The sequence below is a fragment of the Streptomyces sp. NPDC048479 genome (genome assembly GCF_040651435.1).
Classification (GTDB): Bacteria; Actinomycetota; Actinomycetes; order Streptomycetales; family Streptomycetaceae; genus Streptomyces.
Map to the genome: position 1 here is coordinate 113,887 of NZ_JBEZKA010000004.1, position 110,388 is coordinate 224,274.

At 68.5% G+C, this 110,388-nt stretch carries 118 protein-coding genes and 4 tRNA genes (2 of these 122 cut by a window edge); 87 read left to right on the forward strand and 35 right to left on the reverse strand.

The genetic code is table 11. From position 1 onward, the window contains the following. Positions 1–357, forward strand: the 3' end of a protein-coding gene (gene nuoN / locus AB0D12_RS08030) for an NADH-quinone oxidoreductase subunit NuoN (RefSeq protein WP_362678199.1). It extends 1,293 nt beyond the left edge of the window; only the last 357 of its 1,650 coding nucleotides appear in the window; its start codon lies beyond the left edge, outside the window; its stop codon occupies positions 355–357. 61 nt (positions 358–418) lie between these two features. Here the strand turns inward: nuoN and AB0D12_RS08035 are convergent, their stop codons facing one another. Together AB0D12_RS08035 and AB0D12_RS08040 are read right to left on the reverse strand one after the other, a co-directional pair. Beyond that, complete coding sequence (locus AB0D12_RS08035) at positions 419–1,279, reverse strand: helix-turn-helix domain-containing protein (protein ID WP_362678201.1); 861 nt, start codon at positions 1,277–1,279, stop codon at positions 419–421. Between the two features lie 275 nt (positions 1,280–1,554). Next, entirely contained in the window at positions 1,555–1,977 is a 423-nt protein-coding gene (locus AB0D12_RS08040) for an ATP-binding protein (RefSeq protein ID WP_362678794.1), read from the reverse strand. 146 nt (positions 1,978–2,123) lie between these two features. Here AB0D12_RS08040 and AB0D12_RS08045 point away from each other — a divergent pair, with 146 nt between their 5' ends. Beyond that, a complete protein-coding gene (locus AB0D12_RS08045) occupies positions 2,124–2,996 on the forward strand; it encodes a helix-turn-helix transcriptional regulator (RefSeq protein ID WP_362678203.1) in 873 nt (290 codons plus the stop codon). Further along, the gene (locus AB0D12_RS08050; protein ID WP_362678204.1) at positions 2,993–3,202 is read left to right on the forward strand and encodes a DUF397 domain-containing protein; all 210 of its coding nucleotides are present in this window, start codon (positions 2,993–2,995) and stop codon (positions 3,200–3,202) included. The genes AB0D12_RS08045 and AB0D12_RS08050 overlap by 4 nt, the downstream gene beginning before the upstream one ends. A gap of 96 nt (positions 3,203–3,298) precedes the next feature. Here AB0D12_RS08050 and AB0D12_RS08055 read toward each other — a convergent pair whose 3' ends face one another. Then, positions 3,299–3,907, reverse strand: coding sequence for a Uma2 family endonuclease (locus tag AB0D12_RS08055; RefSeq protein WP_215094342.1), 609 nt, complete (start codon positions 3,905–3,907; stop codon positions 3,299–3,301). Between the two features lie 132 nt (positions 3,908–4,039). Here AB0D12_RS08055 and AB0D12_RS08060 point away from each other — a divergent pair, with 132 nt between their 5' ends. Next, positions 4,040–4,894: a hypothetical protein gene (locus tag AB0D12_RS08060; protein WP_362678206.1), complete on the forward strand. Its 855-nt coding sequence runs from the start codon at positions 4,040–4,042 to the stop codon at positions 4,892–4,894. Here the strand turns inward: AB0D12_RS08060 and AB0D12_RS08065 are convergent. The 9 genes from AB0D12_RS08065 to AB0D12_RS08105 all read right to left on the reverse strand — a co-directional run bounded on the left by AB0D12_RS08065 (position 4,881) and on the right by AB0D12_RS08105 (position 16,089). Beyond that, complete coding sequence (locus tag AB0D12_RS08065) at positions 4,881–7,574, reverse strand: fumarate reductase/succinate dehydrogenase flavoprotein subunit (protein WP_362678208.1); 2,694 nt, start codon at positions 7,572–7,574, stop codon at positions 4,881–4,883. The two genes, AB0D12_RS08060 and AB0D12_RS08065, sit on opposite strands and share 14 nt — an antisense overlap. A gap of 11 nt (positions 7,575–7,585) precedes the next feature. Continuing rightward, entirely contained in the window at positions 7,586–8,368 is a 783-nt protein-coding gene (locus AB0D12_RS08070; protein ID WP_362678210.1) for an ABC transporter ATP-binding protein, read from the reverse strand. A gap of 202 nt (positions 8,369–8,570) precedes the next feature. Beyond that, positions 8,571–9,530: an ABC transporter permease gene (locus tag AB0D12_RS08075; RefSeq protein ID WP_362678212.1), complete on the reverse strand. Its 960-nt coding sequence runs from the start codon at positions 9,528–9,530 to the stop codon at positions 8,571–8,573. Further along, positions 9,527–10,882: an ABC transporter substrate-binding protein gene (locus AB0D12_RS08080; RefSeq protein ID WP_362678214.1), complete on the reverse strand. Its 1,356-nt coding sequence runs from the start codon at positions 10,880–10,882 to the stop codon at positions 9,527–9,529. The genes AB0D12_RS08075 and AB0D12_RS08080 overlap by 4 nt, the downstream gene beginning before the upstream one ends. 15 nt (positions 10,883–10,897) lie before the next feature. After that, positions 10,898–11,125: a ferredoxin family protein gene (locus tag AB0D12_RS08085; RefSeq protein WP_266533934.1), complete on the reverse strand. Its 228-nt coding sequence runs from the start codon at positions 11,123–11,125 to the stop codon at positions 10,898–10,900. A gap of 33 nt (positions 11,126–11,158) precedes the next feature. Further along, positions 11,159–11,929, reverse strand: coding sequence for a GntR family transcriptional regulator (locus AB0D12_RS08090; RefSeq protein ID WP_362678216.1), 771 nt, complete (start codon positions 11,927–11,929; stop codon positions 11,159–11,161). Between the two features lie 129 nt (positions 11,930–12,058). After that, entirely contained in the window at positions 12,059–12,757 is a 699-nt protein-coding gene (locus tag AB0D12_RS08095; RefSeq protein WP_362678218.1) for a GPP34 family phosphoprotein, read from the reverse strand. Beyond that, positions 12,757–13,986, reverse strand: a complete 1,230-nt coding sequence (gene fahA / locus AB0D12_RS08100) for a fumarylacetoacetase (protein WP_362678220.1) — start codon at positions 13,984–13,986, stop codon at positions 12,757–12,759. Before fahA ends, AB0D12_RS08095 begins: the two co-directional genes overlap by 1 nt. An 84-nt stretch (positions 13,987–14,070) precedes the next feature. Next, positions 14,071–16,089 carry a CocE/NonD family hydrolase gene (locus AB0D12_RS08105; RefSeq protein WP_362678222.1) on the reverse strand — a complete coding sequence of 673 codons (2,019 nt, stop codon included), beginning with the start codon at positions 16,087–16,089 and terminating at the stop codon, positions 14,071–14,073. 179 nt (positions 16,090–16,268) lie between these two features. On the opposite strand from AB0D12_RS08105, the gene AB0D12_RS08110 reads away from it, so the two are divergent. From AB0D12_RS08110 to AB0D12_RS08130, 5 genes are all read left to right on the forward strand, one after another. Beyond that, positions 16,269–17,279 carry a polyprenyl synthetase family protein gene (locus tag AB0D12_RS08110; RefSeq protein WP_362678224.1) on the forward strand — a complete coding sequence of 337 codons (1,011 nt, stop codon included), beginning with the start codon at positions 16,269–16,271 and terminating at the stop codon, positions 17,277–17,279. 180 nt (positions 17,280–17,459) lie between these two features. Next, on the forward strand, positions 17,460–18,473 hold the full coding sequence (locus tag AB0D12_RS08115) for a CHRD domain-containing protein (protein ID WP_362678226.1): 1,014 nt from the start codon (positions 17,460–17,462) through the stop codon (positions 18,471–18,473). A 174-nt stretch (positions 18,474–18,647) separates the two neighbouring features. Further along, on the forward strand, positions 18,648–19,901 hold the full coding sequence (locus tag AB0D12_RS08120; RefSeq protein WP_362678228.1) for a DUF2092 domain-containing protein: 1,254 nt from the start codon (positions 18,648–18,650) through the stop codon (positions 19,899–19,901). 94 nt (positions 19,902–19,995) lie between these two features. Then, complete coding sequence (locus AB0D12_RS08125) at positions 19,996–20,934, forward strand: ABC transporter ATP-binding protein (protein ID WP_362678230.1); 939 nt, start codon at positions 19,996–19,998, stop codon at positions 20,932–20,934. Further along, complete coding sequence (locus AB0D12_RS08130) at positions 20,921–21,799, forward strand: ABC transporter permease (protein WP_327325437.1); 879 nt, start codon at positions 20,921–20,923, stop codon at positions 21,797–21,799. The genes AB0D12_RS08125 and AB0D12_RS08130 overlap by 14 nt, the downstream gene beginning before the upstream one ends. Before the next feature lie 152 nt (positions 21,800–21,951). Here the strand turns inward: AB0D12_RS08130 and AB0D12_RS08135 are convergent, their stop codons facing one another. Continuing rightward, positions 21,952–23,274 carry a M28 family metallopeptidase gene (locus tag AB0D12_RS08135; protein WP_362678232.1) on the reverse strand — a complete coding sequence of 441 codons (1,323 nt, stop codon included), beginning with the start codon at positions 23,272–23,274 and terminating at the stop codon, positions 21,952–21,954. A 267-nt stretch (positions 23,275–23,541) separates the two neighbouring features. On the opposite strand from AB0D12_RS08135, the gene AB0D12_RS08140 reads away from it, so the two are divergent. Further along, positions 23,542–23,778: a hypothetical protein gene (locus tag AB0D12_RS08140; protein ID WP_362678234.1), complete on the forward strand. Its 237-nt coding sequence runs from the start codon at positions 23,542–23,544 to the stop codon at positions 23,776–23,778. Positions 23,779–23,812: 34 nt separating this feature from the next. Here AB0D12_RS08140 and AB0D12_RS08145 read toward each other — a convergent pair whose 3' ends face one another. Continuing rightward, positions 23,813–24,262, reverse strand: coding sequence for a VOC family protein (locus AB0D12_RS08145; protein ID WP_362678236.1), 450 nt, complete (start codon positions 24,260–24,262; stop codon positions 23,813–23,815). Between AB0D12_RS08145 and AB0D12_RS08150 the strand changes: the two genes are divergently transcribed. Further along, the gene (locus AB0D12_RS08150) at positions 24,261–24,911 is read left to right on the forward strand and encodes a CGNR zinc finger domain-containing protein (protein WP_362678238.1); all 651 of its coding nucleotides are present in this window, start codon (positions 24,261–24,263) and stop codon (positions 24,909–24,911) included. The genes AB0D12_RS08145 and AB0D12_RS08150 overlap by 2 nt on opposite strands. Next, on the forward strand, positions 24,896–25,324 hold the full coding sequence (locus AB0D12_RS08155; RefSeq protein WP_362678240.1) for an SRPBCC domain-containing protein: 429 nt from the start codon (positions 24,896–24,898) through the stop codon (positions 25,322–25,324). The genes AB0D12_RS08150 and AB0D12_RS08155 overlap by 16 nt, the downstream gene beginning before the upstream one ends. Positions 25,325–25,719: 395 nt before the next feature. On the opposite strand, the gene rarD is transcribed toward AB0D12_RS08155, so the two are convergent. Both rarD and AB0D12_RS08165 read right to left on the reverse strand, forming a co-directional pair. After that, complete coding sequence (gene rarD / locus AB0D12_RS08160; protein ID WP_362678242.1) at positions 25,720–26,697, reverse strand: EamA family transporter RarD; 978 nt, start codon at positions 26,695–26,697, stop codon at positions 25,720–25,722. A gap of 125 nt (positions 26,698–26,822) precedes the next feature. Continuing rightward, positions 26,823–27,683 (reverse strand): SDR family oxidoreductase, encoded by an 861-nt coding sequence (locus AB0D12_RS08165; protein ID WP_362678244.1) that lies wholly within the window; start codon positions 27,681–27,683, stop codon positions 26,823–26,825. Between the two features lie 93 nt (positions 27,684–27,776). Between AB0D12_RS08165 and AB0D12_RS08170 the strand changes: the two genes are divergently transcribed. Further along, positions 27,777–28,151 carry a helix-turn-helix domain-containing protein gene (locus tag AB0D12_RS08170; protein ID WP_362678246.1) on the forward strand — a complete coding sequence of 125 codons (375 nt, stop codon included), beginning with the start codon at positions 27,777–27,779 and terminating at the stop codon, positions 28,149–28,151. Between the two features lie 34 nt (positions 28,152–28,185). Here the strand turns inward: AB0D12_RS08170 and AB0D12_RS08175 are convergent, their stop codons facing one another. From AB0D12_RS08175 to AB0D12_RS08195, 5 genes are all read right to left on the reverse strand, one after another. Beyond that, positions 28,186–29,235 carry a 2-oxoacid:ferredoxin oxidoreductase subunit beta gene (locus AB0D12_RS08175; protein ID WP_327325443.1) on the reverse strand — a complete coding sequence of 350 codons (1,050 nt, stop codon included), beginning with the start codon at positions 29,233–29,235 and terminating at the stop codon, positions 28,186–28,188. Further along, positions 29,228–31,165 (reverse strand): 2-oxoacid:acceptor oxidoreductase subunit alpha, encoded by a 1,938-nt coding sequence (locus AB0D12_RS08180; RefSeq protein WP_362678248.1) that lies wholly within the window; start codon positions 31,163–31,165, stop codon positions 29,228–29,230. The genes AB0D12_RS08175 and AB0D12_RS08180 overlap by 8 nt, the downstream gene beginning before the upstream one ends. Positions 31,166–31,415: 250 nt before the next feature. Continuing rightward, complete coding sequence (locus AB0D12_RS08185; RefSeq protein ID WP_362678250.1) at positions 31,416–32,075, reverse strand: response regulator transcription factor; 660 nt, start codon at positions 32,073–32,075, stop codon at positions 31,416–31,418. A gap of 210 nt (positions 32,076–32,285) precedes the next feature. After that, positions 32,286–33,596, reverse strand: a complete 1,311-nt coding sequence (locus tag AB0D12_RS08190) for a sensor domain-containing protein (protein WP_362678797.1) — start codon at positions 33,594–33,596, stop codon at positions 32,286–32,288. 213 nt (positions 33,597–33,809) lie between these two features. Continuing rightward, complete coding sequence (locus AB0D12_RS08195; RefSeq protein WP_362678252.1) at positions 33,810–35,009, reverse strand: sensor domain-containing protein; 1,200 nt, start codon at positions 35,007–35,009, stop codon at positions 33,810–33,812. Positions 35,010–35,219: 210 nt separating this feature from the next. On the opposite strand from AB0D12_RS08195, the gene ndhC reads away from it, so the two are divergent. The 12 genes from ndhC (at position 35,220) to AB0D12_RS08255 (ending at position 46,684) form a co-directional block, all read left to right on the forward strand. Beyond that, positions 35,220–35,630 carry an NADH-quinone oxidoreductase subunit A gene (gene ndhC, locus AB0D12_RS08200; protein ID WP_327325446.1) on the forward strand — a complete coding sequence of 137 codons (411 nt, stop codon included), beginning with the start codon at positions 35,220–35,222 and terminating at the stop codon, positions 35,628–35,630. Further along, positions 35,621–36,358, forward strand: a complete 738-nt coding sequence (locus AB0D12_RS08205) for an NADH-quinone oxidoreductase subunit B family protein (protein ID WP_362678254.1) — start codon at positions 35,621–35,623, stop codon at positions 36,356–36,358. The genes ndhC and AB0D12_RS08205 overlap by 10 nt, the downstream gene beginning before the upstream one ends. After that, positions 36,355–37,593, forward strand: a complete 1,239-nt coding sequence (locus AB0D12_RS08210; RefSeq protein ID WP_362678256.1) for an NADH-quinone oxidoreductase subunit C — start codon at positions 36,355–36,357, stop codon at positions 37,591–37,593. The genes AB0D12_RS08205 and AB0D12_RS08210 overlap by 4 nt, the downstream gene beginning before the upstream one ends. Further along, on the forward strand, positions 37,590–38,558 hold the full coding sequence (locus AB0D12_RS08215; RefSeq protein ID WP_362678258.1) for a complex I subunit 1 family protein: 969 nt from the start codon (positions 37,590–37,592) through the stop codon (positions 38,556–38,558). Before AB0D12_RS08210 ends, AB0D12_RS08215 begins: the two co-directional genes overlap by 4 nt. Next, on the forward strand, positions 38,558–39,226 hold the full coding sequence (locus AB0D12_RS08220; RefSeq protein ID WP_362678260.1) for an NADH-quinone oxidoreductase subunit I: 669 nt from the start codon (positions 38,558–38,560) through the stop codon (positions 39,224–39,226). The genes AB0D12_RS08215 and AB0D12_RS08220 overlap by 1 nt, the downstream gene beginning before the upstream one ends. After that, on the forward strand, positions 39,223–39,783 hold the full coding sequence (locus AB0D12_RS08225) for an NADH-quinone oxidoreductase subunit J (protein ID WP_362678262.1): 561 nt from the start codon (positions 39,223–39,225) through the stop codon (positions 39,781–39,783). The genes AB0D12_RS08220 and AB0D12_RS08225 overlap by 4 nt, the downstream gene beginning before the upstream one ends. Continuing rightward, the gene (gene nuoK, locus AB0D12_RS08230; protein ID WP_362678264.1) at positions 39,783–40,163 is read left to right on the forward strand and encodes an NADH-quinone oxidoreductase subunit NuoK; all 381 of its coding nucleotides are present in this window, start codon (positions 39,783–39,785) and stop codon (positions 40,161–40,163) included. The genes AB0D12_RS08225 and nuoK overlap by 1 nt, the downstream gene beginning before the upstream one ends. Further along, on the forward strand, positions 40,160–42,166 hold the full coding sequence (locus tag AB0D12_RS08235; protein WP_362678266.1) for an NADH-quinone oxidoreductase subunit L: 2,007 nt from the start codon (positions 40,160–40,162) through the stop codon (positions 42,164–42,166). The genes nuoK and AB0D12_RS08235 overlap by 4 nt, the downstream gene beginning before the upstream one ends. Positions 42,167–42,169: 3 nt before the next feature. Continuing rightward, positions 42,170–43,747, forward strand: a complete 1,578-nt coding sequence (locus tag AB0D12_RS08240; protein ID WP_362678268.1) for an NADH-quinone oxidoreductase subunit M — start codon at positions 42,170–42,172, stop codon at positions 43,745–43,747. Next, a complete protein-coding gene (locus tag AB0D12_RS08245) occupies positions 43,744–45,285 on the forward strand; it encodes an NADH-quinone oxidoreductase subunit N (protein WP_362678270.1) in 1,542 nt (513 codons plus the stop codon). Before AB0D12_RS08240 ends, AB0D12_RS08245 begins: the two co-directional genes overlap by 4 nt. Before the next feature lie 146 nt (positions 45,286–45,431). Further along, a complete protein-coding gene (gene htpX, locus AB0D12_RS08250) occupies positions 45,432–46,295 on the forward strand; it encodes a zinc metalloprotease HtpX (protein ID WP_362678272.1) in 864 nt (287 codons plus the stop codon). Further along, on the forward strand, positions 46,292–46,684 hold the full coding sequence (locus tag AB0D12_RS08255; protein WP_362678274.1) for a YccF domain-containing protein: 393 nt from the start codon (positions 46,292–46,294) through the stop codon (positions 46,682–46,684). The genes htpX and AB0D12_RS08255 overlap by 4 nt, the downstream gene beginning before the upstream one ends. 79 nt (positions 46,685–46,763) lie before the next feature. Here the strand turns inward: AB0D12_RS08255 and AB0D12_RS08260 are convergent, their stop codons facing one another. Beyond that, positions 46,764–47,981, reverse strand: coding sequence for an amino acid permease (locus tag AB0D12_RS08260; RefSeq protein WP_362678276.1), 1,218 nt, complete (start codon positions 47,979–47,981; stop codon positions 46,764–46,766). A gap of 86 nt (positions 47,982–48,067) precedes the next feature. Here AB0D12_RS08260 and AB0D12_RS08265 point away from each other — a divergent pair, with 86 nt between their 5' ends. After that, a complete protein-coding gene (locus AB0D12_RS08265) occupies positions 48,068–48,337 on the forward strand; it encodes a GlsB/YeaQ/YmgE family stress response membrane protein (protein ID WP_362678278.1) in 270 nt (89 codons plus the stop codon). Between the two features lie 107 nt (positions 48,338–48,444). Here AB0D12_RS08265 and AB0D12_RS08270 read toward each other — a convergent pair whose 3' ends face one another. From AB0D12_RS08270 to AB0D12_RS08280, 3 genes are all read right to left on the reverse strand, one after another. Beyond that, positions 48,445–49,113: an alpha-ketoglutarate-dependent dioxygenase AlkB gene (locus tag AB0D12_RS08270; RefSeq protein WP_362678280.1), complete on the reverse strand. Its 669-nt coding sequence runs from the start codon at positions 49,111–49,113 to the stop codon at positions 48,445–48,447. Next, the gene (locus tag AB0D12_RS08275; RefSeq protein ID WP_362678282.1) at positions 49,110–49,616 is read right to left on the reverse strand and encodes a methylated-DNA--[protein]-cysteine S-methyltransferase; all 507 of its coding nucleotides are present in this window, start codon (positions 49,614–49,616) and stop codon (positions 49,110–49,112) included. The genes AB0D12_RS08270 and AB0D12_RS08275 overlap by 4 nt, the downstream gene beginning before the upstream one ends. A gap of 162 nt (positions 49,617–49,778) precedes the next feature. Then, positions 49,779–50,267, reverse strand: a complete 489-nt coding sequence (locus AB0D12_RS08280) for a YajQ family cyclic di-GMP-binding protein (RefSeq protein WP_327325461.1) — start codon at positions 50,265–50,267, stop codon at positions 49,779–49,781. Positions 50,268–50,463: 196 nt separating this feature from the next. Between AB0D12_RS08280 and AB0D12_RS08285 the strand changes: the two genes are divergently transcribed. After that, a tRNA-Tyr gene (locus tag AB0D12_RS08285) sits at positions 50,464–50,545 on the forward strand. A gap of 155 nt (positions 50,546–50,700) precedes the next feature. Here the strand turns inward: AB0D12_RS08285 and AB0D12_RS08290 are convergent. The 3 genes from AB0D12_RS08290 to AB0D12_RS08300 form a co-directional block, all read right to left on the reverse strand. Then, entirely contained in the window at positions 50,701–51,198 is a 498-nt protein-coding gene (locus AB0D12_RS08290) for a GyrI-like domain-containing protein (RefSeq protein ID WP_362678284.1), read from the reverse strand. A gap of 65 nt (positions 51,199–51,263) precedes the next feature. Continuing rightward, positions 51,264–51,920, reverse strand: a complete 657-nt coding sequence (locus AB0D12_RS08295; protein WP_362678286.1) for an SDR family oxidoreductase — start codon at positions 51,918–51,920, stop codon at positions 51,264–51,266. Between the two features lie 59 nt (positions 51,921–51,979). Then, on the reverse strand, positions 51,980–53,212 hold the full coding sequence (locus tag AB0D12_RS08300) for an amidohydrolase family protein (protein ID WP_362678288.1): 1,233 nt from the start codon (positions 53,210–53,212) through the stop codon (positions 51,980–51,982). 237 nt (positions 53,213–53,449) lie between these two features. On the opposite strand from AB0D12_RS08300, the gene AB0D12_RS08305 reads away from it, so the two are divergent. The 8 genes from AB0D12_RS08305 (at position 53,450) to AB0D12_RS08340 (ending at position 58,245) form a co-directional block, all read left to right on the forward strand. Next, positions 53,450–53,522: transfer RNA gene (locus tag AB0D12_RS08305), tRNA-Thr, on the forward strand. A 46-nt stretch (positions 53,523–53,568) separates the two neighbouring features. Further along, positions 53,569–53,641, forward strand: a tRNA-Met gene (locus tag AB0D12_RS08310). A gap of 85 nt (positions 53,642–53,726) precedes the next feature. Further along, positions 53,727–53,891, forward strand: coding sequence for a 50S ribosomal protein L33 (gene rpmG, locus AB0D12_RS08315; protein ID WP_003956487.1), 165 nt, complete (start codon positions 53,727–53,729; stop codon positions 53,889–53,891). Positions 53,892–54,015: 124 nt separating this feature from the next. Continuing rightward, positions 54,016–54,468, forward strand: a complete 453-nt coding sequence (locus tag AB0D12_RS08320; protein ID WP_362678290.1) for a MaoC family dehydratase N-terminal domain-containing protein — start codon at positions 54,016–54,018, stop codon at positions 54,466–54,468. Then, a complete protein-coding gene (locus tag AB0D12_RS08325; RefSeq protein WP_362678292.1) occupies positions 54,468–54,896 on the forward strand; it encodes a MaoC family dehydratase in 429 nt (142 codons plus the stop codon). The genes AB0D12_RS08320 and AB0D12_RS08325 overlap by 1 nt, the downstream gene beginning before the upstream one ends. A gap of 142 nt (positions 54,897–55,038) precedes the next feature. Next, positions 55,039–55,596, forward strand: coding sequence for a helix-turn-helix domain-containing protein (locus tag AB0D12_RS08330; protein ID WP_362678294.1), 558 nt, complete (start codon positions 55,039–55,041; stop codon positions 55,594–55,596). A gap of 82 nt (positions 55,597–55,678) precedes the next feature. Next, complete coding sequence (locus AB0D12_RS08335) at positions 55,679–57,121, forward strand: MFS transporter (RefSeq protein WP_362678296.1); 1,443 nt, start codon at positions 55,679–55,681, stop codon at positions 57,119–57,121. Between the two features lie 68 nt (positions 57,122–57,189). Then, the gene (locus tag AB0D12_RS08340; RefSeq protein ID WP_362678298.1) at positions 57,190–58,245 is read left to right on the forward strand and encodes a UDP-N-acetylmuramate dehydrogenase; all 1,056 of its coding nucleotides are present in this window, start codon (positions 57,190–57,192) and stop codon (positions 58,243–58,245) included. A gap of 104 nt (positions 58,246–58,349) precedes the next feature. On the opposite strand, the gene AB0D12_RS08345 is transcribed toward AB0D12_RS08340, so the two are convergent. Beyond that, positions 58,350–58,982 carry an NAD(P)H-binding protein gene (locus tag AB0D12_RS08345; RefSeq protein ID WP_362678300.1) on the reverse strand — a complete coding sequence of 211 codons (633 nt, stop codon included), beginning with the start codon at positions 58,980–58,982 and terminating at the stop codon, positions 58,350–58,352. Positions 58,983–59,070: 88 nt separating this feature from the next. Here AB0D12_RS08345 and AB0D12_RS08350 point away from each other — a divergent pair, with 88 nt between their 5' ends. After that, the gene (locus AB0D12_RS08350; RefSeq protein ID WP_362678302.1) at positions 59,071–59,664 is read left to right on the forward strand and encodes a helix-turn-helix domain-containing protein; all 594 of its coding nucleotides are present in this window, start codon (positions 59,071–59,073) and stop codon (positions 59,662–59,664) included. Here the strand turns inward: AB0D12_RS08350 and AB0D12_RS08355 are convergent. After that, complete coding sequence (locus tag AB0D12_RS08355) at positions 59,657–60,712, reverse strand: adenosine deaminase (RefSeq protein WP_362678304.1); 1,056 nt, start codon at positions 60,710–60,712, stop codon at positions 59,657–59,659. The two genes, AB0D12_RS08350 and AB0D12_RS08355, sit on opposite strands and share 8 nt — an antisense overlap. A 134-nt stretch (positions 60,713–60,846) precedes the next feature. Next, entirely contained in the window at positions 60,847–62,073 is a 1,227-nt protein-coding gene (locus AB0D12_RS08360) for a pyridoxal phosphate-dependent aminotransferase (RefSeq protein WP_362678306.1), read from the reverse strand. A 170-nt stretch (positions 62,074–62,243) separates the two neighbouring features. Between AB0D12_RS08360 and AB0D12_RS08365 the strand changes: the two genes are divergently transcribed. The 14 genes from AB0D12_RS08365 (at position 62,244) to tuf (ending at position 80,273) form a co-directional block, all read left to right on the forward strand. Then, positions 62,244–62,316 (forward strand) — tRNA-Trp (locus tag AB0D12_RS08365). A gap of 108 nt (positions 62,317–62,424) precedes the next feature. Further along, the gene (gene secE, locus AB0D12_RS08370) at positions 62,425–62,712 is read left to right on the forward strand and encodes a preprotein translocase subunit SecE (RefSeq protein ID WP_327325474.1); all 288 of its coding nucleotides are present in this window, start codon (positions 62,425–62,427) and stop codon (positions 62,710–62,712) included. A 75-nt stretch (positions 62,713–62,787) separates the two neighbouring features. Next, positions 62,788–63,741 carry a transcription termination/antitermination protein NusG gene (gene nusG, locus AB0D12_RS08375; RefSeq protein ID WP_362678308.1) on the forward strand — a complete coding sequence of 318 codons (954 nt, stop codon included), beginning with the start codon at positions 62,788–62,790 and terminating at the stop codon, positions 63,739–63,741. A gap of 167 nt (positions 63,742–63,908) precedes the next feature. Then, on the forward strand, positions 63,909–64,343 hold the full coding sequence (gene rplK / locus AB0D12_RS08380) for a 50S ribosomal protein L11 (RefSeq protein WP_307661693.1): 435 nt from the start codon (positions 63,909–63,911) through the stop codon (positions 64,341–64,343). An 86-nt stretch (positions 64,344–64,429) separates the two neighbouring features. Next, a complete protein-coding gene (gene rplA / locus AB0D12_RS08385; RefSeq protein ID WP_362678310.1) occupies positions 64,430–65,152 on the forward strand; it encodes a 50S ribosomal protein L1 in 723 nt (240 codons plus the stop codon). 144 nt (positions 65,153–65,296) lie between these two features. Continuing rightward, on the forward strand, positions 65,297–66,199 hold the full coding sequence (locus AB0D12_RS08390) for a hypothetical protein (protein WP_362678312.1): 903 nt from the start codon (positions 65,297–65,299) through the stop codon (positions 66,197–66,199). A 255-nt stretch (positions 66,200–66,454) separates the two neighbouring features. Continuing rightward, positions 66,455–66,985 (forward strand): 50S ribosomal protein L10, encoded by a 531-nt coding sequence (gene rplJ, locus AB0D12_RS08395; protein ID WP_326651935.1) that lies wholly within the window; start codon positions 66,455–66,457, stop codon positions 66,983–66,985. A 112-nt stretch (positions 66,986–67,097) separates the two neighbouring features. After that, complete coding sequence (gene rplL / locus AB0D12_RS08400) at positions 67,098–67,481, forward strand: 50S ribosomal protein L7/L12 (protein ID WP_327325478.1); 384 nt, start codon at positions 67,098–67,100, stop codon at positions 67,479–67,481. A 581-nt stretch (positions 67,482–68,062) separates the two neighbouring features. Next, a complete protein-coding gene (gene rpoB / locus AB0D12_RS08405; RefSeq protein WP_362678314.1) occupies positions 68,063–71,545 on the forward strand; it encodes a DNA-directed RNA polymerase subunit beta in 3,483 nt (1,160 codons plus the stop codon). A gap of 125 nt (positions 71,546–71,670) precedes the next feature. Beyond that, a complete protein-coding gene (locus AB0D12_RS08410; protein ID WP_362678316.1) occupies positions 71,671–75,594 on the forward strand; it encodes a DNA-directed RNA polymerase subunit beta' in 3,924 nt (1,307 codons plus the stop codon). Between the two features lie 314 nt (positions 75,595–75,908). After that, positions 75,909–76,280, forward strand: coding sequence for a 30S ribosomal protein S12 (gene rpsL / locus AB0D12_RS08415; RefSeq protein ID WP_003948652.1), 372 nt, complete (start codon positions 75,909–75,911; stop codon positions 76,278–76,280). Positions 76,281–76,282: 2 nt separating this feature from the next. Beyond that, positions 76,283–76,753 carry a 30S ribosomal protein S7 gene (rpsG, locus tag AB0D12_RS08420; RefSeq protein WP_014047773.1) on the forward strand — a complete coding sequence of 157 codons (471 nt, stop codon included), beginning with the start codon at positions 76,283–76,285 and terminating at the stop codon, positions 76,751–76,753. A gap of 38 nt (positions 76,754–76,791) precedes the next feature. Then, positions 76,792–78,918: an elongation factor G gene (fusA, locus tag AB0D12_RS08425; protein ID WP_362678318.1), complete on the forward strand. Its 2,127-nt coding sequence runs from the start codon at positions 76,792–76,794 to the stop codon at positions 78,916–78,918. A gap of 161 nt (positions 78,919–79,079) precedes the next feature. Continuing rightward, positions 79,080–80,273 carry an elongation factor Tu gene (gene tuf, locus AB0D12_RS08430; RefSeq protein ID WP_362678320.1) on the forward strand — a complete coding sequence of 398 codons (1,194 nt, stop codon included), beginning with the start codon at positions 79,080–79,082 and terminating at the stop codon, positions 80,271–80,273. A 98-nt stretch (positions 80,274–80,371) separates the two neighbouring features. Here the strand turns inward: tuf and AB0D12_RS08435 are convergent, their stop codons facing one another. Further along, complete coding sequence (locus tag AB0D12_RS08435; protein ID WP_362678322.1) at positions 80,372–82,498, reverse strand: PIG-L family deacetylase; 2,127 nt, start codon at positions 82,496–82,498, stop codon at positions 80,372–80,374. A 573-nt stretch (positions 82,499–83,071) separates the two neighbouring features. Here AB0D12_RS08435 and rpsJ point away from each other — a divergent pair. The 31 genes from rpsJ to truA all read left to right on the forward strand — a co-directional run bounded on the left by rpsJ (position 83,072) and on the right by truA (position 100,326). Beyond that, positions 83,072–83,380: a 30S ribosomal protein S10 gene (rpsJ, locus tag AB0D12_RS08440; protein WP_003948644.1), complete on the forward strand. Its 309-nt coding sequence runs from the start codon at positions 83,072–83,074 to the stop codon at positions 83,378–83,380. Positions 83,381–83,394: 14 nt separating this feature from the next. Further along, positions 83,395–84,039, forward strand: coding sequence for a 50S ribosomal protein L3 (rplC, locus tag AB0D12_RS08445; protein WP_266534126.1), 645 nt, complete (start codon positions 83,395–83,397; stop codon positions 84,037–84,039). A 5-nt stretch (positions 84,040–84,044) separates the two neighbouring features. Next, complete coding sequence (rplD, locus tag AB0D12_RS08450; RefSeq protein WP_362678324.1) at positions 84,045–84,695, forward strand: 50S ribosomal protein L4; 651 nt, start codon at positions 84,045–84,047, stop codon at positions 84,693–84,695. Then, positions 84,695–85,018, forward strand: a complete 324-nt coding sequence (gene rplW, locus AB0D12_RS08455) for a 50S ribosomal protein L23 (RefSeq protein WP_307661681.1) — start codon at positions 84,695–84,697, stop codon at positions 85,016–85,018. The genes rplD and rplW overlap by 1 nt, the downstream gene beginning before the upstream one ends. A 39-nt stretch (positions 85,019–85,057) precedes the next feature. Beyond that, on the forward strand, positions 85,058–85,894 hold the full coding sequence (gene rplB / locus AB0D12_RS08460; protein ID WP_108151510.1) for a 50S ribosomal protein L2: 837 nt from the start codon (positions 85,058–85,060) through the stop codon (positions 85,892–85,894). 12 nt (positions 85,895–85,906) lie between these two features. Then, complete coding sequence (rpsS, locus tag AB0D12_RS08465; RefSeq protein WP_003966956.1) at positions 85,907–86,188, forward strand: 30S ribosomal protein S19; 282 nt, start codon at positions 85,907–85,909, stop codon at positions 86,186–86,188. Positions 86,189–86,228: 40 nt separating this feature from the next. Beyond that, complete coding sequence (rplV, locus tag AB0D12_RS08470) at positions 86,229–86,576, forward strand: 50S ribosomal protein L22 (RefSeq protein WP_004571827.1); 348 nt, start codon at positions 86,229–86,231, stop codon at positions 86,574–86,576. After that, on the forward strand, positions 86,576–87,427 hold the full coding sequence (gene rpsC, locus AB0D12_RS08475) for a 30S ribosomal protein S3 (protein ID WP_307661679.1): 852 nt from the start codon (positions 86,576–86,578) through the stop codon (positions 87,425–87,427). The genes rplV and rpsC overlap by 1 nt, the downstream gene beginning before the upstream one ends. 5 nt (positions 87,428–87,432) lie before the next feature. Continuing rightward, a complete protein-coding gene (gene rplP / locus AB0D12_RS08480) occupies positions 87,433–87,852 on the forward strand; it encodes a 50S ribosomal protein L16 (protein ID WP_014047785.1) in 420 nt (139 codons plus the stop codon). Continuing rightward, positions 87,852–88,076, forward strand: coding sequence for a 50S ribosomal protein L29 (gene rpmC, locus AB0D12_RS08485; protein WP_040024284.1), 225 nt, complete (start codon positions 87,852–87,854; stop codon positions 88,074–88,076). Before rplP ends, rpmC begins: the two co-directional genes overlap by 1 nt. Further along, complete coding sequence (rpsQ, locus tag AB0D12_RS08490) at positions 88,076–88,360, forward strand: 30S ribosomal protein S17 (RefSeq protein ID WP_142214202.1); 285 nt, start codon at positions 88,076–88,078, stop codon at positions 88,358–88,360. Before rpmC ends, rpsQ begins: the two co-directional genes overlap by 1 nt. Positions 88,361–88,475: 115 nt before the next feature. Beyond that, on the forward strand, positions 88,476–88,844 hold the full coding sequence (rplN, locus tag AB0D12_RS08495; RefSeq protein ID WP_023539336.1) for a 50S ribosomal protein L14: 369 nt from the start codon (positions 88,476–88,478) through the stop codon (positions 88,842–88,844). A gap of 2 nt (positions 88,845–88,846) precedes the next feature. Next, on the forward strand, positions 88,847–89,170 hold the full coding sequence (gene rplX, locus AB0D12_RS08500; RefSeq protein WP_326651948.1) for a 50S ribosomal protein L24: 324 nt from the start codon (positions 88,847–88,849) through the stop codon (positions 89,168–89,170). After that, the gene (gene rplE / locus AB0D12_RS08505) at positions 89,170–89,727 is read left to right on the forward strand and encodes a 50S ribosomal protein L5 (RefSeq protein WP_362678328.1); all 558 of its coding nucleotides are present in this window, start codon (positions 89,170–89,172) and stop codon (positions 89,725–89,727) included. The genes rplX and rplE overlap by 1 nt, the downstream gene beginning before the upstream one ends. A 2-nt stretch (positions 89,728–89,729) precedes the next feature. Then, positions 89,730–89,915, forward strand: coding sequence for a type Z 30S ribosomal protein S14 (locus AB0D12_RS08510; protein ID WP_003956452.1), 186 nt, complete (start codon positions 89,730–89,732; stop codon positions 89,913–89,915). A gap of 210 nt (positions 89,916–90,125) precedes the next feature. Further along, complete coding sequence (rpsH, locus tag AB0D12_RS08515) at positions 90,126–90,524, forward strand: 30S ribosomal protein S8 (RefSeq protein WP_003966947.1); 399 nt, start codon at positions 90,126–90,128, stop codon at positions 90,522–90,524. 21 nt (positions 90,525–90,545) lie between these two features. Next, on the forward strand, positions 90,546–91,085 hold the full coding sequence (rplF, locus tag AB0D12_RS08520) for a 50S ribosomal protein L6 (RefSeq protein ID WP_108151519.1): 540 nt from the start codon (positions 90,546–90,548) through the stop codon (positions 91,083–91,085). A 3-nt stretch (positions 91,086–91,088) separates the two neighbouring features. Beyond that, positions 91,089–91,472, forward strand: coding sequence for a 50S ribosomal protein L18 (gene rplR / locus AB0D12_RS08525; RefSeq protein WP_362678331.1), 384 nt, complete (start codon positions 91,089–91,091; stop codon positions 91,470–91,472). A 46-nt stretch (positions 91,473–91,518) separates the two neighbouring features. Then, positions 91,519–92,121, forward strand: a complete 603-nt coding sequence (gene rpsE, locus AB0D12_RS08530) for a 30S ribosomal protein S5 (RefSeq protein ID WP_362678333.1) — start codon at positions 91,519–91,521, stop codon at positions 92,119–92,121. After that, positions 92,121–92,303 (forward strand): 50S ribosomal protein L30, encoded by a 183-nt coding sequence (gene rpmD / locus AB0D12_RS08535; RefSeq protein WP_018550611.1) that lies wholly within the window; start codon positions 92,121–92,123, stop codon positions 92,301–92,303. The genes rpsE and rpmD overlap by 1 nt, the downstream gene beginning before the upstream one ends. A 1-nt stretch (position 92,304) precedes the next feature. After that, positions 92,305–92,760, forward strand: a complete 456-nt coding sequence (rplO, locus tag AB0D12_RS08540) for a 50S ribosomal protein L15 (RefSeq protein ID WP_362678335.1) — start codon at positions 92,305–92,307, stop codon at positions 92,758–92,760. Positions 92,761–93,010: 250 nt separating this feature from the next. Beyond that, the gene (secY, locus tag AB0D12_RS08545) at positions 93,011–94,330 is read left to right on the forward strand and encodes a preprotein translocase subunit SecY (protein ID WP_362678337.1); all 1,320 of its coding nucleotides are present in this window, start codon (positions 93,011–93,013) and stop codon (positions 94,328–94,330) included. Beyond that, positions 94,330–94,995 (forward strand): adenylate kinase, encoded by a 666-nt coding sequence (locus tag AB0D12_RS08550; RefSeq protein ID WP_362678339.1) that lies wholly within the window; start codon positions 94,330–94,332, stop codon positions 94,993–94,995. The genes secY and AB0D12_RS08550 overlap by 1 nt, the downstream gene beginning before the upstream one ends. A 98-nt stretch (positions 94,996–95,093) precedes the next feature. Then, the gene (map, locus tag AB0D12_RS08555; RefSeq protein ID WP_327325492.1) at positions 95,094–95,936 is read left to right on the forward strand and encodes a type I methionyl aminopeptidase; all 843 of its coding nucleotides are present in this window, start codon (positions 95,094–95,096) and stop codon (positions 95,934–95,936) included. 140 nt (positions 95,937–96,076) lie between these two features. Further along, a complete protein-coding gene (gene infA, locus AB0D12_RS08560; protein WP_003956442.1) occupies positions 96,077–96,298 on the forward strand; it encodes a translation initiation factor IF-1 in 222 nt (73 codons plus the stop codon). Positions 96,299–96,358: 60 nt separating this feature from the next. Next, on the forward strand, positions 96,359–96,472 hold the full coding sequence (gene rpmJ / locus AB0D12_RS08565; RefSeq protein ID WP_003956441.1) for a 50S ribosomal protein L36: 114 nt from the start codon (positions 96,359–96,361) through the stop codon (positions 96,470–96,472). Between the two features lie 189 nt (positions 96,473–96,661). After that, a complete protein-coding gene (gene rpsM / locus AB0D12_RS08570) occupies positions 96,662–97,042 on the forward strand; it encodes a 30S ribosomal protein S13 (protein ID WP_307661669.1) in 381 nt (126 codons plus the stop codon). Positions 97,043–97,146: 104 nt separating this feature from the next. Continuing rightward, positions 97,147–97,551 (forward strand): 30S ribosomal protein S11, encoded by a 405-nt coding sequence (gene rpsK, locus AB0D12_RS08575; RefSeq protein WP_003956432.1) that lies wholly within the window; start codon positions 97,147–97,149, stop codon positions 97,549–97,551. A 131-nt stretch (positions 97,552–97,682) separates the two neighbouring features. Further along, positions 97,683–98,705: a DNA-directed RNA polymerase subunit alpha gene (locus AB0D12_RS08580; protein WP_010473911.1), complete on the forward strand. Its 1,023-nt coding sequence runs from the start codon at positions 97,683–97,685 to the stop codon at positions 98,703–98,705. A gap of 185 nt (positions 98,706–98,890) precedes the next feature. After that, complete coding sequence (gene rplQ, locus AB0D12_RS08585; protein WP_327325493.1) at positions 98,891–99,373, forward strand: 50S ribosomal protein L17; 483 nt, start codon at positions 98,891–98,893, stop codon at positions 99,371–99,373. A gap of 74 nt (positions 99,374–99,447) precedes the next feature. Next, positions 99,448–100,326: a tRNA pseudouridine(38-40) synthase TruA gene (truA, locus tag AB0D12_RS08590; RefSeq protein ID WP_362678342.1), complete on the forward strand. Its 879-nt coding sequence runs from the start codon at positions 99,448–99,450 to the stop codon at positions 100,324–100,326. Here truA and AB0D12_RS08595 read toward each other — a convergent pair. Further along, a complete protein-coding gene (locus tag AB0D12_RS08595) occupies positions 100,294–101,292 on the reverse strand; it encodes a hypothetical protein (protein ID WP_362678344.1) in 999 nt (332 codons plus the stop codon). The two genes, truA and AB0D12_RS08595, sit on opposite strands and share 33 nt — an antisense overlap. Positions 101,293–101,347: 55 nt before the next feature. On the opposite strand from AB0D12_RS08595, the gene AB0D12_RS08600 reads away from it, so the two are divergent. From AB0D12_RS08600 to glmM, 4 genes are all read left to right on the forward strand, one after another. Then, complete coding sequence (locus AB0D12_RS08600) at positions 101,348–102,970, forward strand: ATP-binding cassette domain-containing protein (protein WP_362678346.1); 1,623 nt, start codon at positions 101,348–101,350, stop codon at positions 102,968–102,970. A gap of 372 nt (positions 102,971–103,342) precedes the next feature. Next, positions 103,343–103,786: a 50S ribosomal protein L13 gene (rplM, locus tag AB0D12_RS08605; RefSeq protein WP_005313471.1), complete on the forward strand. Its 444-nt coding sequence runs from the start codon at positions 103,343–103,345 to the stop codon at positions 103,784–103,786. Positions 103,787–103,830: 44 nt separating this feature from the next. Beyond that, positions 103,831–104,358, forward strand: a complete 528-nt coding sequence (gene rpsI / locus AB0D12_RS08610; RefSeq protein ID WP_362678348.1) for a 30S ribosomal protein S9 — start codon at positions 103,831–103,833, stop codon at positions 104,356–104,358. Positions 104,359–104,503: 145 nt separating this feature from the next. Continuing rightward, positions 104,504–105,862 carry a phosphoglucosamine mutase gene (gene glmM / locus AB0D12_RS08615; protein ID WP_362678350.1) on the forward strand — a complete coding sequence of 453 codons (1,359 nt, stop codon included), beginning with the start codon at positions 104,504–104,506 and terminating at the stop codon, positions 105,860–105,862. A gap of 91 nt (positions 105,863–105,953) precedes the next feature. On the opposite strand, the gene AB0D12_RS08620 is transcribed toward glmM, so the two are convergent. Together AB0D12_RS08620 and coaA are read right to left on the reverse strand one after the other, a co-directional pair. After that, positions 105,954–106,901, reverse strand: coding sequence for a DUF389 domain-containing protein (locus tag AB0D12_RS08620; protein ID WP_362678352.1), 948 nt, complete (start codon positions 106,899–106,901; stop codon positions 105,954–105,956). A gap of 21 nt (positions 106,902–106,922) precedes the next feature. Next, positions 106,923–107,918: a type I pantothenate kinase gene (gene coaA, locus AB0D12_RS08625; RefSeq protein WP_362678354.1), complete on the reverse strand. Its 996-nt coding sequence runs from the start codon at positions 107,916–107,918 to the stop codon at positions 106,923–106,925. Positions 107,919–107,982: 64 nt separating this feature from the next. Between coaA and AB0D12_RS08630 the strand changes: the two genes are divergently transcribed. Then, positions 107,983–108,573 carry a hypothetical protein gene (locus AB0D12_RS08630; RefSeq protein ID WP_362678356.1) on the forward strand — a complete coding sequence of 197 codons (591 nt, stop codon included), beginning with the start codon at positions 107,983–107,985 and terminating at the stop codon, positions 108,571–108,573. A gap of 107 nt (positions 108,574–108,680) precedes the next feature. Then, positions 108,681–110,388 carry the 5' portion of a glutamine--fructose-6-phosphate transaminase (isomerizing) gene (gene glmS / locus AB0D12_RS08635; protein WP_362678358.1) on the forward strand. Its footprint extends 140 nt past the window's final position, so 1,708 of the gene's 1,848 nt are visible here — the first part of the coding sequence; it begins with the start codon at positions 108,681–108,683; the stop codon falls past the right edge of the window.

The window sequence follows — 110,388 nt, forward strand, 5'->3', positions numbered from 1 at the left end:
CGTCGTTCACCGCTGGTGGCGGCCGTGTTCGCTGTCTTCCTGCTGGCCTTCGCCGGTATTCCGCTGACCTCCGGCTTCACCGGAAAGTTCGCGGTCTTCAAGGCGGCGGCGGAGGGCGGTGCGGGTGCGCTGGTCGTGGTCGGTGTGATCTCGTCCGCGATCGCGGCGTTCTTCTACATCCGGGTCATCGTGCTGATGTTCTTCAGCGAGCCGAAGGCGGACGGCCCCACGGTCGCCGTGCCGTCGCCGCTGACGATGACGACGATCGCGGTGGGTGTGGCGGTGACGCTGGTGCTGGGTGTGGCGCCGCAGTACTTCCTGGACCTGGCGAGCCAGGCGAGCGTGTTCGTGCGGTAGTCGGGCTGCTGAGCGCTCGCCGTGGTGTCTTCATTTCAACGACGCCACGGCGAGCGCTTTTTCATGCCGCGAGGAGCGCGCCGGGTCTCGCGCAGCCGCGGCAGCGGCCCGGCTCGGCGGCCCGGAAGGCGCGGTCGCAGGATTCGCAGTTCTGGAGCGGCACGGGGCCGCGCGGCCCTGCGGGCAGAGGTGGTGGCAGGAGTTCGGCAAGGCGATGGGCGAGCAGGGCTGCCGGGTGGCGCAGGTCGGGCGGGAGGCTCGCGGTGAGGGTGCGGCGTACGGCTTCGGGAGCGGCCCCGCGTTCCAGCCAGGCGGTGACGGCCGGGGCGAGGCGGTGTACGTCCCGCTCCGAGAGCAGCAGCCGGGGGTCATCGCGGCGCAGCTCTGCGAGGAGGGCGGCGGCGGGAAGGTGGTCTTCGAGGTCGTGGGGGTCGCCGGCTTCGGGGGGCGGGGGCGGGGGCGGGACGAGCCGAGCTGTGGGCACCGGAGGTACGTCTTCGGGGGAGCTCCCCGTGATCGGGGCCTCTCGTGTCGAAGCAGGGCTCACCCCCGGCTGGTTGTACGACACGGTGTGCGTGACGATCTGGCCGCTGGGGAGTCGTTTTCGGGTGCGCTCCAGGTAGCCGAATGCCTCAAGTTCCCGTAAGGCAGCGGCGATCCGGACCTCGCCCTCGGGGAAGCGGGCGGTGAGCGTCTTGATGTCGACGCGTGCACCGGCAGGCAGCGACTGGATGTGTACGGCCAGGCCGATCGCGGTGAGGCTGAGCCCGCGGTGCTGGGCGAGGTGATTGCCGATGATCGTGTAGCGGCTGGTGTGCCGGGAGTTGACGTGGACGACGCCGGGCCGGGACACGGTCGGGTCAATGGCCCCGGGAACGGGGGACGAGGCGCGCGAGGGCGCGCTAGGGTTCTGGTTATCCATCGGGAAGCCCTTACTTCCTCGGTGGTCAGGCCCCTGGATCGGGATTGCTACTCCCGGCCGGGGGCCGTCGCATGTGTGCAGTTGTTGCGGCGAGCATATGCCCGCCAACCCGTCACAAATCCAGCCCAGTTGGGAACCTTCACCCATGCGAGTGACGGGGAGGCTGGAGGGGATGGGTAGGGTTTTTGCCCCGGTGAATTGAATGCTTTTGATGTCGTGCCGCACCGACTGATGGCTCACCGGGACGTGCCGCGCCGCGATCCGGTGGGCGCCGGTCAGGGCGCAAGATCAATCTCGGCCCATACGGTTTTGCGGGGTTCGGGGCCCGGGGTGACGCCCCAGCGGTCGGCGAAGGCGTCGACGAGGATGAGGCCGCGTCCGGACTCGTCGTCTCCAGGCTGCCGGGTGACGGGGAGACGGTCACCGCGGGTGTCGGTCACCTCGATACGGAGAGTGCGCTCGGTGGCGGTGAGGGCGAGACGGAAGTCCCGTCCGGGTACGCGGCCGTGCAGCGCGGCGTTGGCGGCGAGTTCGGCGACGACGTGGGCCGTCGACTCGAACGGCAGCCCCCAGGAGCGGAGTTGCTCGGTGGCGAGCAGCCGGGCGAGACGGGCACCTCGACGGGTGGCGGAGAGCTGCACGCTGAACTGGCGGACGGTGGTGTCGGCTTGGGTGATTTCTTGGTTCACGTAACTCAGCGTGGCCGTGCGTGAGTAGCCTGAACAGTGATGATGCCGATGCGTACGGTGACTGTCAGGGGGCTGTCCAGGCCTGTACAGGCTGTCCATCGTGACATTCCGGCCGTGGGCGGCGTTGGGGACAGGCACCTGGGAGGTGGGCGCGCATGGACGTGGGCAGTGACGGTACGGAGCACGCGGACGGGGCGGACGAACCCGGCTGGGATGTTGACCCGGACGATGAGTCCAGCGCGGTCGTGGCGGCACTGGGTCACCAGATCAGACTCTGGCGGGAGTCGGCGGGGCTGAGGCCAGCCGAATTCGGGGCGGCAATCGGCTACGGCGAGAACCTGATCTACAAGGTGGAGGCCGGGAAGCGTATCCCGAGGCCCGAGTTTCTGGAGAAGGCGGACGAAGTCCTGGGCGCGGGCGGAAAGATCGCCGCGATGAAGAAGGACATCGCGGAGGCGCGGTACCCGAAGAAGGTTCGGGACCTGGCGAAGCTGGAGGCGCAGGCCGTCGAGGTCGGGGCGTACGGCAACCACAATCTGCACGGCCTCCTCCAGACCGAGGAGTATGCGCGTGCACTGATCCAGACGTGGCGGCCCGCGTACTCGGAGGACGAGGTGGAGCGAATGGTGGCTGCGCGCATGGCTCGGCGGCCGATCTTCGGCCGGTCCCCAGCCCCCGCGCTCACCTTTGTCCAGGAAGAGGTGACCCTACGCCGTCCCATCGGAGGCAGAATGGTCCTGCGCAAGCAGCTCGAACGCCTGTTGGAGGTAGGCCAGTTGCGGAACGTCGAGATCCAGGTGATGCCGACCGACCGTGACGACCACGCCGGAATGGGCGGTCGGATCCAGGTGCTGAAGTTCAAGGACGGTTCGGCGGTGGGCCACGACGAAGGCCAGCTCACCAGCCGTCCGATCACCGATCCGAGGGAGCTCCGAATCCTTGAGCTGCGCTATGGGATCATCCGGGCCCAGGCTCTCACGCCACGGGAGTCACTGGCCTTTATCGAGAAAGCGCTGGGAGACACATGACCGACAAGCCCTCCGCTGTGGACGGCACCGGGCTGGACTGGTTCAAGAGCAGCTACAGCGACAGCAGCAACGGCAACGACTGCGTCGAGGTCGCGGCCACCCCCGGCACGATCCACATCCGCGACTCCAAGAACCCCCGGGGCCCCCGACTCGCGTTCACCGAAGCCCAGTGGGCGGCTTTCGTGACGTACACGTCCAAGCCCTGACCCGCAGGGGGACCTGAGGGCCCCCGCACGGACAGTCGTTCACGACACGCCCCGTCGTCTCGGTGACGTGCGAGGCCTTCGCACGGGACCGACCGGCTACTCTTCGGCGGCCCTGTTTCGACGGGGCTTGATCTGAGTGAGGTCGAGGTCGACGGGGAAGGGGACGGAGACCTTCATCCGGTCGTGGAAGATGCCGGTGCTGGTGTACGCGCCCGTGGTCGGCTCCAGCTCGAAGACGTAGACGACGGCCTGGCCCTCGTTGTCCTCCACCCGCCAGTAGTGCGGGATCTTGGCCCGTGCGTACTTCACCGGCTTCGTCTCGCGATCCCGGGTCACGGAGTCGGTGGAGACTACCTCGATGGCCAGCATGACGGACTCGGCCGGGAACCGGGTCTGGTCCGATTCCTCGATGGCCTCTCCGCGCACTACGAACACATCGGGCTCCGGCCTGTTCTGCCGGTCGATGTCGATGGTGAATTCCCGGCAGACCTCAAGGTCCTCCGGAACGACCGACTGCAGCTGCCACTCGAAGAAGCTGACCGCGCGCATGTGGAAGACGGTTTGCGGACTCACGAAGACGAGGCTCCCGTCGATCAGCTCCGTGTGCGGAGGCAGGTTCGGAAGCCGGTCCAGGTCGTCGGCCGTCCAGCCACCCACGGGCGGCACGGGCCAGCTGGGCTTCGAGGCCTGGGGTTCGACGCTCATCAGTGCTCCCATGGGACGGAGTCTCGCGGGTCTGATCAGCGTATCCGGAGGGAACGGGACAAGGCCCCCACGCACGTGTGAACGAATCACATGCCGTTGACGCGCCCTGTGCGTCGGCTAGCGTCGGCGACCATGGACGACATCTGGCAGTTGCTGGAATGCGCACACGCGCCCGTCTACTTCGCGCCCGAGACGGGGCCCGTCTATACCGACGCCGGGTCGGGGCTCAAGGGCTTCTGGATGGGGTACTTCGCCTCCCGCGCGGCCGCGCTCGGCGCGGTGCCGCCGGAGGTGGTGACCGCCGCCTTCTACAACTTTGCACCGGCCCGGGTCGCCCGTGCTCTCCCCGATGCCTGGCGCCGCTGCCCGCCCGAGACGGTCCTGGCCGCCCGGCTCGACGTGGCCGACCGGTCTCTGCGCCGACTGCTCGGGGAACTCGCGGACAGTCCGCAGGTGGCCGAAGCCGCGGATCTCGCATGCCGGGCGGTCGAGTCCCTGCCCGCCGCCGGGCGGGTCCTGTTCGCTGCGCACGCCGCGCTGCCCGTGCCCGAGCAGCCCCATCTGGCGCTGTGGTGGGCCGCCACAGCGCTGCGGGAATTCCGCGGTGACGGTCATGTCGCCGCCCTGGTGACCGCCGGGGTGGACGGCTGCGAGGCCAATGTGATCACGGTGGCGCTGGGGCTCGCCCCGCCCGAGCAGCGGCTCAACCGTGGCTGGAGCGAGGCCGAGTGGGAGGCCGCGCTCGCCCGCCTCCGTGAGCGTGGGGTGCTGGCCGAGGACGGCACTCTCACCGACGCGGGCCGTCTTGAGCGGGATGCGATAGAGGCGGCCACGGACCGGCTGGCCCGGCCCGTCGCCGATGTGCTCGGACCGGACGGGACGGGCCGGCTCGTCGCGTGTCTGCGTCCGATCGCGCGGCGGATCGTCGAGGCGGGCGGGGTTCCCTTCCCCAATGCGATGGGGCTCCCGCCGCTCAGGCCGGGGTAGCCGCCCGAGAAGCGTAGGCGCGGACGTCCGCGTCCGGGTCGGTGACCGCGGTGGCGAGCGCGGCGCGGGCGTCCTCGTGGGCGGAGTGCCTGAGCAGGGCCAGCACCGCCTGCTTCCGGACGTCGGCGTTCGTGTCGCCGAGGGCCTTGGCCAGGGCGGGCACGGCGAGTTCGGGATCCGCGCCGCCCAGAGCGGTGGCGGCTCCCGCGCGGACCTGCCAGGACGGATGGGCCAGCGCGGTGACGGCCGCGGCGGCGTACGGGGCGGGGCAGCCGGCGGTGGAGAGCGCGGCGAGTGCCGCCGCGCGGACCAGGATGTCCGGGTCGTGGACCAGGGGCTCCAGGGCCTCCGGGTCGTCCAGGCTGCGCGCCACGGTGACGCGGACCTCGCGGGCCGGGTCGGCGGTGGCGCGGGCGACGACATCGAGGGCGTCGACCGAGACCAGAGCGCGTACGGCCTCGATGCGGACCTCGATGTCCGGGTCGTCGAGCGTACGGGCGTAGGCGGCGGCGTCGCCCAGGCGCAGCGCGCGCAGCACATCGAGTGCGGCGGCCCGGACCCGAGGATCGTCGTTGCCGAGCGCCTCGGTGAGACTTCGGGACAACTCGGCTTCCGGGGGCAGGACTTCGACCAGCTCGCGCAGGGACGCCGCGGCCGCGGTGCGGACGCCGGGATCCGCATCCGCGAGGGTTGCGGCGAGCGCCGGGCCGGTGCCGGGCGGGACGGTCTCGGTGAGTGCGGCGACAGCGGCCGCCCGGACCGCCGGGTCGGCGTCGGACAGGTAGGGCCTCAACTCGGCCAGCGAGGGCTCCTCGTCGGCGAGGGAGAGCAGTTCCAGGATGCGGGGGGAGTGGGAAGCGGCGGTGGCGTCCTGCCGGACCGTGGCGCGGACGCCGGAGCCGACCGGCGCGATGTCCCGAGGGCCCGCCGTGGCGACCTGTTCCGCGTGGACCTCGCCGAGGTGGCGGGACGCGCCGCCGGTGGGGGCGTACTCCTCGACGGGGACGAGATAGGGAGCGACCGGTCGCGCCGTGAACTCCATCGCCCCGGACGGGGATTTGCGCAGGTCCAGGTGGTGCAGCCAGTCCTTGTCGTCGCGCTGCGGATGGTCCGTACGCTCGTGGTAGAGACCCCAGCGGGACTCCGTACGGGCGAGGGAGGAGCGGGCCGCCATCTCGGCGCAGTCGCGGATGAAGGTGACCTCGGCGCAGCGCATCAGCTCGTGCGCGGTCTCCGCGCCCATCTCCGCGATCTCACCGCGCATCCGCTCGAAGTGGTCCACGGCGAGGGACAGCCGGGCGCCGGACTTGGGCGGAGCGACGTAGTCGTTCACGAAACGGCGGAGTTTGTACTCGACCTGGGGTTGGGGCGGCCCTTCCGGGTTGCGGAGGGGCCGGTAGATCAGTTCGTGGGCGTCGCGCAGCTGGTCGGTGGACAACTCGCCCTCGTACGCCCGGTACTGGGACGCGTCGGCGCCCGCCAGATCGCCGAAGACGAAGGCGCCGATCATGTAGTTGTGCGGGACGCAGGCCAGATCACCGGCGGCGTACAGACCGGGCACGGTGGTGCGGGCGTGGTCGTCGACGCGTACGCCCGAGGCCGAGTGGCCGCCGCACAGGCCGATCTCCGAGATGTGCATCTCGACGTCGTGGGTGCGGTAGTCGTGGCCGCGGTTCGCATGGAAGGTGCCGCGGGTGGGGCGCTCGGTGGAGTGCAGGATGCCTTCCAGCGCGCTGATGGACTCCTCGGGAAGGTGGCTGAGCTTGAGGTAGACCGGGCCGCGGTCGGAGGCGAGTTCGTTCGCGAACTCGGCCATCATCTGGCCCGACCAGTAGTCGGAGTCGACGAAGCGCTCGCCGTGCCGGTTGACCTGGTAGCCGCCGAAGGGGTTGGCGACGTAGGCGCAGGCCGGGCCGTTGTAGTCCTTGATCAACGGGTTGATCTGGAAGCACTCGATGCCGGTGAGCTCGGCGCCCGCGTGGTACGCCATGGCGTAGCCGTCACCGGCGTTGGTGGGGTTCTCGTATGTGCCGTAGAGATAGCCGGAGGCGGGGAGTCCGAGGCGGCCGCAGGCGCCGGTGGCGAGAATCACCGCGCCCGCCCGTACCTTCACGAACTCGCCCGTACGGGTGTTGAAGCCGGCGGCTCCGACGGCTTTTCCTTCGGCGGTGAGGACCCGTACCGGCATCACCCGGTTCTCGATCCGGATGCGTTCGCGCATCTCGCGGCGGCGCAATTGCCGGTAGAGGACCTTTTTGACGTCCTTGCCCTCGGGCATGGGCAGTACGTACGAGCCGGAGCGGTGCACCTGGCGCACCGCGTACTCGCCGTGTTCGTCCTTCTCGAACTTCACGCCGTACGACTCGAGCCGCTGGACCATGCCGAAGCCGCGGGTCGCCGTCTGGCGGACGGTTGACTGGTCGACGATGCCGTCGTTGGCGCGGGTGATCTCGGCGACGTAGTCGTCGGGTTCGGCGCGGCCGGGGATCACGGCGTTGTTGACGCCGTCCATGCCCATGGCGAGGGCTCCGGAGTGGCGTACGTGTGCCTTCTCCAGGAGGAGGACGTCTGCGCCGTGCTCGGCCGCGGTGAGCGCCGCCATGGTGCCGGCCGTGCCGCCGCCGATGACGAGGACGTCGCAGGTGAGCTCCTCGGCGTCGGAGAGAGCGGGAATCTGCACGGTCGTGCCTTTCAGTCGGTGGTGATACTGCCGAGGGATTCGAGGACCTCGCGGCGCAGGGCGACGGTGGCGGGGTCGGAGTGCGCGGCGCGTTCGCGCGGCTTCGGTACGTCGAGGACACGGCCGGTGCCGAGGAGCGCGACGCGGTCGCCGAGGAAGAGCGCCTCGTCCACGTCGTGCGTGACGAAGACGACGGTGGCGCCGGTGCCGCGCAGCACGTCGACGAGCAGCTGCTGCATCCCGGCCCGGGTCTGTGCGTCGAGCGCGCCGAAGGGCTCGTCCATGAGGACGGCGCGGGGCTCGGAGGCGAGGGCGCGGGCGAGCTGTACGCGCTGCCGCTGCCCGCCGGACATCCGGTGCGGGAGCTTGGGCCCGTGCCCGTCGAGCCCGACGCGCTCCAGCCATGCCTCGGCGCGACAGCGACGCTCGGCACGCGGAACGCCTTTGATCGCGAGGGGCAGTTCGACATTGGCCCGGACGGTGCGCCAGGGCAGCAGCGCGTCGTCCTGGAAGACCAGGGCCCGTTCGGCGCGGGGGGCGGTGATGGGCTCGCCGTCCTGTGCGACCTCGCCGTCCAGCACGGCCAGCAGCCCGGCGAGGGTGCGCAGGAGGGTCGACTTGCCGCACCCGGAGGGCCCGACGACGGTGAGGATCTCCCCGGGCGCGATGTCGAGATCCAGCCTGTCGAGGACGGTGGCTCCGGGGCGGCCGAGGGCTGCGCGGGAGAGGGTGAGACGGGCGCCGCGGGGTGGGGTTTTGGTGGCGGGGGAGAGCGTGTGGGAGGGGGTGGTCATGGGTTACGCCTCCTTGTGCGTGCGTGCGTGCGGAGTGGGATGCGGGTGCGGGTGGGGGCGCCTGCGGCGGGCGACGGGGCTCCGCCCCGGACCCCGCGCCTCAATCGCCGGCGGGGCTGAATTTCAGGGCCCCGCCCCGGACCCCGCGGCTCAAACGCCGGCGGGGCTGAATTTCGGGGCTTCGCCCGGAACACCCCGCGCCTCAATCGTCGGCGGGGCTTGAATTTGCCGCCGGTCGGTCTGAACCCTCAGGCCGACCGGCGGAAATCAAGCCCGTCCGGCGATTGAGGACACGACCGTAGGGCGTTCGGGGGCCTGGGGGCTTGGCCCCACTTACGGGAAGGGGCGGGGTGGGGGAAATTCCCCGGGTCCGCCGGGCCGTGGGCCCGTGCTCCGTGCGCGGGAGCCACCGCGTCACCCGGCGCCCCGCCAGCTCCACCGCCGTCGACGTCAGCCAGCCCAGGACGCCGATCGTCGCCATGCCGACGAACACGCCCGGGTAGTCGACCACCGTGTAGTCCTGCCAGGTCCGGTACCCCACCCCGTACTCCCCGGAGATCATCTCCGCCGAGATCACACAGATCCACGAGACACCGATGCCCACCGAAAGACCCCCGAGGATCCCCGGCAGCGCGCCCGGCAGGACCACCGAGCCCAGTACCCGCCAGCGGCCGCCGCCCATCGTGAGGACCGCCTCCTCCCAGACCGGGGTCAGGGCGCGTACCGCATGGCGGGTGGAGACCATGACCGGGAAGAAGGCCGCGGTGAAGGTGATGAAGACGATGCCTTGCTCATTGCTGGGGAAGAGCAGGATCGCCACCGGGACCAGGGCGATCGCCGGGATGGGGCGCAGCACCTCCAGGACCGGGCCGAGCAGGTCGGAGGCGAGGCGGGAGCGGGCGATCGCCGTACCGACCGTTACTCCCGCGACCGCCGCCAGTGCGAAGCCCGTGACGATACGGGTGAGGCTGTCGGTCAGGTCCTGCCAGTACGGGCCGCTGCCGATCCGTTCCCCGAACTCTCGCGCGACGTCCAGGACCGTCGGGAACTGCTCGAAACGCAGCCATATATTCACGTCGAACGCGGTCAGCAGCTGCCACAGGCCGAGCGCGCCGGCGAGCGAGAGGGCGCGCAGGGCGTACCGGGGCCAGGCGGCGGTCATGACGCCGACGCCTGCTTCAGTGCATCGGCGTACGGGACGGTACGGGCGCCCGGGTGCCCCGCGACAAACGCGGCGGCCGTGGACGGCGCGACGAAGGGCCGCAGTGTCGTGCCGTCCGCCACCCACACCGCCTTGTCGGCGAACCAGAGCGTTCCGGTGGTGGCGTCGGGGACATACGCCGCCCGCACCGCGTCCCGATGAGCGGAGACATAACGCAGCAGCTCCGCAGGGGAGTTGAAGGGCTGAGTGACGGTCTTGCCCGTCAACCACACCTCACTCCTCGCGGCAGCGGACGTGGCGGTGAGCGCCTTCGCATAGCTGTCGCCGTACGCCCGCTTCACATACTGGTCGTCGACGAACGCGTCCACATCCACGTCGCCCACCAGCTTCGCCGACTTCAGCACCGGCACGTCCTTCTTCAGGGCGTCCACCAGCCGCGGCTTGAGCGTCGGGTCGAAGGTGGCGATGCCGTTGGCGCCGTTGTAGAGGTAGACCACCTCGGGCGGCAGCCCGGTCGCCTTGGCCACCGACTCCGCGGCCGCCACCGGCTGCGCACGCAGATACTCCGTCGCGTCGGCCTGCGCCCGCAGGAAGTCCTCGAGCACCGCGGGCCGCTTCTTCGCGAAGTCCTCGCGCGCAGTGACGCCGTGGAAGGTCGGCAGGTTCAGCTCCGCCCCGTCGTACAGCGCCTTCGCCCGGCCCTGGAACGCCAGCAGCCCCGGCCACGCCACGAACTGCGAGAGCGCGTCCACGCTGCCCGCCTGCAGTGCGGAGGCGCCCACCGCCGGCTGCTGGTTGAGCTTGCGGATGTCCTTCTCCGGGTCGATGTCCGCCCGCTGCAGCGCCCGTACGAGCGTGCCGTCGGCCGCCGAACCGACACTTGTCGACACCTTCTTGCCGTGCAGATCCTTCAGCGACGCCACCTTCGAATCCGGTGCCGTCACCACCGTGTTGAGGCCGCCGCGCAGGTTGTAGCCGGTGACCGAGACCAGCCGCGTCGGCCGGTTCAGCTGTTTGCCGCGGGCCGCGTTGATGAGCAGCGGGAAGTCGCCCATCGAACCGATGTCGATCTTTCCGGCGGTCATCTGCGCGGTGATCGGCGCGCCCGTGGCGTAGTCCTGCCACTTCACCTTGTAGGTGACGCCGTCACGCTTGCCGCGTGCGGCGAGCTCCCGCTCGAAGTAGCCGAGCGAGCGCAGCAGCGTGCCGGCCGTGACGGTGTTGATGGTCTTGGACTGGTAGCCGACCGTGACGGTGACGGTCGAGCCGTCGCCCGCCTCCGCGGAGCCGCCGCAGCCGGTGAGCGGCAGCAGCAGGGCGGCGGCGAGGAGAGCAACTGGCTTGCGTGGCATGGGAGTTCGTACCTCTCAGCGAAGCAGATAGGGCATGTTGACGGTGACCGCGTCCGTGGGACACCGGGCCGCGCACGGGCCGCAGTACCAGCACTCGTCCACGTGCATAAAGGCCTTGCCGCTGTCCGGGTTGATCGCGAGGGAGTCGAGCGGGCACATGTCGACGCAGAGCGTGCAGCCGTCGATGCACTTCGACTCGTCGATGGTCACGGGCACGTCGGCGCGCTGGGGTGCCAGAGGCATGGCTGTCTCCAGGAGAGGGGTACGGGGTGAAGGTCAGAGGGAGCGGTGGAGCAGCCCGCTCATGGTGATGCGGTCGCCGCGGAAGCGGATGAACTCCAGGTCCACGGGCCGGCCGTCGGAGAGATGGGTGAGCCGTTCCAGCATGAGTACGGCCGCGCCGCGCGGGGCTTCGAGTACGGCGGCGGAGTGCGCGTCGGCGTTGACGGCCTCCAGGGTGATCTCGGCCGTGCCGAGCGGCTGCCCGGTGAGCGTCTCGAGCAGCCGGAACACATCGGTGTGCTCCAGGTCGCAGCCGAGCAGACCGGTGCCGATGTCCATCGGGATGTAGGTGAGGTCGAGGGAGAGCGGCAGGCCGTTCAGCCGGCGCAGCCGTTCGATGTAGAGCACGTCGGTGTGCTCCGCGAGGCCGAGCCGCCGGGCCACGGGTGCGGGCGCGGCGACCGGACCGACCGTACGGACTTCGTTGGTGACGTCGCCGTGTTCGTGCAGGGTTTCGGCGAGGCCCTGCAGCCGGTCGAGGCCGTGCGAGTACTTCTCGGACACCACGACCGTGCCGACGCCCGGCTGCCGTTCGACCAGCCCCTCCGTACGCAGCAGGTCCAGCGCCTGCCTGACGGTGTTGCGGGACACGCGGTAGTCGTCGCCGATCGCGCCTTCGAGCGGCAGCACGCCACCGGGGAAGCCGCCGGTGCGCGCCTGGTGGCGCAGCAGGTCGGCGAGCTGCCGCGCCTGGTCCGCGCGCAGCCGACGCCGTCGGGCGGCGGCGACCGGCACGGTGTGCTCGCGGATACGTTCGGCTGGCATGCGATGGACCATACCGACGCTGTGTTGTCGGTGGTGTTGCCAGAGTGTTGCGCCACTCAGGGCGTGGATCACACCGCTTTGACCTGCATGTTTGTGGAGGTGGTGGAAAGATCTGCCACCCCGGGGGCGTCAGTCGCCTCCGCCGCCGTCCCCACCGCCGTCGACGGCGCCGCCCCCGTCCCCGAAGCTGCCACTACTGCTCGACTGCTTGTCCTGCTGTACGGCGCGATGCACCGCGTACGGCGCCCACTCCTCCCGTACGAGAACCCGCAGCTGGCCCCGCTCCCGCCAGGACCCGAATCCCGGATACAGCACCCCGGCAAGACCGATCGCCGAGGTGAAGGCAGCCAGCAGCCGGCTGCGACGGTCCGGGAAGCCGACTGTCATCGACTCGGCGTAGCGCCCCCGCGCCCGCGCCGACCAGTCCTCGGCCGCCGCGGGGTAGCGGTGGTACGGGAAGAGCCCCAGAAAGCGGCGCCTCTCCACCCGCAGCGCACCGCGCCCCACCAGTTGGTGCAGGCACAGCTCTTCGACTTCCCGCCCGGTGCGCCTGACCCAGGGCCGGGCCCGTACGCCGTCACCGAACCGGCTCTTGCCCGGGGCCGGGAGGCTCGCCAGGATCTGCGCCGACAGCCGGTCCTGCGGCGGCAGTGGATTGACCACCGTCACCCGGCCGTGTGCCTCGGCGACCCTGCCCTGGAGCTCGAGCTCGGCCAGGGCGGCGCCGGCCAGCCCGTACTGCAGATAGCGCCGACCGCAGTGCCGGCGGCCCGTCACCGGGTCCAGGGCAAGCAGCAACAACTCCTCGGGCAGGGTGAGTTCGGTCATTACCCGGCGCTCGGTACGACCCGGCCGGTCACTTCGCCCAGGCCCACCCGTACGCCGTCCGGGCCCGGTGCCCAGGCGGTCATGGTCACCACATCGCCGTCCTCCAGGAAGGTCCGCTTGCCCTCGGGCAGTTCGAGGGCGTCCCGGCCGTTCCAGGTGAGCTCGAGCAGCGAGCCGCGCTGTTGGACCTCGGGACCGCTGACCGTGCCGGAGCCGAAGAGGTCTCCCGTACGGAGCGAGGCGCCGTTGACCGTCATATGTGCCAGCTGCTGGGCGGCCGTCCAGTACATCGTGGCGAACGGCGGCTCGGCGACCACATGCCCGTTGATCGCCACCGTGATGCGCAGGTCGAAGCCGCCCGGCTCCTCCTCGGCGGAGTCGTCGAGATAGGGGAGCAGATCGAAGTCCCTGGCGGGCGCGGCGGCCCTGGCCGCGTCCAGGGCCTCGAGCGGGGTGACCCAGGCGGATACGGACGTGGCGAAGGACTTCCCGAGGAACGGGCCGAGCGGGACGTACTCCCAGGCCTGGATGTCGCGCGCCGACCAGTCGTTGAGGAGCGAGAGCCCGAAGACATGGTCGCGGAAGTCGCCGAGTGCGACCGGCCTGCCCAGCTCGGAGGGGGTGCCGACGAGGAAGGCCACCTCGGCCTCGATGTCGAGCTTCACGGACGGGCCGAAGAGCGGCGCGGCGTCGGCGGGGGTCTTGCGCTGGCCGGAGGGGCGTACCACGTCCGTGCCGGAGACGACGACGGTGCCGGAGCGGCCGTGGTAACCGATCGGCAGATGCTTCCAGTTGGGCGTCAGCGCGTCCCCGTCCGGCCGGAAGATCTTGCCGACGTTGGTGGCGTGGTGCTCGCTCGCGTAGAAGTCGACATAGTCCGCGACGTCGTACGGGAGGTGCAGCGTGACCGAGCCGAGCGGGTGGAGGAGCGGCTCGATGTCCGGCCGGTGGGCGGGCACCGTGACCCAGGCGGTGAGCGCGCGGCGTACATCGCGCCAGGCGGTGCGGCCCGCGGCGAGCAGCGGATTGAGGCTCGGCTGCGCCAGCAGGGCAGCGTAGGGGGAGCCGAGGGCGTGCGCCGCCGCTCCCGCGTCGAGCACCTGGTCGCCGATGCGGATGCCGAGCCGTCGGCGGTCGGGCTCGTCGGCGGTGGTGAAGACGCCGTACGGGAGGTTGTGCGGGCCGAAGGGATCGCCTTCGGCCAGATCGAGCGGGCTCTGCTCGGGCATCGGTGCTTGCCTCGCTTTCCACGGGTGTGAGTGACACGTTACGTGGACGTTGCCCTGCGGCGGCAGGTCGCCCGCCCGACCCTGTCAGCCCGCCGTGCGCGGGATGCGCTTCTCCCAGGTGCGGTGGAAGACGATCTCGCGGCCGTCCTTGCACACCACCTCGTTCGAGGTGATGAAGTCGGCCGCGTCGCAGCTGATTTCGGAGCGCGTCTCGATCCGGACGTCCCAGGCCAGCTCCGGCCGGTGCAGCCGGACCGTCCAGTCGGAGCGGGTGTGCGCGGAGTGCGGGTCGTTCTCCTGGATCGTGTACGTCTCCAGGGTGTCCTCGGTGAATTCGAGACCGTCCGGATGGACGCGGGTGCCGCCGTGGCGCGGGTCGACCTCGAGACGCCATTCGCCCTTCGCGACATTCCGGATCACCAGCCGCTCCGGGCGCTGCTCGTCGAAGGTCGCCGGGACGCTGACGCCGAGCGGTTCGGACTGTTCGGGCTCCTCGAAGGTGATCTTGTCCGCTGTGTCCTCACGGGTCTCGGTGTTCTCACCGGTCTCGCGTACGGGCAGTTCGAGGCGGGAGCCCGCCGGGTCGAGTGTGAAGCCGGCCGAGCCGGTCTGCGGCCAGATCCAGGGCCAGTACGCGGAGGAGACGGCGAGCCGGATGCGGTGGCCCGGCGGAAAGGACTGGCCGATGGCGTTGAGCTCGAAGGTGACGTCCTCCGTCGTGCCGGGTGGCCAGGCGTTGGCGCGTTCGCGGCCGTGGCGGGCGGAGAGGTTGAGGACGCCGCGGGTCACCAGGGTGGAGGAGCCGTCCGGGGCGACGTCGCAGAGCCGGGCGATCGCCTGACCGTAGGGCACGTCCAGGCGCAGCCGCAGGGTCACCCGGGGGCGGCCGAGGATCTCGATCGGGTCGCCGGTGACCGGGAACTCGAAGCAGGCCGAGCCGGCGTCCTCGTCGCGCTGGTCGGGCGGCAGGTCGGCGTCGTTCCCGGAGGGCAGGAAGCGGCCGGCGTCCAGGCCGGTGTGGAGCGGCGAGTCGACGATCACCGGCGCGCCCTGGAGCGCGTACGGGACGGTGGTGATGTGCGGCGAGGGCCAGGCGTTGTCGCCGACCCAGTGGCCCGGCAGCTCGGCGTACGTCGTCGCGGGCGGATGCGACTCGCTGATCCAGGAGCGCAGCAGGGGTTCGGCCATGATGTCGTTCTCGAGGCCTTTGAGGTGGTGGTCCCACCAGCGCAGGGTCTCCTGCAGAAAGCCGATCGCGGGCCCGGGCGGCCGCCCCCGGTCCGGGTACTGGTGCGACCACGGGCCGATCAGCCCTCGTACACGATCGGGCGGAAGATGCTCCACCAGTCGCAGCACCGTGTCCCGGTACGGGTCGTGCCAGCCGCCCACCGCCAGCACCGCCGCGTCGATCGCCGAGCAGTCCTCGCGGACGCTGCCCTGCTTCCAGTAGTCGTCGCGGATCTGGTGGGCGAGCCAGGTGTGGATGCGGGGTTCGACGGCTTCCAGTCGCTTCAGCCACATCTCGCGCCACTCGTCGCCGACGAAGAGCGGGTCGGGCGGACGGGCGACGGAGGCGAGCAGGGTGGCGGACCAGGCGTGCATGCCGGCGGCGAGCACCGAACCGCCCATGTAGTGCATGTCGTTGTCGTACCCGTCGTCCGCCGAGCAGACCGTGACGACCGCCTTCAGCGGCTCGGGCGCGAGCGCCGCGATCCGGAGCGCGTTGCGGCCGCCCCAGCCGATTCCGAACATGCCGACCCGGCCGGTGCACCAGGGCTGCCGGGCCAGCCAGTTGACGACGGCGACCCCGTCGGCCGGCTCGGTCGTGTCGTAGGCGTCGCCCGGCATGCCCTCGCTGTTGCCGTGTCCGCGGATGTCGACCCGTACCGAGGCGTAGCCGTGGCCCGCGTACCAGGGATGACGCTGGTGGTCGCGCGGCGCGGTCCCGTCGCTGAGCCGGTGCGGCAGATATTCGAGGAGTGCCGGTACGGGCTCGTCGGTGAGCGGCCGCCAGACGCGCGCATACAGCTTCGTCCCGTCCGGGAGCGGGATACGGACATCCTCATGGCCGGTGTCGTACGGGAACTCGGTACGGATGCGCATGGCAGGACCTCGGTTCAGTACAAAAGGCCCACTCATGGGTGTATGAGCTGATCCTGAACATACCGGGGGAGGCGGGAAGGCGCCCACGGTGATCGAAACGCGACCGGATACGCTGACTTGAGTGAATCCAGCGACACATCGACAATCCGTTTGATCGTCAGCAGACAGGAGATCCCCTCGTGACCGTCGTCGGGCCGTTCGGGCTGAGCGTGCGGGACCAGGCTCTTGAGGCCGATGTCCAGACCGGATTGGCGGCTGTCGAGGCGGGGCTCCTCGATGCCACCAAGAGCGAGGTTCCCTTCATCACGGAGGCCGCACAGCACCTCGTACGCGCCGGGGGCAAGCGCTTCCGGCCGCTGCTGGTGATGCTCGCCGCCCAGTTCGGTGATCCGCACGCGCCGGGTGTCGTGCCCTCGGCCGTGGTTGTCGAGCTGACCCATCTCGCGACGCTGTACCACGACGATGTGATGGACGAGGCCGAGGTCAGGCGCGGTGTGGACAGTGCCAACGTGCGCTGGGGCAACTCCGTCGCCGTGCTGACGGGCGACTTCTTGTTCGCGAGGGCCTCGCACATACTGGCCGACCTGGGCCCGGAGGCCGTACGCATCCAGGCGGAGGCCTTCGAGCGCCTGGTCACCGGCCAGATCCTGGAGACCGCGGGGCCGCGCGACGGCCGCGACCCGGCCGAGCACTACCTCGATGTCATCGGGGGCAAGACGGGCTCGCTGATCGCGGTCTCGGGGCGGTTCGGCGCGATGATGTCGGGTGCCGACGAGGGTGTCGTGGACATCCTCACCCAGTACGGGGAGCGGCTCGGCGTGGCCTTCCAGCTCGCCGACGACGTACTCGACATCGCCAGCGACTCGCACGAGTCGGGCAAGACGCCCGGCACGGATCTGCGTGAGGGCATCCCGACCCTGCCCGTGCTGCATTTGCGTGCACGGGCGGCGGCGCACGAGCGGCCCGAGGACCTGGAGCTCGTCGCGCTGCTCGACGGGGATCTGACGGACGACGACCGGCACGCCGAGGCGCTGCGGCTGCTGCGCGCCCATCCGGCCCTCGAGCAGGCCAGGCGGGACACCGTGCGGTACGCGGAGGAGGCGAGGGCGATGCTCGCTCCGCTGCCCGAGTGCTACGCCAGGGCCGCTCTGGAAGAGCTGTGCGACGCGGTGGTCCACCGCGCGGGCTGACCCCGTCCGTTTGCCTGTACGACACCTCCCGTACACCCTCCTGCCGGGTGTACGCACGCCCTCTCGCGATCTGTGACGCGGGTCACATAGTTGGATTGAGTCTAACCTAGGATCCACTCCGTACTCATGCCCAGAAGCTGACGCAGTGGGCGTTGGCATCGTGTACGGGGAGATTTCGTAATGAAGCGGAACGCGACCATCCTTATCGGTACCACCGCCGTCGCCGCCGCGGCCGGCGTCGCCCTCACCGTCCTGCCGGCCTTCGCCGCCGGCAACAGCTCCGCCGCCGGGCACTCGGGCCACGCGGACAGCAGCGTGGGCATCGCCGTACAGAGCGGCGCCGGCAGCCGCTCCGACCGCGGCGCCGCCCTCTTCGTGGCGAGCCTGAACGGCGCGAGCGAGGTGCCGGTCCAGGGCGGGCCCGCCGTCGGTGACCGCGACGGTGCCGCGCTGGAGTTCGTGAAGGTCAAGGGGGACAAGGTGTCCGTCGCCGTGAAGTTTCGCGGCACCGACAAGCCGACCGCCCTCCACATCCACCAGGGCGTGAAGGGCACCAACGGCGGCATCAAGATCGACTTCACCGGCCTGCTGAGCAAGGGCAAGACCAGGAGCAAGGGCTGGACCGGCGCGGTCACCGGCACGGTCAAGGTCACGGACAAGGCCGTGCTCGACGCCTTCAAGACAGACCCGAGCGGTTTCTACGCCAATCTGCACACCACCGAGTTCCCGGGCGGCGCGGTCCGCGGCCAGTTCCACAAGGTGACCAACTCCTTCGCCTTCGACAAGGCGCTCGACAACGTGCAGGCCTCCGTCGTCAAGGGCAAGCAGATCTACGAGTGCAAGAAGGGCGACGACGGCAAGCTCTCCTTCCAGCAGCGTGATGTGCGTGCCGTCCTCGGCGGGCACATCGCCCACTCCTTCATCGCCCCCAACTCCGGCACGCCGCAGTGGATCGCACAGGACCACAGCGCCGTCACCGGCAAGCTGATCAGTAAGACACCGAACGGCGACAAGAACATCGCCGAGCTGGACCTCCAGGCCACCCAGTCCGGCAAGAAGCGGGGGCTGTTGGCGAACACCCAGGAGATCTTCCGGCTGAACACCGTGGGCGGCGTCGCCCCGGCCGGCAGCTGCGAGCAGGGAGCGATCGTGGGCGTCCCCTACGGGGCGGACTACGTCTTCATTCAGAAGTAACCGGTCCTGCAACAGGGCTTACGGCGCTTCCCCCACTGGTTGGGGGAGGCGCCGCGCCTCTACTGTCATCCCAGAGCAGTAGGCCAAGTTGCTCCCGCGGTCTGACGCTTCTGCAGGCCCGGTTTGGTCAGATGAATACACCACGCCTGACCAACCACGGAGGTAGGGCACACCATGGCACCGAACGACAGCGCACAGACCACCGAAGAGGCCCAGGACCTCGCAGCGAGCCGCCGCAAGGCAGCGCGCTACATCGTCCCGGTCGCGGTGGTCGGGGTGGCGGCGGCGACCATCGGGCTCGTCCCGGCGCTCGCTGCCTCCGGTGACCCCGATCTGCCGAAGATCAGCGCGCAGAAACTCATCGAGAAGATGGCCGCGTCGGACACCCAGCAGCTCTCCGGCACGGTGAAGATCAACACCGACCTCGGCATCCCGTCGCTCGGCGGCCTGGCGGGCCTGGGCGGCGGCTCCCTCGGCCCCAAGGGCGGGGAGCCGGACGGGTCGGGCTCGTCCGCCGCTCCCGAGGGCAAGCTGATGGAGCTGGCCTCCGGCTCACACACCCTGCGGGTCGCGGCCGACGGCCCCGACAAGGCGAAGGTGTCGATCCTGGAGGACAGCGCCGAGTACAGCCTGATCCACAACGGCGACGAGGTCTGGGCTTACGACAGCGCCTCGAACGAGGCATTCCACGCCAAGGACGACGGCAAGGGCGACAGCTCCGGCAGGAAGGGCTCCGGCAAGGAGCACAAGGCCCTGCCGAAGGACCTCCCGAGCACGCCCAAGCAGTTCGCCGAAGAGGCGCTCAAGGCCGCGGGCGACACCACCTCGGTGACCGTCGGCGGTACGGCGCAGGTGGCCGGCCGCGATGCGTACCAGCTGGTCATCAAGCCCAAGCAGAGCGGCTCGACGATCGGCTCGATCAAGGTCGCGGTGGACGCCAAGAACGGCGTGCCGCTGAAGTTCACGCTCACCCCCAGCAGTGGTGGCAAGGCCGCGATCGACGTCGGCTTCACCAAGGTCGACTTCTCCGAGCCGGACGCGTCGACCTTCAACTTCACCCCGCCCAAGGGCGCGAAGGTGACGGAGGCCGACGAGCTGAAGCAGGACAAGGGAGCCAGGAACCACGAGGACTTCATGGGCCTGGAGGACTTCCAGGGGCTGAACGTCATCGGCAAGGGCTGGAACGCCATCGCCAAGATCGAGGCGCCGGGCGGCGAGGGCATCACCCCGCCGAAGAAGGACGGCGATGTGCCGCCGGAGGCCAAGAAGTTCCTGGACGCGCTGGGCGACCAGGTCCACGGGAAGTTCGGCTCGGGCACGGTCTTCAAGACCCGCCTGGTCAATGCCCTGATGACGGACGACGGCACGGTCTACGTCGGCGCCGTGACCCAGGACGCGCTCGTGAAGGCCGCGAACGAGACAAAGTAACACCAGGTCAGGCATGACGACGCGCTTACCGTCCGCCCCGCCGTACGCTCCGTACGGTGGGGCGGACCGCTGACCGAGTGAACGGGGGACCGGAATGACAGCCGTCATCGAGACGCATGGGCTCACCAAGCGTTACCGGGGCGGGGAGTTGGCCGTCGAGCGGCTCGATCTCAGCGTGCCCGGCGGCAGCGTCTTCGGGTTCCTCGGCCCCAACGGCTCCGGCAAGACCACCACGATCCGGATGCTGATGGGGCTCATCGAGCCGACCGCAGGCAGCGCCACGGTCCTCGGTCTGCCCATGCCGCGCGCCGTCCGCACCGTACTTCCGCAGGTGGGGGCGCTGATCGAAGGGCCCGCGCTGTACGGGTTCCTGAGCGGCCGCGACAATCTGCTGCGCTACGACTCCGCCGATCCGTGCGCCGATCCCCGAACGCGGCGCACCCGTGTCGCCGCCGCGCTGGACCGGGTCGGGCTGACGCAGGCCGCGGGCAAGAAGGCCAAGGCGTACTCGCTCGGGATGAAGCAGCGGCTGGGGCTGGCCGCCGCGCTGCTGCAGCCGCGGAAACTGCTGGTGCTCGACGAACCGACGAACGGTCTCGATCCGCAGGGCATGCGGGAGATCCGTTCCCTGGTACGGGAGCTGGCGGCCGACGGCACCACGGTCTTTCTCTCGTCCCATCTGCTCGACGAGATCGAGCAGGTCTGCACGCATGCCGCGGTGATGGCCCAGGGCCGGCTTCTCACCCAGGGCCCGGTCGCCGATCTCGCGGCGGGCACGCGCGGGCGGCTGGCCATCACCACCCCCGACCCCGCCGACGCCGCCCGGCTCCTCAAGGAGCTGGGGGTCGCCGATCTGGCCGTGACCGGTGACCGGGTGACGGGCGAACTGCCGGCCAAGGAAATCGAGCTGGCGGAGATCAACGCCGCGCTGGTGCAGGGCGGCGTACGGGTACGAGGCTTCGGCATCGAGCGGGCCTCGCTCGAGGACGCCTTTGTCGCGCTGACCGGAGAGGGCTTCGATGTCGCAGGCTGACACTCTCGTACGCGAAAGGACGAGCAGCCCGCTGTGGACGTTCGGCCTCTTCCGCTCTGAGCTGACCATCACGTTCCGCCGCTGGCGCACGCTCGCGCTGCTGGGAGTGCTGGCCGCCGTACCCGTACTGATCGGCATCGCCATCAGGGTCGAGACGAGCGGCGGCGGGCCGGTCGGCGACGGCAGGGGTGGCGGCCCCGCTTTCATCACCCAGATCACCAACAATGGCCTGTTCCTGGTCTTCGCCGCGCTCGCCGCGACCCTGCCGGTCTTCCTCCCGATGGCGATCGGCGTCGTCGCGGGTGATGCGATCGCGGGCGAGGCGAACTCCGGCACCCTGCGCTATCTGCTGGTCGCCCCGGCCGGACGCAGCCGGCTGCTGCTCGCCAAGTACGCCACCGCCTGCGCCTTCTGCCTGGTGGCGACCCTGGTCGTGGCGGTGTCCGCGCTCGCCGTCGGCTCGCTGCTCTTCCCGCTCGGCGATGTCACGACCATTTCCGGCACCCGGATCTCCTTCGGCGACGGACTGCTGCGCGCCGCGCTGGTCGCGGCCGTCGTCGCCGCGTCGCTGAGCGGGCTCGCGGCGCTCGGTCTCTTCATCTCGACGCTCACCGGCAGTGGCATCGCGGCGATGGCGACGACGGTCGGACTGCTGATCACGGTGCAGATCCTGGACACGATTCCGCAGCTGCACGGAATCCATCCGTACCTCTTCCCGCACTACTGGCTGTCGTTCGCGGACCTGATGCGGGAGCCGGTCTACTGGGACGAGGTGCTGAAGAACCTCGGTCTGCAAGGGGTGTACGCGGCGGTGTTCGGGTCGGCGGCGTGGGCGCGCTTCACGGCGAAGGACATCACCGCGTGAAGAACCTCGCCGGATGAAGAACTCCTTGGCCCGGGCGGCCGCGTCCGTGTCGCTCGCCACCTGACCCGTGCGCGTACTCCAAAGATGACTGCATGCGTGCGCAGTGATTGCACACGCATGCAGCCTGTGGGGGGTGGCGGTCGTGGGACCTCTCAGAAGGTGAGCTTGAAGCTGTTGATGTAGCCGGTGTCCTGCGCCGCCTTGTCCTGGACCCGCAGCTTCCAGGCGCCGCTGGCGACCTCGGAGGAGGCGTTGACCGTGTATGTCGCCTGGACGTTGTCCGCCGAGTCGGAGGAGCTGAACGGCTTCAGGTTGTACACCGTTCCGTCCGGGGCGACCAGGTCGACGACCAGGTCTCCGCGCCAGGTGTGGATGATGTCCACGCCCACCTTGAGGGTGGCCGGGGCGTTGCCCGTACGGCCCGTGACGTTGACCGTCGAGGTGACAGCCGCGCCGTTGTCCGGGATCGCGACGTCCGTCGTGGTCTCGTACACGTCACCCGGCGGTGTGGTCGTCCCGGCGGACAGTGTCCAGATCGCGTGCGCGATCGCATCGCTGTTGCGGTCGAGCGCGGTGTCGTCGATGTTCGACGAGGTGTCGCAGGAGGAGTGGTAGCAGCGGTCGAAGGCCTGGCCGGCCGTGCCGCCCCACTTCTGGGCCTGGGCCGCCGTCTTGGTGTAGTCGGCGCCGGTGAACAGGCCGCCGACGGGGACGCCCGCGTTCTTGAACGGCGCGTGGTCGGAGCGGCCGTCGCCCTCGGTCTCGATCTCGGTCGGGATGCTGAGCCCCGCGAAGTAGTCCTTGAAGGTCTTCTCGATCGTCGGGTCGTCGTCGTACACGAAGTAACCGGGGTTCGGCGAGCCGATCATGTCGAAGTTCAGATAGCCGGAGATCTTCGAACGCTCCGCGGCGGGGAGGTTGTTGACGTAGTACTTCGACCCGACCAGACCCAGCTCCTCGGCACCCCACCAGCCGAAGCGCAAATGCTTCTCCGGCTTGAACTGGGCGCGGGAGACGGCGAGCGCGGTCTCCAGGATGGCCGCCGAGCCGGAGCCGTTGTCGTTGATCCCGGCGCCCGCGCTGACCGAGTCGAGGTGCGAGCCGGCCATCAGAATCTGGTTGGCGTCACCGCCCGGCCAGTCGGCGATCAGGTTGTAGCCGGTCGCGCCGCTGGAGGTGAACTGCTGGAGGGACGTGGTGAATCCGGCCGCGTCCAGCTTGGCCTTCACATAGTCGATGGACGCCTTGTAACCGGCCCGGCCGTGCGCACGGTTGCCGCCGTTGGCGGTGGCTATCGACTGGAGCTGGGTGAGATGCGCCTTGACGTTGGCGAGCGGTATGTCGGGGGCGGCGAGCGCGGGCGCCGGGGTCGCGGCTGCCGGGGACGCGGTCGCTGCGGGCGCGGTGCTGACGAGCAGCCCGGCGAGGGCGAGCGCGGCGGCAGCGGCCGTGCGTCTCGGGACGAAGAGGTTCATGTGTGGGGGCTCCGGATTCCGTACGGGGGCGGGACGGAACGTGCGAGACGCCCTGGGACGGCGGGTCCCAGGGCGTTGGAGCTGTTGGTGCGCAGTGCGTGCTGAAAGTTCAGCGAGAGTTTGACTCACCGTCAAGGGCGGAAACCGGACAGTCGCGTTCGTATATCGGACTGGACGGATCGCGGAATGGTCAATGCCGCGGTGCTGGTCGAGTACGAGGCTCGCAGGTCAGGAGCGGATGGCGCAGTCGGGCCGCAAGCTGTGTGCATGCCCATGCCCGCACCGATGCCCATGCATATGCACATGGACCCGTTCCCCATCCTGGAGGCCCTGGTCCGGCAGGCTCTGCGCGTCGGTGTGGTCACGCTGCTCTTCACCGTGTGCGCGATGGGTCTGCTGGTGGGCGTTCTTGCGCTGGCCACAGGGCGCGTTCGCCGCCGCCGGAGAGAGGCCGAGGAGGAGTGCGGGGGCCTGGAGTCCTTCACCTGGGAGGAACCGGAGTAGGCGGATCCGCCGGCCCACTGCCCCCACCGCCCCACTACTCCACGCAGAACTCATTGCCCTCGGGGTCGGCCATGGTCGACCAGACACCCACCGGCTCGTCCGCGTGGTACAGAACCGTCGCTCCCAGGCCCTCCAGCCGTGCGACCTCCGCCTCGCGCCGCTCGGGGCCGACGTGCAGGTCGAGATGGAGCCGGTTCTTGGTCGTCTTCCCCTCCGGTACGCGCTGGAAGAGGAGCCTGCGCCCGTGGCCCATCCCGCTGTCCTTGTCGAAGGGGTCGTCCGGATGCCGGACGGCGGCGTAATCGCGAAAGGCGTCCCGGCCGTGCGACTGGACCGTCGAGTCGTCCGGCAGTTGACCGGATCCGCGCAGGCGCTCGATGAGGGCGCTGTGGTCCTCGAGCTCGTAGCCGAGGGCCGCGGCCCAGAAGTCGGCCTGCGCGTGCGGGTCGGACGTATCGATGACGAGCTTCCAGTGCAGTGTCATGCTAACCAGTTATATTGGTTACGTGAGCGAGCCTGCAAGAGGACTGACCCTGCGTACGCCGGAAGGGCGGACCTTTCGGTTCGACCCCGGCGCGCTCTGCCTTGAGCTGCTGACCACCGGAGGGCCCGGCGGCTTCGCGCGGTACGAGGTGCTGCACGAGCCCGCCGACCTGGTGCGCTGGGCGGGTGAGAGCCGGCTGCCGGACGGGCTTGAGCCGGTCGTCGCGCCCGACGAGGTGGCGGCTGCCCGTGTGCTCAGGGATGCCCTGTGGCGGCTGACCGCCGACCGGGCACATGGCCGCGCGCTGAGCCCCGCCGACCTGGCCGTGGTCAACGAGGCCTCGGCGCAGACCCCGCTCGCACCTCGGATCACCGACCGGGGCGGCCGCGACTGGGTGCCCGGAGCCACCGGCACCCAGCTGCTGTCGGCCGTGGCGCGCGATGCCGTGGACCTCTTCACCGGTCCGTACGCGCACCGCATCCGCGAATGCGGCGCGCACAACTGCTATCTGGTCTTCGTCGACACCTCACGACCGGGCCGCCGCCGCTGGTGCGCGATGGAACGGTGCGGCAATCGCAGCAAGGTCCGGGCGCACCGCGTCCGCCACGCAGAGCTCGCAGAAGGAGACGAACGATGCCCACAGGACTGACCCGGGGCGCCGGCTGGGAGACCGGCGTCTCCGGGACCCTGCCGCTGCCCATGTCGACCGTGTGGGACTTCTTCGTCAGCCCGGAGGGCGTCGCCCGCCGGCTCGGCAAGGGCGCCCAACTGCCCACCGGCAAGGGGGAGTCGTACGAAACCGGGGACGGCATCGCGGGCGAGGTGCGCAGCTACCGGTCCGGTGACCGCATCCGGCTGACGTACGGCACGACCACCCTCCAGGTCACGGTCTCGGCGTCCGGGGAGGGAAAGGCGTCCGGGGAGGGAAAGGCGTCCGGGGAGGGAAAGACAGTGCTCCGCTTCCACCAGGAGCACCTCGCGGACGCCGAGGAGCGCGAGCGGCAGCGGGCGCACTGGAAGGCTGTGATGGACGAGGTCACCGACGCCCTGGAGGCGGTCTGAGGCGGTTCGCCTGCCGGCGGTCGTCTCCCGCGGTATACGCGCCCCGTGCGAGCGCGTAGCGCACGCCGCGGGCGTCAGGCGGTTCTGCGGGCCGGGGCGCTGCTACGTCACGCCCAAGGAGCACTTGGGCCTGCCGGCATCCCGGGGGCCGTCGCGCCCGCCGGCGCCGGCGGGAGTACGAGAGCGCCGACCCCGAGGAGACCTTCACGCTGATCGACGAACTGTCGCGGCGTGGTGCCGGCCGGCGCCGCGGCCTGCCGCGCAACGCGGGGCTCGGCAGCGGCGCGTGCGCGGCCGCGCGGCAGGCGTCGGTTCCGCCTGCGATGCGGGGGCCGCGGCCCTCGTCGCACCCGCCGGAACGGGGGGACTGGCCGGTCCGGGAGTCCCGCCGTGCGTCAGGCGGTGGGTTCCGTCTGCGGGGCGGGAGCCGAAGCCGAAGCCGGCGCGGGTGCGGCTGCCGCGCTCGCGAGGCGCAGCGCCGCCGCCTTCGTACGCCGAGCCGTCCGCAGCGCGTCCCACGTCAGGCAGGTCAGCGCCAGCCACACCAGCGCGAAGCCCGCCCACCGCTCCGCAGGCATCGCCTCGTGGAAGTACAGGATCCCCAGCAGGAACTGGAAGACCGGAGTCAGATACTGCAGCAGCCCCAGGGTGGAGAGCGGTACCCGGATCGCCGCCGCGCCGAAGCAGACCAGCGGCGCGGCGGTCACCACGCCCGCCGCGGCGAGCAGCGCCGCATGGCCGGTGCCGTGGGTGCCGAAGGTGGCCGAGCCGTCCGCGCCCAGCCAGAGCAGAAAGCCCAGCGCCGGGAGGAACTGGATCGCGGTCTCCGCGGCCAGCGACTCGAGTCCGCCGATGTTGACCTTCTTCTTGACCAGGCCGTACGTGGCGAACGAGAAGGCGAGCGTGAGCGAGATCCACGGCGGCTGTCCGTAGCCGATCGCCAGCACCAGCACCGCCGCGAAGCCGGTGGCGACCGCCGCCCACTGCATCGGGCGCAGTCGCTCCTTCAGCAGCAGTACACCCATCGCGATGGTGACCAGCGGGTTGATGAAGTAGCCGAGCGAGGCCTCGACGACATGGCCCGAGTTCACGGCCCAGATGTAGACGCCCCAGTTGACGGTGATGACCGCCGCCGCGACCGTGATGAGCCCCAGCTTCCGGGGCTGCCGTATCAGCTCACGGATCCAGCCCCACCGCTTCAGCGCCAGCAGCGCGATGCCGACGACGACCAGTGACCAGACCATCCGGTGGGCGAGGATCTCCACCGCACCGGACGGCTTCAGCAGTGGCCAGAAGAGCGGGACCAGGCCCCACATCCCGTAGGCCCCTATCCCGTACAGCAGTCCCGCTCGCTGTTCACCGTCCGACTTCACTGGCCCCTCCTGCCCTGCGCGCATCACCTCGTCGAAGGTACGCGGCGAGGGGGCAGGCTGTCATGTGTGTATCGCTATACGGTCATGACGGAACTTGGTCCGTCATGCCGTGTCGTCCGAGCGGTTCAGACCGTCGCGAGGGCCGCCGCGACCGAGTCGGCGAGCAGGGTCGTAGGGCGGCCGGTCAGCCGGGCCAGGTCGCCCGTCGTGCCGGCCAGCAGGCCGCGCCCGACCGCCGCGTCGACGTCGACGAGGATCTCGGCGAGCGGCCCGGGCAGGCCCGCGCCCGTGAGGATCTGCAGGTGCGTCCCGGCCGGGACGTTGTTGTACGCGATCGTCCGGCCGGTCTGCCGGGACAGCTCGGCGGCGTACTCCTCGAAGGACCAGGCCACGTCGCCGCTCAGCTCGTACGTCTGCGACAGGTGGCCCTCGCCGGTCAGTACGGCGGCCGCGGCCGCGGCGTAGTCCGCGCGGGCGGCGGAGGCTATCCGGCCCTCGCCCGCGCTCGCGACCACGGCGGAGTGCTCCAGCACCGGTGCGAGGTGCTCGGTGTAGTTCTCGGTGTACCAGCCGTTGCGCAGGAAGGTGTACGGCAGCCCGGAGTCCAGGATCACCTGCTCGGTGGCCTTGTGCTCGGCGGCCAGCTGGAAGTCGGCGTCGGGCCCGCCCAGTACGCCGGTGTACGCGAGCTGGGCGACGCCCGCCGCCTTCGCGGCCTCGATCACCGCGGTGTGCTGCGGCACCCGTTGTCCGACCTCGCTGCCGGAAATCAGCAGGACGCGGTCGGCGGCGCGGAAGGCCCCGGCGAGCGACTCGGGCTCGCTGTAGTCGGCGATGCGCAGCTCGACGCCGCGCGCCGCGAGGTCCGCGGCCTTCTCCTTGCTGCGGACGACGGCGGCGATCCGCTCCGCGGGGACCGTGGCCAGCAGCTCGTCGACGACGAGACGGCCGAGGGCTCCGGTGGCTCCGGTGACAACGATGCTCATGGGTGATTTCTCCTTCTTCGATGCGATTCCAGAGCTCACCCTACGTGGGGCACTAACCGTGCGTAAGTACCCACTTTGAAGTAAGGTACTGGTATGGCCGTAAGTAGAGATCCCGACGTCAATCACGCGATGTGCCCGTCGCGTCTGATCCTCGAGCACGTCACCAGCCGCTGGGGTGTGCTCGTTCTCGCCGCCCTGCTGGAGCGCTCGTACCGCTTCAGCGAGCTGCGCCGCGAGGTCGGTGGTGTCAGCGAGAAGATGCTCGCCCAGACCCTCCAGACGCTGGAGCGCGACGGTTTTGTGCACCGCGACGCCAAGCCGGTGATCCCGCCGCGCGTCGACTACTCGCTGACCGCGCTCGGCAAGGAGGCCGCCGAGCAGGTGTGGCGGCTGGCCCGCTGGACGGAACGGCGGATGCAAGAGGTCCTGGTGGCGCGCGCGGCATACGACGAAGCCCGGACCTCCTGACGGGAGATCCGGGCCTCGGACGGTCCGTGGAGCGTCAGCCGACGACGGTCCAGGTGTCGTTCCCGGCGAGCAGCGCGGCCAGGTCGCCCTTGCCGTTCTGCTCGATGGCGGTGTCGAGCTGGTCGGCCATCATCGTGTCGTAGACCGGCCGCTCCACACTGCGCAGCACCCCGATGGGCGTGTGGTGCAGAGTGTCCGGGTCGGCGAGGCGGGAGAGCGCGAAGGCCGTGGTCGGGCTGGCGCTGTGCGCGTCGTGGACCAGGATCTGCGACTCGTTCTCCGGCGTGACGGCGACGACCTTCAGGTCACCCGTCGCCAGGTCCCGTACGACACCCTTGTCGCCGTCGTTCCCGAAGCGGATGGGCTGTCCGTGCTCGAGGCGGATGATCGCCTCCTCCGCCTGCTGCTTGTCCTTCAGTACCTCGAAGGCGCCGTCGTTGAAGATATTGCAGTTCTGGTAGATCTCCACCAGCGCCGTGCCCCGGTGGTCGGCGGCCTGGCGGAGCACTTCGGTGAGGTGCTTGCGGTCGGAGTCCACGGTGCGTGCCACGAAGGACGCCTCGGCGCCGATCGCCAGCGACACCGGGTTGAAGGGCGCGTCCAGCGAGCCCATCGGCGTCGACTTGGTGATCTTGCCGACCTCGGAGGTCGGGCTGTACTGGCCCTTGGTGAGTCCGTAGATGCGGTTGTTGAAGAGCAGGATCTTCAGGTTCACATTGCGGCGCAGCGCGTGGATCAGGTGGTTTCCGCCGATGGAGAGGGCGTCGCCGTCACCGGTGACGACCCAGACCGACAGATCGCGGCGCGAGGACGCGAGCCCGGTCGCGATGGCGGGAGCGCGGCCGTGGATGGAGTGCATCCCGTAGGTGTTCATGTAGTACGGGAAGCGGGAGGAGCAGCCGATTCCGGAGACGAAGACGATGTTCTCCTTCGCCAGGCCGAGTTCGGGCATGAAGCCCTGCACGGCGGCGAGGATCGCGTAGTCACCGCAGCCTGGGCACCAGCGCACTTCCTGATCGGACTTGAAGTCCTTCATGGACTGCTTGGCGTCGGCCTTGGGCACCAGCGAGAGCGCCTCAGTCATTGATGGCCTCCTTGAGAGCTGCGGCGAGCTGCTCGGCCTTGAACGGCATGCCGTTGACCTGGTTGTAGCTCTGTGCGTCGACCAGATATCTCGCCCGGATCAAGGTGGCGAGCTGGCCGAGGTTCATCTCGGGTACCACTACCTTCTGGTAACGCTCCAGAACCTCGCCCAGATTCCTCGGGAACGGGTTGAGGTGGCGCAGATGGGCCTGCGCGATGGGGAGGCCGGCGGTGCGCAGTCGACGTACGGCGGCCGTGATCGGCCCGTACGTCGAGCCCCAGCCCAGGACGAGCGTGGCCGCGCCGTGCGGATCGTCGACCTCGACGTCGGGGACCTCGATGCCGTCGACCTTGGCCTGGCGGGTGCGGACCATGAAGTCGTGGTTGGCCGGGTCGTAGGAGATGTTGCCGGTGCCGTCCTGCTTCTCGATGCCGCCGATCCGGTGCTCGAGTCCGGGCGTCCCCGGAACCGCCCAGGGACGCGCCAGGGTCTGCGGATCACGCTTGTACGGCCAGAACACCTCCGTACCGTCAGCCAGCTCGTGGTTCGGGCCGGTGGCGAACTGCACACGCAGGTCCGGGAGCTCGTCGATCTCGGGGATCCGCCACGGCTCGGAGCCGTTGGCCAGATAGCCGTCGCTCAGCAGCAGCACCGGGGTGCGGTAGGTGAGCGCGATCCGGGCCGCCTCGAGAGCGGCGTCGAAGCAGTCGGCGGGCGTACGGGGCGCGACGATCGGGACCGGGGCCTCGCCATTGCGTCCGTACATCGCCTGCAGCAGATCGGCCTGCTCGGTCTTGGTGGGCAGACCGGTCGAGGGCCCGCCGCGCTGGATGTCCACGATCAGCAGCGGCAGCTCCAGGGAGACCGCAAGACCGATGGTCTCCGACTTCAGCGCCACGCCGGGGCCGGAAGTGGTGGTGACGCCGAGCGCGCCGCCGAAGGCCGCACCCAGAGCCGCGCCGATGCCCGCGATCTCGTCCTCGGCCTGGAAGGTCCGTACGCCGAAGTTCTTGTGCTTCGAGAGCTCGTGCAGGATGTCGGAGGCCGGCGTGATGGGGTACGAGCCCAGGTAGAGCGGCAGATCGGCCTGCTTGCTCGCGGCGACCAGCCCGTAGGAGAGGGCCAGATTCCCGGAGATGTTGCGGTAGGTGCCGGTGGGGAACGCCTTGCTCGCCGGCGCGACCTCGTAGGAGACCGCGAAGTCCTCGGTCGTCTCGCCGAAGTTCCAACCCGCTCTGAACGCCGTGATGTTCGCCTCGGCGATCTGCGGCTTCTTGGCGAACTTGGTGCGCAGGAAGGTCTCGGTGCCCGCGGTCGGCCGATGGTACATCCAGCTCAGGAGCCCCAGCGCGAACATGTTCTTGGAGCGCTCGGCCTCCTTGCGGGAGAGCCCGTACTCCTTGAGCGCCTCGATGGTGAGTGTCGTCAGCGGCACCGGGTGGACGCGGTAGGCATCCAGCGAGCCGTCGTCCAGGGGCGAGGCGTCGTAGCCGACCTTGGCCATCGCCCGCTTGGCGAATTCGTCGGTGTTGACGATGATCTCGCCGCCGCGCGGCACATCGGCGATATTCGCTTTGAGGGCGGCGGGGTTCATGGCGACCAGCACGTTCGGCGCGTCGCCCGGGGTGAGGATGTCGTGGTCTGCGAAATGCAGCTGGAAGCTGGAGACGCCCGGGAGGGTTCCGGCAGGCGCCCGGATCTCGGCGGGGAAGTTCGGAAGTGTGGAGAGGTCGTTGCCGAACGACGCGGTCTCCGAGGTGAACCTGTCACCTGTGAGTTGCATACCGTCACCGGAGTCACCCGCGAAGCGGATGATCACCCGGTCCAGTCGACGGATTTCCTTCTCGGCGGACCTGCGCTGCTCGCCGACGAGAGCCTCATCGGACTCGTCATCGGCCTGCTCGGCTGGGCTACTGACCTGGCTGGTCACTGAACTGGACCTCCCTCGAGGCGGCTGTTCGGGCCCGGTCGGCCCACCGGCCGTCCCAATGCCACCCTACGTCCGTAAGGGTGGCCTTCCCTGGACCGCTCATATGCCGGACGTCTTTTTGAGACGCTCTGATGCCCTGGTTTTGCCATGCTCCGCTCCGCCCCCCGGGTCCGTGGGTAAAGACGCTCCCTGTCCATTATTTGGTTCTGGGTCTGCCGCTCCACTCGATATCTGACAGAGTGTCAGTCAATTAGGAGTTCAGGTAGGTCAGCACCGCCAGTACACGCCGATGATCACCGTCACTGGGGGAGAGTCCGAGCTTCAGGAAGATATTGCTGACATGCTTCTCGACCGCGCCGTCGCTCACCACGAGCTGCTTGGCGACCGCGGAGTTCGTCCGGCCCTCGGCCATGAGGCCGAGTACTTCGCGCTCGCGCGGAGTGAGCCCGGCCAGCACATCCTGCTTACGGCTCCGGCCCAGCAGCTGCGCCACCACCTCGGGGTCCAGCGCGGTACCGCCCCGCGCCACCCGGACCACGGCGTCCACGAACTCACGCACCTCGGCGACCCGGTCCTTGAGCAGATAGCCCACGCCGCGGCTGCTGCCCGCGAGCAGCTCGGTGGCGTACCGCTCCTCGACGTACTGCGAAAGGACCAGTACCCCGACCCCGGGATGTTCCTTGCGCAGCCGCACCGCCGCCCGTACGCCCTCATCCGTATGAGTGGGCGGCATCCGCACGTCCGCGACCACCACATCCGGCAGCGCGTCCTGCGTGGCCAGGTCGGCGACCGTCTTGATCAGCGCATCCGCGTCCCCCACGCCGGCCACGACATCGTGTCCGCGGTCGGTCAGCAGCCGGGTCAGGCCCTCCCGAAGCAGTACTGAGTCCTCGGCGATGACCACCCGCACTCTGTCCTCCACAACCCTGCAGCCCCCATGTCGATGTGCTTCCCACCCCTGCACCTTCCAGCATCCCAGTATTCGGACCGGATTGCGGGGTATTCAGCCTCGTGGGGGACCCCCCGGACGAAGTCTGGGGGAGTCTGGGGTTCGGGGCTTGGGGGCGGGGCTCGGGGCCTCGGGCCGGGCAGCCCCGACGTGGGGCAGGAGCTCTCGGGGTCAGCCGCGCCAGGGAAGCTCGGCCGTCACGGTCGTCGGGCCACCGACCGGTGAGTCCACGGCCAGGATTCCGTCCACGGCGTCCAGTCGCTCGGCCAGACCCGCGAGGCCGGTGCCGACCGAGGTGTCCGCGCCGCCCCGGCCGTCATCCGTGACCTGCAGCATCAGCCGGTCCTGGGAGCGCCAGACATCCACCGTGGCACGGCCTGCCTGCGCGTGTTTGCTGACGTTCTGGAGCAGCTCGGAGACGGTGAAGTACGCGATGCCCTCGATGGCGGGGGCCGGCCTGGCGGGCAGGTCCACCTCCACGCTCACCGGGACTGTGCAGCGTGAGGCGACGGAGGAGAGCGCGGCGTCCAGTCCGCGGTCGGTCAGTACGGCGGGATGGATGCCGCGGGCCAGATCGCGCAGCTCCTGCAAGGCCACCTTCACCTCGCCGTGCGCCTCGTCCACCATGCGGGCGGCAGCGTCCGGATCCTCGAGCAGCTTCTCCTTGGCGAGACCGAGGTCCATGGCGAGTGCGACCAGGCGGGCCTGCGCGCCGTCGTGCAGATCGCGCTCGATACGGCGCAGATCGGCCGCTGCCGTGTCGACGACCATGCCGCGGTCCGACTCCAGCTCGACGACGCGCGTGGCGAGCCTGGAGGGCCCGAGGAGCCCGGCGACCAACACCCGGTCCACGCTCACCAGACCGCGCATGAGCCAGGGGGTGGCGAGCGTGAGGACCAGGCCGATCAGGCTGGTCACGGCGAGCTCGAAGGGCTCGTCCAGGTAGAAGTTGCGCGTGCCGTCGCCGTACACCTGCAGGCCGTCCTGGCCGGCGTACAGCGGGAAGACCCAGTGGTACAGCGGGTAGAGCAGCAGGGTCCAGCCGGTCACCCAGAACGTCAGCGAGACGCAGAAGGCGAAGACCGCCCACGGGAAGTGCAGTACCGCGTAGATCAGATGCCGCCAGGATGCCCCGCTCTTGAGGACCGCGCCGACCCAGGGCATCAGCCCGCTCTTCTTGCCGCGCAGGGGCGCGGGGTCGGCGACGTCGAGGCCCAGCAGGGCGCGGGCCCGAGCGCGCTCCAGCGCGCCGAGCCCGCGGCAGCCGACCAGACCGGCGGCCAGGACCGGGATCCCGAGGAAGGTGACGAGCAGCCCCGCACCGAGCGAGACGGTGGTGATCGCGAAGGTGAAGAACACGATGCTCATCGGGAGGCTCAGCAGCAGATAGCCGAACTCGCGCCAGGTGCGGCCCTCGAGCGGTGCGCGCAGCGCGGGGGGGATGAAGTGGTCCCGGGTCTCCGGTCGGTAATCCGTGGCCATCGATGTCGTCCGTTCTGCGATGCGGGCTGTCATGACTCAAGGCTGCTGCGGCCGCGGGCCGCACACCATGAGGGCGGTTCCCGTCTTGGGGCGGGGGTTTTCCCCACCATGGGGTTATGTGCGGGCGGGTCGGGGCGGAGCGGACCGGTACTCCCGGCACCCCGGCGCTGCCCCGGCACCCGGGCGCTGCCCCCGCGCGCCGGGCCGGCCCCGTCAGCGTTTGCCGCTGCCGCTGCCGCGCTCCCGCCACGGCAGCTCCGCCGTGACGATGGTCGGCCCGCCGACCGGTGAGTCCAGCACGAAGAGCCCGTCCACCGCGCCCAGCCGCTCGGCCAGACCGGCCATGCCCGTACCGCCGTCCAGTGACGCACCGCCGCGTCCGTCGTCCTGGACCTGGATCAGCAGCCGGTCGTCCGCCCGCCAGACATCCACCGAGACGTTCTTCGCCTGCGCGTGTTTGCTGACGTTCTGGAGCAGCTCGGAGACGGTGAAGTACGCGATGCCCTCGATCGCCTCGGCCGGGCGCTCCGCCAGATCGACGGTCACCTTCACCGGGACTGTGCAGCGTGAGGCGACGGAGGAGAGCGCGGCGTCCAGTCCGCGGTCGGTCAGTACGGCGGGATGGATGCCGCGGGCCAGATCGCGCAGCTCCTGCAAGGCCACCTTCACCTCGCCGTGCGCCTCGTCCACCATGCGGGCGGCAGCGTCCGGATCCTCGAGCAGCTTCTCCTTGGCGAGACCGAGGTCCATGGCGAGTGCGACCAGGCGGGCCTGCGCGCCGTCGTGCAGATCGCGCTCGATACGGCGCAGATCCGCCGCTGCCGTGTCGACGACCACACCCCGGTCCGACTCCAACTCGGCGACACGGCGCTCCAGTTCGTCGGAGGGGGAGAGCAGACCGCGCACCATCGCACGGTCGGCGTTGGCCAGTCCGCGTGCGACGAAGGGGAGTACGGGCCAGAGCACAAACAGGCTCACCAGCGTGATCGTGAAGGTCAGCACACCCCAGGGCAGCCGGATGAAGGAGTACAGCACCGACCGCCACGCCACCGGGTCCTTCAGGCCCACCCATAGCCAGGAGACGAGTCCGTCGCGGCGCTGGGATCCGTGCAGGGACCCGTGCAACGGGCTCGGCTCGTCTATCCGTACGCCGAGCAGCGCCCGGGCCCGGGCCCGCTCCGCCTTGCCGAGGCGGCGCGCGCCCGCGAGGCCGAGAGCAAGGAGCGGCAGACCGATCACCGTCACCGACAGTGCCACACCGGTGAAGATCGTGAACGCCACGTAAACAAACCCGATCAGGGCGATCGGCAGATTGGCGAGGAGATGCGCGACCTCCGTCCAGGTGTGGCGGCCGAAGGCGAAGCGCGCGGGTGGCAGCCGGTCGCTGTCGGGAACGGTGATGCTTGCGGTCATACGCCCCACCCTGCCGGGCCGGGTCGCCGCACGCCATGGGGTACATGGGTGGGATGAAGTAGGGATAACCCCACCCGATGCGAGACGCGACTGCTTACGGTCGCTTTAGCAGGGCCTAGACTCGCGTGCGTATAGATCGTCGTACAGATCGTCGAATAGATCACCTGGATCACCTGGATCACCAACGAGGTCAGGGAGCGAGGGGCGGACGTGCCGGAACCGACCGTGGCCGTGCTCGCGGCGGACCACTTCGCCAGCTATTTCGAGAGCTATTCGGTCGTCGGACTGCTCGCGCTGATCGGCGTGCTGTTCGTCGCCGTGGCCTTCGGGGCGGGGCGGCTGCTGCGGCCTGTGGTGCCGACGCCGGAGAAACTGCTGACGTACGAATGCGGAGTGGACCCGGTGGGCGAGGGCTGGGCGCACACCCAGGTCCGCTACTACATCTATGCCTTTCTGTACGTGATCTTCGCCGTCGACTCGATCTTCCTCTTCCCGTGGGCGACGATCTTCGCCGCCGCCGGATACGGCGCGACGACACTCGTGGAGATGTTCATCTTCCTCGGCTTCCTGGCCGTGGGACTGCTCTACGCATGGAAGAAGGGCGTCCTGACATGGGCGTGACCCCGGAGATCTCTTCGAACCCGGAGATCGCTTCGAACCCGGCGAACCCCGCGAACCCGGCGAACCCCGCGAACCCGGCGAACCCCGCGAACCCCGCGAACGCGGCGAACCCGGCGACTCCGGAGCTCCTGCCGGAGCCGAAGCGTCTGGGCGTTCTTTCGCGCCTGGCCCCGGAACCCATGAAGGTGGTCCTCAACTGGGGGCGCCGCTACAGCCTCTGGGTCTTCAACTTCGGGCTCGCCTGCTGTGCGATCGAGTTCATCGCCGCCTCGATGGCGCGCCACGACTTCATCCGGCTCGGCGTGATCCCCTTCGCGCCCGGCCCGCGTCAGGCGGACCTGATGGTCGTCTCGGGCACAGTGACGGACAAGATGGCGCCTGCGGTGAAGCGCCTGTACGAGCAGATGCCCGAGCCCAAGTACGTCATCTCCTTCGGCGCCTGCTCCAACTGCGGTGGCCCGTACTGGGATTCGTACTCCGTGACCAAGGGCGTCGACCAGATCATCCCGGTCGATGTGTACGTGCCCGGCTGCCCGCCCCGTCCCGAGGCGCTGCTGCAGGGCATCCTGATGCTGCAGGAGAAGATCGCGCGCGAGTCGCTCGGCGAGCGGTACTCCGCACGTCCCTCTGCCGCTGCTCTGCAGAGCGGCCTGGTGCAGCCGCCGGCCGCGCCGTCGCCGTCCCCGGCCACGGCTCCGGCTCCGGCTCCGGAGGAGAGTGCCGAGTGACCACCACCGCCTACGACCGCCTTCCGGAAGCCGCCGCCGAGATCTTCGGCGAGGAGACCACCGCCGAGCGGACGTACGACCTGCTCACGGTCGACGTCCCCGTCGGCTCCTGGATCGCCGCGCTCGAGATCGCCCGCGACAAGCTGGGCTGCACCTACTTCGACTGGCTGAGCGCGGTCGACGAACCGGGTACGGGCTTCCGGGTCTGCGCCCATGTCGTGTCTCTCGAGGGCCGGAGCGTACGCCGCCTGCTGGTGCGCACCACGGTCCCGCACGAGGCCCCCGAACTCCCGTCCGCCGTCGAGATCTACGCGGGCGCCGCCTGGCACGAGCGCGAGACGCACGAGATGTTCGGCATCTCCTTTGCCAATCACCCGCACCTGGTCCCGCTGCTCCTGCCGGACGGCTTCGAGGGCCACCCGCTGCGCAAGGACTTCGTCCTGGCGGCCCGGGTCGTGAAGGCGTGGCCGGGCGCGAAGGAGCCGGGGGAGTCGGAGCACGGCGGCCCCAAGCGCCGCCAGATGCTCCCGCCCGGCGTCCCGGACCCGAACGAATGGGGCCCCCTCAAGGGTCAGCTCCCTCCGGCCACTGCCCGCCCGGCGAGGTCGGCGCGCACGGCCGGCGCCGGCGCCACCGGCGACCGCCCGCCTCGTCGTGCCCGTAGCGTCTCGGAGGGCTCGGCGTCCCAGACACCGGAGGCGACGCCGACGACTCCCGAGGCTCCGGCCACGCCTCGTCGTGCCCGGAGCGTGTCGGAGGGCTCGGCGACGCAGCGGAGTGCGACGACGGAGGAGAAGCAGGCGACGGAGGGCAAGCCCGCGACGCCGGAGGCCCCCGCGACGCGCGAGGCTCCCGCGGCGCCCAGCGAGCCCGAGGCGCCCTCCCTGCAGTCGGCGCAGGGGACCCGCAGTTCGGACGCCCCCTGGCACAAGCCGCGCCCCGCCTTCGACGACGCAGCCGCACCCGAGGCTCCCGACTCTGAGGCTCCCGCATCCGAGGCTCTCGCACCTGAAGGCCCGGCACCTGAAGGCCCGGCACCCGAGGGCCCGGCACCCGAGGGCCCGGCACCCGAGGGCCCGGCACCCGAGGGCCTGGCACCCGAGGGCCCGGCACCCGAGGCTCCCGCGGCGGCCGATGAAGCCGCCCCGACCAAGCCCGCCTCGCCCGAACCCACCCCGCCCGAGACCGACGAATCCGCACCCGACTCGGCCGAACGCCCCGGAGGAGACGCGTGAACGACGCTCTCGACGTCGCCACCCGGCTGGTCATCATCCTCGCCGTGTTCCTCGTCCTTCCTCTTGTCATCGGGCAGACCGAGCACAAGGTGATGGCCCATATGCAGGGCCGCCTCGGCCCCATGTACGCGGGCGGTTTCCACGGCTGGGCCCAGCTCGTCGCGGACGGCGTGAAGTTCGCGCAGAAGGAGGACGTGGTCCCGGCCAACGCCGACCGCCGGATCTTCCAACTCGCCCCCGCCGTCGCCCTCCTTCCGTACCTCCTCGTACTGGTCGCGATCCCGATCGGCCCGAGCGAGGGCGCGGTCGGGATGGTCGTCGACGCGGGCATCTTCTTCGTGCTCGCCGTGATGGGTGTCGGGGTGCTCGGCTCGCTGATGGCGGGCTGGGCTTCGGCCAATAAGTTCTCCCTCCTCGGCGGTCTCCGTACCGCCGCGCAGCTGCTGGCGTACGAGCTGCCGATGCTGCTGACCGCCGCCTCCGTCGCCATGGCGGCCGGCACCGTCTCGCTGCCCGGCATCCTGAACGCCTTCGAGTGGTGGTGGCTGCCCTGGCAGATCGTGGGCGCCCTGGTCTTCTTTGTCGCGGGCCTCGCCGAACTCCAGCGACCGCCCTTCGACATGCCGGTCGCCGACTCCGAGATCATCTTCGGTGCCTACACCGAGTACACCGGCCTCCGTTTCGCGCTGTTCCTGCTTGCCGAATACGCGGGCATCGTCGTCCTGTGCAGTCTGACCACCGTCCTTTTCCTGGGCGGCTGGCACGGCCCGTTCGGGGCCGACGGCCTCGGCTGGGTCTGGACCCTGCTCAAGACGGCCGTGCTCGCCTTCGTCGTCATCTGGCTGCGCGTGACCTATCCACGCATGCGCGAGGACCAGCTGCAGAAACTCGCCTGGACCACGCTCGTCCCGCTCGCCCTCGCCCAGATCGCCCTCACCGGCATCGTGAAGGTGGTGATCCAGTAATGCCTCCGATCCCCGGATCCGGCCTCGCGAAGGGCCTCGCCGTCACCCTGCGGACGATGACGAAGAAGACCGTCACCGCGCAGTACCCGGACACCCAGCCCGAACTGCCGCCCCGCACCCGCGGCGTGATCGGTCTGTTCGAGGAGAACTGCACGGTCTGCATGCTCTGCGCCCGTGAGTGCCCCGACTGGTGCATCTACATCGACTCCCACAAGGAGACGGTCCCGGCCGCGGCCCCCGGCGGCCGCGAGCGCAGCCGCAATGTCCTCGACCGGTTCGCCATCGACTTCGCGCTCTGTATGTACTGCGGCATCTGCATCGAGGTCTGTCCTTTCGACGCGCTGTTCTGGTCCCCGGAGTTCGAGTACGCGGAGACGGACATCCGCGAGCTCACTCACGAACGCGACAAGCTCCGCGAGTGGATGTGGACGGTGCCCGCGCCGCCCGCGCTCGACCCGGCCGCCGAGGAGCCGAAGGAGCTCGGCGCCGCCCGCAAGGCGGCCGAGAAGCTCGCGGCCGCGCAGGCGGAGGCCAACGAGGCACCGGCCGACCCGTCCGACGGCACGACCCGGACCGACGGCACCACCACCCGGGGGGCCGGGGGCACCCTGCCGTCCGACGGCACCCCACCGGCCTCGCCGCCCGCGGGCGAGGGGGGCCCGGCATGATGCTCGCCGTAGCCGAGACCCACGGCTTCCTCTCCCCGACCGGCGTCGAGATCCTCTTCGCCCTCGTTGGCCTCGCCACCCTCGGCGCGGCCGTCATGGCCGTCGCGACAAAGCAGCTGGTGCACGCAGCCCTCTGGCTGGTCGTGGCGCTCGGCGGCCTCGCCGTCGAATACCTGCTGCTGACGGCGGAGTTCATCGCCTGGGTGCAGGTCCTGATCTACGTCGGTTCCGTGGTCGTCCTCCTTCTCTTCGGGCTGATGCTCACCAAGGCCCCCATCGGCCGCTCCCCGGACGCCGACTCCGGAAACCGCTGGGTCGCCCTCTCCGTGGCCGTCGCCGCCGCGGGCTCCCTGGTCTGGGTCGTCGTGGACGCGTTCCGTACGACCTGGATCGACCTGGACGGACCGGCCCAGGGCTCCACCCAGGTGGCCGGCCAGATCCTCTTCCGGCACTGGGTACTGCCTTTCGAGGCGCTCTCCGTACTGCTGCTCGCCGCCCTCGTCGGCGCGATCGTCCTGTCCCGCAAGGACACCAAGGACCCCGAGGGGAAGAGCTGATGCACCTCGCCTATCCCGCCGTGCTCGCCGTCCTCCTTTTCAGCGTGGGGCTTTACGGAGTACTCGCACGGCGCAACGCGATCCTTGTCCTGATGTCCGTCGAGCTGATGCTCAACGCCGTCAACCTCAACCTCGTCGCCTTCGACGTCTGGCTGCGCGACACCCTGCACGCCGGCCAGGCACTCACCCTCTTCACCATCGCCATCGCCGCCGCGGAGATCGGCATCGGCCTGGCGATCGTCCTGACGGTCTACCGCAACCGCGGAAGCTCGGACGTCGACAGACTCCGCGACACCGCCGAGGGCCCCGACGACACTCCTGACGCCTCCGACGCCTCCGACGCGACCGCCACTGCGAAGAAGGCGGAGGCCACCGCGTGACCACTACGACCCTCGCCGTCCTCGTCCCCCTCCTTCCGTTCCTGGGCGCCGCTGCCGGACTACTGCTCGGCCGCACCGCCCCCGGTTTCGTACGGCCCCTGGCCGTCCTGCCGACACTCGCCGCAGCCGCCATCGCCGTCGTCGTCGCGATCCGCCAGGGTGGGGGGAAGGCGATCGACGCCTCGACCCAGCTCACGCCCACTGGGTCGGTCCCGATCGACCTCGCCCTGCACCTCGACGGATTCGCGGTCCTGGTCGCTGTGCTGGTCGGGGTCGTCGCGTCCTGTGTGCAGATCTACTCGACGGGCTATCTCCGCGACGACCCGCGCTATCCCTCGTACGCGGCTCTCGTCTCCCTCTTCACCTCCGCGATGCTGCTCGTCGTCTACTCCGGCGACCTGATGGTGCTCCTGGTCGGCTGGGAGATCATGGGCATCTGCTCGTACTTCCTCGTCGGCCACTACTGGGAGACGCCCGAGGCACGAGCCGCCTCCCTCAAGGCCTTCCTGGTCACCAAGCTCGGCGATGTCCCCTTTCTGTTCGGTCTGTTCGCACTCGCCACCGACGCCGGCACGTTCCGGATCACCGGGATCCTCGGCGCCGTCGCGGCCGGTGGCATCCAGCACCCCACCCTCGTCGCGCTGCTGCTCCTCGCGGGCGTGGCAGGCAAGTCGGCGCAGTTCCCGCTGCACACCTGGCTGCCCGACGCGATGGCGGGCCCCACTCCCGTCTCCGCGCTGATCCACGCCGCGACGATGGTCGCGGCCGGTATCTACTTCGTGGCCCGCCTCCTTCCCGTCTTCGCCGCCTCCGCGGCAGCTCTCACCGTCCTCGCCGTGATGGCCGCGGTCACCATGGTCGGCTCGGGGCTCGCGGCCCTCGCCCAGGACGACATCAAGCGCGTCCTCGCCTACTCGACGATCGGCCAGCTCGGCTATATGTCGGGTGCCCTGGCCGTCGGTGACCGTGGTGCCGCCGTCTTCCACCTCATGTCTCACGGAGCGTTCAAGGCACTGCTCTTCCTTGCCGCCGGCGTGATCATCCACGCCTCCGGCACCAACTCGCTCGCCACCATGTCCCGGATGAGCGGCCTCGCGAAGCGCGTTCCCGACGCCTACTGGACGATGACCGTCGCCCTGCTCGCGCTCGCCGCGATCCCTCCCTTCGCCGGCTTCTTCTCCAAGGAAGCCGTCCTCGTGGCCGCCGAGCACGCCGCGCTCGGCGAAACCGACATCGCACCCGGGGCCGCGGGCTGGCTGGTGCTCGTCGCCGGACTGCTGACCGCCCTCCTCACCGCCGCATACGCGACCCGCCTCTGGCTGCTCACCTTCCGCGGCCGTGGAGTCGAAGCCCCCGGCCACGGCCGACAGCCCATCACCATGAACGCCGTGCTCTGGGTTCTCGCCATCCCCTCACTCGGTTTCGGGCTGACCTTGACCTACATCGACGGCTGGTTCGACGGCCACAGCCTCACCCCGACCGTCACCACCGCCGTACTCGGCACCGGTGTCGCGCTCGTCGGCGGACTGATCACCTACGGCACCTGGCGCGCCGTGCAGTTCCGGCAGGACGCCGCCCGGACGCCCATGGGTGTAGTCGCCGCCCACCCGGACGCCGCGCCGTTCGTTTCCGAGGCCGAGGCCATCGCCTCCCACGCCGCTGCGTTCGGCGATCCCGCGACGGCCCCCGATCCGAGCGACCCTGGCCGCCTCCTGCTCGGCCCGCTCCACCGCCACGCCGCAGCCGGCTTCCACCTCGACGCCGTCTACTCCGCTCTGTTCGTACGTCCCGTCCGGGCTGCCGCCCAGCTGGTCCGCTTCCTCGACCGCGAGGTCGTCGAGACGTACGTACGCGGCGCGGGCACCGGCCCCCGCTGGCTCGGCGCCGCCGTCCGCCGCGCCCAGACCGGAAATGTGCAGACCTACCTCGGTGCGCTGCTCGCCGGTTCCGTCGCCCTGGCGATCGCCGCCGTCGTCCTTGCCAACGTCAACGCCGGATCGTGAGCCGTGATCGATATCAGCGAGTCCGTGATGCAGTTCCTTCTCGCGTTCATCGTCGTCGGCCCGCTCGTCGGCGCCGCGGCCGCGCTTCTGCCCGCCCCGCCCGGGCTGCGCGGCAAGAGCCCGGACCAGGCGGTCCTGCGCCACGGCGTGACCGTCACCGGCGTGATCCTCGTCGCCGCGATCGTCCTGGCCCTCGGCTTCGACCATGACCACCCGTCCAAGATGCAGGCCACGACGGACATCAGCTGGATCGCCGCACTCGATGTGCGGATCCACTTCGGCATTGACGGCATTTCACTCCCCCTTGTCGTCCTGACCGCGCTGCTGACCTTCCTCTGCGCGCTGTACAGCTACTTCAAGATGCCTTCGGGCCCGTCCCCGAGGGCCTTCGTCGCGCTGCTGCTCGTCCTCGAATCCGGGACTCTCGCGACCTTCGCCGTCCTCGATCTGCTGCTCTTCTTCCTGGCCTTCGAGATGGTCCTCATCCCGATGTACTTCCTCATCGCCCGCTGGGGCGGCGAGGCGCGGCAGTCCGCCGCCTGGAAGTTCATCCTCTACACGCTGCTCGGCTCCGTCGTGATGCTGCTCGGCCTGCTGCTGATCGGGCTGAAGACCGGCACCTTCGACATGGTGGCACTCGCCACTGACAACGGCCGTGGGCTGAGCGTATCCGTGCAGGTCATCGCGGTTCTGGCGATCGGGATCGGCCTCGCCGTGAAGACTCCGATGTGGCCGCTGCACAGCTGGCTCCCGGACGCCCACACCGCGGCGCCGACCGTCGGCTCCGTCCTCCTCGCCGGCGTGCTGTTGAAGATGGGTACGTATGGATTTGTCCGTATCGTGCTCCCCATCGCCCCCGACGGCATGCAGACCTTCGCGCCGTATCTCGCCGCCTTCGCCGTCGCCGGTATCGTCTACGGATCCCTCGCCTGCCTCGCACTCGCCAAGCAGGGTGCCGGCGGCGATCTCAAGCGCCTGATCGCATATTCCTCCGTCGGCCACATGGGCTTCGTGCTCCTCGGCATCGCCACGTTGACCCCCACCGGCGTCAACGGCGCGCTCTTCGCCAACATCGCCCACGGCCTCATCACCGGCCTGCTCTTCTTCCTGGTCGGAGCGCTCAAGGACCGCTACGGCACGGCCGACCTCGACACTCTCGCCGGCGCAACCGGCGCCGCGCTCTACGGTCGCGCCCCGCGCCTCGGTGGCTTCCTCGCCTTCGGCGCCGTCGCCTCTCTCGGGCTCCCGGGCCTGGCCGGATTCTGGGGCGAGATGCTCGCGATGTTCGGTGCCTTCCACCCCGCCGACGGGCTCAGCCGCTCCGCCTTCCTCACCTTCATGGCGATCGCCGGCTTCGGCACGCTGCTCACCGCCGCGTACCTCCTCGTCGTCGTACGCCGTGTCTGCATGGGCGCGAAGCCCGCCGAGGAGACGCCGGAGCTCGCCGACATCCAGACGTACGAATTCGCCGCCTGGACCCCGCTCGTCGCCCTCACCGTCCTCGCCGGACTGTGGCCCGCGGTCCTCCTCGGCCTCACCGACCCGGCCGTGCAGAAGCTCCTCGCAGGAGGCAAGTCGTGACCGTGGCAGCCGACAGCGTCACCAGCCTCGTCCAGTCCGTCGACTGGCTCACGATCGCGCCGCCCACCATCACCGCGGTGGTCGCCCTGATCGTGCTCGTCGCCGACCTCTTCGTACCCGAGAAGCGCAAGCCGCTGCTCGGCGTCGTCGCGATCGCCGGCCTCGTCGTCGCGCTCATCACCCTCCTGCCGCTGCGCAAGGGCAACCGCGCGACGTTCTGCCTCACGACGGACGCCGACGCCTGCAGCTACACCGCCGATCACTTCACGCTGGTCATCCAGTTCCTGGTGCTCGGGGGCGCACTGCTCACCGGGCTGCTGTCGTTCCATGACACCGGGAGGAAGCTCCCCGCAGGGGAGTTCTGGTTCCTGCTGCTCTCATCCGCGGCCGGCGCCGCCCTGCTGCCCGCCTCGCGCGACCTTGCCACCCTCGTCGTGGCCCTCGAGGTCGCCTCGCTGCCCGCCTTCGCGCTCGTCGGCCTCAGGCGCGGAGACCGGCTCTCCAGCGAAGCAGCCCTGAAGTTCTTCCTCTCCTCGGTCACCGCGACTGCTGTGATGCTCCTCGGCGTGAGCTTCGTGTACGCCGCGACGGGCACCCTCCACCTCACGCAGGTCGCCGCCGGACTCGACAACGTCCCCGGTCAACTGGGCACCCTCGCCAAGGCAGGCGTCGCCCTGACTCTCGTCGGCTTCGCCTTCAAGACGGCCGCGGTCCCCTTCCACTTCTGGGTCCCCGACACCTATGTGGGCGCCCCGCTGCCCGTCGCCGCGTATCTCTCCGTCGTCGGAAAGGCGGTCGGGTTCTCCGGCCTCATCCTGGTGACGGTCATCGCGTTCCCCGCCTACGCGGACGTCTGGGGTCCGGCCATCGCCGTCCTCGCCGGTCTCACCATGACGGCGGGCAATGTCGCGGCGCTGCGCCAGTCGGCCACGCGCGCGTGGAGCGCGGTACGCCTGCTGGCCTGGTCCTCCGTGGCGCAGGCCGGCTACCTCCTGGTGCCGATCGCAGCCGCGGCGTACTCCAGCGACGACCAGATCGGCGCGACCGTCGCGTACGCCCTGATGTACGCCGTGGTGAACCTCGGGGCCTTCGCGGTCGCGGCGCTCGTCGCCCGTACGAAGCCGCTGAACCGGATCTCCGACTACCGCGGCCTCTACGCCACCCGACCGCTCGTCGCCCTCGCCATGGGCTTCTTCCTGCTCTGCCTCGCCGGTCTGCCGCCCGGCATCATCGGCCTGTTCGCCAAGGTGACCGTCTTCTCCTCGGCCGTCGAAGCGGGCCTCGGCTGGCTGGCCGTCGTCATGGCCATCAATGTCGTGATCGCCCTCTACTACTACCTGCAGTGGACGGCGATCCTCTTCCGCGCCCCGGAGGCTGTCGCGGAGACCGCCGAAGAAGGTGCCGAGACGGCCGAACCGGTCCGCAGCAGCACCCCGACGCCGGTCACTGTCGCCATCGTCCTGACCGCCGTCGTCGGTGTCGTCCTCTCCGGCTACCCCCAGCTGGTTCTTCGCTTCGCTGCGAGCAGCCTGTTCTGAGCGCCACCCGAACGGCCCAGCCCAGGGCCGAGCGCACAAGGGAACTCGCCTCCTTCGCCTGGCGTTGACCAGTAGAGAAGGGTCCACTGAAGAGTGGAGCAGCACCACGCAAAGGGTCCCCTGCCGCACCATTTGGAGGGCGTACCGTGCACCGCCGGCACAATGGGCTGAAGACCGCCGTACTCCTCGGGGGACTGTCCGCACTCATCCTCGTCATCGGCAGCTTCTTCGGCCGTACGGGCCTGCTCGTCGCGCTCCTCGTGGCGCTCGGCACCAATGCGTACGCCTACTGGAACAGCGACAAGCTGGCGCTGCGGGCCATGCGCGCCCGCCCCGTCAGCGAATTCGAGGCACCCGCGCTCTACCGCATCGTCCGCGAGCTGTCGACCGCCGCCCGCCAGCCCATGCCCCGCCTCTACATCTCGCCGACCCAGGCCCCCAATGCCTTCGCCACCGGCCGCAACCCGCGCAATGCCGCGGTCTGTTGCACCGAGGGGATCCTGCGGATCCTCGACGAACGCGAGCTGCGCGGCGTCATCGGCCACGAGCTGAGCCATGTCTACAACCGCGACATCCTCATCTCCTCGGTCGCCGGCGCGCTCGCCTCCGTGGTGATGTTCCTGGTGAACTTCGCCTGGCTGATCCCCATCGGCCGCTCCGACGACGACGAGGGCCCGGGCCTCGTCGGCATGCTGCTGGTCGTGATCCTGGGCCCGCTGGCCGCTTCCGTGATCCAGCTCGCCGTCAGCCGTTCGCGCGAGTACGAGGCCGACGCTTCGGGCGCTCAGCTCACCGGCGACCCGCTCGCCCTGGCGAGCGCCCTGCGCAAACTCGACGCCGGTACGAAGCAGTTGCCGCTGCCGCCCGAGCCGCGGCTGGAGACTGCGAGCCATATGATGATCGCGAATCCCTTCCGTCCAGGCCAGGGGCTGTCCAAAATGTTCTCCACCCACCCACCCATGGCGGAGCGCATCGCCAGACTCGAGCAAATGGCAGGTCACCGACCGTGAAGACAATCCTGAACGTCATATGGCTGATCCTGTGCGGCTTCTGGATGTTCCTCGGCTACCTGTTCGCCGGACTGCTGCTGTGCATCACCATCATCGGCATCCCCTTCGGCCTGGCCGCGTTCCGTATCGGTGTCTACGCTCTCTGGCCCTTCGGCTACACCGTGGTCGAGCGCCGCGACGCCGGCGCGCCGTCCTGCGTCGGCAATGTGCTGTGGTTGGTCCTGGCCGGCTGGTGGCTGGCGCTGGGCCACATCGTCACCGGCATCGCCCTGTTCATCACGATCATCGGCATCCCACTGGCCATCGCCAACTTCAAGCTGATCCCGGTCTCCCTGCTGCCCTTCGGCAGGGAGATCGTCCGCACGGACCAGCCGTTCACCTCTCGGTAGGCCGCGGAACGGCCCTTCGCCGACCCGCCCTCCTCGCCCGGGCCGTGCCGGGCGGATTTCCGCGCCCGAACGTGAGGCCTCAGAGCCGCCGAACCCCGTACACCGCCGCACCCACCGCCAGCACTGCCGCGCCCGCGGCCACGGACGACAGCGGTAGCGCGAAAGCCAGCACCAGGCAACCCACAAGGCCAGTACTCGCCACTACCCGGCGCCGGGAACTCAGCGTCCAGGCCGAGGCGTTGGCGATTGTGTAGTACACCAGCACTCCGAACGACGAAAAGCCGATCGCCCCACGCACATCCGCCGTCGCCGCCACCACCGCGACGACCGCCCCCACGGCCAGCTCCGCACGGTGCGGCACCTGGAACCGCGGGTGCACAGCGGCCAGCGCTCCCGGCAGATGGCCGTCCCGGGCCATCGCCAGCGTCGTACGGGAGACGCCGAGAATCAGCGCGAGCAGAGACCCGAGCGCCGCCACCGCGGCCCCCACCCGAACGACGGGCGCCAGCCAATGGGCGCCCGCCGCCCGTACGGCATCGGCGAGCGGAGCTGTCGCCCGCCCCAAATCGCCGGCTCCCAGCACTGAGAGGACGGAGACCGCGACGCACACATACACCACCAGAGCGATGCCCAGCGCCAGCGGGACGGCGCGCGGGATGGTACGTGCCGGATCGCGCACCTCCTCGCCCAGCGTGGCGATCCGCGCGTACCCGGCGAAGGCGAAGAACAGCAGCCCCGCCGCCTGCAGCACCCCGTCGGCCGAGGCGTCCGCGCCCACGTCCAGCCGTCCGAAGTCCGCAGCCCCCGACCCGAGGGAGACCACCACGACCGCAGCGAGGACCGCCAGCACCACAGCCACGATCGCCCGCGTCAGCCACGCCGACTTCTGAACGCCCCCGTAGTTCACGGCAGTCAGCGCCACCACCGCGGCGACCGCCACCGCGTGTGCCTGCCCCGGCCACGCATAGGCCCCGACCGTCAGCGCCATCGCCGCACACGATGCCGTCTTCCCCACGACGAACGCCCAGCCCGCCAGATACCCCCAGAACGCGCCGAGCCGCTCACGTCCGTACACGTAGGTCCCGCCGGATGCCGGATACAGGGCGGCGAGCCTTGCCGACGACATGGCGTTGCAGTACGCGACCACCGCGGCCAGCGCCAGGCCGAGCAACAGCCCCGACCCGGCAGCACTGGCCGCCGGGCCCAGCGCCACGAAGATGCCCGCCCCGACCATCGACCCCAGCCCGATCACGACCGCGTCGAAGACCCCCAGTGACCGCCGCAACCCTTGTGCCATGCGTCGCAGGCTACTGATCTCCGCAACCACGTCGCATCCGGCCTGCGTCCTCCACGACAACACCGTACGAAAGGCAGGTTCACGGCATGGGAATCATCAGCTGGCTCATCCTCGGACTGCTTGCCGGGGCCATAGCCAAGATCCTGCTCCCGGGACGCGACCCGGGCGGCCTGATCGGCACCACTCTCATCGGTATCGCCGGCGCCTTCACCGGCGGCTGGATATCGGCCCGCTTCCTGGACCGGCCGATCACCAATGAGTTCTACGACGGCCCCACTTGGGCCGCGGCCATCGGCGGCGCGCTCGTCCTACTGATCGCCTACCGGATCCTGTTCGGCCATTCCCGCTCGCGCTAGCCGGCGCCGCCCGGGCCCTGCACGGTCCGCGTCCGGACGTGGGCCCGGACGCGGACGCGCACCATGGACTCGGACCCGGCTCGAACCGGAGCCCGCCCCGGCTCCGCTCAGTCCGGCAGTCCGGTCTCCCGCAGGGTGATGTTCAGGCGTCCACCGCTCATCCCCGTCGCCGGGTCGGCCGTCCCCGCGTACACCTTCGGCACCCCGTGGTACGCGAAGCGCGACGGGCCTCCGAAGACGAACAGGTCCCCGGAAGCCAGCTCCACATCCGTGTACGGCCGCCCCCGCGTCTCGGTGTTCCCGAACCGGAAGACGCAGCTGTCGCCGATGCTCAGCGACACCACCGGTGCACCGGACCGTTCCTCCTTGTCCCGGTGCATGCCCATCCTCGCCGTGCCGTCATAAAAGTTGATCAGCGCAGTGTCGGGGATGTACTCGGCGGGGGAGTAACCCTGGTCCTCCCCATACGCCCCGACCAGCGCCCTACGCCCCAAGTCCACCAGCCAGTCCGGGAATACGGCGACCCGTGCGCCGTTCACGTCGTCCGCGGTACGGGAGTACCGGTACGGCTGCCAGTGCCATCCGACGCACACGGTCTGTACGGACATCACGCCGCCGCCCGGCAGAGCGGTGTGCCGGAGCGGTACGGGACCGCGCGCCCAGCTCCGGCATGCCTCGACCAGTTCCCGCTGCCGGTCCACGGGGAGCCACCCCGGCACATGCACGGCGCCGGGGGCGACGACCGCCCGTTCCCTCGGGAACAGGGTTCCGCTCACGATGCCGCCAGGGCGCCTTCGAGCCCGAGGAGCCGCTCCTTGCGCTCAAGCCCGCCCGCGTACCCCCGAAGCGCCCCGTCCGCCCCGATCACCCGGTGGCACGGCCGTACGACCAGCAGCGGATTGCGACCGATCGCCGTCCCCACGGCGCGCACGCCCACCGCCGATGTGCCCACCCGCGCGGCGATCTCCCCGTACGTCGCCGTCTCCCCGTACGGAATCTCCTCCAGTGCCTGCCACACGCGCCGCTGGAACGCCGTCCCGCCGCCGACGTACTCGATCTCGAAGTGCGTCAGCCGGCCCCCGAAGTACGACGTGAGCTGGGTGACGATCTCCTCGAAGGACTCCGGGGCACGCCGCCACCCGTCCTGGACGACGGCGGCGCCCTTCTGTCCGGGCAGTGAGAGCGAGGCGAGTGCGGTGCCGCCCTTCGCCGTGGCGGACGCCTCGCCGACCAGCAGCAATGCGCCCAGCGGGCTGTCGATGGTCGCGTAGACCGTCATGGCTTGTTCCTTCCCTCGCAGCGTGTCCTACGCCCTACGCCTACGAGTCTGCGACCCCGGCCCCGCCGAAGCTGGCGGGATTCGGACGTCACACCCGCACAGGGCGAGGGCGGAGCGACCGAGCCGCTCCGCCCCCGGTCCGCCCGGCGCGCCCCGCCGGAGTCAGCGGTAGTTCACGAACTGCAGGGCGAACTCGAAGTCCTGCCCCTTCAGCAACGCCTGCACGGCCTGCAGGTCGTCCCGGCTCTTCGAGCTGACCCGCAGCTCGTCGCCCTGGACCTGCGCCTTGACGCCCTTCGGGCCCTCGTCACGGATGATCTTCGCGACCTTCTTGGCGTTCTCCTGGGAGATGCCCTCCTCGATCGAGGCGAAGATCTTGTACTCCTTGCCGGACAACTGCGGCTCGCCCGCGTCCAGCGCCTTCAGCGAGATCCCGCGCTTGACCAGCTTGGACTGGAAGACGTCGAGGATGGCGGCGACCCGCTCCTCGGAGTTGGCCTGCATAAGGATCTTCTCGCCGGACCAGGCGATCGACGCCCCGACGTTCTTGAAGTCGTAGCGCTGCGAGATCTCCTTCGCGGCCTGGTTGAGGGCGTTGTCGACCTCCTGCCGCTCGACCTTCGAGACGATGTCGAAACTGGAGTCGGCCATGTCCTGTGGCTCCTTGTATCGGGTGCGTGGAGGCGCGGCCGGAACTGCCCGGACCGCTCCCGCAAGCCTAGCCACCCGCACCCGCCCCGAGTGCTGATCAATCCGGTAGCGAAGCACCCCCGGGCATCAGGTATCGTTTACGTCGTTGCCACGGAGCACCACCCCACAGCGGGTGACTTTCACGGCGACATCCCATGGCGGTGTGCCCGAGTGGCCAATGGGAACGGACTGTAAATCCGTCGGCTTAGCCTACCCAGGTTCGAATCCTGGCGCCGCCACGTGATGACGATGGCCCCCGATCTGCGAAACGCGGACCGGGGGCCATCGGCGTATTCAGGATCGAGCCCGAAGCAGCAGCCCGACGTACGCCGGTCAGCCGCTCACCCCGGCGCACCTCCCCGTGGACGGCAGGCTGCTCGGCGACCACGCCCCCTCAGTCCGCCAGCCGGAACGCGAGCTCGATCTCCCATTTGGACATGTCCGGCTCCACCCGCGGGTCCGTCAGATACGACTCGATACGGCAGGCCCAGCGCTCAACACCGTCCACCACCGTCATGTCCCACTCCAGGCCCTCCCGCGCCGCCCACTCCCGCAGCTCCGTGATGGTCGCGAACAGCCGGTCGGGATGGCCGGTGTGGGTGACCGTCACATAGCGGCCCGCGGGCAGTACCGCGATGCCGATGTCGCCCTCCGGCTCCGGCGCGGAGACGACGGGCATCCCCGCTTCGACCTCCGACTCCCCGTCCATGTCGATGGCGTTGAAACGGAAGAACGGGGCCCCGTTGAACTCCGCCCCGCGGCTGGTCAGCCAGCCGATCAGTTCCGGCAGCCGGTCCGCGATCACGGCGAAGGCGTCCATTCGTACGGCCCCGCGGACGAAGGCGTACAACTGCTCCCCGCGTTCCACGATCGTCGGCTGGATCTCAGACATCTGTTTCCTCATGGCATCAAGGACTGTGCGGCGACCGGGAATTCATCGGAACAGCACCCCGCCGGTCAGTTTCCGGCGACGTCTTTGACCGCGACGGTCACCGGCACCGAGCCGCTGATCAGTTCCAGCGTCAGCCCTGCCGTTGCCGGCGACTCCACGAGCTCCGCGAGCACGGCCGCCACATCGTCACGCGGCACTGTTCCAGGGCCCGTCGAGGCTTTCAGCTGTACGAGACCGGTGCCCGCGTCGTTCGTCAGCATGCCAGGCCGCAGAATCGTCCACTCGACGCCGGACTTGGACCGTACGTAGTCGTCCGCGGCGCCCTTCGCCCGCAGATAGACGTCGAACTCCGAGTCGCCCGGGTGCTGGGCGTCGGCGCCCATCGACGACACCACGATGAACCGCCGTACGCCTGCTCGTTCCGCCGCGTCCGCGAAGAGCACCGCGGCGCTGCGGTCCACCGTTTCCTTGCGTGCGGCGCCGCTGCCCGGGCCCGCGCCCGCCGCGAACACTGCCGCTTCGGCGCCCTGCAGCACCGCCGCGACCTCCTCGACCGAGGCCGACTCCAGGTCCAGGAGGACCGGTTCGGCCCCCGCTTCCCGCAGGTCGGCGCCTTGTTCCGGCTTGCGGATGATGCCCGCGACCTCGTGTCCGCGCGCCGAGAGCAGACGCTCAAGACGGAGCGCGATCTGACCGTGTCCTCCAGCGATGACAATGCGCATGACTACGACGGTACGTCCGAAGCGCGGCGCTCGCTCACGGACCGGCGTCCGGTCGCGGCTCAGGGACCGGTGTCCGGCCGCCCCTGCCGCGGCAGTTCGAGAGCGACGGCGACCGCCGAGTCGCAGTACTCACGCACCGCGCTGGTACGGGCCACCACCCGCCCGCGGTGAATGACGATCCGGCTGTACGCCAGCGACAGCACGCCCGAGATCCGCTCGCCGCGCACCGCCAGCAGCTCCGCCGGGAAACCGGCCTCCACCCGCACCTCGGGCAGCCCCATCGCCTCCCGGGCGGCCCCGGCCACGGCCCGGTAAGCGTCCTTGGACCGCATCCGGCCCTGCGAGGCCAGCAGATACGCCGCCTCCAGCGGATCCCCGCGGCCCACCGGGTTCGACACGTCCCGCAGCGCCCCGCTGCCCGCCGCGACCCGCACTCCAGCCGCGCGCAGCAGCCGCACCGGTGCGTTGCCCCGGTGTTCCACGGCCGCGCAGCCGCCCTGCGGCACACAGACCACCGTGACGCCGGCCGCCGCGAGCTGGTCGGCGGCCCTGGATGCCGACTCGCGCGGCTGTCGAGCGAGCCCCGCGCACGGCCCGATCACCACTCCCGACCGCAGCCCGCCCGCCATTGCCGCCAGCCGTGCGAGCCGCGCCGGATCGTCGCCGTGGGTGTGCAGGTCGACGGGGCAGCCGTGCTCGGCGGCGACCTCCAGCACTGCCTCCGCGTACCCGGTCGGATCGGGGTCGGCGTCCGGACAGCCGCCCACCACCCCGGCGCCCATCTTCATCGCGTCGCGCAGCATCGCCAGACCGTCAGCCCCGGCGACGCCCGTGAGCAGCCCGGGCACCGCGACGGCCGTCAGATCCGCCAGCCCGCGCAGTGAGCGCCGAGCCTGGAGCACTGCCTCCAGCGGGCCGAGACCCTGCACATCTCCGATGCGTACGTGCGAGCGCAGCGCCGTCGCACCGTGCCCGAGCTGCAGCAGCGCGGCCTCGGTGGCCCGCCGCTGGACATCTTCGGTCTCGTACGAGACGGGGCCGGGGGAGTCGGCGGTGAGCGCGGTGTCGCCATGGGCGTGCGGCTCGGCCGGGGCGGGCAGCAGCAGATAGCCGCGCAGGTCCACGCGGGCGGAGTGCGGGGTGAGGCTGCCCGCGGTGCCGACCGCCTCGATGCGTCCGCCACTGAGCCGTACGTCGACGGTGCGGCCGTCCGTGAGCCGGGCGCTGCACAGGAGCAGCGCAGTGGTGTCCGCGGTGGCGCCGTCGTGGGGCTGCGGCTGGCTGTCGGGCATCGCGCTCCTGCGTGGGGCGGTGGGGCTCGGGCGGCGCGACGAAGGGCAGGATCACGCAGCGTGAGTGAGCCTAGGGGCGCTCGGAGCGCGCTTCGAGGAGGAGCGCAATAGTCGTACCGGTGTGGCCACGAGTGGCGTACGGGACGGGCGGGGCGGAAGCCGGGCTGAGGACCGGGCAGCGGGCCACGAAACGGATTTGGGCGATCGGCGACCGACCGTGTAATGTCTTCATCGCTCGCCCCAATAGCTCAGTCGGTAGAGCGTCTCCATGGTAAGGAGAAGGTCTACGGTTCGATTCCGTATTGGGGCTCTGATGTCGGAGACCCTCACCTTCGGGTGAGGGGATCCGGTATCGAAGCGGTGTAGCTCAGTCGGTAGAGCAAGCGGCTCATAATCGCTGTGTCACCGGTTCAAGTCCGGTCACCGCTACATACAGTAGCCGATTGTGGGGTCGGTCCTCCGATCGGCTACTCTTTTATGCGTTCATCCGTCCATCCGTCCAAGGAGCACTCACGTGGCTGCCACCGACGTCCGCCCGAAGATCACGCTGGCCTGCGTGGAGTGCAAGGAGCGGAACTACATCACCAAGAAGAACCGGCGTAACAACCCGGACCGTCTTGAGATGAAGAAGCACTGCCCGCGCTGCAACTCGCACACGGCGCACCGCGAAACCCGCTGAATCAGGCTCGTACACGAGGCCGTCCCCACTGGGGGCGGCCTCGTGTCGTTTGTAGTGGCCAAATCCCGGCAGGGCCAATCCAATCCGGCTCAGCAGGGTCAATCCATCAGGAGGGAGCCAGTCCATGGCGCTCGACCAGTCCTTCGTGGGGCGGACCTATCCGCCCACCTCGCCTTACGAGGTCGGCCGGGAAAAGATCCGGGAGTTCGCCGAGGCGGTGGGTGACGCCAATCCCGCGTACACCGACCAGGAAGCCGCCAAGGGGCTCGGCCACGCCGATGTGATCGCTCCGCCGACCTTCGCCTTCGCGATCACATTCAAGGCTGCGGAACAGGTCATTCAGGATCCGCTGTTGGGACTGGACTACGACCGTGTGGTGCACGGCGACCAGAAGTTCGCGTACACGCGGCCGGTGCGGGCGGGTGACCGGCTGACGGTCACCTCGACCATTGAGGCCATCAAGTCCCTTGCCGGCAACGACATCGTGGATATCCGCGGTGAGGTGCGCGACGAGTCGGGCGAGCACGTCGTGACCGCGTGGACGAAGCTGGTGGCGCGCGCCGCCGAGGAGGCGTGATGACGGCGAAGATCTCTTACGCGGACGTCGAGGTCGGCACCGAGCTGCCGGCCCAGAACTTTCCCGTGACGCGCGCCACGCTGGTGCAGTACGCGGGCGCCTCCGGGGACTTCAACCCGATCCACTGGAACGAGAAGTTCGCCACCGAGGTGGGGCTTCCGGATGTGATCGCGCACGGCATGTTCACCATGGCCGAGGCGGTCCGGGTGGTGACGGACTGGGTCGGCGACCCGGGCGCGGTCGTCGAGTACGGCGTTCGCTTCACCAGGCCCGTCATCGTTCCGAACGACGAGCAGGGCGCGCTGATCGAGGTCAGCGGCAAGGTCGCGGCGAAGCTGGACGACAACCGGGTGCGCGTCGACCTGACGGCGATGAGCGCCGGGCAGAAGGTGCTGGGGATGTCCCGGGCCGTGGTCCGGCTCGCCTGAGGTACGAAGACCGGTAGGAGAGATGTGTAAGGGGCACCCGGCATGGCGGGTGCCCCTTACGCCGTCTTCGTCCGGTGCCCCGTGCCGCCTCGCCCCGCGCCGACTCTTGACTTAGTTAGTGATTGGACACTAACTTACTCGCATGGCCAGGATGAGCGCAGACGAACGACGCGAGAGCGTCATCCGCGCCGCGATCACCGAATTCGCGCGCGGCGGCTACAACGGCACCTCCACCGACGCGATCGCCAAGCGGGTCGGCGTATCGCAGCCGTACCTCTTCCGCCTCTTCAAGAACAAGCGGGAGCTGTTCCTCGCTGCGGCGCTCCGCTGTCTGGAGGAGACCCCGAAGGCGTTCGCCGACGCCCTGGAGCGGCGTCCCGACAGCTCACCGCTGGAGGCGATGGCGGCGGCGTACATGGAGCTCATCGGTGACGGCGACAAGCTGCTGATGCAGATGCAGACGTATGTCGCCGTGGCCTCCGCCGAGGCGGCGGGGGATCACGAGTTCGGTGAGCGGATCAGAGCCGCCTGGGCCGAGATCTGGGACCAGGGGCAGGCCGCCTTCGCCGGGGACGTGAACGAGACGACCGACTTCCTCGGTTGCGGCATGCTGATCAACGTCCTGGTGGCGCTGGGCTTCCCGGAGGATCACCGGGTGTGGGCCGGGCTCGACATGTCCGACATCAGGGCTTCGCGCTAGTTGCAGGATCTCGCTTCCTCGGGGGTGGGGAGAGTTTTGCCCGTGAAAGTTAGTAATTAATAACTAACCCTCTGGGGGAGCAGTGAACCAGCTAACAGTCCGCCGCGGCAGCGCCGCCTGGGCCCTCGTCATCACCAGCGTCGCCAGCTTCATGGCGGCCCTCGACAACCTTGTCGTCACCACCGCGCTCCCCTCCATCCGCAAGGATCTCGGCGGTGCGCTGGAGGACCTCGAATGGACGGTGAGCGCGTACACCCTCACCTTCGCCGTACTGCTGATGTTCGGGGCGGCCCTCGGTGACCGCTTCGGCCGCCGGAAGCTCTTCATCGTCGGCCTCACGATCTTCACCGGTGCCTCCGCCGCGGCCGCGCTCGCACCCGGTATCGATGCCCTCATCGCCGCCCGCGCCGTCCAGGGCGTCGGCGCCGCGGTCATGATGCCGCTCACCCTGACCCTGCTCACGGCGGCCGTGCCCGTCGCACGCCGCGGCGCGGCCCTCGGCATCTTCGGCGCCGTCACCGGCCTCGCCGTCGCCAGCGGCCCTCTCATCGGCGGCAGTCTCACCGAACACATCTCGTGGCAGTGGATCTTCTGGCTGAACGTCCCGATAGGCGTGGCTCTGCTGCCGCTCGCCCGGCTGCGCCTCGACGAGTCGTACGCCCCGAACGCCCGGCTCGACGTCCCCGGCACCCTCCTCGTCAGCGGCGGCCTCTTCGGCATCGTCTACGCGCTGGTCAACGGCAACGCCGACGGCTGGACCAGTACCCCGATCCTCGCCGGTCTGATCGTGGGCACGGCGCTCCTCGCCGGCTTCGTCCACCACGGCTTCAACAACAAGAACCCCATGCTCCCCATGCGGCTCTTCCGCAGCCGCGCCTTCTTCGGGATCAATATCGCGAGCCTGCTGATGTTCCTGGGGATGTTCGGCTCGATCTTCCTGCTCAGCCAGTTCCTGCAGGGCGTCGCCGGCTATTCGCCCACCGAGGCGGGCCTGCGGATGCTGCCCTGGACCGGTATGCCGCTGATCGTCGCGCCCATCGCCGGATACCTCTCCGACAAGATCGGCGGCCGCCCGGTCGTCGTCACCGGCCTCGCCCTCCAGGCGATCGGCCTCGGCCTCTTCGCCCTGGTCATCGAGCCCGGTGTCTCGTACCCGGCCCAGCTTCCCGGCCTGATCCTCGGCGGTATCGGCATGGCGCTCTACTTCGCCCCCGCTGCCAGTGTGGTCATGTCCAGCGTCAGTCCCGCCGAGCAGGGCATCGCCTCCGGCGCCAACAACGCCCTGCGCGAGGTCGGCGGAGCCCTCGGTGTGGCGGTCCTCGGCGCGGTCTTCGCGGCCCAGGGCGGCTACGAGTCCGCCGACGCCTTCACCGACGGCACTGTCCCGGCACTGTGGATAGGCGCCGGAGCGGTGGCTCTCGCGGCACTGATCGCCCTGTTGATCCCGGGCCGCCGCCGTACGGTCGAGGCAGTTCCCCAGGAGGCGTCCCCGGCCGCCGAGGAGCGCGAGTCCATCGCCGTATGACGGCCGGAGTACGCAGACGGTCCGTGGCCCCGCCCGAGCGGTGGGCCACGGACCGTACCCTTGTGCCCGTGCAGGAACTCCACGACGCTCCCCTCGCCCCCCTGACCACCTTCCGGCTCGGCGGCCCCGCGACGCGCCTCGTCACGGCCACCACCGACGACGAGGTGGTCGCCGTCGTACGCGAGGCGGACGCCGCCGGCGCCCCGCTGCTGATCATCGGCGGCGGCAGCAATCTGGTCATCGGGGACAAGGGCTTCGACGGCACCGCGCTCCGTATCGCGACGCGGGGCTTCGAACTCTCCGGTACCAAGCTGGAGTTGGCGGCCGGTGAGGTCTGGACGGACGCGGTCGCCCGCACCGTCGAGGCGGGGCTCGCGGGCATCGAGTGCCTGGCCGGCATCCCCGGATCGGCCGGTGCGACGCCGATCCAGAACGTCGGCGCGTACGGCCAGGAGGTCTCCAGCACCATCACCGAGGTCGTCGCCTACGACCGCCGCACCGGCGAGACGGTCATCGTCCCGAACGCCGAGTGCGCCTTCTCGTACCGCCACAGCCGCTTCAAGCAGCACCCCGAGCGCTATGTCGTGCTGCGCGTCCGCTTCGAGCTGGAGGACGCGGACGGCCTGTCCGCGCCCCTGAAGTACGCCGAGACGGCCCGCGCCCTCGGCGTCGAGGCCGGCGACCGCGTCCCGGCCGCCGCCGCCCGCGAGACCGTACTCAAGCTGCGTGCAGGCAAGGGCATGGTGCTGGACCCCGAGGACCACGACACCTGGTCCGCCGGGTCCTTCTTCACCAATCCGATCCTCGAGCAGGCCGCGTACGAGTCCTTCCTGGCACGCGTCCACGACCGCCTCGGCCCGGACATCGCGCCGCCCGCCTTCCCGGCGGGGGAGGGACGCACCAAGACCTCGGCGGCCTGGCTGATCGACAAGGCCGGTTTCACCAAGGGATACGGCACCGGGCCCGCGCGTATCTCCACCAAGCACACGCTGGCCCTCACCAACCGCGGCGAGGCCACCACCGAGGATCTGCTGGCGCTCGCCCGCGAGGTCGTGGCGGGCGTGCGCGAGAACTTCGGCGTCACGCTGGTCAACGAGCCGGTGACGGTCGGCGTCAGCCTGTAAAGCTGACGGTCGGCATCAGGCTGTAAAAGCTGATGGAACCCGCCGGGGTCCAGCGTTGCCCGGGTCCGCCCGGCAGCCGGTTCGTCCTCGATCTCCCCCAGGGCCTAGTACGCCACCCCGACTCCCTGCTTCACCGTCGCCGGGTCGTCGACCATCGCCAGCATCGCGTGTGCCACATCCGCCCGGCCGATCATCCTGCCGCGGCGCGGACTGCCGCCGACGACCGTCCGGTAGGAGCCCGTCAGCGGCTTGTTCAGCAGCCGCGGCGGGCGTACCGAAGTCCAGTCCGTCGTGCTGCGTGCCAGCTCCTCCTCCATGGTCCGGAGGTCGTCGTACACAGCCTTCAGCGCCGTGTTGACGGCCGCCAGCATCGTGCGGTCCAGCAGCGGCTGGCGCTCCGGGACCGGGCCGAGCGGGGCCGCGCTCACCACCAGCAGCCGACGTGTCCCCTCTGCCTCCATCGCCCACAGCACCGAGCGGGTCAGCTTCGCCGCGATCCCGGCGTCCGCGCGCTTGCGTGCGCCGAGACCCGAGAGCACCGCGTCGCGCCCGGCGACGGCCTCCCGCAGCGACTCGCCCTCCTTCAGATCCGCACGGAAAACCTGCAGGCCGGGGCCCGTGACCGTGAACCGCGCCGGATCGCGAACCACCGCCGTCACCTCGTGCCCCGCCGCCAGTGCCTGCGTGACGATCTCCTGCCCGATGCCGCCGGTCGCGCCGAAAACGGTGAGTCTCATGGTCCGCACCTCCATGGTGGGTAAGTATTCACTCACCTCTAGAGTGGGTAAGTGCTCACTCACCCGTCAAGTGCCTTTCGGAGGTTCCATGCAGAGACCGGCCCGCGCCCGCATCCTCGACGCCGCGCATGAGCTCCTGCTCACCATCGGCCTCGCCCGTGCCACCACCAAGGAGATCGCCAAGGCGGCCGGCTGCTCGGAGGCGGCGCTCTACAAGCACTTCGCGAGCAAGGAGGAGCTCTTCGTGACCGTGCTGAAGGAGCGGCTGCCCAGGCTCACCCCGCTGCTGGACACACTCGTCGCCGACCCTGCGCGGCGCACCGTCGAGGAGAACCTCACCGAGATCGCCCGCGAGGCCGCGCTCTTCTACGCCCAGAGCTTCCCGATCGCCGCTTCGCTCTACGCCGACCCCCGGCTCAAGCAGCGCCACGACGCGGCCCTGCGCGAGCTGGGCGCAGGCCCGCACATGCCCATCCGGGGCCTCGACGCGTATCTGCGCGCCGAGCAGGACGCCGGCCGGGTGCACGCCGACGCGGACACCTACGCGGGCGCGTCCCTGCTTCTCGGTGCCTGTGCACAACGGGCCTTCGCGTACGACATGACCGCGGACGGAAAGCCCCCACAGCCGCTCGACGAGTTCGCCGCGGGAATCGCCCGCACGCTGCTGCGCGGAATCAGTTAGCCGGCCGGTCGGTCAGCCACTCGTCGATGCCGGCCAGCAGCTTGTCCCTGATCTCCTCAGGCGCCGCCGAGCCGCGCACGGACTGCCCGGCCAGCTCCGCGAGCTCCGCGTCGGTGAAACCGTGGTGCGTCCGCGCCAGCTCGTACTGCGCCGCCAGCCGGGAGCCGAAGAGCAGCGGGTCGTCCGCCCCGAGCGCCATCGGCACCCCGGCGTCGTACAGCGTCCGAAGCGGTACGTCCGCCGGCTTCTCGTACACGCCCAGCGCCACATTCGACGAGGGGCACACCTCGCAGGTCACCCCGCGCTCGGCCAGCTTCCGCAGCAGCTGTGGGTCTTCCGCGGCCCGTACGCCGTGGCCGATCCGGGAGGCGCGCAGATCGTCCAGGCAGTCCCGTACGGACGCGGGTCCGGTCAGCTCGCCGCCGTGCGGCGCCGCCAGCAGGCCGCCGTCCCTGGCGATCGCGAAGGCGCGGTCGAAGTCCCGTGCCATGCCCCGGCGTTCGTCGTTGGAGAGACCGAATCCGACGACCCCCCGGTCCGCGTACCGCACCGCGAGCCGCGCCAGCGTGCGCGCGTCCAGCGGATGCTTCATACGGTTCGCCGCGACCAGCACCCGCATACCGAGACCGGTCTCCCGTCCGGCGCGCTCCACCGCGTCCAGGATGATCTCCAGCGCCGGAATCAGCCCGCCCAGCATGGGGGCGTACGAGGTCGGGTCGACCTGTATTTCAAGCCACCCCGAGCCGTCCCGCACATCCTCCTCGGCCGCCTCGCGCACCAGCCGCTGGATGTCCTCGGGCGAGCGCAGACAGGACCGGGCGATGTCGTAGAGCCGCTGGAAACGGAACCAGCCGCGCTCGTCGGTCGCCCGTAGCTTGGGCGGTTCGCCGCTGGTCAGGGCATCGGGCAGATGGACGCCGTACTTGTCGGCGAGCTCGAGCAGGGTGGTGGGTCGCATCGACCCGGTGAAGTGCAGATGCAGATGGGCCTTCGGCAACAGCCTGAGGTCTCGTTCAGCGGCTCCGCCGCGGGCACGAACTTGCTCCATTGAAGGATCTTGCCGCACCTGCCCGCCGTCCGGAGCCCCTTTCCCCGATCGGGTCCTTGCCCGAACGAAGAAACGGAACGGAAACGGGCCCCCGGCAGAAGCCGGGAGCCCGCCAGCCCACTCAGTGAGCAGATTCAGTCGCGCGCCTCGGCCAGCAGCTTCTGGATCCGCGAGACACCCTCGACCAGGTCCTCGTCGCCCAGCGCGTACGAAAGCCGCAGATAGCCCGGCGTACCGAAGGCCTCGCCGGGAACCACCGCCACCTCGACCTCGTCCAGGATCAGCGCGGCCAGCTCGACCGAGGTCTGCGGACGCTTCCCGCGGATCTCCTTGCCCAGCAGCGCCTTCACCGAGGGGTACGCGTAGAACGCGCCCTCGGGGGTCGGGCAGAGCACACCGTCGATCTCGTTGAGCATCCGCACGATGGTCTGGCGGCGCCGGTCGAAGGCGGTCCGCATCTCGGCGACCGCGTCCAGGTTCCCAGAGACGGCAGCCAGCGCCGCGATCTGCGCGACATTGGAGACGTTCGACGTGGCGTGCGACTGCAGGTTGGTCGCGGCCTTGATCACGTCCTTGGGGGCGATCATCCACCCCACGCGCCAGCCGGTCATGGCGTACGTCTTGGCGACACCGTTGACGACGATGCACTTCTCGCGCAGCTCGGGGACGAGCGTGGGGAGCGAGGTGAACTTCGCGTCGCCGTAGACCAGGTGCTCGTAGATCTCGTCGGTGAGGACCCACAGGCCGTGCTCCGCGGCCCAGCGGCCGATCGCCTCGGCGTCGGCCTCGCTGTAGACCGCGCCCGTCGGGTTCGAGGGCGAGACGAAGAGGACGACCTTCGTACGCTCCGTGCGCGCCGCCTCCAGCTGCTCGACGGAGACCAGGTAACCGGTGGTCTCGTCGGCCACGACGTCAACGGGTACACCGCCCGCGAGGCGGATCGACTCGGGGTAGGTCGTCCAGTACGGAGCCGGCACGATGACCTCGTCGCCCGGGTCCAGGATCGCCGCGAACGCCTCGTAGATCGCCTGCTTGCCACCGTTGGTGACCAGGATCTGGGAGGCGTCGACCTCGTAGCCGGAGTCGCGCAGCGTCTTCGCGGCGATGGCGGCCTTGAGCTCGGGGAGCCCTCCGGCCGGGGTGTAGCGGTGGTACTTCGGGTTGCGACAGGCCTCGATCGCGGCCTCGACGATGTAGTCGGGTGTCGGGAAGTCCGGCTCACCCGCGCCGAAGCCGATCACCGGACGGCCGGCGGCCTTGAGGGCCTTTGCCTTGGCGTCGACGGCGAGGGTCGCGGACTCGGAGATCGCGCCGATGCGGGCGGAGACCCGGCGCTCGGTGGGAGGGGTTGCAGCGCTCATACGGGCCATCGTCCCAGACCGCAAACGGACCCGGTACACGTGTTTCGAGTAGCGGACAGGAACCGGCCAGGAGCTATCTGTTCGACGCCGGGCCTGCAACCACGTACACTCACTCGTCGTTGGCCCTCGCCAACCACATCTACGGATGGGGTAGGTTGGGGAAACCACAAAGGGTCGTAGCTCAATTGGTAGAGCACTGGTCTCCAAAACCAGCGGTTGGGGGTTCAAGTCCCTCCGGCCCTGCTACACACACCTTCGCCAGGTTGTGTGCGCATGTACGTACATTCAATGAACCGCCGTGCGGCTCCACCGGGCGCGGCGCGGCCACGACCCGGAATCAGGTGAAAGATCGTGACGGACGCCGTGGGCTCCATCGACATGCCTGATGCCGATGACGAGGCGCCGGAGTCGAAGAAGCGGACCCGCAAGGGCGGCAAGCGCGGGAAGAAGGGCCCTCTGGGCCGTCTCGCGCTCTTCTACCGACAGATCGTCGCCGAGCTGCGCAAGGTCGTCTGGCCCACTCGCAGTCAGCTGACGACGTACACCACAGTGGTGATTGTCTTCGTAGTCGTCATGATTGGTCTGGTGACCGTGATTGACTATGGGTTCCAGGAAGCCGTCAAGTACGTCTTCGGCTGATCCCGCGGAGGGCGCCGGCAGCGGCGCCCCTTTCGCATGTTCCACCCCATCTGTATCCAGGAAGAAGCAGCCACCGTGTCTGACCCGAACCTGAACGACGCCGTCGAGCCCGTGGAGGGCGAAGAGACTGCGGCGACGGCCGAGGCGGCCGAGGCTGCGCCGGACACGGTCGACATCGACGCGCTCGACGACGACGCGCTCGACATCGTCGAAGGGGCCGACGAGGTCGACCTCGCCGAGGCTGCCGACGCCGCTGCGGGCGAGCCGGCCGAGAAGGCCGCGATGCACGTCGAGGACGAGGCCACCGCGGTGGCCGAGGTCGAAGAGGACGAGGCGGCCACAGCCGACGTCGAGGACGCCGAAGAGGCCGCCGGCGCCGAGGACGAAGAGCCCGCAGAGCCCGAGGCCCCTGCCGACCCGGTCGCCGCCCTCCGCGACGAACTTCGCGGACTGCCGGGCGAGTGGTACGTCATCCACACGTACGCCGGGTACGAGAAGCGCGTGAAGGCGAATCTGGAGCAGCGTGCCGTCTCGCTGAACGTCGAGGACTTCATCTACCAGGCCGAAGTGCCCGAGGAAGAGATCGTCCAGATCAAGAACGGCGAGCGCAAGAACGTCCGCCAGAACAAGCTTCCCGGCTACGTCCTGGTCCGCATGGACCTGACCAACGAGTCCTGGGGCGTCGTCCGCAACACCCCCGGCGTCACCGGCTTCGTGGGCAACGCCTACGACCCGTACCCGCTGACCCTGGACGAGATCGTCAAGATGCTCGCCCCGGAGGCCGAGGAGAAGGCCGCCCGCGAGGCCGCAGAGGCCGAGGGCAAGCCGGCTCCGGCCCGCAAGGTCGAGGTCCAGGTGCTGGACTTCGAGGTCGGCGACTCGGTCACCGTCACCGACGGCCCGTTCGCGACGCTGCAGGCCACGATCAACGAGATCAACGCCGACTCGAAGAAGGTCAAGGGCCTCGTCGAGATCTTCGGCCGCGAGACCCCGGTCGAGCTCAGCTTCGACCAGATCCAGAAGAACTAGTTCGTTCTGGAACATACGCCTCCGAACAGGTCAGAACGGCTCTCGCAGCCGCTCTGACCTGCTCGGTTTTTGGCCGCGCAGCTGTACCCGTTATCGTTGTGCGGTATGCCTCCATCCGGATGACTGGATGGAGCGCTGAAAACTCTCACTAGGACCCGGAGAGAGCAATGCCTCCCAAGAAGAAGAAGGTCACGGGGCTTATCAAGCTCCAGATCCAGGCCGGCGCGGCCAACCCGGCTCCGCCGGTCGGCCCCGCGCTCGGTCAGCACGGCGTCAACATCATGGAGTTCTGCAAGGCCTACAACGCCGCGACCGAGTCGCAGCGTGGCATGGTCGTGCCGGTGGAGATCACGGTCTACGAGGACCGTTCCTTCACCTTCATCACCAAGACTCCGCCGGCCGCCAAGCTGATCCTCAAGGCCGCGGGTGTGGACAAGGGCTCCGGCGAGCCGCACAAGACCAAGGTTGCCAAGCTCACCGGCGCCCAGGTCCGCGAGATCGCCACGGTCAAGATGCCCGACCTGAACGCCAACGACCTGGACGCCGCGTCGAAGATCATCGCCGGCACCGCCCGTTCCATGGGCATCACGGTCGAGGGCTGACAGCTCAGCTCCCTGTACGACCTCTCAGTGGTAGGACCAAGCGCTGGTCCGCACCACGACTCCACCCCTGAACCTCAGGAGCAGAAGTGAAGCGCAGCAAGACTCTCCGCGCTGCGGACGCCAAGATCGACCGGGAGCGCAACTACGCCCCGCTCGAGGCCGTCCGTCTCGCCAAGGACACCGCCGCCAGCAAGTTCGACGGCACCGTCGAGGTCGCCTTCCGCCTGGGCGTTGACCCGCGCAAGGCCGACCAGATGGTCCGTGGCACCGTCAACCTTCCGCACGGCACCGGCAAGACCGCCCGGGTCCTGGTCTTCGCGACCGGTGACCGTGCTGCGGCCGCGGAAGCCGCGGGCGCCGACATCGTCGGCTCCGACGAACTGATCGACGAGGTTGCGAAGGGCCGGCTGGACTTCGACGCCGTCGTCGCCACCCCGGACCTCATGGGCAAGGTCGGCCGCCTCGGCCGCGTGCTCGGTCCGCGTGGTCTGATGCCGAACCCGAAGACCGGCACCGTCACCCCCGATGTCACCAAGGCTGTGAACGACATCAAGGGCGGCAAGATCGAGTTCCGCGTCGACAAGCACTCGAACCTGCACTTCATCATCGGCAAGGTCTCCTTCGACGAGACGAAGCTGGTCGAGAACTACGCCGCGGCGCTGGAGGAGATCCTCCGTCTGAAGCCGTCCGCCGCGAAGGGCCGCTACATCAAGAAGGCGACCCTGACCACGACGATGGGCCCCGGCATCCCGCTGGACTCCAACCGCACCCGCAACCTCCTCGTCGAGGAGGACCCGGCTTCCGTCTGAATCTGACGGCAGCCGCGGGTCTCGCGTACTGAAGCCGGTCCCCGTACCTCTCACCGAGGTGCGGGGACCGGCTTTCTTCGTACGCGCTGTCGTAGGGCTGCGTTACGGTTCTGTGAGTTCGCTGAGACACAAGGGGTGGGGTTTATGAGCACGTCTGGATTCAGGCGCGCGGGTGTTGCGCTGACGGCGGTCGCCGTGATCGCCGGAGCCGCAGGCTGTCAGGGCGGCGGCAGCGGCAGCGGAGGCGGGACGAAGGCCGGGAGCGGGGGTGTGGCCGCGGTCAGCCCGATCGCCGCGCTGCGCACCGTCGAGCAGAAGACCAGCGGAGCCCACTCCGCAAAGGTCGACGGCACGATGGTGATGGGCTCTGCCATGACCGTGACGATGAACGGGGCCCTCGACTGGGCGGACGGCATCACCGGCGCCATGGAGATGAAATACACCGGCGGCACCATGGCGGACGCCATGAAGAAGGCCGGTGGCAACGGAGCCGTGAAGGCCCGCTATCTGAGCGACGCGTACTACGCGAACCTGGGCGACGCCCTCGCCGCGCAGACGGGCGGCAAGCACTGGATCCGGTACGGCTACGCCGATCTGTCCAAGCTGATGGGCGCCTCCGGCGACGTCATGAAGGACCAGATGCAGAACGCCACTCCGGACAAGGGAGTGAAGGCCCTGCTCGCCTCGGGCGATGTGAAGAAGGTGGGCGAGGAGAAGGTACGGGGCGTCTCCGCCACGCATTACTCCGGCACGGTCGACGTCGCGAAGCTGTCGGAGAAGAACGCCGCGCTCAGCGCCGACCAGCTGAAGGCCTTCAAGGAGCAGCTCGGCAAGGCCGGCGTCACCACCGAGAAGGTCGACATCTGGGTCGACAAGAACGACCTGCTGGTGAAGAAGTCCGAAAGCGGTCAGCTGAAGACCGGCGCGTTCAACTCGACGGTCTTCTACTCCGACTACGGCATTGCGGCGTCGGTCGAGGCGCCGCCGGCCGCTGACACGGTTGACTTCACCAAGCTCATGAACCGGCAGGCGGCGGGGGCCTCGTAAGCGGCGATTTGCCTGACGCGGAACCATTCGCGTACTCTTCCACAGAAGCCAAAGACCGCTGGTCGTTGCTGTGTCCTCGCAAGAGGGTGCGGTGGCCGAAGGATCCGCTGACTGCGGACGTCCTGCGCAGGTGACTGTGGACAGTTCCCGGACTCGCTCCGGTAGAGCTACGCCCCGTGCGCCTGCGCCGGGGCGTTTCGTTTTGTTCAGCCCCTTCTGAGCGGTCCTCATCACCCGGAAGGAGGCCGACGCTCTATGGCAAGGCCCGACAAGGCTGCCGCGGTAGCCGAGCTCGCGGACCAGTTCCGCAGCTCGAACGCCGCCGTGCTGACCGAGTACCGGGGTCTCACCGTGGCCCAGCTCAAGCAGCTGCGCCGTTCGCTCGGTGAGAACGCCCAGTACGCCGTGGTGAAGAACACGCTGACCAAGATTGCGGCCAACGAGGCCGGGATCAACACGCTCGACGACCTGTTCAACGGTCCGACAGCGGTTGCCTTCGTCACCGGTGACCCGGTGGAGTCGGCGAAGGGTCTTCGTGACTTCGCCAAGGACAACCCCAACCTCATCATCAAGGGCGGTGTCCTTGACGGTAAGGCGCTGTCCGCCGATGAGATCAAGAAGCTTGCGGACCTCGAGTCCCGCGAGGTTCTGCTCGCCAAGCTGGCGGGCGCCATGAAGGGCAAGCAGTCCCAGGCTGCCGCGCTCTTCCAGGCGCTTCCCTCGAAGTTCGTCCGCACCGCGGAGGCGCTTCGTGCCAAGAAGGCCGAGCAGGGCGGTGCCGAGTAATTCGGCTCGCGCATTGACCGTCGCCGCGTAATGCGGCCGGTCGCAGCGGGCCGATGTACGCCCGCCGACATATACATCCGGCACCAGCCGAATTAGTGGAAGGACCGCCATCATGGCGAAGCTCACCCAGGACGACCTGCTTGCGCAGTTCGAGGAGATGACCCTCATCGAGCTCTCCGAGTTCGTGAAGGCCTTCGAGGAGAAGTTCGACGTCACCGCCGCCGCCCCGGTCGCCGTTGCCGCTGGTGGCGCCGCTGCCGCCCCGGCCGAGGCCGAGGCCGAGCAGGACGAGTTCGACGTCATCCTCACCGGCGCCGGCGAGAAGAAGATCCAGGTCATCAAGGTCGTGCGCGAGCTGACCTCCCTGGGTCTCAAGGAGGCCAAGGACCTCGTCGACGGCACCCCGAAGCCGGTCCTCGAGAAGGTCGCCAAGGAGGCCGCTGAGAAGGCTGCCGAGTCCCTCAAGGCCGCTGGCGCGTCCGTCGAGGTCAAGTGACCTTCTGAGTCTCTGCCGCGCGCCGGAAGGCGCATAGCGGCAACAGCCGGTTCCGCTTAGGGGCCGCTGGGGACACAGCGAAGGGCGATCACCCATTCGGGTGGTCGCCCTTCGGCGTTCCCGCGAGGCCTGCCTTGCTCTTCCGTTTTCGGGGGGTATCGTGATCTTCGCCGTGCGCCCCTGACGCTGGTCAGTGACGATCCCAGCAGCCAGTCTGAGTGGGGGGGTCTTGACGAACCGCACGGAGCGCGCAATTCTCAGGACGCGTCGTCACAACGATCCGGATCCGAGGCATGGATCGACGACCGAACGGGCAGTATCGATGTGCGCCACATGGCGCGAGGGCTTGCCGCGGAGTTGAGAACAACGAGGGTCTCGAAAACCCGCACTGGACATCAGTGTGCCAAGTGGCTACACTGACCCTTTGCGCTGCCTGTTAACTGCCTCCTGCCCGTCACCAGGGGCATCCCCACGCACGAGCACCGTTGATCGAATCATCCCTCACCTGGGATTTCTATCTCCGTGCCCAGCATGGGACCGGTACGCGCGTAGTGAGTCCGAGCCCTCGGAAGGACCCCCTCTTGGCCGCCTCGCGCAACGCCTCGACCGCGAATACGAACAACGGCGCCAGCACCGCCCCGCTGCGCATCTCCTTTGCAAAGATCAAGGAGCCCCTCGAGGTTCCGAACCTCCTCGCGCTGCAGACCGAGAGCTTTGACTGGCTGCTCGGGAACGCCGCTTGGAAGGCTCGTGTCGAGGCGGCTCTGGACAGCGGACAGGACGTCCCCACCAAGTCCGGTCTGGAAGAGATCTTCGAGGAGATCTCTCCGATCGAGGACTTCTCCGGGTCGATGTCGCTTACTTTCCGCGACCACCGCTTCGAGCCTCCGAAGAACTCCATCGACGAGTGCAAGGAGCGCGACTTCACGTACGCTGCCCCGCTCTTCGTCACCGCCGAGTTCACCAACAACGAGACCGGCGAGATCAAGTCCCAGACGGTCTTCATGGGCGACTTCCCGCTCATGACCAACAAGGGCACCTTCGTCATCAACGGCACCGAGCGTGTCGTGGTGTCCCAGCTGGTCCGCTCGCCGGGTGTCTACTTCGACTCCAACATCGACAAGACGTCCGACAAGGACATCTACACGGCCAAGATCATCCCGTCCCGGGGTGCCTGGCTCGAGATGGAGATCGACAAGCGCGACATGGTCGGTGTCCGCATCGACCGCAAGCGCAAGCAGTCCGTCACCGTCCTGCTCAAGGCTCTCGGTTGGACCACCGAGCAGATCCTCGAGGAGTTCGGCGAGTACGAGTCGATGCGCGCCACCCTGGAGAAGGACCACACCCAGGGCCAGGACGACGCGCTGCTCGACATCTACCGCAAGCTGCGTCCGGGTGAGCCCCCGACGCGCGAGGCCGCTCAGACGCTGCTCGAGAACCTCTACTTCAACCCGAAGCGCTACGACCTCGCCAAGGTCGGCCGCTACAAGGTGAACAAGAAGCTCGGCGCGGATGAGCCGCTGGACGCCGGCGTGCTCACCACCGACGATGTCATCGCGACCATCAAGTACCTGGTCAAGCTGCACGCCGGTGAGACCGAGACGGTCGGCGAGAGCGGCACCGAGATCGTCGTCGAGACCGACGACATCGACCACTTCGGCAACCGTCGTCTGCGTAACGTCGGCGAGCTCATCCAGAACCAGGTCCGTACGGGTCTGGCTCGTATGGAGCGCGTCGTGCGTGAGCGCATGACGACCCAGGACGTTGAGGCGATCACGCCGCAGACCCTGATCAACATCCGGCCGGTCGTCGCCTCCATCAAGGAGTTCTTCGGCACCAGCCAGCTGTCGCAGTTCATGGACCAGAACAACCCGCTGTCGGGTCTCACCCACAAGCGCCGTCTGTCGGCGCTCGGCCCGGGTGGTCTCTCCCGTGAGCGGGCCGGCTTCGAGGTCCGTGACGTGCACCCGTCCCACTACGGCCGCATGTGCCCGATCGAGACCCCTGAAGGCCCGAACATCGGTCTGATCGGCTCGCTCGCCTCCTACGGCCGCGTCAACGCGTTCGGCTTCGTCGAGACGCCGTACCGCCGGGTCGTCGACGACCAGGTGACCGACGACGTCGACTACCTGACCGCCGACGAGGAGGACCGGTTCGTCATCGCGCAGGCCAACGCCGCGCTCACCGACGACCTGCGGTTCGCCGAGAACCGGGTGCTGGTCCGCCGCCGTGGCGGCGAGGTCGACTACGTGCCCGGCACGGACGTGGACTACATGGATGTCTCGCCGCGCCAGATGGTGTCGGTCGCGACCGCCATGATCCCGTTCCTCGAGCACGACGACGCCAACCGTGCCCTCATGGGCGCGAACATGATGCGTCAGGCGGTGCCGCTGATCACGTCCGAGGCGCCGCTGGTCGGCACCGGCATGGAGTACCGCTGTGCGGTCGACGCCGGCGACGTCATCAAGGCGGAGAAGGAAGGTGTTGTCCAGGAGGTATCCGCGGACTACATCACCGTCGCCAACGACGACGGCACGTACACCACGTACCGCATCGCGAAGTTCTCCCGCTCCAACCAGGGCACCTCGGTCAACCAGAAGGTTGTCGTGGACGAGGGCGCCCGGGTCGTCGAGGGCCAGGTCCTCGCCGATGGTCCTGCCACCGAGCAGGGTGAGATGGCGCTGGGCAAGAACCTGCTGGTCGCCTTCATGCCGTGGGAGGGTCACAACTACGAGGACGCGATCATCCTGTCGCAGCGCCTCGTGCAGGACGACGTCCTCTCCTCGATCCACATCGAGGAGCACGAGGTCGACGCCCGTGACACCAAGCTCGGCCCGGAGGAGATCACCCGGGACATCCCGAACGTCTCCGAGGAGGTCCTCGCCGACCTCGACGAGCGCGGCATCATCCGTATCGGTGCCGAGGTTGTCGCCGGCGACATCCTGGTCGGCAAGGTCACGCCCAAGGGCGAGACGGAGCTGACCCCGGAGGAGCGTCTGCTCCGCGCGATCTTCGGTGAGAAGGCGCGTGAGGTCCGTGACACCTCGCTGAAGGTGCCGCACGGCGAGATCGGCAAGATCATCGGCGTCCGCGTCTTCGACCGCGAGGAGGGCGACGAGCTGCCGCCGGGCGTGAACCAGCTGGTTCGCGTCTACGTCGCGCAGAAGCGCAAGATCACCGATGGTGACAAGCTCGCCGGCCGTCACGGCAACAAGGGCGTCATCTCGAAGATCCTGCCGATCGAGGACATGCCGTTCCTGGAGGACGGCACCCCGGTCGACATCATCCTCAACCCGCTGGGTGTCCCGTCCCGAATGAACCCGGGACAGGTTCTCGAGATCCACCTCGGCTGGCTCGCCAGCCAGGGCTGGAAGGTCGAGGGCAACGAGGAGTGGATGGAGCGGCTGAAGGCGATCGGCGCGGACGAGGTCCAGCCCGGTACGAACGTCGCGACGCCGGTCTTCGACGGTGCGCGCGAGGACGAGATCGCCGGTCTCTTCGAGGCCACGATCCCGAACCGCGACGGCAACCGGATGGTTCAGCCGTCCGGCAAGGCCAACCTGTTCGACGGCCGCTCCGGCGAGCCGTTCCCGGACCCGGTTTCGGTCGGCTACATGTACATCCTCAAGCTCCACCACCTGGTCGACGACAAGCTGCACGCTCGTTCGACCGGTCCGTACTCGATGATCACCCAGCAGCCGCTGGGTGGTAAGGCCCAGTTCGGTGGCCAGCGATTCGGTGAGATGGAGGTGTGGGCGCTGGAGGCTTACGGCGCCGCGTACGCCCTCCAGGAGCTGCTGACCATCAAGTCCGACGACGTCACCGGCCGCGTGAAGGTCTACGAGGCCATCGTCAAGGGCGAGAACATCCCCGAGCCCGGCATTCCCGAGTCCTTCAAGGTGCTCATCAAGGAAATGCAGTCGCTCTGCCTCAACGTGGAGGTGCTGTCCTCGGACGGTATGTCCATCGAGATGCGCGACACGGACGAGGACGTCTTCCGCGCTGCGGAAGAGCTCGGTATCGACCTGTCCCGGCGCGAGCCGAGCAGCGTCGAAGAGGTCTGACGGGTCTGGTCGGGACCTCCTCGTGAGGTCCCGACCCTGCCCCGGACCCGTACAGACCATGATTTAGCGCCCGATATCTCGCTTCACAGCGAGGGGCACGAACCCCTGAGAGGGATTGACGCATAGTGCTCGACGTCAACTTCTTCGACGAGCTGCGGATCGGCCTTGCGACCGCGGACGACATCCGACAGTGGTCCCACGGCGAGGTCAAGAAGCCGGAGACCATCAACTACCGCACGCTCAAGCCCGAGAAGGACGGACTCTTCTGCGAGAAGATCTTCGGTCCGACCCGGGACTGGGAGTGCTACTGCGGTAAGTACAAGCGTGTCCGCTTCAAGGGCATCATCTGTGAGCGCTGTGGCGTCGAGGTCACCCGCGCCAAGGTGCGCCGTGAGCGGATGGGTCACATTGAGCTGGCCGCGCCTGTCACCCACATCTGGTACTTCAAGGGCGTCCCGTCGCGCCTCGGCTACCTGCTCGACCTCGCGCCGAAGGACCTCGAGAAGGTCATCTACTTCGCCGCGTACATGATCACGTTCGTGGACGAGGAGCGCCGGACGCGCGACCTGCCCTCGCTGGAGGCCCATGTCTCCGTCGAGCGCCAGCAGGTCGAGAACCGCCGTGACGCCGACCTCGAGGCCCGCGCCAAGAAGCTCGAGACCGACCTGGCCGAGCTCGAGGCCGAGGGCGCCAAGGCCGATGTGCGCCGCAAGGTGCGCGAGGGCGCCGAGCGTGAGATGAAGCAGCTGCGTGACCGTGCGCAGCGCGAGATCGACCGTCTCGACGAGGTGTGGAGCCGCTTCAAGAACCTCAAGGTCCAGGACCTCGAGGGCGACGAGCTGCTCTACCGCGAGCTGCGTGACCGCTTCGGCACGTACTTCGACGGCTCGATGGGTGCCGCCGCGCTGCAGAAGCGCCTGGAGTCCTTCGACCTCGAGGAGGAGGCCGAGCGTCTCCGCGAGATCATCCGTACCGGCAAGGGCCAGAAGAAGACCCGTGCGCTCAAGCGCCTCAAGGTCGTCTCCGCGTTCCTGCAGACCAGCAACAGCCCCAAGGGCATGGTGCTGGACTGCGTGCCGGTCATCCCGCCGGACCTGCGTCCGATGGTGCAGCTGGACGGTGGCCGCTTCGCGACCTCCGACCTGAACGACCTGTACCGCCGTGTGATCAACCGCAACAACCGCCTCAAGCGTCTCCTTGACCTCGGTGCCCCCGAGATCATCGTGAACAACGAGAAGCGGATGCTGCAGGAGGCCGTCGACGCGCTGTTCGACAACGGCCGCCGCGGTCGCCCGGTGACCGGTCCCGGTAACCGCCCGCTGAAGTCCCTCAGCGACATGCTGAAGGGCAAGCAGGGTCGTTTCCGTCAGAACCTGCTCGGTAAGCGAGTCGACTACTCGGCCCGTTCCGTCATCGTCGTCGGCCCGCAGCTCAAGCTGCACCAGTGCGGTCTGCCGAAGGCCATGGCGCTGGAGCTCTTCAAGCCGTTCGTGATGAAGCGTCTGGTCGACCTCAACCACGCGCAGAACATCAAGTCGGCGAAGCGCATGGTCGAGCGCGGCCGCACGGTCGTGTACGACGTCCTCGAAGAGGTCATCGCCGAGCACCCGGTTCTGCTGAACCGTGCGCCCACGCTGCACCGCCTCGGCATCCAGGCCTTCGAGCCGCAGCTGGTCGAGGGCAAGGCCATCCAGATCCACCCGCTCGTCTGCACCGCGTTCAACGCGGACTTCGACGGTGACCAGATGGCCGTGCACCTGCCGCTCTCCGCGGAGGCGCAGGCCGAGGCGCGCATCCTGATGCTCTCCTCGAACAACATCCTGAAGCCGGCCGACGGCCGTCCGGTCACCATGCCGACCCAGGACATGGTGCTGGGCCTGTTCTTCCTCACGACCGACGAGGAAGAGCGCAAGGTCATCGGCGAGGGCCGGTCCTTCGGCTCCACGGCCGAGGCGATCATGGCGTTCGACGCCCGCGAGCTCTCGCTCCAGGCGAAGGTCGACATCCGCTTCCCGGTGGGCACCATCCCGCCGCGCGGCTGGACCCCGCCGGCCCAGGAAGAGGGCGCTGCGGACATCAGCGGCTCCGGCGCGGGCGAGTGGCAGCAGGGTGACAGCTTCCGGCTGCGTACGAGCCTGGGCCGCGCGCTCTTCAACGAGCTGCTGCCCGAGGACTACCCGTTCGTCGACTACTCGGTGGGCAAGAAGCAGCTCTCCGAGATCGTCAACGACCTCGCCGAGCGCTACCCCAAGGTCATCGTGGCGGCGACGCTCGACAACCTGAAGGCGGCCGGCTTCTACTGGGCGACCCGTTCCGGTGTCACCGTGGCCATCTCCGACGTCGTGGTCCCCGAGGCCAAGAAGGCGATCGTCGCGGGCTACGAGGCGCAGGACGAGAAGGTCCAGAAGCAGTACGAGCGCGGTCTGATCACCAAGGACGAGCGCACTCAGGAGCTCATCGCGATCTGGACCAAGGCGACCAACGAGGTTGCCGAGGCGATGAACGCGAACTTCCCGAAGACGAACCCCATCTTCATGATGGTTGACTCGGGTGCCCGAGGAAACATGATGCAGATGCGTCAGATCGCCGGTATGCGTGGTCTGGTGTCGAACGCCAAGAACGAGACCATCCCGCGGCCCATCAAGGCGTCGTTCCGTGAGGGTCTCACCGTGCTGGAGTACTTCATCTCCACCCACGGTGCCCGTAAGGGTCTGGCGGACACCGCCCTGCGTACCGCGGACTCGGGTTACCTGACCCGTCGTCTGGTGGACGTCTCGCAGGACGTCATCATCCGCGAAGAGGACTGCGGCACCGACCGCGGCCTCAAGCTGCGGATCGCCGAGCGCGGTGCCGACGGTGTGCTGCGCAAGGCGGAGGACGTCGAGACGTCCGTGTACGCCCGCATGCTCGCCGAGGACGTCGTCGTCGACGGCAAGGTCATCGCGCCGGCCAATGTCGACCTGGGCGATGTGCTCATCGACGCGGTCGTCGCCGCGGGCGTCGAGGAGGTCAAGACCCGCTCGGTCCTGACCTGTGAGTCCGCGGTCGGCACCTGTGCGTACTGCTACGGCCGTTCGCTCGCCACCGGCAAGCTGGTGGACATCGGTGAGGCGGTCGGCATCATCGCCGCCCAGTCCATCGGTGAGCCCGGTACCCAGCTGACGATGCGTACCTTCCACACCGGTGGTGTGGCCGGTGACGACATCACCCAGGGTCTGCCCCGTGTCGTCGAGCTCTTCGAGGCTCGTACGCCCAAGGGTGTCGCCCCGATCTCGGAGGCGAAGGGCCGCGTCCGTATCGAGGAGACCGAGAAGACCAAGAAGCTCGTGGTCACGCCGGACGACGGCAGCGAGGAGACGCCGTTCCCGATCTCCAAGCGCGCCCGTCTGCTCGTGGGCGAGGGCGACGCGGTCGAGGTGGGCCAGAAGCTCACCGTCGGTGCCACCAACCCGCACGACGTGCTGCGGATCCTCGGTCAGCGCGCGGTCCAGGTCCACCTGGTCGGCGAAGTCCAGAAGGTCTACAACTCGCAGGGTGTGTCGATCCACGACAAGCACATCGAGATCATCATCCGGCAGATGCTGCGCCGTGTGACGATCATCGAGTCCGGCGACGCGGAGCTGCTGCCGGGCGAGCTCGTCGAGCGCTCGAAGTTCGAGACCGAGAACCGTCGTGTGGTCACGGAAGGCGGCCACCCGGCCTCCGGCCGTCCGCAGCTGATGGGTATCACCAAGGCCTCGCTCGCCACCGAGTCGTGGCTGTCGGCGGCGTCCTTCCAGGAGACGACCAGGGTTCTGACCGACGCGGCGATCAACGCCAAGTCGGACTCCCTGATCGGCCTCAAGGAGAACGTCATCATCGGTAAGCTCATCCCGGCCGGTACGGGCCTGTCCCGTTACCGCAACATCCGGGTGGAGCCCACCGAGGAGGCCAAGGCCGCGATGTACTCGGCCGTCGGCTACGACGACATCGACTACTCGCCGTTCGGCACCGGCTCCGGCCAGGCCGTTCCGCTGGAGGACTACGACTACGGTCCGTACAACCAGTAAGGCAGTAGCAACGCCACAGGGCGGTCATTCCTCGCGGATGGCCGCCCTGTGGCGTATCTTGCAGGGTGGTGTGTCCTGCGCGTGTGCATTTGTTTTGACCGGAGCCGATGCGGTAGGTACGCTCTGACCTTGTGCCTGGGGTGTGCCTGGGCTCGTGTGCGTGTCCTCAACCGCACGGCGAGTCCGAAAATGGCCACCGCAATCTGCGTTCTCTCCCTTCGCGGGGGAGCCTGCAGCATTCGACACACCCGACCGCGTGGGTCGGCGACGTTCCAGGTTAGTTTCACATACGGCACACAGAAACCGGAGAAGTAGTGCCTACGATCCAGCAGCTGGTCCGGAAGGGCCGGCAGGACAAGGTCGAGAAGAACAAGACGCCCGCACTCGAGGGTTCTCCTCAGCGCCGCGGCGTCTGCACGCGTGTGTTCACGACCACCCCGAAGAAGCCGAACTCGGCCCTGCGGAAGGTCGCGCGTGTGCGTCTGACCTCCGGCATCGAGGTCACGGCCTACATTCCGGGTGAGGGACACAACCTGCAGGAGCACTCCATCGTGCTCGTGCGTGGTGGCCGTGTGAAGGACCTGCCGGGTGTTCGTTACAAGATCATCCGCGGTTCCCTCGACACCCAGGGTGTCAAGAACCGCAAGCAGGCCCGCAGCCGCTACGGCGCCAAGAAGGAGAAGTAAGAATGCCTCGTAAGGGCCCCGCCCCGAAGCGCCCGGTCATCATCGACCCGGTCTACGGTTCTCCTCTTGTCACGTCGCTGATCAACAAGATCCTGCTCAACGGCAAGCGTTCCACTGCCGAGCGGATCGTCTACGGCGCCATGGAAGGCCTCCGCGAGAAGACCGGCGCTGACCCGGTCATCACGCTGAAGCGCGCCCTCGAGAACGTCAAGCCGTCTCTCGAGGTCAAGTCCCGCCGTGTCGGTGGCGCCACCTACCAGGTGCCGATCGAGGTCAAGCCCGGTCGCGCCGCCACCCTCGCGCTCCGCTGGGTCGTGGGTTACTCCCGCGCCCGTCGCGAGAAGACCATGACCGAACGCCTCATGAACGAGCTGCTCGACGCCTCCAACGGCCTCGGCGCTGCGGTCAAGAAGCGTGAGGACACGCACAAGATGGCCGAGTCCAACAAGGCCTTCGCGCACTACCGCTGGTAGTCGCTACCCACATCGAGACCGAGAGAAGATTGAGCCTTATGGCCACCACTTCGCTTGACCTGGCCAAGGTCCGCAACATTGGGATCATGGCCCACATCGACGCGGGCAAGACGACGACCACCGAGCGCATCCTGTTTTACACCGGTGTGAGCTACAAGATCGGTGAGGTCCACGACGGCGCTGCCACGATGGACTGGATGGAGCAGGAGCAGGAGCGCGGCATCACGATCACGTCCGCCGCGACGACCTGTCACTGGCCGCTCGAGGACGTCGATCACACCATCAACATCATCGACACCCCGGGTCACGTCGACTTCACGGTCGAGGTGGAGCGTTCGCTCCGCGTGCTCGACGGTGCCGTCACGGTGTTCGACGGTGTCGCCGGCGTTGAGCCGCAGTCCGAGACTGTGTGGCGTCAGGCGGACCGCTACGGCGTTCCGCGTATCTGCTTCGTCAACAAGCTCGACCGCACCGGTGCCGAGTTCCACCGCTGCGTCGACATGATCGTGGACCGCCTCGGCGCGACCCCGATCGTGATGCAGCTGCCGATCGGTGCCGAGGCGGACTTCAAGGGCGTCATCGACCTCGTTCGTATGAAGGCACTGCTCTGGTCCGCCGAGGCGACCAAGGGCGAGATGTACGACGTCGTCGACATTCCGGGCACGCACACGGAGGCTGCCGAGGAATGGCGCGGCAAGCTCCTTGAGGCCGTTTCCGAGAACGACGACGAGATGATGGAGCTGTACCTGGAGGGCCAGGAGCCCACCGAGGAGCAGCTCTACGCCGCGATCCGTCGTATCACCATCGCGTCCGGCAAGGGCGGCGGCACCACCGTCACCCCCGTCTTCTGCGGTACCGCGTTCAAGAACAAGGGCGTTCAGCCTCTGCTCGACGCGGTTGTGCGCTACCTCCCCTCCCCCCTCGACGTTGAGGGCATTGACGGCCACGACGTCAAGGACCCGGAGAAGGTCGTCACGCGCAAGCCGTCGGACGACGAGCCGCTGGCCGCGCTGGCCTTCAAGATCGCGAGCGACCCGCACCTGGGCAAGCTCACCTTCATCCGGATCTACTCCGGCCGCCTGACGTCCGGCACCGCGGTGCTGAACCCGACGAAGGGCAAGAAGGAGCGCATCGGCAAGATCTACCGTATGCACGCGAACAAGCGTGAGGAGATCGAGTCGGTGGGCGCCGGTGACATCGTCGCCGTCATGGGCCTGAAGCAGACCACCACCGGTGAGACGCTGTGCGACGACAAGAACCCGGTGATCCTGGAGTCCATGGACTTCCCGGCGCCGGTCATCCAGGTCGCGATCGAGCCCAAGACCAAGGGTGACCAGGAGAAGCTGGGTGTCGCCATCCAGCGTCTCGCGGAGGAGGATCCCTCCTTCCAGGTTCACTCGGACGAGGAGACCGGCCAGACCATCATCGGTGGTATGGGTGAGCTTCACCTCGAGGTGCTCGTCGACCGCATGCGGCGCGAGTTCCGCGTCGAGGCGAACGTCGGCAAGCCGCAGGTCGCGTACCGCGAGACGATCCGCAAGGCCGTCGAGCGTATCGACTACACGCACAAGAAGCAGACCGGTGGTACCGGTCAGTTCGCGAAGGTGCAGATCGCGCTGGAGCCCATCGAGGGCGGCGACGCGACCTACGAGTTCGTGAACAAGGTCACCGGTGGCCGCATCCCCCGTGAGTACATCCCTTCGGTGGACGCGGGTGCGCAGGAAGCCATGCAGTTCGGCATCCTGGCCGGCTACGAGATGGTGGGCGTCCGCGTCACCCTTCTCGACGGTGGTTACCACGAGGTCGACTCCTCCGAACTCGCGTTCAAGATCGCTGGTTCGCAGGCGTTCAAGGAGGGTGCCCGCAAGGCGTCCCCCGTGCTCCTCGAGCCGATGATGGCCGTCGAGGTCACCACGCCCGAGGACTACATGGGCGATGTGATCGGCGACCTCAACTCCCGCCGTGGCCAGATCCAGGCCATGGACGAGCGCAGCGGTGCTCGCGTCGTGAAGGGCCTTGTGCCCCTCTCGGAGATGTTCGGCTACGTCGGAGACCTCCGCAGCAAGACCTCGGGTCGCGCAAGCTACTCGATGCAGTTCGACTCCTACGCCGAGGTTCCGCGGAACGTCGCCGAGGAGATCATCGCGAAGGCCAAGGGCGAGTAACTCTTCGGAGTTCACGCTTTAGGCTTGTCACCGGTGCCTGGACGGGCGTCCGGCGCAGAGCGAGAGCAATGCGGCGGACGCCCCCGGGCCCCGGCATCCCAGCAAAGATCACCTGGCGCCGATGAAGCAAGGCGTACAGAACCACTCCACAGGAGGACCCAGTGGCGAAGGCGAAGTTCGAGCGGACTAAGCCGCACGTCAACATCGGCACCATCGGTCACATTGACCACGGTAAGACGACCCTCACGGCCGCCATTACCAAGGTGCTGCATGACGCGTACCCGGACCTGAACGAGGCCTCGGCCTTCGACCAGATCGACAAGGCTCCTGAGGAGCGCCAGCGCGGTATCACCATCTCCATCGCGCATGTCGAGTACCAGACCGAGTCGCGTCACTACGCGCACGTCGACTGCCCCGGTCACGCGGACTACATCAAGAACATGATCACGGGTGCGGCGCAGATGGACGGCGCCATCCTCGTGGTCGCCGCCACCGACGGCCCGATGCCGCAGACCAAGGAGCACGTGCTCCTGGCCCGCCAGGTCGGCGTTCCGTACATCGTTGTCGCCCTGAACAAGGCCGACATGGTGGACGACGAGGAGATCCTGGAGCTCGTCGAGCTCGAGGTTCGTGAGCTCCTCTCCGAGTACGAGTTCCCGGGCGACGACCTGCCGGTCGTCAAGGTCTCGGCGCTCAAGGCGCTCGAGGGTGACGCCGAGTGGGGCCAGACCGTTCTCGACCTGATGAAGGCCGTTGACGAGTCGATCCCGCAGCCCGAGCGTGACGTCGAGAAGCCGTTCCTGATGCCGATCGAGGACGTCTTCACGATCACCGGTCGTGGCACCGTCGTCACCGGTCGTATCGAGCGTGGTGTCCTCAAGGTCAACGAGACCGTCGACATCGTCGGTATCAAGACCGAGAAGACCACCACCACGGTCACCGGCATCGAGATGTTCCGCAAGCTGCTCGACGAGGGCCAGGCCGGTGAGAACGTCGGTCTGCTCCTCCGTGGCATCAAGCGCGAGGACGTCGAGCGCGGCCAGGTCATCATCAAGCCGGGTTCGGTCACGCCGCACACCGAGTTCGAGGCCCAGTCCTACATCCTGTCGAAGGACGAGGGTGGCCGTCACACCCCCTTCTTCAACAACTACCGCCCGCAGTTCTACTTCCGTACCACGGACGTAACGGGCGTGGTGACCCTTCCCGAGGGCACCGAGATGGTCATGCCGGGTGACAACACCCTCATGAACGTCACGCTGATCCAGCCGGTCGCCATGGAGGAGGGCCTCAAGTTCGCCATCCGTGAGGGTGGCCGGACCGTCGGCGCCGGCCAGGTCACCAAGATCATCAAGTAATTCCTGATCTGACCTGGTAGCTCCCCGGAGCATCAGCAAGGGCCCCGCACCACTGGTGCGGGGCCCTTCGCGTTGCGCTGTCGCCTGCGAGGCCGTGGCTAGCCGGCAGTTCCTGCCTCGGGTGACCAGGTCCAGGGGTGCGCGTCCGCCCCCAGGCCCACGACGGTGGCTCCCGAGCCGCCCATGTGCAGGGCCGGTGCGTCCAGCGACGGCAGTGTGCCGTTCTTGCGGGTCAACACCTTTCCTGCAACCTGCAGTTGGAGCTGCCCCTTGAGGTCCTTGCCGAGGAGTACCGGGCCGCGCGGGGCGGCCGCCGCGCTCACCGGACCGTGGCCGTCGAAACGGACGGCGGGTATGCGGACGCCGTCGGGGCGTACGGATGTCAGCGCGGGTTCGGCCGTCCCGGGTCCTTCGGACTTTGCGACACGCTCCACGCGGTACAGCAGTTCCACGGTGCCGTTCTTGCCGGCCACCGCGGCGGGGCCGTCCACGGGGACCGGCAGCGGCCCGGCCCGCCGGTGGGCGAGCGGCTGTCCCGGTGCGTCCTGTGTCCAGTGGTGCACGCTGTCGTGCCCGGCACCGAAGACATGCACCCGTCCGGTGCTGTCCACCACCGTGGACAGTCCGTCCTGAATCTCGCCACCCTCCAGGTGCTGCCAGCGGTCCCAGTGGCCCTCGGTGTCACGGATCCGCGTGCTGATGCCCTGGTCCGCGTTGCGTACGAAGAGATGGACGCGGCCGTCGGGGGCCGTGACCGCCACCGGAACGCCGATCCGCCGGCCCCGGTCGTCGCCGCGCTCCGGATTGCCCAGCCCTTGCCAAGGCAGGAAGGGGCCGCCCGCGGAGCGCTGCTCCAGCAGCACGACCTCCCTCCTGTTGACGCCGCCGTGGCCGCCGAGCGCCGAGAAACGCAGCCCGAAGAGCAGCTGCCGGCCGTCCTGCAGCGCCGCCGCGCCGAGCGTGGGCGCGAGCGGGCCGCCGCCGAGGTCGTCCGGGTCGCCCCACCGGCCGCTGCCGCGCTCGCTCTCGCGCCAGCGCACCGCGCGCAGCCCCAGCACTCCGTAGGCGGCGAGCCTGCCGTCCGGCTCGGTGGCCACCGCCGGGCGCGTGCCCGGGTAGCGGTAGTGGGTGGAGCGCACCCAGCCCTTCTTGTTGGTCAGCGGACGCTTGCCGCCGACGTTGTAGTCGCCGCAGCCCGCGGCATTGCCGCACTTCCAGTCGGGGGCGCCGCCGTACGGGACCAGATGGGCGGCCTTCTGCCCGAGCACGCCCTCCGGCAGGTTCTTGGGCCAGTGGCGGTTGTAGTAGCCGCGGAAGGACGTGGCGACGAAGGCAGGCACCTGGCCGCCCTCCTGGGTCGCCTCGGCCACCCAGCGCACCAGGGCTACCCAGCTGAAGGAGGCCACGGCGGTGTGGTCCGCATGGTCCGAGTAGCCGTGCTGCTCGCTGTCGTTCTTGCGGGTCGCCTCGTCGCTGTGCTGGATGTCCGGGTCGGGGTCCAGGGTCTGCACGACCGTGGGCCGGTAGCGGTCCAGCAGCCCCACGAGTACGTCGATGAGCTGGTCGTAGTCGTACGAGCCCGCCTTGCGTACGGGGGAGTCGTGGGCGACGACGGTCCGCAGATTCTGCTCCCGGTCCTTCCACAGGGCGGGCAGGCCCATGCGGCCGCCGCGCGTCGTGTGCATCGCGAGGTTGAGGAAGATCAGCTCGACCCGGCGGGAGCCGTTGGCAAGAGTGTTGATCTCGGCCCGCTGGTCGCCGCGCAGCGTGGCGACGCCTTTCTGCCAGTCGGTGAACCGGGGCAGCCCGAGCAGTGTCGCGTACGCCTGGCGCAGCCCCTGGTGGCGTGCGGAGGAGTACGCCGTCTTGTCGGCACCCGGATGCGGCCGGCCGGGCGCCTTGTTGACGCCGTCGGCCTCGCCGGCGGTGACATAGACGCAGACCAGCGGAACCCCGGCGTCCAGCATCCGCTGGGTGTCGGGGTTCATGAAGTACAGATCGTCGTCCGGGTGGGCCAGGATCTGCATCAGCTGCGCCCGCCGGGAGCTGGAGATGGGCATGCCCGGCGCGGGGTCGGCCGTCGGGACGGCGCGCCGCGGTGCGGGCACGGAACACGAGCTGAGGGCCGCCGCCGCGGCGACGGCGGCTGTGGCGGCGACCACATTTCGTCTGCTCAGGCCGGTGGAACGCGCGGCAGCCTTCCCCAGGGCATGCGCGATCTGCATCTGTTGTGCTCCGTCCGCTCCGCTCGCAGCGGGCAGACAGGCGCCCCCGTGCTGCGTACCGTTGATCTCCGATAATGGCGGAGGGGCTGGTCAGAGCCGGTCCGCGCTCAACTAGACGGCGATTCGACGTGCGAGGTTGCCTGAGCGTAGGCAGCATGTGCGTGTGGAGCAGGCCGGTGGGGTACGCTCTCCGGCTGCGATTGGCCAGGGCTCTGCCCCATATGGCACACTAGCCAGGTTGCTCGGTTGAGTGCCGATGCTGCGCGCCTCCCGTCGGGAGGACCGGAAGCGAGTCCCACAGTACTCGTCGTCTCATCTGCCGTAAGGCAGCGCTGAGGCGGACGTACGGGAATCTTTCGGGAAGTGTCAGCGGGGTGCGAACCAGGCACCCGGTGGGTGTTTTCCCCCGGCTCGCGGTCTCAGGCCCGCACCCCTTGGTTGGGAAATCCTTCGGGAGATCTTCGTAGAGGGAATGCGACACGCCCGACCGCGTGGGTCGGAGAAAACGGCGCTTGTGAAGAGCGCAGCCATCCGGGTTCCAGAGCGTTTCGAGAGACAGGACTACTAGTAGCCATGGCGGGACAGAAGATCCGCATCCGGCTCAAGGCCTACGACCACGAGGTCATCGACAGCTCGGCGAAGAAGATCGTCGAGACGGTGACCCGCACTGGTGCGTCGGTCGCGGGCCCGGTGCCGCTGCCCACTGAGAAGAACGTGTACTGCGTCATCAAGTCGCCGCACAAGTACAAGGACTCGCGCGAGCACTTCGAGATGCGCACGCACAAGCGCTTGATCGACATCCTCGACCCGACGCCCAAGACCGTTGACTCGCTGATGCGCCTGGACCTTCCGGCCGGCGTTGACATCGAGATCAAGCTCTGAGAGGCGCGGAGAAGATGGCAAAGCAGATCAAGGGCGTCCTGGGCGAGAAGCTCGGCATGACCCAGGTCTGGGACGAGAACAACCGCGTCGTCCCGGTGACCGTTGTCAAGGCCGGGCCCTGCGTCGTTACCCAGGTCCGTAAGAACGACATCGACGGCTACGAGTCGGTCCAGATCGCCTTCGGCGAGATCGACCCGCGCAAGGTGAACAAGCCCCTCAAGGGTCACTTCGCCAAGGCCGACGTAACCCCGCGCCGCCACCTGGTGGAGCTCCGTACCTCCGACGCCAGCGAGTACACGCTCGGCCAGGAGATCACTGCCGAGGTGTTCGAGTCCGGCGTCAAGGTCGACGTCACGGGCAAGAGCAAGGGCAAGGGCTTCGCCGGTGTCATGAAGCGTCACAACTTCAAGGGCCTCGGCGCCGGTCACGGTACCCAGCGCAAGCACCGCTCGCCCGGTTCCATCGGTGGCTGCGCCACCCCTGGGCGTGTCTTCAAGGGCATGCGCATGGCGGGCCGCATGGGTAACGAGCGGGTCACCACCCAGAACCTGACCATCCACGCGGTTGACGCGGAGAAGGGCCTGCTGCTCATCAAGGGCGCGGTTCCTGGTCCGAACGGCGGCCTCGTCCTCGTCCGCACTGCGGCCAAGGGGGTCTGAGGACTATGAGCACCATTGACATTCTGTCGCCCTCCGGCGACAAGTCCGGGACTGTCGAGCTCCCGGCCGAGATCTTCGACGCCAAGGTCAGCATCCCGCTGATCCACCAGGTCGTCGTGGCGCAGCTGGCCGCCGCCCGTCAGGGCACGCACAAGGTCAAGCGTCGTGGCGAGGTCCGTGGTGGCGGTAGGAAGCCTTACCGCCAGAAGGGCACCGGCCGCGCGCGTCAGGGTTCGACCCGTGCGCCGCAGTTCGCCGGCGGTGGCGTTGTCCACGGCCCCACGCCGCGTGACTACTCGCAGCGGACCCCGAAGAAGATGAAGGCCGCCGCCCTGCGCGGTGCCCTCACCGACCGGGCCCGTAACTCCCGTATCCACGTCGTCTCCGGCGTGGTCGAGGGCGAGATCTCCACGAAGGCCGCCAAGTCCCTGCTGGGCAAGGTCAGCGAGCGCAAGAACGTGCTCCTGGTTGTCGAGCGCTCGGACGAGGCCGCGTGGCTCTCCGCCCGCAACCTGCCCCAGGTGCACCTCCTGGAGCCGGGCCAGCTGAACACGTACGACGTGCTCGTCTCCGACGACGTGGTCTTCACCAAGGCCGCCTTCGAGTCCTTCGTGTCTGGCCCCAAGGCCGACGAGACCGAAGGGAGCGACGCCTGATGTCCGAGGCGACCGTAACCAGCAAGACCTTCTCGGACCCGCGTGACGTTCTCGTCAAGCCGGTTGTCTCCGAGAAGAGCTACGCCCTGCTCGACGAGAACAAGTACACGTTCATCGTCGCGCCCGGCTCCAACAAGACCCAGATCAAGCAGGCCGTCGAGGCGGTCTTCTCGGTCAAGGTCACCGGGGTCAACACGATCAACCGTCAGGGTAAGCGCAAGCGCACCAAGACCGGTTTCGGCAAGCGCGCCAACACCAAGCGCGCCATCGTGACCCTCGCTGAGGGCGACCGAATCGACATCTTCGGCGGCCCGACCTCCTGACGGAGGTCGAGTCGTCCGGAATCGGACGAGGACTGAGAAATGGGTATCCGCAAGTACAAGCCGACGACCCCGGGCCGTCGTGGCTCCAGCGTCGCCGACTTTGTCGAGATCACGCGGTCCACGCCGGAGAAGTCGCTGGTCCGCCCCCTGCACAGCAAGGGCGGCCGTAACAACACCGGTCGTGTGACCGTCCGTCACCAGGGCGGTGGCCACAAGCGTGCCTACCGCGTGATCGACTTCCGTCGTCACGACAAGGACGGCGTGCCGGCCAAGGTCGCTCACATCGAGTACGACCCGAACCGCACCGCGCGCATCGCGCTTCTGCACTACGCAGACGGCGAGAAGCGCTACATCATCGCGCCCAAGGGCCTGACGCAGGGCGACCGTGTCGAGAACGGCCCGGCCGCCGACATCAAGCCCGGCAACAACCTGGCGCTGCGCAACATCCCGGTCGGTACGACCATCCACGCCATCGAGCTGCGGCCCGGCGGCGGCGCGAAGTTCGCCCGTTCCGCGGGTGCCTCCGTGCAGCTGCTGGCGAAGGAGGGCACGATGGCCCACCTTCGTATGCCTTCCGGTGAGATCCGGCTGGTCGACGCCCGCTGCCGCGCCACCATTGGCGAGGTCGGCAATGCCGAGCAGTCGAACATCAACTGGGGCAAGGCCGGCCGTCTGCGCTGGAAGGGCGTTCGCCCGACCGTCCGCGGTGTCGCGATGAACCCGGTCGACCACCCGCACGGTGGTGGTGAGGGCAAGACCTCCGGTGGTCGCCACCCGGTCAGCCCGTGGGGTCAGAAGGAGGGTCGTACTCGCTCGCCGAAGAAGGCATCGAGCAAGTACATCGTCCGCCGCCGCAAGACGAACAAGAAGCGCTAGGAGCGGGTTTAGATGCCGCGCAGTCTCAAGAAGGGGCCCTTCGTCGACGGACACCTCATCAAGAAGGTGGATGTCCAGAACGAAGCAGGCACCAAGAACGTCATCAAGACCTGGTCCCGTCGCTCGATGATCGTCCCGGCCATGCTCGGCCACACGATCGCGGTGCACAACGGCAAGATCCACGTCCCGGTGTTCGTCACCGAGTCGATGGTCGGCCACAAGCTCGGCGAGTTCTCGCCGACTCGCACCTTCCGCGGCCACGTCAAGGACGACCGGAAGTCGAAGCGCCGCTAACGCGGGGTGACTGACTATGACTTACACCGAAGGGACAACCATGGAAGCCAGGGCCCAGGCGCGGTACATCCGCGTCACGCCCATGAAGGCCCGCCGAGTGGTGGACCTCATCCGTGGCATGGATGCCACGGAGGCTCAGGCGGTCCTGCGTTTCGCCCCGCAGGCCGCGAGCGTGCCGGTTGGCAAGGTGCTTGACAGCGCCATTGCCAACGCTGCACACAACTACGACCACACCGACGCCTCTTCGCTGGTCATCAGCGAGGCGTACGTGGACGAGGGCCCGACCCTGAAGCGGTTCCGTCCGCGTGCTCAGGGCCGTGCCTACCGGATCCGTAAGCGGACCAGCCACATCACCGTGGTCGTCAGCAGCAAGGAAGGAACCCGGTAATGGGCCAGAAGGTTAACCCGCATGGGTTCCGGCTCGGCATCACCACGGACTTCAAGTCCCGCTGGTACGCCGACAAGCTGTACAAGGACTACGTCAAGGAAGACGTCGCCATTCGTCGCATGATGACGAAGGGCATGGAGCGAGCCGGCATCTCGAAGGTTGAGATCGAGCGCACCCGCGACCGCGTCCGCGTTGACATCCACACCGCTCGTCCGGGCATCGTCATCGGCCGCCGCGGCGCCGAGGCGGACCGCATCCGCGGCGAGCTGGAGAAGCTGACCGGCAAGCAGGTTCAGCTGAACATCCTCGAGGTCAAGAACCCCGAGGTGGACGCTCAGCTGGTGGCCCAGGCCGTCGCCGAGCAGCTGTCCTCCCGTGTCTCCTTCCGTCGCGCCATGCGTAAGAGCATGCAGGGCACGATGAAGGCCGGCGCCAAGGGCATCAAGATCCAGTGCGGCGGCCGTCTCGGCGGCGCCGAGATGTCCCGCTCGGAGTTCTACCGCGAGGGCCGTGTGCCCCTGCACACGCTCCGTGCGAACGTCGACTACGGCTTCTTCGAGGCCAAGACGACCTTCGGCCGTATCGGTGTGAAGGTCTGGATCTACAAGGGCGACGTCAAGAACATCGCCGAGGTCCGCGCCGAGAACGCTGCGGCCCGTGCGGGTAACCGCCCGGCCCGTGGTGGCGCCGGCGACCGTCCGGCCGGTGGCCGTGGCGGTCGTGGTGGCGAGCGGGGCGGCCGCGGTGGTCGCAAGCCGCAGCAGTCTGCGCCGGCAGCCGAGGCCCCCAAGGCCGAGGCTCCCGCCGCTGCCGCTGCTCCGGCTGCTGAGAGCACCGGAACGGAGGCCTGACCGAAATGCTGATCCCCCGTAGGGTCAAGCACCGCAAGCAGCACCACCCCAAGCGCAGCGGTATGTCCAAGGGTGGTACGCAGGTTGCGTTCGGCGAGTACGGCATTCAGGCCCTCACTCCGGCGTACGTGACCAACCGCCAGATCGAGGCGGCTCGTATCGCGATGACCCGCCACATCAAGCGTGGCGGCAAGGTCTGGATCAACATCTACCCGGACCGTCCGCTGACGAAGAAGCCTGCCGAGACCCGCATGGGTTCCGGTAAGGGCTCCCCCGAGTGGTGGATCGCGAACGTCAAGCCCGGTCGGGTGATGTTCGAGCTGTCCTACCCGAACGAGAAGATTGCGCGTGAGGCGCTTACCCGCGCTGCTCACAAGCTTCCGATGAAGTGCCGGATCGTGCGGCGCGAGGCAGGTGAGTCGTGATGGCGGCCGTTACTAAGGCGTCCGAGCTGCGCGAACTGGGCGACGAGGAGCTTGTTGCCAAGCTTCGCGAGGCCAAGGAAGAGCTGTTCAACCTCCGCTTTCAGGCGGCGACTGGTCAGCTCGAGAACCACGGCCGGCTGAAGGCCGTCCGCAAGGACATCGCGCGGATCTACACCCTGATGCGTGAGCGCGAGCTGGGCATCGAGACGGTGGAGAGCGCCTGATGAGCGAGAGCAACGTGACCGAGAACAAGACCGACCGCGGTTTCCGCAAGACCCGTGAGGGTCTGGTCGTCAGCGACAAGATGGACAAGACCGTCGTCGTCGCTGTCGAGGACCGCGTCAAGCACGCGCTGTACGGCAAGGTCATCCGCCGTACGAACAAGCTCAAGGCGCACGACGAGCAGAACGCTGCCGGCGTCGGCGACCGCGTCATCATCATGGAGACGCGTCCGCTGTCGGCGACCAAGCGCTGGCGCATCGTCGAGATCCTCGAGAAGGCCAAGTAATTACTTGAAGGGGTAACCCTTCAAGTCAGTTCCGCCAGGCTCGGCGGGGGCTGTGCTGTGACATTCAGAAGCAGCCGGCCCCCGCCGGGAACCGGCAGACGATCAGGAGATAGACGTGATCCAGCAGGAGTCGCGACTGCGTGTCGCCGACAACACTGGTGCCAAGGAGATCCTTTGCATCCGTGTTCTCGGTGGTTCCGGTCGCCGCTACGCGGGCATCGGTGACGTCATCGTCGCCACCGTCAAGGACGCGATCCCCGGTGGCAACGTGAAGAAGGGTGACGTCATCAAGGCGGTCATCGTTCGCACCGTCAAGGAGCGTCGTCGTCAGGACGGCTCGTACATCCGCTTCGACGAGAACGCCGCCGTCATTCTGAAGAACGACGGCGACCCTCGCGGCACCCGTATCTTCGGCCCGGTGGGCCGTGAGCTGCGCGAGAAGAAGTTCATGAAGATCATCTCGCTCGCGCCGGAGGTGCTGTAAGCATGAAGATCAAGAAGGGCGACCTGGTTCAGGTCATCACCGGTAAGGACAAGGGCAAGCAGGGCAAGGTCATCGTGGCCTACCCCGTTGAGAACCGTGTCCTCGTCGAGGGTGTCAACCGGGTCAAGAAGCACACCAAGGCCGGCCAGACCGCTCGCGGTTCGCAGACCGGTGGCATTGTGACGACCGAGGCCCCGATTCACGTGAGCAACGTTCAGCTCGTCGTGGAGAAGGACGGCAACAAGGTCGTCACGCGCGTCGGTTACCGCTTCGACGACGAGGGCAACAAGATCCGCGTTGCCAAGCGGACGGGTGAGGACATCTGATGGCTACCACCACCACTCCGCGTCTCAAGACGAAGTACCGCGAGGAGATCGCGGGCAAGCTGCGTGAGGAGTTCTCGTACGAGAACATCATGCAGATCCCCGGTCTCGTCAAGATCGTGGTCAACATGGGTGTGGGCGACGCCGCCCGCGACTCCAAGCTGATCGATGGCGCTATCCGCGACCTCACCACGATCACTGGCCAGAAGCCGGCCGTCACCAAGGCCCGGAAGTCCATCGCGCAGTTCAAGCTGCGTGAGGGTCAGCCGATCGGCTGCCACGTCACCCTCCGTGGTGACCGCATGTGGGAGTTCCTGGACCGTACGCTGTCGCTCGCGCTGCCGCGTATCCGTGACTTCCGTGGTCTGTCGCCGAAGCAGTTCGACGGCCGTGGCAACTACACCTTCGGTCTCACGGAGCAGGTCATGTTCCACGAGATCGACCAGGACAAGATCGACCGGGTCCGGGGCATGGACATCACCGTGGTCACCACGGCGACCAACGACGACGAGGGTCGTGCCCTCCTTCGTCACCTCGGCTTCCCGTTCAAGGAGAACTGACCGTGGCGAAGAAGGCTCTGATCGCTAAGGCCGCCCGCAAGCCGAAGTTCGGTGTGCGCGCGTACACCCGCTGCCAGCGCTGCGGCCGGCCGCACTCCGTCTACCGCAAGTTCGGCCTGTGCCGCGTGTGCCTTCGTGAGATGGCTCACCGTGGCGAGCTGCCGGGCGTGACCAAGAGCTCCTGGTAATTCCCTACTTGGGAATTACCGGAGGCTCTCGGTAAGTATCTGGTCGGCGGGAGCCCTCCCTCACATGCCGTAGGCTTGTGGGGTTGGGCGCCTGCCGCCCTGACCGACTTACTACGCCGTAGGTCCCCGCACCGCACCCGTCCCGCCTATGAGTGGGGAGAGGGATGGCGCATACAGGAAACCCCGGCGAGAGAGGCCGAAGGCCAATTCATGACCATGACTGATCCCATCGCAGACATGCTCACGCGTCTGCGTAACGCGAACTCGGCGTACCACGACTCCGTCGTGATGCCGCACAGCAAGATCAAGTCGCACATCGCGGAGATCCTCCAGCAGGAGGGCTTCATCACCGGCTGGAAGGTCGAGGACGCCGAAGTCGGCAAGAACCTCGTCCTGGAGCTGAAGTTCGGCCCGAACCGCGAGCGTTCGATCGCCGGCATCAAGCGCATCTCCAAGCCGGGTCTGCGCGTGTACGCGAAGTCCACCAACCTGCCGAAGGTCCTTGGCGGCCTGGGCGTGGCGATCATCTCCACGTCCCACGGTCTTCTGACCGGTCAGCAGGCAGGCAAGAAGGGCGTAGGTGGGGAAGTCCTCGCCTACGTCTGGTAGTAGGGAACGGAGGAAAAGCTAATGTCGCGAATCGGCAAGCTCCCCATCCAGGTTCCCGCCGGTGTGGACGTCACCATCGATGGCCGTACGGTCGCCGTGAAGGGCCCCAAGGGTTCCCTCTCCCACACCGTTGCCGCGCCGATCGAGATCGTTAAGGGCGAGGAGGGCGTTCTCAACGTCACCCGTCCGAACGACGAGCGTCAGAACAAGGCCCTCCACGGCCTGTCCCGCACGCTGGTGGCGAACATGATCACCGGCGTGACCCAGGGTTACGTCAAGGCGCTCGAGATCAGCGGTGTCGGTTACCGCGTCGCCGCGAAGGGCTCCAACCTGGAGTTCCAGCTCGGTTACAGCCACTCGATCCTGGTGGAGGCGCCCGAGGGCATCTCCTTCAAGGTCGAGTCGCCGACCAAGTTCTCGGTCGAGGGCATCGACAAGCAGAAGGTCGGCGAGGTCGCCGCGAACATCCGCAAGCTGCGTAAGCCCGACCCGTACAAGGCCAAGGGCGTCAAGTACGCGGGCGAGGTCATCCGCCGCAAGGTCGGAAAGGCGGGTAAGTAAGCCATGGCATACGGTGTGAAGATTGCCAAGGGCGACGCGTACAAGCGCGCTGCCATCAAGCGCCGCCACATCCGCGTCCGCAAGCACGTCTCCGGTACGCCGGAGCGTCCGCGCCTGGTCGTGACGCGCTCCAACCGCAACATCGTTGCGCAGGTCATCGACGACATCGCGGGCCACACGCTCGCGTCGGCGTCGACCCTGGACACCTCGATCCGTGGTGGCGAGGGCGACAAGAGCGTCCAGGCCCAGCAGGTCGGCGCGCTTGTCGCCGAGCGTGCGAAGGCTGCCGGCGTCGAGGCTGTCGTGTTCGACCGTGGTGGCAACAGGTACGCCGGGCGCATTGCCGCTCTGGCTGACGCCGCCCGCGAAGCCGGGCTGAAGTTCTAGGCCCCGGTTCCGGGACTAACGGACGTAACAGAGAGAGGTAAATCCAATGGCTGGACCCCAGCGCCGCGGAAGCGGTGCCGGTGGCGGCGAGCGGCGGGACCGGAAGGGTCGCGACGGTGGCCCTGCCGCCGAGAAGACCGCATACGTTGAGCGCGTTGTCGCGATCAACCGCGTCGCCAAGGTTGTCAAGGGTGGTCGCCGCTTCAGCTTCACCGCGCTGGTCGTGGTGGGCGACGGTGACGGCACCGTAGGTGTCGGATACGGCAAGGCCAAGGAAGTTCCCGCGGCCATCGCCAAGGGCGTGGAAGAGGCCAAGAAGAGCTTCTTCAAGGTCCCGCGTATCCAGGGCACGATCCCTCACCCGATCACGGGCGAGAAGGCTGCGGGCGTCGTCCTGCTCAAGCCGGCTTCCCCCGGTACCGGCGTTATCGCCGGTGGCCCGGTGCGCGCCGTGCTCGAGTGCGCAGGCGTCCACGACATCCTGTCGAAGTCGCTCGGCTCGTCCAACGCGATCAACATCGTGCACGCGACCGTGGCGGCCCTCAAGGGCCTGCAGCGTCCCGAGGAGATCGCGGCTCGCCGTGGTCTGCCCCTCGAGGACGTCGCCCCCGCGGCTCTGCTTCGTGCACGTGCGGGAGCGGGTGCGTAATGGCTCGCCTCAAGATCACGCAGACGAAGTCGTACATCGGCAGCAAGCAGAATCACCGCGACACCCTGCGTTCGCTCGGGCTCAAGCGCCTGCACGACGTGGTTGTCAAGGAGGACCGCCCCGAGTTCCGCGGAATGGTGCACACCGTCCGCCACCTCGTGACGGTTGAGGAGGTCGACTGACATGGCGGAGCAGAACCCGCTGAAGGTCCACAACCTCCGTCCTGCCCCGGGCGCCAAGACCGCCAAGACCCGTGTGGGTCGTGGTGAGGCGTCCAAGGGTAAGACCGCAGGTCGTGGTACCAAGGGCACCAAGGCCCGTTACCAGGTTCCGGAGCGCTTCGAGGGTGGGCAGATGCCCCTCCACATGCGTCTCCCGAAGCTCAAGGGCTTCAAGAACCCGTTCCGCACCGAGTACCAGGTCGTGAACCTGGACAAGCTCGGCGCTCTCTACCCCGAGGGTGGAGAGGTCACGGTGGCCGATCTGGTCGCCAAGGGCGCGGTGCGCAAGAACAGCCTCGTCAAGGTCCTGGGCCAGGGCGAGATCTCCGTGGCGCTGCAGGTGACGGTTGACGCCGTCTCCGGCTCCGCCAAGGAGAAGATTGCCGCTGTCGGCGGCACCGTCACCGAGCTCGTCTGAGACGAGTTCAGTGGCTGAAAGCTGAAAACCGACCGGGGATGCCTCCCAAAAGGGGCATCCCCGGTTGGTCGTTCCTAGGGGGGCACTGTCGCCGGTAAGGTGGCGTGCACTGTTGCTGTAAACAAAGGGGGTTCTGCCCCCGGGCCGCTCGGTCTGTCCGATCAAGATCGTGCGGGTTTGCTGATACGTATCCGTCGATCCTCAATACCGTCACCTCTGACGCAGTAGCGCGGGGGTCGCAGGAGGCACCGTGCTCACCGCGTTCGCCCGGGCGTTCAAGACGCCCGACCTGCGCAAGAAGCTGCTCTTCACACTCGCCATCATCGTGCTGTACCGGCTCGGGTCACATATCCCGGTCCCGGGCGTGAATTACCAGAACGTACAGATCTGTGTGGAAGCGGCCCAGAAGGGCAACAACAGTCTGTTCGGCCTGGTGAACATGTTCAGTGGCGGGGCGCTGCTGCAGATCACCATCTTCGCGCTCGGCATCATGCCGTACATCACGGCGAGCATCATTCTGCAACTGCTGACCGTGGTCATTCCGCGGCTCGAGGCCCTCAAGAAAGAGGGTTCGTCCGGTACGGCGAAGATCACGCAGTACACGCGTTACCTCACGGTGGCGCTCGCCGTACTGCAGGGCACGGGCCTGGTGGCCACCGCCCGCAGCGGTGCACTCTTCAGCGGCTGCCAGGTGGCCGACCAGATCGTTCCCAACCGCTCGATCTTCACCACCATCGTCATGGTGGTGACCATGACCGCGGGCACCGCGGCCGTCATGTGGCTCGGTGAGCTCATCACCGACCGTGGCATCGGCAACGGCATGTCGATCCTGATGTTCATCTCGATCGCCGCCGGCTTCCCGGGCGCCCTGTGGGCCATCAAGCAGACCGGCAAGCTCGCCCACGGCTGGATCGAGTTCGGCACGGTCATCCTGATCGGCTTCGTGATGGTCGCCCTGGTCGTCTTCGTCGAGCAGGCCCAGCGCCGTATCCCGGTGCAGTACGCGAAGCGCATGATCGGGCGGCGGTCGTACGGCGGTACGTCCACATACATCCCGCTCAAGGTCAACCAGGCGGGTGTGATTCCCGTCATCTTCGCATCGTCGCTGCTCTACATCCCGGCGCTGGTCGCCCAGTTCTCCAACTCCCAGGCGGGCTGGAAGACCTGGATCCAAACGCACTTCGTCAAGGGTGACCACCCGTACTACATCGCCACGTACTTCCTCCTGATCGTGTTCTTCGCCTTCTTCTATGTGGCGATTTCGTTCAACCCCGAGGAAGTCGCTGACAACATGAAGAAGTATGGTGGCTTCATCCCGGGCATCCGGGCTGGTCGTCCTACTGCCGAGTATCTGAGCTACGTGCTCAACCGGATCACTTGGCCGGGCTCGCTGTACCTGGGTCTGATTGCTCTTGTCCCGACGATGGCGTTGGCAGGCTTCGGAGGCGCGAACCAGAACTTCCCGTTCGGCGGGACGAGCATCCTCATCATCGTGGGTGTGGGTCTGGAGACCGTGAAGCAGATCGAGAGCCAGCTCCAGCAGCGTAATTACGAAGGGTTCCTCCGCTGATGCGAATCGTCCTCGTCGGACCGCCCGGTGCCGGCAAGGGAACGCAGGCTGCGTTCCTTGCCAAGAACCTGTCGATCCCGCACATCTCCACGGGCGACCTCTTCCGCGCCAACATCAGTCAGGGCACGGAGCTCGGGAAGCAGGCCAAGGCGTACATGGACGCCGGCAAGCTGGTACCCGACGAGGTCACCATCGGGATGGCCAAGGACCGTCTGCAGCAGCCGGACGCCGAGAACGGCTTCCTGCTCGACGGCTTCCCGCGCAATGTCGGGCAGGCCGAGGCGCTCGACGACTTCCTCAAGAGCGCGGGCCTGAAGCTGGACGCCGTGCTCGACCTGGAGGTCCCCGAGGACGAGGTCGTGAAGCGGATCGCAGGCCGTCGTGTCTGCCGCAACAACAGCGCGCACGTCTACCACGTGTCGTACTCCCCGCCGAAGGCCGAGGGTGTCTGCGACGAGTGCGGCGGCGAGCTGTACCAGCGCGACGACGACTCCGAGGAGACCGTGCGCACGCGGCTCGAGGTCTACCACACGCAGACCGAGCCGATCATCGACTACTACAGGGCCCAGGGCCTGGTGGTCACCATCTCCGCGCTCGGCAAGGTCACCGATGTGACGGCCCTGGCGATGGAAGCACTGCAGGTGGACCGGGCCGCGCAGGCCTGAGCAGTCCCCACAAGTACGGCCGCGGTGTCCTCAGGGCGCCGCGGCCGTATTGTTGAATAGCCCTTCTACCGAGTCGACCCAGAAAGGCGCCTGCCGCAATGGTGCAGATCAAGACCCCCGAGCAGATCGCGAAGATGCGTGAGGCGGGGCTGGTCGTCGCCGCCATCCACGCGGCCACCCGTGAGGCAGCGGTGCCGGGCGCCACCACCAAGGATCTGGACGAGGTCGCCCGCAAGGTGATCGCCGACCACGGCGCGAAGTCCAACTTTCTGGGGTACGGCGGGTTCCCCGCGACGATCTGCACCTCGGTCAACGAGGTTGTCGTCCACGGCATCCCGGACGAGAAGACCGTCCTCAAGGACGGCGACATCATCTCCATCGACGCCGGCGCGATCATCGACGGCTGGCACGGTGACGCCGCGTACACCGCCTTCGTCGGCACCGGCCATGCGCCGGAGCTGATCGAGCTCTCCCGGGTCACCGAGGAGTCGATGTGGGCCGGCATCGCCGCGATGAAGAACGGCAACCGGCTGATCGACGTCTCCCGCGCCATCGAGACGTACATCCGCCGTCAGCCGCGTCCCGCGACCGGCAAGTACGGGATCATCGAGGAGTACGGCGGCCACGGCATCGGCACCGAGATGCACATGGATCCGCATCTGCTGAACTACGTCTCGAAGAAGCGCGGCCGCGGCCCGAAGCTGGTCCCCGGCTTCTGCCTGGCGATCGAGCCGATGGTCTCGCTCGGCACCCCGCACACCGAGGTCCTGCAGGACGACTGGACCGTCATCACGACGGACGGCACCTGGTCCTCGCACTGGGAGCACTCGATCGCGCTGACCGAGGAGGGCCCGCTGGTGCTGACGGCGCCGGACTGCGGCCGGGCGAAGCTGGCGGAGCTGGGAATCACGGCCGCGCCCGACCCTCTTGCCTCGGCTTAAGGATCTCCGTGGGTGGGCAAACTTGCCGGATTCGTCTTTTCGAGTGGCCTGTCGTAGACTGATGCGTCGGCTCTCGTGTATCCGTGTGTCTGCATACGGTAGCGCGAGTCGATCAAGGTAGCCGATTCGAAAGGCGAAGCGTGGCCAAGAAGCAAGGTGCCATCGAAATTGAGGGCACCGTGATCGAGTCCCTCCCGAACGCCATGTTCAAGGTGGAACTCCAGAACGGTCACAAGGTCCTCGCGCACATCTCCGGCAAGATGCGGATGCACTACATCCGTATCCTCCCGGACGACCGGGTTGTCGTGGAGCTGTCTCCGTACGACCTGACGCGTGGCCGGATCGTCTACCGATACAAGTAGATCTTGCCTGCACCCCGTTTCGGCGTGGGTGGGTGGCACTGACCCGGAGAACCTCACCCCATGAAGGTCAAGCCGAGCGTCAAGAAGATCTGCGACAAGTGCAAGGTGATCCGCCGTCACGGCCGGGTCATGGTCATCTGCGACAACCTGCGCCACAAGCAGCGCCAGGGCTGAAGCACGACCTGCACCTCGCAGTTCTTCGCGCGACGCACGTAAAACGTACATACGCAGAGCCCGCCTGGCCCTAGGGCCGGCGACACCTCCGGCGGAGGCCGGGGACCTGGTCCGTACCACCCTCCTTTTTCGGGTCGGCGGCCACGGGACGGCTCTGCGGAAGACCTCCGAAATCAACAGGAGCCATGAATGGCACGCCTTTCCGGCGTTGACCTCCCGCGCGAAAAGCGCGTTGAGATCGCCCTCACCTACGTCTTCGGTATCGGGCGTACCCGGTCCAAGGAAGCCCTTGCGGCCACCGGTGTCGACCCCAACACCCGCGTTCGTGACCTGCCCGAAGAGGACCTGGTCAAGCTCCGCGAGTACGTGGACGCCAACCTCAAGACCGAGGGTGACCTCCGTCGCGAGGTCCAGGCCGACATTCGCCGCAAGATCGAGATCGGCTGCTACCAGGGTCTGCGGCACCGCCGTGGCCTGCCGGTCCACGGTCAGCGCACCAGCACGAACGCTCGTACCCGCAAGGGCCCGCGTCGCGCAATCGCCGGCAAGAAGAAGCCGGGCAAGAAGTAGTCCTCAGCCGGACGCACTGCGGTCTTCCGGGGGGCGACCCCCTGGACCCCCGCAAATCAAGCGGTCTTCGCTGTAGGACCGACCACCTCCCGTAGGAGTTATAGATGCCCCCCAAGGGTCGTCAGGGCGCTGCCAAGAAGGTGCGCCGCAAGGAAAAGAAGAACGTCGCTCACGGGCACGCCCACATCAAGAGCACGTTCAACAACACCATCGTTTCGATCACCGACCCCTCGGGCAACGTGATCTCCTGGGCCTCCGCCGGCCACGTCGGCTTCAAGGGCTCGCGCAAGTCCACCCCCTTCGCCGCGCAGATGGCCGCCGAGTCGGCCGCCCGCCGCGCGCAGGAGCACGGCATGCGCAAGGTTGACGTCTTCGTCAAGGGTCCCGGCTCCGGCCGTGAGACCGCGATCCGCTCCCTCCAGGCCACGGGCCTCGAGGTCGGTTCGATCCAGGACGTCACCCCCACCCCGCACAACGGCTGCCGCCCCCCGAAGCGCCGCCGCGTCTGACCCTGTCCCTGCCCCCTTCACCGGGGGAATAGGGATGGTTTGCGGGCGGTACGGCGCTTAGGTGCCGTACCGCCCGTACCCTTGTTTCTGTTGGCATCAAATAGTGGGTGCCAAGACTGGAGGCATTTCCCATGCTTATCGCTCAGCGTCCGTCGCTGACCGAAGAGGTCGTCGACGAGTACCGCTCCCGGTTCGTCATCGAGCCGCTGGAGCCGGGCTTCGGCTACACGCTCGGTAACTCCCTTCGCCGTACGCTCCTCTCCTCGATCCCCGGCGCTGCTGTCACCAGCATCCGGATCGACGGTGTCCTGCACGAGTTCACCACCGTGCCGGGCGTCAAGGAGGACGTCACCGACCTCATCCTGAACATCAAGCAGCTGGTCGTCTCCTCGGAGCACGACGAGCCGGTCGTGATGTACCTGCGCAAGCAGGGTCCCGGCCTGGTCACCGCTGCTGACATCGCCCCGCCGGCCGGTGTCGAGGTGCACAACCCCGACCTGGTGCTCGCCACGCTGAACGGCAAGGGCAAGCTGGAGATGGAGCTGACCGTCGAGCGCGGTCGCGGCTATGTCTCCGCCGTGCAGAACAAGCAGCTGGGCCAGGAGATCGGCCGTATCCCGGTCGACTCCATCTACTCGCCGGTGCTCAAGGTCACGTACAAGGTCGAGGCGACCCGTGTCGAGCAGCGCACCGACTTCGACAAGCTGATCGTCGACGTCGAGACCAAGCAGGCCATGCGTCCGCGTGACGCCATGGCTTCGGCCGGTAAGACCCTGGTCGAGCTGTTCGGTCTGGCGCGCGAGCTCAACATCGACGCCGAGGGCATCGACATGGGTCCGTCCCCGACGGACGCCGCGCTCGCCGCCGATCTGGCGCTGCCGATCGAGGAGCTCGAGCTCACCGTTCGCTCGTACAACTGCCTCAAGCGCGAGGGCATCCACTCCGTGGGTGAGCTCGTGGCGCGTTCCGAGGCGGACCTGCTCGACATCCGCAACTTCGGTGCGAAGTCGATCGACGAGGTCAAGGCGAAGCTGGCCGGCATGGGCCTGGCGCTCAAGGACAGCCCGCCCGGATTCGACCCGACCGCTGCCGCCGACGCCTTTGGCGCCGACGACGACGCGGACGCGGGCTTCGTGGAGACCGAGCAGTACTGATCCACCTCCGGCGGGGTGCCCGGGTTCTCCCGGGTGCCCGCGCCGGGGCTGAGGACTTGTCCTCAAACGCCGGACGGGCCGGAAGGTGCCGTTCGCGCGTGATTCCGACTTCCGCTGGGCGGCCGCCTCGCGGGAACTGACACCGGTACCTGATACGGCCGGTGCAGCACACAAGGAGAAACACCATGCCGAAGCCCGCCAAGGGTGCCCGTCTGGGCGGCAGCGCTGCGCACGAGAAGCTGCTTCTTGCGAACCTCGCGAAGTCGCTCTTCGAGCACGGCCGCATCACCACGACCGAGGCCAAGGCCCGCCGCCTTCGTCCGGTCGCCGAGCGCCTGATCACCAAGGCGAAGAAGGGCGACATCCACAACCGTCGCCTGGTCCTGCAGACGATCACGGACAAGGGCATCGTGCACACGCTCTTCACCGAGATCGCTCCGCGGTACGCCGAGCGCCCGGGTGGCTACACCCGTATCACCAAGATCGGCGGCCGTCGTGGCGACAACGCCCCGATGGCTGTGATCGAGCTGGTCGAGGGTGAGATCGCGAAGAAGGCGACCGTCGCCGAGGCCGAGGCCGCTGCCAAGCGCGCGGTCAAGGAAGACGCCCTCAAGAAGGACGAGGTCGTCGAGGACGCCGCTCCGGCGGATGAGTCCAAGGACGCCTGAGCGTTCTGAGGCTGACGGACGGGCCCGTATCCCTTCGGGGGTGCGGGCCCGTTCCGCATTGAGAGGATCAGCGCGTGAGCGATGAGGTGGAGCCCGGATACGTACGGGTGAGGCTGGATCTGTCGTACGACGGCAAGGACTTCTCCGGCTGGGCCAAGCAGCCCAGCGGCCGTGGCCTGCGGACGGTCCAGGGGGAGATCGAGGACGCGCTGCGTACGGTGACGCGGTCCTCGGCGACGTACGAACTGACCGTCGCGGGCCGCACGGACGCGGGCGTGCACGCGCGGGGGCAGGTCGCGCATGTTGATCTGCCGCAGGACGTGTGGGACGAGCACCGGGAGAAGCTGCTGAAGCGGCTGGCCGGGCGGCTCTCGCGGGATGTGCGGATCTGGAGTGTGGCCGAGGCGCCTGCCGGGTTCAACGCGCGCTTCTCGGCGATCTGGCGGCGGTACGCGTACCGGGTGACCGACAACCCCGGAGGCGTGGATCCGCTGTTGCGCAGTCATGTGCTGTGGCACGACTGGCCGTTGGACGTGGCGGCCATGAACGCCGCGGCGGCCGGGCTGGTCGGGGAGCACGACTTCGCGGCGTACTGCAAGAAGCGCGAGGGCGCCACGACCATTCGTACGCTGCAGACGCTGCGCTGGGAGCGGAACGCGGCCGGGATCATCACCGCGACCGTGCGGGCGGACGCCTTCTGCCACAACATGGTGCGTTCGCTGGTCGGTGCGCTGCTGTTCGTGGGTGACGGGCACCGGCCGGTGGAGTGGCCCGCGAAGGTGCTGGCCGCGGGCGTACGGGACTCGGCAGTCCATGTCGTACGGCCGCACGGCCTCACGCTCGAGGAAGTCGGCTACCCCGCCGACGAGTTGCTGGCCGCCCGGAACCGGGAGGCCCGCAACAAGCGGACCCTGCCCGGTTCACTGTCCGGCGGGAGCGGCGGCTGCTGCTGAGGCCTGGGCCTCACCGCGGCGGACGATCTGACGGAAGGTGAACTCCGCCAGGTCGTCACCGATCTGGAAGGCCTTGGCGTCGCCCTTGGTGACGGACTTGGCCTTGGTGTAGCCGGTGGTGGTGAAGTAGGCGTACCGGCCGTAGGAGTTGTATGTGGACCGGCAGACCGGGCCGCCCTTGCAGAACGCGGGGACGCCGGAGCCGGGCAGCGGCGCGATGCTGCCCTGGGCCTGCTGTACGGCCTTCTTGGCCTTCGCCTCGTTCTCGAAGGTGGCCACGCCCACGGTGACCGCGATGCCGTTGGCGCTGTACGTGGCGCGGAAGACCTGCTCGCAGCCGTTGTTCTCGAGGATCCCGCCGAGAGCGCCGTTGGTGACGGAGCCGCAGTTGCCGGTGCGGGCCGTGGCGCCCTTGGTGTAGGCGCGGTCGCCCATCGTCAGCTTCTTGCCCGGGAAGAGGGTGTCGGCGCTGAGCGGCGCGGTGTCCTTCTTCTTGTCGGAGATGAAGTCCTTCGGGTTCGGCGGGGGCAGCGGGGCCACCGAGGAGAAGGACGGCTCGGGCTGGGTGGTGTCGTTGGGCAGGTCGGCAGGCGCGGGCAGTTCGCTCGCGTTCTTGCCCGCGGCCCCGGTGTTGTCGTCACTGTTGGACGAGACGATCGCGGTCGCCACGATGCCGGCGATCGCGGCGGTCGCGAGCGCGCCACCGCCGATCAGCAGCCACCGCCTGCGGCGGGTGCGTGCGGCGGAGGCGTTGGCGAGCGCGGCCCAGTCCGGTGTGTCCGCCGCCGCGCCTGCCCGCAGGCCGAACGGATCCGGCGGCGCCGGAAGGGGGTTGTACGGGTCCTGGCGCTGCCCGCCGTACGGGTCCTGGTTCTGTTCCCCGTACGGGTCCTGGCCCTGTCTCCCGGACGGGAACTGGTTCTGTCCACCGGGGCTCCACTGAGGTCCCCCCTGCCCAAAGCTCATGCCGCGCATCCTAAACCTGTTGGGCGAGGGCGGTGGCGGCGGCGAGAATCGGAGCATGGGACATCTTGAGGCCGCGCATCTGGAGTACTACCTACCGGACGGACGGGTGCTCCTCGGCGACGCCTCGTTCCGGGTGGGAGAGGGCGCGGTGGTGGCCCTCGTGGGTGCCAATGGCGCCGGCAAGACGACACTGCTGCGCCTGATGGCGGGGGAGCTGCAGCCGCACGGCGGGACGGTGTCGGTCAGCGGCGGGCTCGGAGTGATGCCGCAGTTCGTCGGATCGGTGCGGGACGAGCGGACCGTACGGGATCTGCTGGTGTCGGTGGCCCAGCCGCGGATCAGGGAAGCGGCTTCCGAGGTGGATGCCGCGGAGCATCTGATCATGACGGTCGACGACGAGGCCGCGCAGATGAAGTATGCGCAGGCGCTGAGCGACTGGGCGGAGGCGCGGGGGTACGAGGCCGAGACCGTCTGGGACATGTGCACGATGGCGGCGCTGGGGGTCCCGTACGAGAAGGCGCAGTTTCGCGAGCTGAAGACGCTGAGCGGGGGCGAGCAGAAGCGGCTCGTGCTCGAGGCGCTGCTGCGGGGTCCTGACGAGGTGCTGCTGCTCGACGAGCCGGACAACTATCTGGACGTCCCCGGGAAGCGGTGGCTGGAGGAGCGGCTGAAGGAGACCCGTAAGACGGTCCTCTTCGTCTCGCACGACCGGGAGCTGCTGTCCCGGGCGGCGGAGCGGATCGTGAGTGTGGAGCCGAGTCCGGCGGGGTCGGACGTGTGGGTGCACGGTGGCGGCTTCGGCACGTACCACGAGGCCCGCAAGGAGCGGTTCGCGCGCTTCGAGGAGCTGAAGCGGCGCTGGGACGAGGAGCATGCGCGGCTGAAGGCACTGGTGCTGAGGCTGCGGAACCAGGCGGCGATCAGCCCCGACATGGCGTCGCGCTACCGGGCGATGCAGACCCGCTTCAAGAAGTTCGAGGACGCGGGACCGCCGCCGGAGCCGCCGCGCGAGCAGGAGATCCGGATGCGGCTGCGGGGCGGGCGGACCGGGGTGCGGGCGCTGACCTGTGCCGGGCTCGAGCTTTCCGGGCTGATGAAGCCGTTCGACCTGGAGGTCTTCTACGGGGAGCGGGTGGCGGTGCTCGGCTCGAACGGCTCGGGCAAGTCGCACTTCCTGCGGCTGCTGGCGGGGGACGGGTCGGTGGCGCACACGGGGGCGTGGAAGCTGGGCGCGCGGGTGGTGCCCGGGCACTTCGCGCAGACGCATGCGCATCCGGAGCTGCTGGGGCGGACGCTGGTCGACATTCTGTGGACCGAGCATGCGAAGGACCGGGGCGGGGCGATGTCGGTCCTGCGGCGGTACGAGCTGGAGCGGCAGGGGGACCAGCCCTTCGAAAAGCTGTCGGGCGGACAGCAGGCGCGCTTCCAGATCCTGCTGCTGGAGCTGACCGGCACGACGGCGCTGCTGCTGGACGAGCCGACGGACAACCTGGACCTGGAGTCGGCGGAGGCGCTGCAGGAGGGGCTGGAGGCGTACGAGGGGACGGTGCTGGCCGTCACGCACGACAGGTGGTTCGCGAAGTCGTTCGACCGGTATCTGGTGTTCGGGTCGGACGGGGTGGTGCGTGAGACGGCGGAGCCGGTATGGGACGAGCGGAGGGTGGAGCGGGTGCGGTGAGGTGGTGAGGTCGGGGGAGCGGTGGGGCTGGGGCGCGGTGGGGCCGGGGCGTGGTCGGGCCGGGGCGCGGTCCGGGCGCGTCGCGCCGACCGGGCGTACAGCGGGCCATGCGCACCTACCCGGGCGTAGCATGAGGGCTGCGGCCCCGGTCGCAGGGCCATTTTGACCCGGGCGGGGGACCGCGGGTATTCTTCTGGTTCGTTATGCGTATTGGCTTGTTCATTCTCACGTGAGAGGCCCTTACGCCGGTCCGCCGGGCCGATGACCAGCGGCAGGCACACGGGTTGCGTCCCCGAGGTGTCGCCATGGCTGTCGTGATCGTCCGGGTGGCCCTGTCAGGACCCACTCACTGAAGAAGCGAAGGCTACGACCGTGCGTACGTACAGCCCCAAGCCCGGCGATGTCACGCGCCAGTGGCACATCATCGACGCGCAGGACATTGTCCTGGGCCGTCTGGCGACTACGGCAGCGAACCTCCTCCGGGGCAAGCACAAGCCGACTTACGCCCCCCACATGGACATGGGCGACTTCGTCATCATCATCAACGCCGAGAAGGTTCACCTCTCCGGCAACAAGAAGACCCAGAAGATGGCGTACCGCCACTCCGGGTACCCGGGTGGTCTGCGCTCCGTCCGCTACGACGAGCTGCTTGCCAAGAGCCCGGAGAAGGCTGTGGAGAAGGCCATCAAGGGCATGATCCCCAAGAACACCCTGGGTCGTCAGATGCTCTCGAAGCTGAAGATCTACGCGGGCGACCAGCACCCGCACGCTGCTCAGCAGCCGGTCCCGTTCGAGATCACCCAGGTCGCGCAGTAGTTCCGGCCACCCCCTAAGACGTACAGAAAGATCTGAGGAGAATCGTGGCCGAGACCACTGCAGAGACCCCCGTCGAGGGCACCGAGGCCGAAGAGACCTTCGCCGAGGTGACCACCTTCGAGTCGGAGGTTCCCGTCGAGGGCGAGTACACCAGCGAGTCGCTGGCGTCCCGCTTCGGCGACCCCCAGCCGGCCGCCGGCCTGGGCCGTCGCAAGAACGCCATTGCCCGCGTCCGGATCGTTCCGGGCACCGGCAAGTGGAAGATCAACGGTCGCACCCTTGAGGAGTACTTCCCCAACAAGGTGCACCAGCAGGAAGTCAACGAGCCCTTCAAGGTGCTCGAGCTCGACAACCGCTACGACGTCATCGCCCGTATTTCGGGTGGCGGCGTCTCCGGTCAGGCCGGCGCCCTGCGCCTCGGTGTGGCCCGTGCCCTGAACGAGGCGGACGTGGACAACAACCGCGCCCCGCTGAAGAAGGCCGGCTTCCTGAGCCGCGACGACCGTGCGGTCGAGCGCAAGAAGGCCGGTCTCAAGAAGGCCCGCAAGGCCCCGCAGTACAGCAAGCGCTAAATCGCACGCTGGCCTGTACGGCTTTTCGTTCGCCCCGGCGGCACTCAGTGCTGCCGGGGCGGCGTTCGTTCATGGATCACCTCGGGCGTATAACGGGCTATGGCGCTCAGAGGCTTGCATTTTCGGAGCATTTCGGAGGACAGCTGTGGGACGACTCTTCGGCACGGACGGTGTGCGCGGTGTCGCCAACGCGGATCTGACGGCTGAGCTCGCGCTCGGCCTGTCGGTCGCTGCGGCGCATGTGCTTGCCGAGGCGGGCACATTCGCAGGCCATCGGCCGACAGCGGTGGTCGGGCGTGACCCCCGTGCTTCGGGCGAGTTCCTGGAGGCCGCCGTCGTGGCGGGTCTCGCGAGCGCGGGCGTGGACGTCCTGCGCGTCGGTGTGCTGCCGACCCCTGCCGTGGCGTACCTCACCGGTGTGCTGGGTGCCGACCTCGGTGTGATGCTCTCCGCGAGCCACAACGCCATGCCGGACAACGGCGTCAAGTTCTTCGCCCGCGGCGGGCACAAGCTGGCCGACGAGCTCGAGGACCGTATCGAGACCGTGTACGAGCAGCACCGGACCGGCGCGCCGTGGGAGCGGCCGACCGGCGCCGGTGTCGGCCGGGTGACCGACTACGACGAGGGCTTCGACAAGTACATCGCGCATCTGATCGCCGTACTGCCGAACCGGCTCGACGGGCTGAAAGTCGTCCTCGACGAGGCGCACGGCGCGGCCTCCCGTGTCTCGCCCGAGGCGTTCACGCGGGCCGGGGCCGAGGTCATCACGATCGGCGCCGAGCCGGACGGGCTCAACATCAACGACGGGTGCGGATCCACGCACCTGGGGCTGCTGAAGGCGGCCGTCATCGAGCACGGCGCGGCCTTCGGCATCGCGCACGACGGAGACGCGGACCGCTGCCTCGCCGTGGACGGCGCCGGCCAGGAGATCGACGGCGACCAGATCCTCGCTGTGCTGGCGCTCGCCATGCGCGAGGCCGGAACGCTGCGCGGGGACACCGTCGTCGCCACCGTCATGTCCAACCTCGGCTTCAAGCTGGCGATGGAGCGCGAGGGTGTGCAGCTCGTGCAGACCGCGGTCGGCGACCGGTACGTCCTGGAGTCGATGAAGGCCGAGGGGTACGCGCTGGGCGGCGAGCAGTCCGGTCACGTGATCGTGCTCGACCACGCGACGACCGGTGACGGCACGCTCACGGGCCTGATGCTGGCGGCCCGCGTCGTCGCGACAGGCCGTTCGCTGGCCGAACTGGCATCGGTCATGCAGCGGCTGCCGCAGGTGCTCATCAATGTGCCGGACGTCGACAAGTCGCGGGTGAAGACCTCCGCGGAGCTGGCGACCGCCGTCGCCGAGGCGGAGCACGAGCTGGGTGCCACCGGTCGCGTACTGCTGCGCCCGTCGGGCACGGAGCCGCTGGTACGGGTGATGGTCGAGGCCGCCGACATCGAGCAGGCCCGGTCGGTGGCCGGCCGCCTCGCCGACGTCGTCAAGTCCGCGCTGGGCTGACCTCGGAAGTCGTCGGCCTGAGAAGCCGCCGACCTCAGAAATCGTCGATACGCCGCTCGGTCCCCACGGGGCCGCGCGGCGTATCGCGTTTCTAGAACAGGGACTTTGCCGCCGCCCGCTGCCGCTGCTTCGCCCACAGGTACTTCTGGAGCAGCAGCGTCAACGTCCCCGCCAGCACGATGCCCAGCAGATTCAGCAGCAGTTGCTCCGCGGAGCCCCACGCCTGCCGGTAATCCTGGTAGCTGAACGCCACCGCCGCGTTCGCCGCCGCCGGGACCGTCGTGACCGAGATCGCCACGCCCACCAGCGCGCCCGACTTCGCGGACGTCAGCGACAGCATGCCCGCCGCGCCTGCCAGCACCGCGACGACGAACGAGAACCAGTCCGGGCGGTAGATGAAGTTCGTGTTGGGTCGTTCCGCCTGCAGCTTCGCCGCCTCGAAGAGGTTCACCCAGTCCATGAAGTAGCTGAAGGCCACCGTCACCAGCATCGCCACGGCGAAGCCCGCGATCAGTGCCAGGAGGGAGCGCCACGCCAGCCGCGGGGCGCGCTGGACCAGTGCCGTGCAGAAGCCGGCCAGCGGGCCGAACTCCGGGCCCACCGCCATCGCGCCCACGATCAGGATCGCGTTGTCCAGCACCACACCGCACGCCGCGATCATCGTCGCCAGCGCCAGGAACGTGATGTACGTGACGCTGAGCGTCGACTCCTCGTGCGTCGCGTCCGTCAGGTGCTCCCACAGCACCGCGTCCGCACCCTCGCCCGGAGCCTCTTCCTCGGCCTTGTCCGCCCGCCTGGACAGTGACAGGTCGATGTTCTCGACGGCGATCGAGCCGGACTCGTCGATGCCGAGCGCCCGCAGTCCGTTGATCAGTTCGTCGCCCGCCTCCCGGGCCACGTCGCACAGCACCAGGTCCCCCTGGGGATTGCGGGCGGCGCCGGGGACGACCGCGAGGTGCGTCGTGCCGACCGTCCGCTCGATGAGCCGGACGACTTCGGCGGACCGGTCGGCGGGGGTGATCAGGCGCAGATGCAGCACGCGCTGGGCTCCTCGGAGTCCTCAGAGTTTGCGGAGGGACAGGCGCTGGACCTTGTGGTCGGGGCCCTTGCGCAGCACCAGCGTGGCGCGGCCGCGCGTCGGTGCCACGTTCTCCAGCAGGTTGGGCTTGTTGATGGTGCGCCACATCGTACGGGCGTAGTCCAGGGCCTCGTCCTCGGAGACCTGGGTGTACTTCCTGAAGTACGAGAAGGGGTTCTGGAACGCCGTCTCGCGCAGCTTGCGGAAGCGGTTGAGGTACCAGGTCTCGATGTCCTCGGGGCGCGCGTCGACGTACACGCTGAAGTCGAAGTAGTCGGCGAGGCCGACCCGGGTGCGGCCGTCCTGGCCGGGCAGGGCCGGCTGGAGGACGTTGAGGCCCTCGACGATCAGGATGTCGGGGCGGCGGACGGTGAGGCGCTCGTCCGGCACGATGTCGTAGATCAGGTGGGAGTAGACCGGCGCGGTGACCTCTTCCTTGCCGGCCTTGATGTCGGCGACGAAACGGGTCAGGGCCCGGCGGTCGTACGACTCGGGGAAACCTTTCCGCGACATCAGGCCGCGCCGCTTGAGCTCCTCCATGGGGTAGAGGAAGCCGTCGGTGGTGACCAGCTCGACCCGCGGATGCTCCGGCCAGCGGGCCAGCATCGCCTGGAGGACACGGGCGACGGTGGACTTGCCGACCGCGACGGAGCCCGCGACTCCTATGACGAAGGGCGTGCCGTGCTGCTCGCCGTGGCCGTTGCCGGCGTCACCGAGGAAGGTGTTGAGCGCGCCGCGGAGACCGGCCGTGGCCTGTACGTACAGGTTGAGCAGACGGGAGAGCGGGAGGTAGACGTCCCGTACCTCCTCCAGGTCGATGACATCGCCCAGTCCGCGCAGCCTTTCGACCTCCTCGGCGGTGAGGGGGAGCGGGGTTCTGTCGCGCAGGGCGCTCCACTCGGCGCGGGTGAGGTCGACGTAGGGCGTCGACGCTGGTTCGGCCCGGCGGTGGGCGCTTCGTGGCGGCGAAGAGATCACCTGAACATTGTCGTGGCTCGGGAGGACCAGTGGGGGGTGGAGTCGGTCACGTGGGATCGGGGGCGTGGGATCAAGGACATCGCGCACCGCCCGCCTCGGCACCACGTACAAGAACCGTGTCGTCGAGATCTGGTCCGACCCCTACGGCGACACACCGAAGAGGCTCATCAAGAAGGGCACGGTCAACTCCGGCGGCAACCTGTCGGTCACCGTGGACATGACCCGCGACACCACCGTCACCGCCTTCTTCGCGGGCGACGCCCGCTACGCGCCGAAGACAGTGAAGTCGACCGCGTACGCCAGGGTGAACGTCTCCACCTCCGTCTCCAAGCACTACAAGACCGGCAGGATCGGCTCCACGACCTACTACTACTTCCACAAGAAGACCGCACCGGTCTTCACCACGACGATGAGCTACTACAAGGGTCGCAAGCAGCTGTTCCAGCTCCAGGTGTACTACCAGGGCAAGTGGCAGGGCGCGGGCTCCCAGTACTTCGCCCTGGGCACCAACGGGAAGTCCGCCGTCAGCCTCGAGGCACCGGGCGAGTCCGGCATCCGCGCCCGGATGCGCTCGTCGTACATCGACGGCTCCTCCGGCGACAGCGCGAACTACACGACCCACGGGGCCTGGAAGTACATCTACTTCTCCAACTAGACCCGGCGACGCCCACTCGGCAGGAGAGCGGCCCCCGCGCGTGCGCGGGGGCCGCTCCGGCTGACGCCATGTCCCGGAATCCGGGTGTGCCGCCGTAGGCTGCCGACATGTGCGGAATCGTGGGGTACGTCGGCGGACAGTCGGCGCTTGATGTGGTCATCGCGGGCCTCAAGCGGCTCGAGTACCGGGGCTACGACTCGGCCGGTGTGGCGGTACTCGCCGACGGCGGTCTCGCCGCGGCGAAGAAGGCGGGCAAGCTCGTCAATCTGGAGAAGGAGCTGGTGGACCGGCCGCTTCCGAGCGGGTTCACCGGCATCGGGCACACCCGGTGGGCCACGCACGGCGGCCCGACCGACACCAACGCCCATCCCCATCTGGACAATGCGGGGCGCGTCGCCGTTGTGCACAACGGCATCATCGAGAACTTCGCCGCTCTGCGGGCCGAGTTGGAGACGCGCGGCCACGAGCTGACGTCGGAGACCGACACCGAAATCGTGGCGCACCTGCTCGCCGAGTCGTTCTCGTCGTGCGGGGACCTGGCGGAGTCCATGCGCCAGGTGTGCCGACAGCTGGAGGGCGCCTTCACGCTGGTCGCGGTGCACGCGGACGAACCGGACGTGGTGGTGGGCGCCCGGCGCAACTCCCCGCTGGTGGTGGGCGTCGGCGAGGGCGAGTCCTTCCTCGCCTCCGATGTGGCCGCCTTCATCGCGCATACGCGGTCCGCCATCGAGCTGGGCCAGGACCAGGTGGTGGAGCTGCGCCGGGACGGCGTGACGGTGACGGACTTCGACGGGGCGCCCGCTCAGGTGCGGTCGTACCACGTGGACTGGGACGTCTCGGCAGCGGAGAAGGGGGGATACGACTACTTCATGCTCAAGGAGATCGCCGAGCAGCCGAAGGCGGTCGCCGACACCCTGCTGGGCCGGATCGACGCGGAGGGCTCGCTCAGCCTCGACGAGGTGCGGATTCCGGTGTCCGTACTGCGGGAGGCCGACAAGGTCGTCATCGTCGCCTGCGGCACCGCCTTCCACGCCGGGATGATCGCCAAGTACGCCATCGAGCACTGGACGCGCATCCCGTGCGAGGTCGAGCTGGCGAGCGAGTTCCGATACCGGGACCCCATCCTGGACCAGCGGACGCTGGTGATCGCGATCTCGCAGTCCGGCGAGACCATGGACACCCTGATGGCGCTGCGGCACGCGCGCGAGCAGGGCGCGAAGGTGCTGGCCATCTGCAATACGAACGGCTCGACGATCCCTCGGGAGTCGGACGCCGTGCTGTACACGCACGCGGGGCCCGAGGTCGCCGTCGCGTCGACCAAGGCGTTTCTGACGCAGCTGGTGGCCTGCTATCTGGTGGCGCTGTATCTGGGGCAGGTGCGCGGCACCAAGTGGGGTGACGAAATCCGGGCCGTCGTCCGGGACTTGGCCCAGATCTCCGGCGAGGTCGAGCGGGTCCTGGAGACCATGGAACCGGTGCGGGCGCTGGCGCGTTCGCTCGCGGACAAGAACACCGTGCTGTTCCTGGGCCGGCATGTGGGCTATCCGGTGGCGCTGGAGGGCGCGCTGAAGCTCAAGGAGCTGGCGTACATGCACGCGGAGGGGTTCGCGGCGGGTGAGCTCAAGCACGGGCCGATCGCGCTGATCGAGGAGGATCTGCCGGTGGTGGTCGTCGTGCCGTCGCCGCGCGGGCGCTCCGTACTGCACGACAAGATCGTCTCGAATATCCAGGAGATCCGGGCGCGCGGAGCGCGGACGATCGTGATCGCGGAGGAGGGGGACGAGACGGTCGTGCCGTACGCGGACCATCTCATCC

Coding starts and splice junctions, on each gene's coding strand:
- AB0D12_RS08035 (WP_362678201.1), bottom strand. CDS start 1,279: ATGGATAACCAGAACCCTAGCGCGCCCTCGCGCGCCTCGTCCCCCGTT.
- AB0D12_RS08045 (WP_362678203.1), top strand. CDS start 2,124: ATGGACGTGGGCAGTGACGGTACGGAGCACGCGGACGGGGCGGACGAA.
- AB0D12_RS08050 (WP_362678204.1), top strand. CDS start 2,993: ATGACCGACAAGCCCTCCGCTGTGGACGGCACCGGGCTGGACTGGTTC.
- AB0D12_RS08055 (WP_215094342.1), bottom strand. CDS start 3,907: ATGAGCGTCGAACCCCAGGCCTCGAAGCCCAGCTGGCCCGTGCCGCCC.
- AB0D12_RS08060 (WP_362678206.1), top strand. CDS start 4,040: ATGGACGACATCTGGCAGTTGCTGGAATGCGCACACGCGCCCGTCTAC.
- AB0D12_RS08070 (WP_362678210.1), bottom strand. CDS start 8,368: ATGACCACCCCCTCCCACACGCTCTCCCCCGCCACCAAAACCCCACCC.
- AB0D12_RS08075 (WP_362678212.1), bottom strand. CDS start 9,530: ATGACCGCCGCCTGGCCCCGGTACGCCCTGCGCGCCCTCTCGCTCGCC.
- AB0D12_RS08080 (WP_362678214.1), bottom strand. CDS start 10,882: ATGCCACGCAAGCCAGTTGCTCTCCTCGCCGCCGCCCTGCTGCTGCCG.
- AB0D12_RS08085 (WP_266533934.1), bottom strand. CDS start 11,125: ATGCCTCTGGCACCCCAGCGCGCCGACGTGCCCGTGACCATCGACGAG.
- AB0D12_RS08090 (WP_362678216.1), bottom strand. CDS start 11,929: ATGCCAGCCGAACGTATCCGCGAGCACACCGTGCCGGTCGCCGCCGCC.
- AB0D12_RS08095 (WP_362678218.1), bottom strand. CDS start 12,757: ATGACCGAACTCACCCTGCCCGAGGAGTTGTTGCTGCTTGCCCTGGAC.
- fahA (WP_362678220.1), bottom strand. CDS start 13,986: ATGCCCGAGCAGAGCCCGCTCGATCTGGCCGAAGGCGATCCCTTCGGC.
- AB0D12_RS08105 (WP_362678222.1), bottom strand. CDS start 16,089: ATGCGCATCCGTACCGAGTTCCCGTACGACACCGGCCATGAGGATGTC.
- AB0D12_RS08115 (WP_362678226.1), top strand. CDS start 17,460: ATGAAGCGGAACGCGACCATCCTTATCGGTACCACCGCCGTCGCCGCC.
- AB0D12_RS08120 (WP_362678228.1), top strand. CDS start 18,648: ATGGCACCGAACGACAGCGCACAGACCACCGAAGAGGCCCAGGACCTC.
- AB0D12_RS08125 (WP_362678230.1), top strand. CDS start 19,996: ATGACAGCCGTCATCGAGACGCATGGGCTCACCAAGCGTTACCGGGGC.
- AB0D12_RS08130 (WP_327325437.1), top strand. CDS start 20,921: ATGTCGCAGGCTGACACTCTCGTACGCGAAAGGACGAGCAGCCCGCTG.
- AB0D12_RS08135 (WP_362678232.1), bottom strand. CDS start 23,274: ATGAACCTCTTCGTCCCGAGACGCACGGCCGCTGCCGCCGCGCTCGCC.
- AB0D12_RS08140 (WP_362678234.1), top strand. CDS start 23,542: ATGCCCATGCCCGCACCGATGCCCATGCATATGCACATGGACCCGTTC.
- AB0D12_RS08150 (WP_362678238.1), top strand. CDS start 24,261: ATGCTAACCAGTTATATTGGTTACGTGAGCGAGCCTGCAAGAGGACTG.
- AB0D12_RS08145 (WP_362678236.1), bottom strand. CDS start 24,262: ATGACACTGCACTGGAAGCTCGTCATCGATACGTCCGACCCGCACGCG.
- AB0D12_RS08155 (WP_362678240.1), top strand. CDS start 24,896: ATGCCCACAGGACTGACCCGGGGCGCCGGCTGGGAGACCGGCGTCTCC.
- AB0D12_RS08165 (WP_362678244.1), bottom strand. CDS start 27,683: ATGAGCATCGTTGTCACCGGAGCCACCGGAGCCCTCGGCCGTCTCGTC.
- AB0D12_RS08170 (WP_362678246.1), top strand. CDS start 27,777: ATGGCCGTAAGTAGAGATCCCGACGTCAATCACGCGATGTGCCCGTCG.
- AB0D12_RS08175 (WP_327325443.1), bottom strand. CDS start 29,235: ATGACTGAGGCGCTCTCGCTGGTGCCCAAGGCCGACGCCAAGCAGTCC.
- AB0D12_RS08190 (WP_362678797.1), bottom strand. CDS start 33,596: ATGGCCACGGATTACCGACCGGAGACCCGGGACCACTTCATCCCCCCC.
- AB0D12_RS08195 (WP_362678252.1), bottom strand. CDS start 35,009: ATGACCGCAAGCATCACCGTTCCCGACAGCGACCGGCTGCCACCCGCG.
- AB0D12_RS08205 (WP_362678254.1), top strand. CDS start 35,621: ATGGGCGTGACCCCGGAGATCTCTTCGAACCCGGAGATCGCTTCGAAC.
- AB0D12_RS08220 (WP_362678260.1), top strand. CDS start 38,558: ATGCCTCCGATCCCCGGATCCGGCCTCGCGAAGGGCCTCGCCGTCACC.
- AB0D12_RS08225 (WP_362678262.1), top strand. CDS start 39,223: ATGATGCTCGCCGTAGCCGAGACCCACGGCTTCCTCTCCCCGACCGGC.
- nuoK (WP_362678264.1), top strand. CDS start 39,783: ATGCACCTCGCCTATCCCGCCGTGCTCGCCGTCCTCCTTTTCAGCGTG.
- AB0D12_RS08260 (WP_362678276.1), bottom strand. CDS start 47,981: ATGGCACAAGGGTTGCGGCGGTCACTGGGGGTCTTCGACGCGGTCGTG.
- AB0D12_RS08265 (WP_362678278.1), top strand. CDS start 48,068: ATGGGAATCATCAGCTGGCTCATCCTCGGACTGCTTGCCGGGGCCATA.
- AB0D12_RS08275 (WP_362678282.1), bottom strand. CDS start 49,616: ATGACGGTCTACGCGACCATCGACAGCCCGCTGGGCGCATTGCTGCTG.
- AB0D12_RS08280 (WP_327325461.1), bottom strand. CDS start 50,267: ATGGCCGACTCCAGTTTCGACATCGTCTCGAAGGTCGAGCGGCAGGAG.
- AB0D12_RS08290 (WP_362678284.1), bottom strand. CDS start 51,198: ATGTCTGAGATCCAGCCGACGATCGTGGAACGCGGGGAGCAGTTGTAC.
- AB0D12_RS08295 (WP_362678286.1), bottom strand. CDS start 51,920: ATGCGCATTGTCATCGCTGGAGGACACGGTCAGATCGCGCTCCGTCTT.
- AB0D12_RS08300 (WP_362678288.1), bottom strand. CDS start 53,212: ATGCCCGACAGCCAGCCGCAGCCCCACGACGGCGCCACCGCGGACACC.
- AB0D12_RS08320 (WP_362678290.1), top strand. CDS start 54,016: ATGGCGCTCGACCAGTCCTTCGTGGGGCGGACCTATCCGCCCACCTCG.
- AB0D12_RS08325 (WP_362678292.1), top strand. CDS start 54,468: ATGACGGCGAAGATCTCTTACGCGGACGTCGAGGTCGGCACCGAGCTG.
- AB0D12_RS08330 (WP_362678294.1), top strand. CDS start 55,039: ATGGCCAGGATGAGCGCAGACGAACGACGCGAGAGCGTCATCCGCGCC.
- AB0D12_RS08345 (WP_362678300.1), bottom strand. CDS start 58,982: ATGAGACTCACCGTTTTCGGCGCGACCGGCGGCATCGGGCAGGAGATC.
- AB0D12_RS08350 (WP_362678302.1), top strand. CDS start 59,071: ATGCAGAGACCGGCCCGCGCCCGCATCCTCGACGCCGCGCATGAGCTC.
- AB0D12_RS08355 (WP_362678304.1), bottom strand. CDS start 60,712: ATGGAGCAAGTTCGTGCCCGCGGCGGAGCCGCTGAACGAGACCTCAGG.
- AB0D12_RS08360 (WP_362678306.1), bottom strand. CDS start 62,073: ATGAGCGCTGCAACCCCTCCCACCGAGCGCCGGGTCTCCGCCCGCATC.
- rplK (WP_307661693.1), top strand. CDS start 63,909: ATGCCTCCCAAGAAGAAGAAGGTCACGGGGCTTATCAAGCTCCAGATC.
- AB0D12_RS08390 (WP_362678312.1), top strand. CDS start 65,297: ATGAGCACGTCTGGATTCAGGCGCGCGGGTGTTGCGCTGACGGCGGTC.
- rplJ (WP_326651935.1), top strand. CDS start 66,455: ATGGCAAGGCCCGACAAGGCTGCCGCGGTAGCCGAGCTCGCGGACCAG.
- rplL (WP_327325478.1), top strand. CDS start 67,098: ATGGCGAAGCTCACCCAGGACGACCTGCTTGCGCAGTTCGAGGAGATG.
- rpsG (WP_014047773.1), top strand. CDS start 76,283: ATGCCTCGTAAGGGCCCCGCCCCGAAGCGCCCGGTCATCATCGACCCG.
- fusA (WP_362678318.1), top strand. CDS start 76,792: ATGGCCACCACTTCGCTTGACCTGGCCAAGGTCCGCAACATTGGGATC.
- AB0D12_RS08435 (WP_362678322.1), bottom strand. CDS start 82,498: ATGCAGATCGCGCATGCCCTGGGGAAGGCTGCCGCGCGTTCCACCGGC.
- rpsJ (WP_003948644.1), top strand. CDS start 83,072: ATGGCGGGACAGAAGATCCGCATCCGGCTCAAGGCCTACGACCACGAG.
- rplC (WP_266534126.1), top strand. CDS start 83,395: ATGGCAAAGCAGATCAAGGGCGTCCTGGGCGAGAAGCTCGGCATGACC.
- rplD (WP_362678324.1), top strand. CDS start 84,045: ATGAGCACCATTGACATTCTGTCGCCCTCCGGCGACAAGTCCGGGACT.
- rplW (WP_307661681.1), top strand. CDS start 84,695: ATGTCCGAGGCGACCGTAACCAGCAAGACCTTCTCGGACCCGCGTGAC.
- rplB (WP_108151510.1), top strand. CDS start 85,058: ATGGGTATCCGCAAGTACAAGCCGACGACCCCGGGCCGTCGTGGCTCC.
- rpsS (WP_003966956.1), top strand. CDS start 85,907: ATGCCGCGCAGTCTCAAGAAGGGGCCCTTCGTCGACGGACACCTCATC.
- rplV (WP_004571827.1), top strand. CDS start 86,229: ATGGAAGCCAGGGCCCAGGCGCGGTACATCCGCGTCACGCCCATGAAG.
- rpsC (WP_307661679.1), top strand. CDS start 86,576: ATGGGCCAGAAGGTTAACCCGCATGGGTTCCGGCTCGGCATCACCACG.
- rplP (WP_014047785.1), top strand. CDS start 87,433: ATGCTGATCCCCCGTAGGGTCAAGCACCGCAAGCAGCACCACCCCAAG.
- rpmC (WP_040024284.1), top strand. CDS start 87,852: ATGGCGGCCGTTACTAAGGCGTCCGAGCTGCGCGAACTGGGCGACGAG.
- rpsQ (WP_142214202.1), top strand. CDS start 88,076: ATGAGCGAGAGCAACGTGACCGAGAACAAGACCGACCGCGGTTTCCGC.
- rplX (WP_326651948.1), top strand. CDS start 88,847: ATGAAGATCAAGAAGGGCGACCTGGTTCAGGTCATCACCGGTAAGGAC.
- rplE (WP_362678328.1), top strand. CDS start 89,170: ATGGCTACCACCACCACTCCGCGTCTCAAGACGAAGTACCGCGAGGAG.
- rpsH (WP_003966947.1), top strand. CDS start 90,126: ATGACCATGACTGATCCCATCGCAGACATGCTCACGCGTCTGCGTAAC.
- rplF (WP_108151519.1), top strand. CDS start 90,546: ATGTCGCGAATCGGCAAGCTCCCCATCCAGGTTCCCGCCGGTGTGGAC.
- rplR (WP_362678331.1), top strand. CDS start 91,089: ATGGCATACGGTGTGAAGATTGCCAAGGGCGACGCGTACAAGCGCGCT.
- rpsE (WP_362678333.1), top strand. CDS start 91,519: ATGGCTGGACCCCAGCGCCGCGGAAGCGGTGCCGGTGGCGGCGAGCGG.
- rpmD (WP_018550611.1), top strand. CDS start 92,121: ATGGCTCGCCTCAAGATCACGCAGACGAAGTCGTACATCGGCAGCAAG.
- rplO (WP_362678335.1), top strand. CDS start 92,305: ATGGCGGAGCAGAACCCGCTGAAGGTCCACAACCTCCGTCCTGCCCCG.
- AB0D12_RS08550 (WP_362678339.1), top strand. CDS start 94,330: ATGCGAATCGTCCTCGTCGGACCGCCCGGTGCCGGCAAGGGAACGCAG.
- map (WP_327325492.1), top strand. CDS start 95,094: ATGGTGCAGATCAAGACCCCCGAGCAGATCGCGAAGATGCGTGAGGCG.
- rpmJ (WP_003956441.1), top strand. CDS start 96,359: ATGAAGGTCAAGCCGAGCGTCAAGAAGATCTGCGACAAGTGCAAGGTG.
- rpsM (WP_307661669.1), top strand. CDS start 96,662: ATGGCACGCCTTTCCGGCGTTGACCTCCCGCGCGAAAAGCGCGTTGAG.
- rpsK (WP_003956432.1), top strand. CDS start 97,147: ATGCCCCCCAAGGGTCGTCAGGGCGCTGCCAAGAAGGTGCGCCGCAAG.
- AB0D12_RS08580 (WP_010473911.1), top strand. CDS start 97,683: ATGCTTATCGCTCAGCGTCCGTCGCTGACCGAAGAGGTCGTCGACGAG.
- rplQ (WP_327325493.1), top strand. CDS start 98,891: ATGCCGAAGCCCGCCAAGGGTGCCCGTCTGGGCGGCAGCGCTGCGCAC.
- AB0D12_RS08595 (WP_362678344.1), bottom strand. CDS start 101,292: ATGAGCTTTGGGCAGGGGGGACCTCAGTGGAGCCCCGGTGGACAGAAC.
- AB0D12_RS08600 (WP_362678346.1), top strand. CDS start 101,348: ATGGGACATCTTGAGGCCGCGCATCTGGAGTACTACCTACCGGACGGA.